Source organism: Candidatus Goldiibacteriota bacterium HGW-Goldbacteria-1 (assembly GCA_002839855.1).
GTDB lineage: Bacteria > Oederibacteriota > PGYV01 > PGYV01 > PGYV01 > PGYV01.
The window spans coordinates 57672-173014 of record PGYV01000001.1 but is presented as its reverse complement, the minus strand read 5'-3'; the positions used below and the strand labels follow the sequence as shown (position 1 = coordinate 173014).

73 protein-coding genes and 4 tRNA genes (2 of these 77 cut by a window edge) are annotated in these 115343 nt (G+C 43.6%); 69 read left to right on the top strand and 8 right to left on the bottom strand.

Annotated elements, in window-relative coordinates; translation table 11 throughout:
- Window positions 1-1575: the 5' portion of an aconitate hydratase gene (locus CVV21_00660; protein ID PKL92887.1), read on the bottom strand. Its footprint begins 357 nt before the window's first position; 1575 of the gene's 1932 nt are visible here — the first part of the coding sequence; its start codon is at window positions 1573-1575; its stop codon lies beyond the left edge, outside the window.
- Between the two features lie 176 nt (window positions 1576-1751).
- On the opposite strand from CVV21_00660, the gene CVV21_00655 reads away from it, so the two are divergent.
- The 4 genes from CVV21_00655 (at window position 1752) to CVV21_00640 (ending at window position 5693) form a co-directional block, all read left to right on the top strand.
- Window positions 1752-3254 (top strand): potassium/proton antiporter, encoded by a 1503-nt coding sequence (locus tag CVV21_00655; protein PKL92886.1) that lies wholly within the window; start codon window positions 1752-1754, stop codon window positions 3252-3254.
- Window positions 3251-3610, top strand: a complete 360-nt coding sequence (locus CVV21_00650) for a hypothetical protein (protein PKL92885.1) — start codon at window positions 3251-3253, stop codon at window positions 3608-3610. The genes CVV21_00655 and CVV21_00650 overlap by 4 nt, the downstream gene beginning before the upstream one ends.
- 253 nt (window positions 3611-3863) lie before the next feature.
- Window positions 3864-4292, top strand: coding sequence for a hypothetical protein (locus CVV21_00645; GenBank protein PKL92884.1), 429 nt, complete (start codon window positions 3864-3866; stop codon window positions 4290-4292).
- Window positions 4293-4889: 597 nt separating this feature from the next.
- Window positions 4890-5693, top strand: a complete 804-nt coding sequence (locus tag CVV21_00640; GenBank protein ID PKL92883.1) for a hypothetical protein — start codon at window positions 4890-4892, stop codon at window positions 5691-5693.
- Window positions 5694-5747: 54 nt separating this feature from the next.
- Here CVV21_00640 and CVV21_00635 read toward each other — a convergent pair whose 3' ends face one another.
- Window positions 5748-6587, bottom strand: a complete 840-nt coding sequence (locus CVV21_00635) for a hypothetical protein (GenBank protein PKL92882.1) — start codon at window positions 6585-6587, stop codon at window positions 5748-5750.
- A 66-nt stretch (window positions 6588-6653) separates the two neighbouring features.
- Here CVV21_00635 and CVV21_00630 point away from each other — a divergent pair, with 66 nt between their 5' ends.
- The 28 genes from CVV21_00630 (at window position 6654) to CVV21_00495 (ending at window position 54927) form a co-directional block, all read left to right on the top strand.
- Window positions 6654-8576: a 1,4-alpha-glucan branching enzyme gene (locus CVV21_00630; GenBank protein PKL92881.1), complete on the top strand. Its 1923-nt coding sequence runs from the start codon at window positions 6654-6656 to the stop codon at window positions 8574-8576.
- Window positions 8576-9082, top strand: coding sequence for a GNAT family N-acetyltransferase (locus tag CVV21_00625; protein PKL92880.1), 507 nt, complete (start codon window positions 8576-8578; stop codon window positions 9080-9082). Before CVV21_00630 ends, CVV21_00625 begins: the two co-directional genes overlap by 1 nt.
- Before the next feature lie 395 nt (window positions 9083-9477).
- The gene (locus CVV21_00620) at window positions 9478-10581 is read left to right on the top strand and encodes a DUF1016 domain-containing protein (GenBank protein ID PKL92879.1); all 1104 of its coding nucleotides are present in this window, start codon (window positions 9478-9480) and stop codon (window positions 10579-10581) included.
- Between the two features lie 389 nt (window positions 10582-10970).
- Entirely contained in the window at window positions 10971-11594 is a 624-nt protein-coding gene (locus CVV21_00615; GenBank protein PKL92878.1) for a hypothetical protein, read from the top strand.
- A 267-nt stretch (window positions 11595-11861) separates the two neighbouring features.
- Window positions 11862-13682, top strand: coding sequence for a 4-alpha-glucanotransferase (gene malQ, locus CVV21_00610; GenBank protein ID PKL92877.1), 1821 nt, complete (start codon window positions 11862-11864; stop codon window positions 13680-13682).
- Between the two features lie 13 nt (window positions 13683-13695).
- Window positions 13696-14130 carry a hypothetical protein gene (locus CVV21_00605; protein PKL92876.1) on the top strand — a complete coding sequence of 145 codons (435 nt, stop codon included), beginning with the start codon at window positions 13696-13698 and terminating at the stop codon, window positions 14128-14130.
- A gap of 1028 nt (window positions 14131-15158) precedes the next feature.
- Window positions 15159-18992, top strand: a complete 3834-nt coding sequence (locus tag CVV21_00600) for a hypothetical protein (protein ID PKL92875.1) — start codon at window positions 15159-15161, stop codon at window positions 18990-18992.
- A 215-nt stretch (window positions 18993-19207) separates the two neighbouring features.
- Window positions 19208-22033: a hypothetical protein gene (locus CVV21_00595; GenBank protein PKL92874.1), complete on the top strand. Its 2826-nt coding sequence runs from the start codon at window positions 19208-19210 to the stop codon at window positions 22031-22033.
- 66 nt (window positions 22034-22099) lie between these two features.
- Window positions 22100-23062, top strand: coding sequence for a hypothetical protein (locus CVV21_00590; GenBank protein PKL92873.1), 963 nt, complete (start codon window positions 22100-22102; stop codon window positions 23060-23062).
- A gap of 24 nt (window positions 23063-23086) precedes the next feature.
- The gene (locus tag CVV21_00585; GenBank protein ID PKL92872.1) at window positions 23087-25990 is read left to right on the top strand and encodes a hypothetical protein; all 2904 of its coding nucleotides are present in this window, start codon (window positions 23087-23089) and stop codon (window positions 25988-25990) included.
- A 246-nt stretch (window positions 25991-26236) separates the two neighbouring features.
- Window positions 26237-30523 (top strand): hypothetical protein, encoded by a 4287-nt coding sequence (locus tag CVV21_00580; GenBank protein PKL92871.1) that lies wholly within the window; start codon window positions 26237-26239, stop codon window positions 30521-30523.
- A 93-nt stretch (window positions 30524-30616) separates the two neighbouring features.
- Complete coding sequence (locus tag CVV21_00575; GenBank protein PKL92870.1) at window positions 30617-31825, top strand: AAA family ATPase; 1209 nt, start codon at window positions 30617-30619, stop codon at window positions 31823-31825.
- Between the two features lie 564 nt (window positions 31826-32389).
- Complete coding sequence (locus tag CVV21_00570) at window positions 32390-36853, top strand: hypothetical protein (GenBank protein ID PKL92869.1); 4464 nt, start codon at window positions 32390-32392, stop codon at window positions 36851-36853.
- Window positions 36854-37079: 226 nt separating this feature from the next.
- Window positions 37080-38756 (top strand): sodium-independent anion transporter, encoded by a 1677-nt coding sequence (locus tag CVV21_00565; protein PKL92868.1) that lies wholly within the window; start codon window positions 37080-37082, stop codon window positions 38754-38756.
- A gap of 19 nt (window positions 38757-38775) precedes the next feature.
- Window positions 38776-39444 carry a hypothetical protein gene (locus tag CVV21_00560; protein ID PKL92867.1) on the top strand — a complete coding sequence of 223 codons (669 nt, stop codon included), beginning with the start codon at window positions 38776-38778 and terminating at the stop codon, window positions 39442-39444.
- The gene (locus CVV21_00555; GenBank protein PKL92866.1) at window positions 39441-41405 is read left to right on the top strand and encodes a hypothetical protein; all 1965 of its coding nucleotides are present in this window, start codon (window positions 39441-39443) and stop codon (window positions 41403-41405) included. The genes CVV21_00560 and CVV21_00555 overlap by 4 nt, the downstream gene beginning before the upstream one ends.
- Complete coding sequence (locus tag CVV21_00550) at window positions 41396-42322, top strand: hydrogenase (GenBank protein PKL92865.1); 927 nt, start codon at window positions 41396-41398, stop codon at window positions 42320-42322. Before CVV21_00555 ends, CVV21_00550 begins: the two co-directional genes overlap by 10 nt.
- A gap of 9 nt (window positions 42323-42331) precedes the next feature.
- Complete coding sequence (locus tag CVV21_00545) at window positions 42332-42964, top strand: hypothetical protein (protein ID PKL92864.1); 633 nt, start codon at window positions 42332-42334, stop codon at window positions 42962-42964.
- A complete protein-coding gene (locus tag CVV21_00540; GenBank protein ID PKL92863.1) occupies window positions 42964-44418 on the top strand; it encodes a hypothetical protein in 1455 nt (484 codons plus the stop codon). Before CVV21_00545 ends, CVV21_00540 begins: the two co-directional genes overlap by 1 nt.
- The gene (locus CVV21_00535) at window positions 44415-45899 is read left to right on the top strand and encodes a hydrogenase (protein ID PKL92862.1); all 1485 of its coding nucleotides are present in this window, start codon (window positions 44415-44417) and stop codon (window positions 45897-45899) included. Before CVV21_00540 ends, CVV21_00535 begins: the two co-directional genes overlap by 4 nt.
- A 46-nt stretch (window positions 45900-45945) precedes the next feature.
- Window positions 45946-46668: an NADH:ubiquinone oxidoreductase gene (locus CVV21_00530; protein PKL93052.1), complete on the top strand. Its 723-nt coding sequence runs from the start codon at window positions 45946-45948 to the stop codon at window positions 46666-46668.
- Window positions 46669-46752: 84 nt separating this feature from the next.
- Window positions 46753-47757: a hypothetical protein gene (locus tag CVV21_00525; GenBank protein PKL92861.1), complete on the top strand. Its 1005-nt coding sequence runs from the start codon at window positions 46753-46755 to the stop codon at window positions 47755-47757.
- 249 nt (window positions 47758-48006) lie between these two features.
- A complete protein-coding gene (locus tag CVV21_00520; GenBank protein PKL92860.1) occupies window positions 48007-49419 on the top strand; it encodes a hypothetical protein in 1413 nt (470 codons plus the stop codon).
- A gap of 127 nt (window positions 49420-49546) precedes the next feature.
- On the top strand, window positions 49547-50599 hold the full coding sequence (locus CVV21_00515; protein ID PKL92859.1) for a DNA recombination protein RmuC: 1053 nt from the start codon (window positions 49547-49549) through the stop codon (window positions 50597-50599).
- 374 nt (window positions 50600-50973) lie between these two features.
- Window positions 50974-51795, top strand: coding sequence for a hypothetical protein (locus CVV21_00510; GenBank protein PKL92858.1), 822 nt, complete (start codon window positions 50974-50976; stop codon window positions 51793-51795).
- 66 nt (window positions 51796-51861) lie between these two features.
- A complete protein-coding gene (locus CVV21_00505; protein ID PKL92857.1) occupies window positions 51862-52782 on the top strand; it encodes a hypothetical protein in 921 nt (306 codons plus the stop codon).
- Window positions 52783-52888: 106 nt separating this feature from the next.
- On the top strand, window positions 52889-53707 hold the full coding sequence (locus CVV21_00500; protein ID PKL92856.1) for a short-chain dehydrogenase/reductase: 819 nt from the start codon (window positions 52889-52891) through the stop codon (window positions 53705-53707).
- Window positions 53708-53733: 26 nt separating this feature from the next.
- Window positions 53734-54927, top strand: coding sequence for an MFS transporter (locus CVV21_00495; GenBank protein PKL92855.1), 1194 nt, complete (start codon window positions 53734-53736; stop codon window positions 54925-54927).
- Window positions 54928-54979: 52 nt separating this feature from the next.
- Here the strand turns inward: CVV21_00495 and CVV21_00490 are convergent, their stop codons facing one another.
- Window positions 54980-56560 (bottom strand): peptide chain release factor 3, encoded by a 1581-nt coding sequence (locus CVV21_00490; protein PKL92854.1) that lies wholly within the window; start codon window positions 56558-56560, stop codon window positions 54980-54982.
- Between the two features lie 91 nt (window positions 56561-56651).
- Window positions 56652-58928, bottom strand: a complete 2277-nt coding sequence (locus CVV21_00485) for a hypothetical protein (protein PKL92853.1) — start codon at window positions 58926-58928, stop codon at window positions 56652-56654.
- A 122-nt stretch (window positions 58929-59050) separates the two neighbouring features.
- On the opposite strand from CVV21_00485, the gene CVV21_00480 reads away from it, so the two are divergent.
- The 7 genes from CVV21_00480 to CVV21_00450 all read left to right on the top strand — a co-directional run bounded on the left by CVV21_00480 (window position 59051) and on the right by CVV21_00450 (window position 68926).
- The gene (locus CVV21_00480; GenBank protein PKL92852.1) at window positions 59051-63094 is read left to right on the top strand and encodes a hypothetical protein; all 4044 of its coding nucleotides are present in this window, start codon (window positions 59051-59053) and stop codon (window positions 63092-63094) included.
- A gap of 181 nt (window positions 63095-63275) precedes the next feature.
- Window positions 63276-63992: a DNA alkylation repair protein gene (locus tag CVV21_00475; GenBank protein PKL92851.1), complete on the top strand. Its 717-nt coding sequence runs from the start codon at window positions 63276-63278 to the stop codon at window positions 63990-63992.
- Window positions 63992-64549 (top strand): hypothetical protein, encoded by a 558-nt coding sequence (locus CVV21_00470; GenBank protein ID PKL92850.1) that lies wholly within the window; start codon window positions 63992-63994, stop codon window positions 64547-64549. Before CVV21_00475 ends, CVV21_00470 begins: the two co-directional genes overlap by 1 nt.
- 48 nt (window positions 64550-64597) lie before the next feature.
- Window positions 64598-65230 (top strand): hypothetical protein, encoded by a 633-nt coding sequence (locus CVV21_00465; GenBank protein ID PKL92849.1) that lies wholly within the window; start codon window positions 64598-64600, stop codon window positions 65228-65230.
- Between the two features lie 60 nt (window positions 65231-65290).
- Window positions 65291-66115, top strand: coding sequence for a hypothetical protein (locus CVV21_00460; protein ID PKL92848.1), 825 nt, complete (start codon window positions 65291-65293; stop codon window positions 66113-66115).
- Between the two features lie 224 nt (window positions 66116-66339).
- Window positions 66340-67632 (top strand): phosphopyruvate hydratase, encoded by a 1293-nt coding sequence (locus tag CVV21_00455; protein ID PKL92847.1) that lies wholly within the window; start codon window positions 66340-66342, stop codon window positions 67630-67632.
- 217 nt (window positions 67633-67849) lie between these two features.
- On the top strand, window positions 67850-68926 hold the full coding sequence (locus tag CVV21_00450; GenBank protein PKL92846.1) for a hypothetical protein: 1077 nt from the start codon (window positions 67850-67852) through the stop codon (window positions 68924-68926).
- 334 nt (window positions 68927-69260) lie between these two features.
- On the opposite strand, the gene CVV21_00445 is transcribed toward CVV21_00450, so the two are convergent.
- Window positions 69261-71384, bottom strand: coding sequence for a glutamine synthetase type III (locus CVV21_00445; GenBank protein PKL92845.1), 2124 nt, complete (start codon window positions 71382-71384; stop codon window positions 69261-69263).
- 205 nt (window positions 71385-71589) lie between these two features.
- Here CVV21_00445 and CVV21_00440 point away from each other — a divergent pair, with 205 nt between their 5' ends.
- From CVV21_00440 to CVV21_00315, 26 genes are all read left to right on the top strand, one after another.
- Window positions 71590-73674 carry a transcriptional regulator gene (locus CVV21_00440; protein PKL92844.1) on the top strand — a complete coding sequence of 695 codons (2085 nt, stop codon included), beginning with the start codon at window positions 71590-71592 and terminating at the stop codon, window positions 73672-73674.
- 463 nt (window positions 73675-74137) lie between these two features.
- Window positions 74138-75358: an ammonia channel protein gene (locus CVV21_00435; protein ID PKL93051.1), complete on the top strand. Its 1221-nt coding sequence runs from the start codon at window positions 74138-74140 to the stop codon at window positions 75356-75358.
- Window positions 75359-75374: 16 nt separating this feature from the next.
- The gene (locus CVV21_00430) at window positions 75375-75716 is read left to right on the top strand and encodes a transcriptional regulator (GenBank protein ID PKL93050.1); all 342 of its coding nucleotides are present in this window, start codon (window positions 75375-75377) and stop codon (window positions 75714-75716) included.
- 537 nt (window positions 75717-76253) lie between these two features.
- On the top strand, window positions 76254-76934 hold the full coding sequence (locus CVV21_00425; protein PKL92843.1) for a hypothetical protein: 681 nt from the start codon (window positions 76254-76256) through the stop codon (window positions 76932-76934).
- Window positions 76935-76955: 21 nt separating this feature from the next.
- On the top strand, window positions 76956-78257 hold the full coding sequence (locus tag CVV21_00420) for an ammonia channel protein (protein ID PKL92842.1): 1302 nt from the start codon (window positions 76956-76958) through the stop codon (window positions 78255-78257).
- Window positions 78258-78272: 15 nt separating this feature from the next.
- Complete coding sequence (locus CVV21_00415) at window positions 78273-78614, top strand: transcriptional regulator (GenBank protein ID PKL92841.1); 342 nt, start codon at window positions 78273-78275, stop codon at window positions 78612-78614.
- Window positions 78615-79302: 688 nt separating this feature from the next.
- The gene (locus CVV21_00410; GenBank protein ID PKL92840.1) at window positions 79303-80448 is read left to right on the top strand and encodes a hypothetical protein; all 1146 of its coding nucleotides are present in this window, start codon (window positions 79303-79305) and stop codon (window positions 80446-80448) included.
- 179 nt (window positions 80449-80627) lie between these two features.
- Complete coding sequence (locus CVV21_00405; protein ID PKL92839.1) at window positions 80628-81734, top strand: sorbosone dehydrogenase; 1107 nt, start codon at window positions 80628-80630, stop codon at window positions 81732-81734.
- Between the two features lie 353 nt (window positions 81735-82087).
- The gene (locus tag CVV21_00400; GenBank protein ID PKL93049.1) at window positions 82088-86620 is read left to right on the top strand and encodes a glutamate synthase large subunit; all 4533 of its coding nucleotides are present in this window, start codon (window positions 82088-82090) and stop codon (window positions 86618-86620) included.
- A gap of 2 nt (window positions 86621-86622) precedes the next feature.
- Window positions 86623-88026 carry a glutamate synthase gene (locus CVV21_00395; protein ID PKL92838.1) on the top strand — a complete coding sequence of 468 codons (1404 nt, stop codon included), beginning with the start codon at window positions 86623-86625 and terminating at the stop codon, window positions 88024-88026.
- Window positions 88027-88212: 186 nt separating this feature from the next.
- Entirely contained in the window at window positions 88213-89115 is a 903-nt protein-coding gene (locus CVV21_00390; GenBank protein ID PKL92837.1) for a TIGR01777 family protein, read from the top strand.
- A gap of 100 nt (window positions 89116-89215) precedes the next feature.
- Window positions 89216-90214, top strand: a complete 999-nt coding sequence (locus tag CVV21_00385; protein PKL92836.1) for a hypothetical protein — start codon at window positions 89216-89218, stop codon at window positions 90212-90214.
- A 319-nt stretch (window positions 90215-90533) separates the two neighbouring features.
- Window positions 90534-92222, top strand: a complete 1689-nt coding sequence (locus CVV21_00380; GenBank protein ID PKL92835.1) for a diphosphate--fructose-6-phosphate 1-phosphotransferase — start codon at window positions 90534-90536, stop codon at window positions 92220-92222.
- A gap of 471 nt (window positions 92223-92693) precedes the next feature.
- Window positions 92694-97145, top strand: coding sequence for a hypothetical protein (locus tag CVV21_00375; GenBank protein ID PKL92834.1), 4452 nt, complete (start codon window positions 92694-92696; stop codon window positions 97143-97145).
- A gap of 19 nt (window positions 97146-97164) precedes the next feature.
- On the top strand, window positions 97165-97734 hold the full coding sequence (locus tag CVV21_00370) for a hypothetical protein (protein ID PKL92833.1): 570 nt from the start codon (window positions 97165-97167) through the stop codon (window positions 97732-97734).
- Window positions 97724-98911, top strand: coding sequence for a hypothetical protein (locus tag CVV21_00365; protein PKL92832.1), 1188 nt, complete (start codon window positions 97724-97726; stop codon window positions 98909-98911). The genes CVV21_00370 and CVV21_00365 overlap by 11 nt, the downstream gene beginning before the upstream one ends.
- Window positions 98904-99677: an orotidine-5'-phosphate decarboxylase gene (locus CVV21_00360; protein ID PKL92831.1), complete on the top strand. Its 774-nt coding sequence runs from the start codon at window positions 98904-98906 to the stop codon at window positions 99675-99677. The genes CVV21_00365 and CVV21_00360 overlap by 8 nt, the downstream gene beginning before the upstream one ends.
- Window positions 99652-100239, top strand: coding sequence for an orotate phosphoribosyltransferase (locus tag CVV21_00355; protein ID PKL92830.1), 588 nt, complete (start codon window positions 99652-99654; stop codon window positions 100237-100239). The genes CVV21_00360 and CVV21_00355 overlap by 26 nt, the downstream gene beginning before the upstream one ends.
- 11 nt (window positions 100240-100250) lie before the next feature.
- Complete coding sequence (locus tag CVV21_00350) at window positions 100251-102800, top strand: hypothetical protein (GenBank protein ID PKL92829.1); 2550 nt, start codon at window positions 100251-100253, stop codon at window positions 102798-102800.
- A gap of 79 nt (window positions 102801-102879) precedes the next feature.
- Window positions 102880-104172, top strand: coding sequence for a serine protease (locus CVV21_00345; protein ID PKL92828.1), 1293 nt, complete (start codon window positions 102880-102882; stop codon window positions 104170-104172).
- Window positions 104169-105026 (top strand): hypothetical protein, encoded by an 858-nt coding sequence (locus CVV21_00340; protein PKL92827.1) that lies wholly within the window; start codon window positions 104169-104171, stop codon window positions 105024-105026. Before CVV21_00345 ends, CVV21_00340 begins: the two co-directional genes overlap by 4 nt.
- Entirely contained in the window at window positions 104978-106279 is a 1302-nt protein-coding gene (locus CVV21_00335) for a competence/damage-inducible protein A (GenBank protein PKL92826.1), read from the top strand. The genes CVV21_00340 and CVV21_00335 overlap by 49 nt, the downstream gene beginning before the upstream one ends.
- On the top strand, window positions 106276-107823 hold the full coding sequence (locus tag CVV21_00330; protein PKL92825.1) for a hypothetical protein: 1548 nt from the start codon (window positions 106276-106278) through the stop codon (window positions 107821-107823). The genes CVV21_00335 and CVV21_00330 overlap by 4 nt, the downstream gene beginning before the upstream one ends.
- Window positions 107824-108069: 246 nt before the next feature.
- A tRNA-Arg gene (locus CVV21_00325) sits at window positions 108070-108146 on the top strand.
- A gap of 243 nt (window positions 108147-108389) precedes the next feature.
- A complete protein-coding gene (locus CVV21_00320) occupies window positions 108390-109556 on the top strand; it encodes a hypothetical protein (GenBank protein ID PKL92824.1) in 1167 nt (388 codons plus the stop codon).
- Window positions 109553-110017 carry a tRNA adenosine(34) deaminase TadA gene (locus tag CVV21_00315; protein PKL92823.1) on the top strand — a complete coding sequence of 155 codons (465 nt, stop codon included), beginning with the start codon at window positions 109553-109555 and terminating at the stop codon, window positions 110015-110017. The genes CVV21_00320 and CVV21_00315 overlap by 4 nt, the downstream gene beginning before the upstream one ends.
- Before the next feature lie 31 nt (window positions 110018-110048).
- Here the strand turns inward: CVV21_00315 and CVV21_00310 are convergent.
- The 3 genes from CVV21_00310 to CVV21_00300 form a co-directional block, all read right to left on the bottom strand.
- Window positions 110049-110138, bottom strand: a tRNA-Ser gene (locus CVV21_00310).
- Window positions 110139-110176: 38 nt separating this feature from the next.
- Window positions 110177-110264 (bottom strand) — tRNA-Ser (locus CVV21_00305).
- Between the two features lie 69 nt (window positions 110265-110333).
- Window positions 110334-110409: transfer RNA gene (locus CVV21_00300), tRNA-Ala, on the bottom strand.
- A gap of 141 nt (window positions 110410-110550) precedes the next feature.
- Between CVV21_00300 and cls the strand changes: the two genes are divergently transcribed.
- From cls to CVV21_00280, 4 genes are all read left to right on the top strand, one after another.
- A complete protein-coding gene (cls, locus tag CVV21_00295; GenBank protein ID PKL92822.1) occupies window positions 110551-112023 on the top strand; it encodes a cardiolipin synthase in 1473 nt (490 codons plus the stop codon).
- Window positions 112024-112315: 292 nt separating this feature from the next.
- Window positions 112316-112954, top strand: a complete 639-nt coding sequence (locus CVV21_00290; protein PKL92821.1) for a hypothetical protein — start codon at window positions 112316-112318, stop codon at window positions 112952-112954.
- Window positions 112955-112981: 27 nt separating this feature from the next.
- A complete protein-coding gene (locus tag CVV21_00285) occupies window positions 112982-114667 on the top strand; it encodes a hypothetical protein (protein PKL92820.1) in 1686 nt (561 codons plus the stop codon).
- A 2-nt stretch (window positions 114668-114669) separates the two neighbouring features.
- Window positions 114670-115343, top strand: the 5' portion of a protein-coding gene (locus CVV21_00280; GenBank protein ID PKL92819.1) for an MBL fold metallo-hydrolase. It continues 97 nt past the right edge of the window; 674 of the gene's 771 nt are visible here — the first part of the coding sequence; the start codon lies at window positions 114670-114672; its stop codon lies off the right edge, out of view.

Below are 115343 nucleotides of genomic sequence, written 5' to 3'. Positions count from 1 at the left end.
AATCACACCGGGTTTATTGGCAAGAGCTTTTTCATAAAACTTTGAATCAAGCTTAACAAAGACGTGTTTTGAAATTTCCGGAATATTGCTTCTTAACGGCAGTATCTTTGCTCCCGCCGGCATTATGTCGTCTGTGGTAATGTTATCGCCGAACGCGGCGATTACCTTTGCCTTTAATGACTGCGCAAGAGGGGATGATTCAGGAAGCGGTTTAATGTTTGGCCCCATGACAATTTTTACGGATTTTCTTTTTGCCGGGGACAGCGGTTTTAATAAAAGTGAATTATTTATTGGGAACTTAATAAGCGGTTTAACTGCCGGGTATTTGCCAAGTTTTGAGGGGTCTGTTATTTTACCCGTAAGGGCTGCTGCCACGGCTGTTTCCACGCTTGCAAGGTATATTTCCGCGTCATTGGTGCCGGAACGCCCTTTAAAGTTGCGGTTGAAAGTTCTGACAGAAACCGCGCCGCTTGAAGGCGCCTGTCCCATTCCAATGCACGGCCCGCAGGCAGATTCAATGATACGCGCGCCCGCTTCCAGAAATATTGCAAAAGCGCCGTTTTTAATCATGGCGTCCATGATAGTCTTGGAACCGGGGGCAATTACAAAAGATACATCCTTGTTTACTTTATTACCTTTTAATATCGCCGCGGCTGTCATTAAGTCTTTATAAGAACTGTTGGTGCAGCTGCCAAGAATTACCTGATTAACTTTTTTATCCTTAATTTCTTTTACTTTTTTCACGTTGTCAGGCATGTGCGGCTGTGCAATCATGGGTTCTACTTTTGCAAGGTCTATTTCTATAACTTTTGAATACTGCGCGTCTTTATCCGGCAATAACTGTTTAAAATCTTTTGCCCTGCCGAAAGCTGCCAGGAAAGCTTTGGTATTATTATCCGAAGGAAAGATGGATGTGGTGGCGCCAAGCTCCGCGCCCATATTGGTGATAACCGCGCGTTCAGGAACGGAAAGTGTTTTTACCCCTTCGCCGAAGTATTCAAATATTTTACCCACGCCGCCTTTTACGGACAGCATCTGCAGTAATAATAAAATTACGTCTTTTGCTGATGACCAGGGTTTTAACTTGCCGGTAAGTTTTACCCCTATTACTTCGGGGCATTTTAAATTAAAAGGGTAGCCCGCAAGCGATGCTGCCACGTCAAGGCCGCCCACGCCAATCGCCAGCATTCCAAGGCCGCCTGCGGTGGGTGTATGGGAATCTGACCCTACAAGTGTCCAGCCCGGGCGCCCGAACCTTTCAAGGTGTACCTGATGGCATATGCCGTTGCCTGGTTTGGAAAACCACAGGCCGTATTTTTCCGCCACTGACTGTAAAAAAGCGTGGTCGTCCGCGTTTTCAAACCCGCTCTGCAGGGTGTTGTGGTCCACATAGCTGACGGAGAGTTTTGTGCCGATTTTTGAAACATTAAAATTTAAAAATTCAAGGTAAGCCATTGTACCGGTGGCGTCCTGTGTCAGCGTCTGGTCTATTTTTATCCCTATTTCCTCGCCGGATATAAGCCTGCCGGATGTCAGATGAGCTTTTAATATTTTTTCTGTGATTGTACCTTTCATTATTATAACCTCCTGATATTATTAAAGTTTAATTAATATAAGTGATTTTAAGTCAAAAGTAAATGTAAAATAATATACGTTTTTATACTGCCCGCTTTAGGGCGTTTCGTTTAATTGACAAAAATGGCACGGCAGATTACAATGATAATATTATAAAAATATAACGGGAGACTTTAATGCAGTATTCGTATGAATCAGTAATTTTTGTAGCCGCGCTTTTGCTGCTTATAAGTGTGGTGCTAAGCAAAGCGTCTGATAAGATAGGCCTTCCCACGCTTCTTATATTTATAGTTATCGGAATGCTGGCCGGTTCAGAGGGTGTTTTTGGAATACACTTTGATGATAATGAAATCGCCAAGGGTATAGGTATTGCCGCTTTGTCCATGATACTTTTCTATGGCGGTATGGACACAAAGTGGGCAATGATAAAGCCTGTTTTAAAAGAAGGCGTGCTGCTTGCCACGATGGGAGTTTTAATGACCGCCGGTATTACAGGCGGTTTGCTGCACTTTTTGCTTAAAATGCCGCTTATTGATTCGATGCTGCTTGGCGCTATAGTCTCTTCAACTGACGCGGCGGCTGTGTTTTCAATATTACGTTCTAAAGGGATTAATTTAAAAGGCAATTTAAAACCGCTGTTAGAACTTGAATCCGGCAGTAACGACCCTATGGCTGTGTTTTTAACAATCGGCATAATTGGCGTAATGACAGGAAGCCATTCTTCGCCGCTTTCTTTAATTCCGTCATTTTTTGTTGAAATGGCAATAGGCCTTGCCGCGGGAGTGATATTCGGCAGGCTTATGGTTGAATTTATTAACCGTATTAACCTTGAATATGACGGCCTTTATCCGGTGCTGACAATGGCGCTTGTAATAATCCTTTACATGGTGACAACACACATAAAAGGCAACGGGTACTTAAGTGTTTATGTTGCGGGTATTGTCCTTGGAAACAGGACGTTTATTCATAAAAATAACCTTATTCGTTTTCATGACGGTGTGGCGTGGCTTATGCAGATTGTAATATTCCTTATGCTGGGGCTGCTTGTTTTTCCTTCTAAAGTCATACCGGTGGCGGGGGATGGAATTATAGCGGGTATAGTGCTTATTTTCCTGGCAAGGCCGGCGGCTGTTTTTGCGTGCCTTTCTTTTTCCAGACTTAATAATAAAGAAAAATTGATGATATCTTGGGTGGGATTAAGGGGCGCTGTCCCGGTTATATTGGCCATATTTCCACTTACTGCCGGTGTGCCGGGAGCGGAAAAAATATTTAATATAGTTTTCTTTACCGTATTATTATCCGCGCTTCTTCAGGGAAGTACAATTTCTCTTGTCTCGCGGTGGCTTGGGCTTGAAGAACCGCTTAAAAACAGAAAGAAAGCCCCGATTGAAATGGATGCGCTTGCCGGTGTTAACGCGGATTTAAACGAAGTCATGATACCCTTTGGATCGGTCGCGGTGGGAAAAAGGCTTTTTGAAATAGGCATACCAAAGGGCGCGCTTGTGACCCTTATATCAAGGGATGAACAGTTTATAATACCGGACGGCGGCACGGTTTTAGAATCCGGGGATGTTATGCTTGTCATGGCGGACAAGACAGCTTTAAAAACTATAGAACGGAATGTTTTTGTGCAGAAAAAAATGGAGCCTGAAAAAGATGAAGAAGGTGATACACAATGATGACAAAAGGGCAGGCAGAGGCAAAGATAGGCGAGATTTTTGTAAAATATGAAAAACGCGATACAGGGCTGGGAGCCGCGGAAGTAAAAGCGTACTTTATAAAAGACGCGGTTTATGTGCGCATGAAAGGCGTGCTTACACACCAGGAAAAGACCCTGTCAGAAACAAAAGACGGAAGGTTTGAAATAAAAATTCTAAGGGCAAAACAGCTTGATATTTCCCGCGGCGCGCTTGTAAAAGAGATTGAAGAAGCGCTAAAAGCAAAGGTGATGTCTGTGCATACGGATATAAGCGGAAATACCGGCGACAGGGTATTTGTGCTGGTAATGGATAAAATTATAGATACGGGTTTTTAGCTTATTTGACTTTGTATTAATACTGTTGTAAAATTAGTTTATAGGATGCGAAAGCTGAAACAGTTAACATAAGGAAGACTGGGCAAAGAGTAAGCGGTAAGCCGCGGACTAATTGAAAAGTAATCCGGGATTTATAAACCAAAGGTTTATAGATTCCGGATTTTGTATTTTAAGGGTAAAAGGAGGCATTTAATGAAAAACCCTGTATGTAAAAGCGGCGCATACTGCCGGGCTGCGGTGTGACGCCGGTTAAATGAAGTATAAGCCCAATAATAAAAATGGAGGTAATAACATGGAAAACAAAGAGATTTTTATGGTTGAAGATGACGTAAATCTGATAAAAAAGATGACTTCGGATAACGGAAGTGTTTATGGCAGCAACAGGAAATATTTTGAGCAGCTTATAAAAGAGGTAAGCAGGGCAACTGTGATAAAAAAAGAGCAGGCGCCTGCCGGCCTTGTAAGGATTAATTCTAAGGTGGAAATTATTGACGAACAAAGCGGGGAGAAAACTATTTTTAAACTGGTGCTTCCGCAGGAAGCTTCGCCGGATGATGATAAAGTATCTGTGTTAGCGCCAATTGGAACCGCGGTTATAGGTTACAGGGAAAATGATGTAATAGAGTGGAAAGTACCGCTGGGAATAATGCGCATAAGGCTGAACAAGGTTGAAAATCCATAAAATAGCATATTAAGCTATAGGCATATAAGAAGAAGCGGTTGAGTAAAAATAGCGCCTTAGAATTTTAAGCAGTTAAGCTATAGCGATAGTATAAAACATGGCACCTTAGCGTTTTAAGCATTAAGCTATAGCGATAACTTGCCAACCATTTTTTAGTTACGCTTCTGCTTAACTGCCTATAGCTTAAACCGCTTTGTTTTCGTTCCTCCGAGCTGCTGAGCTTTTGAACCGTCGGGCTGCAGCCTTACAGGGTTTGGGTATATTTTTTCAGCGCGCGCTCAGCATTAAAGCGCTCCTGCCGTATCAATGCTATCCTTGCGCGGCACGCACTGAAAAAACACACCCAACCCCTGTTTTGTCTCTGTCCTTAAAATTTTCGAATTTCGAATTTTCCATGTTTGTTTTTAATTCCGATCCCCCGTGCATTTGTCCCTTTGTACCCAGGTTTTACAGGGCTTGGGCATACGCAGTGGTAGGCGCGTCCCTTTAGGGCGCGGCAGTTTGTTTTTGTTTTGCATCCGTCCCTCGGTTTTTATTGCTGCTGCTTGATTTTGACGGTTAAAGGGGGTAAAATGTGCAAAATACACAGGAGGTTTTATGAAAAAAACAAGAACGATTATTGTCCTGACGGTAATGATTTTACTGTTTGTATCTGATGTTCAGGCAAAGGATACGGCTGTTAATCCTGTTTCGCAGGCGGATGCAATACTGGCAAAAATTAATTCCGTGACAGATGTAAAAGAAGCGGTGAAACTGCTTGATTCAGCGGATGCTTTGTACAAAAAAGCGGTTGAACCGGCGGGCAAAGATGGCGTGCCGGAAAATGTATATTATCAGCTGGCAAAGTGCGCCAACTATAAATATCATCATATGGATATAGGGACGGTGGATGAAAAGAAAAAGGCGTATGCTGATGTTATTGCGCTTATAGAAAAAAGCGGGCTTGATCCGGAAAAGTCAGAGGTTTATAATTACTGCCTTGGGCTTATGTGGGCAAGGAAAGGCGATATATCAGACCTTTTTGAATCCGCTTCAAACGGTATTGCGGACAAAATTAAAAAATACAGCGAAAAAACAATAGCGCTTGACGGGCCAAATAAACCGGCCGCGCTTATAGTTCTTGGAAGGCTTCATTGGAAAGCGCCGAATATACCTTTTGTGATTACCTGGCCGGATAAAAATAAAGCAAAGAAGCTGTTACAGGAAGCTTTAGCGCTGGAAGACACCAATATAGCAAAGTTATTTCTTGCGGATGCCATGAATGACACCGGCGAGAAAGAAAAAGCGGCGGTATTATTTAAAGAGGTGCTTGCCGCGCCGGTTTCCGCGGAATTGTACTGGCAGGACGTGAAGACAAAAAAGATGTGTGAAACAAGGATAAAAGAACTTGGGATAAAGTAAGAATTTAAATTAAAAAGCCGCGGCAGACGATTAGACTGCCGCGGCTTTTTTTCTTTATATTATGTCGTGTGTTATTCCTATATTGTCTATGTAAAAGTTGATGTCTTTTTGTGATAATCCATAAGCTTTGTACCTTATAACAAAGACTATTTTCTTCAGGTTTGACAGCACATCTTCCGCGGTATAACCTGTGGGATTCAAAAGGCTGCTAAAGTAGAAGTTGTAGCTGTTTGATGTTGTTGAAGGTGTCTGATTGCCTGTATAACAGTATTTACCGTCCTGTGAATAGAAGTAAATTCTGTATGTCATTCCGGATGTACTTGAAATTTTGTGTGTGAAATAAAGGTGGTCGTTATTGGTTATAGCATCCACCGGATTGTTAAGGTTTACGTTTATGGTCACGTAACCGATACTGTCGGCAATGGGCGCCATTACGGTGTAATCACCTTCGGTTGTGCTGAAAGGCAGTGATGTTTTAACCGTTGCCGTTAAAGCAAGGCTGTACGTACCTGAAAGTTGTCCGGAAACTATAGAACTTCCGGTTATTACGGAAGTGCCGCCGTCTGCTGAATCATTTCCCACTGTTATGGTGCCGGGTATGCCATTTACCGTAAAAGCGGAACTGTTATCTTCAAAATCTTCAAATCCGGTGTTGAAATCCAGTACTACAGGTGTTGGTGCGGGTGTGGATGATGATGACGGGCTGTCAGTGGAACAGCTTACCGCGAAAAAAACAGAAAAAAGAACAATAACAAACAGTAAAAACAGATTTCTTTTCATATGAACCTCCCCTTTTTTTATTAAAGAAAGTATATATAAAAGTGGTTTGTTTTTCAAGTTTAATCTGTTTTTTGTCCGATTTAAATACTGTATAGCAGTATTGATTTTTACCATTTAACTTAGTGTCCTGCTGGTGTATAATGAGATCTATATAAAATATATCACCTCAAGGAGTTTCATATGGCAGCCGGAAAAGTAGTGCACGGAATTTCAGTATTTACCGAACACGACGTGTACCTTTATAAAGAAGGCAATCATTTCCGCCTTTATGACAAGATGGGGTCTCATGTCAGGACTGTAAACGGGGAAACCGGGGTGAATTTCGCGGTATGGGCGCCAAACGCAAAACACGTTTCTGTAATAGGTAATTTTAACAATTGGGATTCCACCGCGCACGCCCTTACAATGCGCTGGGATGATTCCGGAATCTGGGAAGGTTTTATTCCGGGGATAGGCAAAGGCGAAATATACAAATATCACATCGTAAGCAATCATAATGATTACCGCGCTGATAAGGGCGACCCGTTTGGGCTATCCTGGGAAATCGCGCCAAAAACGGCGTCTGTGGTATGGGATACCGATTACAACTGGTCAGATGATGAATGGATGAAAGAACGGCACAAGAAAAACGCGCTTAACGCGCCCATGTCCATATATGAAGTGCACCTTGGAAGCTGGCGCAAAACAGGCGACGGCCTTGAATCGCTTGGCTACAAAGAAACCGCGCTCCAGCTGGCGGAATACTGCAAGTATATGGGCTTTACCCACGTGGAATTAATGCCGGTTATGGAACACCCGTTTTTTGCTTCGTGGGGTTATCAGGTTGTAGGTTTTTTTGCGCCCACTTCGCGCTACGGCACGCCGCAGGATTTTATGTATTTTGTGGAACACATGCATAAGAACGGCATTGGCGTAATACTTGACTGGGTGCCTTCGCATTTTCCGTCTGATGAATACGGCCTTATGTATTTTGACGGCACGCATTTATATGAACACGCTGACCCGCGTCAGGGATTTCACCCGGACTGGGGTTCCGCCATATTTAATTATGGAAGGCACGAAGTAATAAATTTCTTAATCTCTAACGCGCTTTTCTGGCTGGATAAATATCACATAGACGGCCTGCGTGTTGACGCGGTGGCTTCCATGCTTTATCTGGACTATTCGCGCAAAGAAGGCGAATGGATACCGAACAAATTCGGGGGCAGGGAAAACTTAGAGGCTATTGATTTTTTAAAGAAATTCAACGAGACGGTTTATAAAGAATATCCTGACACGCAGACAATAGCGGAAGAGTCCACGTCATGGCCCATGGTCACAAGGCCGCTTTACGCCGGCGGGCTTGGGTTTGGTTTTAAATGGAACATGGGCTGGATGAATGATACGCTTTCATATTTTTCCAAGGACACAGTTTACAGAAAATGGCACCAGAACAACCTTACTTTTTCAATGATGTACGCGTTTACCGAAAACTTTATGCTGCCATTGTCCCATGATGAAGTGGTGCATTTAAAAGGGTCTTTAATAAAAAAGATGCCGGGTGATGACTGGCAGAAATTTGCCAACCTTCGCGCGCTTTTATCTTACATGTGGTTTCATCCCGGAAAGAAAATGCTGTTTATGGGCGATGAATTCGGACAGTGGGAAGAGTGGAACGTGAATGTAAGTTTAAACTGGGAATCAGCCGGGTATTACAACCATGACGGCGTAAAGAAAATGGTTAAAAAACTTAATGAACTTTATGTTAGCGAACCCGGGCTTAATAAACACGAGCACGACTGGACCGGCTTTCAGTGGCTGGACTGCGGAAATTACGAAGACTCTGTGCTTTCTTTTGTCAGAAAAAACGAACTTTTCATAGACGATTCCATAGTGGTAATATGCAACTTAACCCCTGTTGTCAGGTCCAATTACCTGCTTGGCGTACCGGACGGCGGCTTCTGGGAAGAGATATTTAATTCTGATTCCCATGAATACTGGGGAAGCAATCAGGGCAATATGGGCGGAGTGCATTCACAGGACACCCCGTGGAACGGAATGGAAAAATCCATCTCTATTACACTGCCGCCTTTGGGCGTAGTGGCGTTTAAGCGCAGGCCGTAATGCCCGGCGGCAAAAAACCTTCACTGATAAAAGTGAAGGGAAAAGAACACACAGGCCGGCTTTTGACACTTATCAATGAAATATGGCCGGAGCATTATACCCCTATCATAGGTGAAGCACAGGTTAAGTATATGCTTGAAACCTATCAATCCGAAGAGCGGATAATAAAAGAAATTCACGACGGCGCGGAGTACTATATCCTTTCCCTCAACGGCACAGACGCCGGCTATATGGCGCTGGAAAATAAGGGCAGCGCGATGTACTTAAGCAAACTGTATGTGGTAAACAGGTTAAGAAATCAGGGGCTGGGAAAGTTTATGAGCGAATTCGCGGAGAAAAGGACAAAAGAAGAAGGGCTTACAAGGATATCTTTAAACGTCCATAAAAACAATAAAAATTCCATTAAGGCGTACGAAAAAATGGGATACATGAAAGTCCGTGAAATAATAAAAGATATAGGGCACGGGTTTATAATGGATGATTATATTATGGAGAAATTTGTTTAGAAAATAAAATTGATTTATTTTTGGGAAGCGTTATTATTGAATGAACGCAAATGGGGGCGGGTTTTTCTAAAATGTAACAGTGCGGATTTTATGGAACGCTATGCGCGTTTTGCAGCGTGCCTGCGTCTTTGTTAAAATATTCAGTAGTGTGTATTTGAATAAACATAGAGGGGGCAATACAAAGATAAAAGAAAGGGCTGTAGGGGGTAAATGTACAAAGTGAATTTTAAAGGCAACGAATCCGTTACCTTTAAAATCAAGGCGGGGTTGAACGGTTTTATCTGACGCCAAAAAAATGGATAGATGCAACGTGGGAGATCGGAATCTGACCGGAAATTTTGATTTGTTGACATAATAAAATTAAAATTATTTTTTATAATACAGGGGAGATAAATATGGGGAAAATTAAAATGAAGATGACAGGATATAAAAAGTTTTATGAAGAAATAAAGGCCAGGGTAGTATCTGCCAGAATAAGCGCTGCCAGGTCCATAGACAGGGAATCTATCTCTATGTATTGGGATATAGGGAAAGAAATTGTTGAAAAACAAGCCAAATATAAATGGGGGGATTCTGTTGTTAAAAGACTGTCTAATGACCTGACAAATGAGTTTGGCAACAGTCATGGATTTTCACCGCATAATTTATGGAGAATGAGACTATTTTACCTGGAATACAAAGATAGCGCAAAAGTAGCACGACTTGTGCTACTTTTGTCATGGGGTAAAAACATACTGATTATGCAGAAGGTTAAGGATATAAAAGAGAGGGAATACTATATAAATACATGTATTGAAAATGGATGGACACACAATGTTTTACTTAATCAGATTAAATCCGATGCTTACAGATATTCTTTAAAGGCAGGGAAACAGAATAATTACACAAAAGCTTTGCCTGCAAATTTGGCCGAGCAGGCTGACGAATCAATGAAGAGTGTTTATAATCTGGGTTTTTTAGGTATCACAAAACCGGTACTTGAAAGAAAGCTTGAAAAACGGCTGGTTGAGAGGGTGAAGTGTTTTATGCTGGAACTTGGTGCGGGGTTTTGTTTCATCGGCAACCAGTACAGGCTGACGCTTGACGGGACAGAGTATTTTATAGATTTGTTGTTTTTCAACCGTAAACTGAAAAGTCTTGTGGCGATAGAACTTAAAACAGGTAAGTTTCAGCCTGAATACGCGGGAAAGATGGACTTTTATCTGAACCTGCTGAATGACCGGGCAAAATACGATGGTGAAAATCCGGCAATAGGCATAATACTTTGTGCCGATAAGAGTAAGATTACGGTTGAGTATGCCTTAAAAAATACCAAAAATCCTGTTGGTGTGGCTGAATACAGGCTGACTAACAGGATGCCGGATGAACTAAAGCAGATAATGCCGCCGGAGAAAGAACTGAAAGAAGGTATAGAGAAGGAAAGAGATGATTTTATGCTTGAAGAGGCAAAGGCTAAATATGGCGAATCCGCCGCATTTAAAAAGACGATAATAACCTGAAAAAATAAATAGGGCATCAGCTAAAAAACCTAAATAAAAAATAATATTTATGTTACAGAGGCTTTATCATGAAACAGCGAATGCGTGGCGGGAAATTTTTATTGGTATGTCTGGCAGTACAGGGAAGTAAACAAAAATTAGAAAGACTTTTAGATTCTTTAAACCTGATTAAGCTTTGTCAGATAAGGCTTATGTAAGCGGAATAACCGCATAAAACCCCTTGTTTTATACCCCATAATTCAAAAAAACTATGTCCTGTTTTTGATATTAGTTGCAGATTTAGGACGGTTATAATCATACACTGTGCCAAAAAGCCCCTGTTTAAAGCGTATAACCACGGCACGGTTATTGCTCTGTATTGATATGTAGTGACAATACGGAGGGTTAAAATGAGCAAAACAATGAAAATTTTAAGAATTTCCATGATACTTCTGGCAGCGGCGGTGATTTTTTCCGTGGTTTCCAATTTAATAACAAATGCAGCACAAAATCATATAACCGCTATGGTATCGCAGGATAAAAAAATATATTCAGAGGCTGTAATGCTAAGAAAGAATATATCCGCATTGGTGTCCGCCCAGACATCCTTATCTGTGTTGCCTGACGGTGTAAACGGCAGTTTTGAAAGCGTAAAAAGCGCACTTGAATTTTTTGCGGTTGTACGGCCTGAAAACTCCGCTGAAATTAACGCGATTATGAAAGGAGCGGTGCTGTTAAAAGACAACGCGCTGGCAGGGAAAATAACCCAAGGGTCGTGGAGGCTATTTGGACAGGTGGATGAATTTGTCGGTAGTGCAATCAAGTCGGCGGCGGGCAAAAATTATAAACTTTCGGGATGGGTATTTTTTATAAGTTTTTTTGGAAGGTTAATATGGGCGGCGTTTTTTGCCGTCTTTGCCGGTTTTGTTTTTTATGGAGTGTCAGGGTTATATAAGGAGGGCTTTCTTAGAAATACCATCAAAGAAAACCGCATAGTTTCCGGGTTAACAGGGTTTATAAATCTGGTAATGTAATACAGACAAACTGTGAGCGGGCAAGATAGCGATGAGTGATAAAAGAGCTGCGGCATAAGGTTCGTATGAGCCCGCGGTTTCTTTTATTTTACAGCTTTAAATAATGTAAATATATTATAGTGTAGGGGCAAAACTTATTACGCCTATACTCTTAAAAACAACAGGTTTTATTTACGTTAGAATGCAAAGTCAGCTGAATTATTAATATACAAATCCACGCCTGCTCTGTATAATATCACGGTATGACATATCATTGCTGGAGGTTATATGCCTTTATACCCGGAAGACACGTATGGATTATTCTTAAAATCAAAAACAGCCGATAAATGGCAGCGGTTCGGCGCCAAAAGAAGGGCGGGCGTCCTTGCCCCTTTATTCTCTTTATACTCCAAAAACAGTATGGGCATTGGTGAAATTCCGGATATAAAACTGCTGGCTGACTGGTGTGTGCAGGCGGGTTTAAGCGTAATACAGTTATTACCCATGAATGATTCTGGGTTTAATTTCACCCCTTATGACTGCCAGAGCACATTTGCGCTTGACCCTATGTATCTTAGAATAGATGAAATAAAGGGGGGCGGCAAACACGAAGCGGAAATTGCAAAACTTAAGAAAAAGTTCCCGGCGGGCAATAAGAGGGTAAACTATAAGGTTAAGGGCGAAAAGCTTAGGCTGCTCTTTAATATTTTTTCGGATTTTGACACTGAAAATAAAAGTTATAAAAAATTTAAAAGTGCCAATAAATTTTGGCTGGATGATTACGCGGCATACAAAGCGCTTAAGGATAAATACGAACAGAAAAGCTGGACCGACTGGGAAGAAGTTTACAGGTTAAGGGAAGAGGACGCGGTAAAACTTTTCTGTGAACAGGAAAGCGCGGCTTTTGAATTTTACAGGTGGCTGCAGTATGAACTTTACCTGCAGTTTGCCGATGCCAAAAAATACTGCAATGATAAGGGCGTGTTCTTACAGGGCGATATCCCTTTTCTGGTGTCGCGCGACAGCGCGGATGTGTGGGCAAACCAGAATTATTTTAAACTTAATTTAAGCTCCGGCGCGCCGCCTGATATGTACTTTGCAAAGGGGCAAAAATGGGGAATGCCGCCGTATAACTGGGAGCGCATTGAAAAACACGGCTTTGACTACCTTATTGAAAAAGTAAAATATTCCGAAAATTTTTATGACATGTTCCGCATTGACCATTTTGTGGGGCTTTTCAGGCTGTGGACCATAAGCACGGACGAGCCGGATAACACGTACGGTTTAAACGGGGCTTTTGACCCGCCGGAAGAGGACAAATGGAAAGAAGCCGGGCAGAAGATACTTGACGCGATGATAAACAGCTGTGATATGCTGCCGTGCGCGGAAGACCTGGGAGTGGTGCCGGTGTGTTCCTATGAAACGCTTCTGGAATACGGCATACCGGGAATGGATGTGCAGCGCTGGACACGCGACTGGGGAAATTCCTATGATTATAAAAATCCCGTTCAGTACAGGGTAAATGCATCCGCCATAATTTCCAGCCATGACACAAGCCCGTTTCTTTTATGGTGGAAGGATGAGTGCGGCACGGTGGACGCGCTGCTTGTGGAAAAACTGTGCGAAGAGAATAATTTTGAAACCGCCTATGTCAGAAAAACGCTTTTTCAGCCGGCCGCAAAGAACGCCGCCAGGATAAGGTTTAAAACAGAACTTAAAAGCGCGGAAGACGTGCTTGCGGCGCTGAATGCTTCGCGCGATAAAGCGTGGATGTTCTATGATATGTTCAATGAAGCCGCGTTTGAAAAAAAGAAATTTATGTACTTTACGGGATGTAATGATAATTCTACTGAAAAAGAACTTGTAAAAGCCGCGCTTATCAAAGCCAATGAAACCGTGTCCGTATTTTCCATACAGCTTATAGTGGACTGGCTGTCGCTGGGTAATGCTTTTGATAAATGGGACATCCGCGACACAAGGATAAACGTACCGGGCAGCGTTGATAACAGCAACTGGTCAATTGTAATGCCGCTTTCGCTGGAAGAAATGCTGTCTTTGGAAATAAACGGGCAGATTAAAGAGATAGTTAAAAAAGCAGACAGAATATAATAAGGAGGGTACAATGGCGGGGATTTTTCTTGAAGAACAGAGGCTGTGGATCGCGAAAGGCACGTATGTTGACGATAAGGGCAGAAAGATAAAGGCAACAGGAGAAACAGAAGTGCTGTTTAAAAGGGGAAAGATAACTATTGAAAGCACGATGAGGCTTCCGGTTAAATTAAATAAAGTGCTGGAATTAAAAAACAGTTATACGGTAAAGCCGGTAAAAAAAGGGAAACACGAAACCGAATGGGAATCAAAAAACCCCACCAGCGGAAATTTTAAGGGGAAGTTTTTAATAGCCGGCACATATATAGTTTCCACATACATCTCCACGGATAATAAATACACCGGATTTGAAACATTTGAATTCAGGCAGGATGGAAGTTATATGAACAAAGGGTATCTGTTTTTTGGTGACAACAAAGTCAGCGAATGGGAAATGGTGTTAAGCTGATAAAGTTTTTTATCGTAGAGCCGCAATATATTGCGGCTTGTTCTATGTATTTGAATTTGTACTGGTAGACGCGGGTCTTCAGCCCGCGGCAGTAGATTTTTGATTTGTTCTTACTTCCTAGCTGCCCAGCCGCTTAGCTGCCCAGCTGCAGTCTTCCAGGTGTTGTGTGTATTTTTTCAGCACGCACCGCAAATTGGTATGCTTGTATCCAAACAACCTTGAAATCTATACTATGTTAATTCATTGGCAATCGGGAACCCGCGGCACAACCGGATTTGCCGGCGTGGCATTACATCCGGATTGCTGCATATATACTTGGTTATCGCGGCACGCACTGAAAAAACACACCCAACCCCTGTGTTTTTCTTCAAATTTTCGAATTTCGAATTTTCGATATTTGTCTTTACGGATTTGGTATGTGCATTGGTAGGCGCACCTTTTAAGGTGCGGCAGTTGATTTAGATTTGTTTTTACTTCCCGGCTGCCCAGCCGCTTAGCTGCCCAGCTGCAGCCCTAACCGGGGTTGTGTGTATTTTTTCAGCACGCGCCGCAAATTGCTGTGCTTGTAATCAAACAAACTTGAAATCTCCGGTTGGTTAACGTCGTTGGCAACCGGGAACTTGCGGTACATCCGAATCTGCCGGCGTGGCATTACATCCGGATTGCCGCATACATACTTGGTTATCGCGGCACGCACTGAAAAAACACACCCAACCCCTGTGGTTTTCTTCTAATTATCCAATTTCGAATTTTCAATATTTGTTTTATGTTTGTTTTTTATTTCCGTCCCTCGTGTTTACCGGGCTTGGTTATATGCAGTGGTAGGCGCATCCCTTTAGGGTGCGGCAGTTTGTTTTTATTTTACTTCCGTCCCTCCGTGCATCCGTCCCTCTGTCCCTCGCATTTTCTGACCTTTTCCGCTCCTACGAGCTGCCGTTTTTTACAGGAACTTCTATAAAAACTGCTTGTCTAATCTTTTAAGTATAGGTATAATTAACAGGTTAACCGATTAAATAAACGAGGTTATTATGATTAAAAACTTGCTAAAAATGCGAATTATTATTGGAACGCTATTCCTCATTATAATACACACCTCCATATTTGCTGATACCTGCAATTTACCATTCCCACAGGGACAGGATTACCCTTACGGGCTCCGTCCAAATAATTACACTCAGGCTCAGATGAACCAGCATGTTCAGGCGTGGTTTGATAAGTGGCGCGCAAAGTATCTTACTCAAAATAATTGTGCTGTGGGCGAATGGCGTGTACAGCGCACAGAAACAGGAAATACAATTCATAAAGGTTGCCCTGAAAATGATACCGTGTCTGAAGGCATAGCATACGGGATGGTTGTATGCGTTTATATGTCATCCGCGACAAACAACACCAAACAGTATTTTGACGGGATGTGGAATTATTATCAAAACCATCTTGACGGAAACGGGCTTATGAACTGGCAGATACCTTACTGTGACAGCGGCGGCGCCGCCATTGACGCTGATCAGGATGTGGTGCAGGCGCTTATAATGGCGGACAAACAGTGGGGAAGCGGCGGTGCGATTAATTACCGCAACGAAGCAATTGCGCTTGCTGCAAAAGTGCTTCAGTATGAAATTACCGCGGCCAATGACATAAGGCCGGGAGATGGATGGGACGGCGGCAACCCGTCTTACTTTGCGCCGTATACTTACAGAATGATAGGCGATTATACCGGAGTGACAAGGTGGTACAGCGTTGCAAGCAGGACGTATAACACAATTGTTAAATATTATTACAATTCATCAATGACATATGACAGCGCACTTGGAATATATACAGGATTACAGCCAAACTGGTGTAATTATGACGGCACTTCCTGGAGTCCCGGCGATTGGGCGATGGAATCAGGTACGTGGTGGTGGGATGCTATACGCCACGCATGGAGGCAGGGTTATGACTATGTATTATATGGAACGTTAAATCATCAGCTTGCACAGGATAACTCTTTCAGGGTCTCGCAGTATTTTAAAACCAAGTATAGCGGAGCCCCTTCACTTATTAAATCGCATTATCAGCTTAACGGAACAGAACATTCTTACTGCCGCGATGACAGGACTCCTGATTTATGCGATGAAGATGTAATGAACCTTCCGGGCCCTGTGGGTGCTGTCGCGGTTGCCGCAATGGCAGGGCAGGATCAGAACTGGTTAAATGCGCTTTACAACAGGCTTGTGACAATGGACGCGGGCAACGGCCCCGGTGAACTTACAGAAACCGGTGTAATGTGGGGCACGGATTATTTCTGTGACCTTTTAAAGATGCAGTATATGCTTGTGTTAACCGGCAATATGCCAAATCCTAACGGCAATTACCCGACACCCACGCACACATACACATGGGATCCGGCAATACCCACTTTTACGCCTACGCCCACTGTTGCCGCGGGAATGTTTGATGACTTTGAAACAGGCGTGCTTTCCAATCCCGATACTTCGGAATCAGGCGGCGGTTCCACTGCAACTCTTACAAATTCAACGGCCGATAAATACGAAGGCGCGCGTTCAATGAGAGTGGATACAACAGGCACAGGCTGGGCTTTAATTTCTATAAATTCGCCTTATGACGGCGGATATGGATACAGAGATTTTACCGGAGCTGCAGCGCTTACGTTTTATATAAAGGCGCCTGCCGGAAAAGCTTTTTTCATACAGCTTACTGAATCAATGGCAAACGGCGGCGACGGAGAAAGGTTCAGCAACAGGGGAAATGCTTTGACCACTACCGGGGCTTGGCAGCCGGTCACAATTAACCTTTCAAGCCTTACAAGAGACCAATACACGCCGGCTTATGGAGATAATGCACTTGATATTCAGGCAATACAATCATTTGTTATGCAGCTTGAAAATCCCGGAACAACTACGGCTTACGTTGACCGCATTATGTTTACAGGTACGTTCCCGACAGCCACGCATACAGCAACCAGTACTCCCACAAGGACGCTTGTTAACACGTACACTTTCACATATACCGCGACAAGCACCAATACAGTTAATCCAATGTGGACGCATACTTTTACTAACACATACACAAACACGGCAACCAATACAAACACTTACACCGTGACGAATACAGCCACGCAGACACCCACGCTGCCGCCGATACCTTTTGGAGTTTTTGATAACTTTGAATCCACAATGCTTGAAAGCCCAAATTCAGAAACCGACGGCTCTACAATTGTCACGCTTGCCAACACGACTGAAGATAAGCACAGCGGCACGCGCGCCCTTAAAATAACTTTCAGCACTCCTCCTTCTAACTGGGGGGCTGTGGGAATTATCGGTTCGCCTTATAATCAGGCGGCAGACCCGGAATATTATATAAATTTTACCGGCGCTGACACTATGACGTTTTGGATAAAAGCAAAGCTTGGCGATACGTTCTTTATTAAACTGCAGGAATCTGATGCGGCAGGCGCGGACGGCGAGTACTGGTCAAACAGGGGCGGTGACTGGACAGGCACAGGCGCGTGGCAGTTAATAACAGTTAACCTTGCTGATCTTGGCGTTGACCCTTATTCCGGAAATCAGGGGGGCAACAAAACCCTTGACCTTCAGGCGATAAATGATTTTGCAATTCAGTTTAATGCCGGAACCCCGGGGCCTATATACATTGATGATATTGAATTCTCCGGCATGAGCACGCCGACGCAGACGCCTACAGTGCAGTCAACTTCAACTTACACCTATACGTTTACAAATACTTACACGAATACAAACACCGCGACAGCCACGTATACTTATACTGAAACAAGCACCAACACGCCGGAAATACCCACTTATACTGCCACCTACACTTATACCGGCACTGATACGGCAACTTACACACACACTTATACTTCAACTGCAACGGCGACAAATACAAACACTTTCACCAGCACGCACACGGCCACAGTAACAGACACTCCTCCGCCGGGCAGCACAGACACGCACACGTTTACCGTGACAAATACTTTTACCAATACAGCAACTTATACCAATACACCCACAGATACCAATACTTATACCGCAACTTATACAAATACCCCCACGTATACTTATACAAACACCAATACCGGCACAAACACGCACACAGCCACAATTACAGACACTCCGCCGCCGGGCAGCACCAATACGCATACATTTACTGTTACAAATACTTCTACAAACACCGCAACGTACACTTATACTGATACGGCCACGAACACATCAACACACACGGCAACTGTTCCCACAGCCACTTACACATATACAGCCACCAATACCAATACAGCCACAAGCACCAATACGTTTACAAATACAAATACAGCCACGATAACCAATACTGTTCCGCCGGGTAGTACCAATACATACACGCACACTGTCACTAATACGTTTACCAACACCCATACGTTTACAAATACGAATACGGCGGTTCCTGCAACTTTCACATACACTTATACTCAGGTAATTACCCAAACAGCCACTTACACCGCCACTTCGGTTATCGTTCCCACAAGCACTTATACACCCACATCACAGCCTACGGAAACTGATAAACTTGAAATAAAAGACAGGCTTGTTTATCCCTGCCCGTGGAACACGGACAGCGGTCAGAGTTTAAAGATACGGTTTACCGCCACAAAACGTTTCACATCCGCCAGAATATTTATTTACACGGTGAATTTCAGGCAGATTAGAATGCTTGAAACACCCGGCGGGCACGCGGGGCAGAATATAATTGAGATTCATCCGAATTATCTTAAAAACCTTTCCAATGGTTCGTATTATTATCTGATAACGGCAAGAGACACCGCCGGTAAAGAAGTACGGGCAAAAGTGGATAAAATTTTAATTCTGAAATAAACCATAAATAAAAAATCAGTTTTTGCGCAAAAATAAAAGGAACCTTTAATAATTGCTTACGAAAGTGTTTTCGTGAAATTATGGTTGACAACGGTATTTCAAGGCAGTATATTCTATATATATAAAGGAAAGAACTAAAACAGTGATAGATTGTCTAAATAAACAGTTTTTGGGATAAAATAATATGATAAACCGGTTAAGCAGAGGCTGATTGAATGAAAAAAAGGTTAATGGTAACTGCCGCAATATTTTTATTAATACCTGCAGCTTTGTTATTTTCAGCAATACCGGGGCAGGTAACCGTAAACGGCACTCAGTTTGAAGTGTGCGGCAACAGGATATGGTTAAGCGGCTGCAATACGCCGTGGGATAACTGGAATGATTTTGGCGGAAGCTATGACAGCGCTTTCTGGGGGCAGCACTTTGCGGACCTTCACGCGGCAGGGGTTAACGCCAGCAGAATATGGATAACATGCAGCGGCGAAGTGGGAATAAATATCAGCACAACAGGTGTGGTCACCGGCGGCACCGCCGCGCACTGGGCAAATCTTGATGACATGTTCGCGAAAGCGCAGGCCAACGGAATTTATATCATGGCCACGCTGATTTCTTTTGACCATTTTAAACAACCCAATACAACATATCAGCGCTGGAGAAACTGGATAGCCAGCGATTCCAATATTGACACTTACATCAACACATACCTTGACACTTTTTTAACAAGGTACGCGTCCAATCCGGCGCTTTGGGCAATTGATTTGTGTAATGAACCTGAATGGGCAAGCTCCACTGAAAACACGGGGGAGCCTGCCGTGTACGGCGCCATTGACTGGGCGCGACTTCAGACATATTTTGCAAAGGCCGCGGTTAAGATTCATAAATACAACCAGGCAAACGGCACGGGTGTGCTTGTGACAACGGGAATGGGGTACATAAAATATAATTCCGATACAAGGTCGCTTGGCGGAAGTAATATAGTAAGCGATTCCGCGCTTGGCGCTTTAATAACCACCACGGCTGACAAGCCGCTTGCGAAAATGGATTTCTGGTCTCCGCACTATTATCCATGGCAGGATACCTGGGGATGGAAGCCGTTTGAATATACGCCATTGGCGTTTGGCCTTCCTAATGACAGGCCTGCGGTTATCGGAGAGTGCCCGAACAAATACGGTTCATCACGCGACAGTTCCACTATGGTTCCGAATAATATATCCGGATACCTTAAAATAGATTATACAAACGCATATAATAACGGCTGGCAGGGAATTTTTCCATGGACTTCTAATAATGCCGGTTCCGGAGATTTTGGCGACCTTGATAATGAACTGCGCCCTGCGGCGCAGCAGATGCAGACTATGATACCCGCGCTTGTGGCCCTTCCGGTTTGCGGCACGCCCACATACACGTGGACGCCGGGCGGCCCCACTGCCACATTTACTTCCACGGCAACCAACACGCACACCTCAACTGTAACGCCCACGCCGATGCCGTACACGATTATATATGACGGTGATACCACAGGCGCAAGGATTTCAAACGGCACAATTTACAATGATACAACAAGCACAATTACAGAGCAGACAGGCGGCGTTTCCGGAAACGCGATGAGCATAGTATATACGGCTGACGCGGATTACTGGCAGGAAGCGCGCTGGGACATGTCTGTGAATCCTTTAATAGGGGCAAATATTTATCTTACTTTTGAAATAAAGTCTGTTTCGGGAAATCCGGGTGATATTTTACTTAGGGTAAACTGGGGCAGCATTTATCCGAATATCGCGGGGTATTTAACCACAGGTACGGCCATTGACACAACGTGGAGGACCGCAAGGGTGCCGCTTGCTGATATTATTGAAGCCGGACAGATAGCGCTTGATTTTATAATTTTTATTAATAACAGCAATAATGCCGCGTCTGTACTTGTGGACAATATAAGGCTTGAATCAACAGGCGGTACAACAGCCACGCCTACTTACACAAATACAAACACCCCGATAGTCCCTACAAACACAAGTACATATACCAATACAAATACAAACACGCACACGGCAACCAACACGGCAACTTTGCCCGCAAGCACCAGCACCTATACGGCAACACACACGGCGACAAATACGGCGACGAATACTTATACGCACACAAATACTTATACCGCAACTGATACGGCAACTGTTCCCACAAGCACAAACACACACACCGCGACAGTTACAGATACGGTTATTCCCGGCAGCACGGATACAAATACCTATACGGCAACTTATACGCACACAAATACAAACACTTTTACCGCAACACACACGGCGACAAATACAGCCACACACACTTACACAAATACAAATACGCATACAGCAACTGATACGGCGACAGTTCCCACAGGCACAAACACGCATACCGCGACAGTTACAGATACGGCAATTCCGGGAAGCACGGATACCAACACCTATACGGCAACTTATACGCACACAAATACAAACACTTATACCGCAACGCCTTCATCTACAAACACGTCCACGCACACCGCAACACATTCCGCGACAAACACAAGCACTAATACGGTATCATTACCGACAAACACGTATACAAGGACATATACAAACACAGCCACAAGGACGCATACTTACACGCGGACAAATACACCTGCCCCGCCCACGTTAACTTTTACAAATACATACACACATACACCAACACAGACACACTCTTACACTGCGACGCCTACCGCGACATCATTACCTGCTGACGCGGATGAACAGAAGATAGAAGATATTTTTGTCTTCCCGCATCCTTATAATTCTGATGAAGGAAATATGCGTGTAAGGTATAAAATTACAAAAAGGGCTTCGGAAATTAACCTTAAAATCTATTCTGCATCTTTCAGGTTAATAAAAGAGATTCAGATAGGCGCGGATTTATACGCGGGCGAACACACGGCGGAAGTAAGCAGAAGAAAGATGAATCTGTTTGCCAACGGGTCGTATTACTTTGTGATAAAGGACGATACAGCCGCTTCTTCCAAACTGCAAAAACTTATAATCCTGAAATAAAATAATTGCGCTTTTTTTGAATTTATTGTATAGTTTTAGGTAAACGTTTACCTAAAAGGGGCATAATTGAAAAAGACAACAATTAAAGATGTGGCAAAAAAAGCGGGCGTGTCTTATGTGACTGTTTCCAAGGTGTTTAATAACAGGGGGGCAATTTCTGAAAAGACAGCCGAAAAAATAAAAAAGATAGGCGCTGAATTAAACTACACGCCGGACAGGGCGGCAAGGGCGCTTGTGTCAGGAAAGTCAGAAACCATTGCTGTTGTATCGCCGGAATTTGCAAGCGCGTTCACGCAGCTGCTGTTTGAAGGGCTGCAGGAAAGTTCCTTGAAAAGCGGAAAAGAGATGAATTTTTTCGCGACCGGCGCCACAGGCGAAGGGCTTGAGCACATAATTGAATCAATTTACGCGGAAAAAAAAGCCGGCGCTGTCATTGTGATATCGCAGTGCCCCGAAGAAGCGCAGATTAAAAAATTAAAAGAAGCAGGCATAAGGGTTGTCCTTATAGAGGGGAAAAGCGAAAATGCCGTGTGTATAAGTTCGGATAACATAAAAGGAGGATACGAAGCCGGAATGCGGCTGCTGTCGGGGAAATGCAGGCGCCCGGGGATTATTGTTGGCGATGTAAAGTATATAAGTTCACAGTCCGAAAGGCTTGCCGGTTTTTTAAAAGCGTTAAAAGAAAAAGGGGTTCTTAAAAACGGATATGAGACCTTTGAAATCCGTAAACATAATTTTCAGGACGGCAAGAACGCTTTTAACAGTTTTGTTGAAAAAGGCGTTGACTGCGTTTTCAGCGCTGCCGGCGATGTGCCGGCTTACGGCTTTCTTTTTGAGGCAAGAAAACAGCGGGTATCCGGCATAAGGATAATAGGGTTTGACGACGCGGTAATGTCCGAAGGCATGGGGCTTACCACGGTGAAACAATACGTAAAAGAGATGGGAATGGCGGCCTTTGACGCCGCGGCGGGAAAAGAGAATACAAACCTTTCATTTGTGACAAAACTTATAACAAGGGAAACGGCTTAAAGCCGTTGTATAAGGAGGATTAATATGAAAAAACTTTTAGCGGTTTTAATGTTTATAATTACCGTGCCCTTTTTCGCTTTTGCGGGCGACTGCACGGTTGATGCCTCTGTGCAAAGGCAGTATATAAGGGGCTTTGGTGCGTCCACCGCGTGGAGCGACTGGGGCGGAAATTCCGCTGACAACGCGTGGCTTGTGGCGCACACGAATGATTTTTATACGGACACAACAGGAATTGGGCTGACCATGATAAGGGCAAGGATAAACCCGGTAAGCAGCCAGTGGGGCGGGACAGCCGCGCCTTTAAAAGCGGCTCAGGACCTTGGGGTCACCGACATATTTGCCACGGCGTGGACTCCGCCCGCGGAATGGAAAAGTAATAATGCCACTGATAATGCCAACGGCGATTACCTGCTTCCGGAATATTACGATGAATACGCGGAATTTCTGCGCGATTACGTTATATATATGAGAGATTCTCAGCAGGTAAATATTACTTCTATTTCTCCCGCCAACGAGCCGGATTATAAAGTAAGTTATGACGGTTGTACCTGGTCAGGCGAACAGCTGCGTGATTTTTTAAAAAACAATTTAGGGCCCACCTTTGCAGCCGCGGGGCTTACAACCAAGCTGGTAATAGGCGAATCATTTAATAATAATAACAGTTATATTATTCCGTCGGTAAGTGATGCGGCGGCGCGCGCGTACCTTGATGTTGGCGCCACGCACTTTTATGGCGGCGGGCCTACCGCCTGCCCGGAACTTGCGGCCAACGGCAAGGAATACTGGCAGACGGAAAAGTCAAGTTTTGAAACTTACGACGGGACAATGACGCACGGGCTTGTAACCGCAAGATGGCTTCATACAGGGCTTGTAACCGCAAGTTACAACGCATTTTTTTACTGGTGGCTTGGTTCGGACCAGACCAACGAAGGGCTGATGAGTGAAACTTTGGGCATCCCAAAAAGGTATTATACTTTTGCTAATTTCAGCAAATTCATAAGGCCGGGTTATTACAGGATAGACGCGACACAGGCGCCGACTTCAAATATAAACGTGTCCGCTTATAAAAACCCCACTAACACACAGCACGTGATTGTGGCGATAAACAACGGCACATCGCAGGTAAGCCAAAGGTTTAACCTTTCAGGCATAACTGCCGGTGTTTTTACCCCGTATATTACGTCTTCGTCGCAGAACCTTGTCAAACTTGCTGATGTTGTGGTTTCCGGAGGTTCCTTTACATATAATCTTCCGGCGCAGAGTGTTATATCTTTTGTATCGCCTTCAGGGCCCACTCCCACTCCCACAAACACGTGGGACCCTTTAATCCCCACATATACATCCACATATACAGCCACCGCGACAGCAACGCCTGCCAGCGTGCTTCTGGATGATTTTGAAGATAATAATACGGTTAATAATTTATCCGGCGACTGGTATAAATACAGCGGTACAAATTCAAATAATTTCGCGCTAAGGCTTGAAAGCCCGGGTTATAATTCTTCTTCTTACGCGATACACGTTACAGGCAATGTATCTGATTACGGCGGGTTTGGAACAAATTTAAGCGCTGTGCAGGACCAGGCAATTGATTTAACGTCTTATCAGGGAATAGAGTTTTATATAAAAGGAAGCGGCAGTTGTTTTGTTCAGTTCCCGCAGCCGTCAATTACGGGCGGGGATAATTATGGAAAGCAGGTTTCGGCGTCTTCAACGTGGACAAAGGTCACTGTTTTATTTGACGGCCTTGCCACAAGGTGGGGCGAAACCGCGGCGTTTACGCAGAATGCCATAAGCGCCATTCAGTGGTCAAACGCGGCCAACGGGGCTTATGACATAATGGTTGATGATGTAAGGTTTATATACGCGGCGGGAGTTGTAACGTCCACCCACACGCATACCAACACGGCAACGCACACAGCTACTCATACAAATACAAGCACTTACACTGCAACTGTGCCCGCAAGCACAAGTACATACACTGCCACTATTCCTGTAAACACAAGTACGCACACTGCTACATATACGCATACTTACACTTATACAAATACAAACACGGCGACGCATACAGTTACAAATTCGCCGGCAAGTACAAATACGGCAACACACACGGAAACAGAGCCTGTGAATACGGCAACCTACACTTATACGCACACAAATACTTATACCGCAACTGATACGGCAACTGTGCCCACAAGCACAAACACGCATACCGCGACAGTTACAGATACTGTTATTCCGGGCAGCACGGATACCAACACCTATACGGCAACATATACGCACACAAGTACAAATACTTACACCGCAACTCCTTCGGCGACAAACACCGGCACTAATACGGCAATAGCCCCGACAAATACATACACGAGCACTGCGACATATTCGGCTACAAACACAAGCACGAATACAGTATCATTACCCACAAACACGTACACGCATACCGCTACTGTGCCGACAAACACTCATACAAGGACGTACACAAACACAGCCACAAGGACGCATACTTACACGAGGACAAATACACCTGTCCCGCCCACGTTAACCTTTACAAACACGTACACTAATACACCAACGCAGACTTATTCTCAAACGCCCACTCCCACTGCCACATCACAGCCGGCAGACGCGGATGAGCAGAAGATAGAGGATATTTTTGTTTTCCCGCATCCGTATAATTCTGACGGCGGCGATATGCGCTTAAGGTATAAGATTACAAAAAGGGCATCGGAGATTAACCTTAAAATTTACTCTTCATCTTTCAGGTTAATAAAAGATATCATAATAGGCGCGGATTTATACGCGGGCGAACACACAGCGCAGGTAAGCAGAAGAAAGTTGAATTTGTTTGCCAACGGGTCGTATTATTTTGTAATAAAGGATGATTCCGGAGCGGTATCAAAGGTTGAAAAACTGATTATTTTAAAATAGCAAATTAAGCTATAGTGAAAACATAAGTATAAGCGTTTTAAGCAATTAAGCTATAGTGTAAAAGATAGCACCTTAGCATTTTAAGCAATTAAGCTATAGCGAAAGCTTAAAGAACTTTTTTCCGCTTATGCTTAACTGCCTATAGCTTAAACCTCTATTCTTCCGCACAGAAACATTGCCGTTTCTATATTGTCTAAATATAGTATAATAATTTTATAACCGCTTGTGTTTTAATTAAATCGGGAGATGTTGATGAAGAAACTGATTATTGTGGCTGTTTTTATGCTTTTTGCGGCGTCTGTTTTCTGCGTTAATGTCACAATTGACGTAACCGCGGAACGCGCACCCATATCCAAACACATCTACGGGGCAAATATTGCCGGTGACCCGGAAGACCCAACCCAATACCAGCTTGCGGATTCTGTTAACTGGGCGTCGCGCAGGCAGGGCGGCAACAGGTTTACGGCATATAACTGGGAAATAAACGCCAGCAACGCGGGGGCGGATTACGGTCCAAACAGCAGCGACCCTTACCTTTGTCAGGCGTATGGCGTGACAAACTGCGATATTCCGGGCGAAGTGCTTACCAGATTTCACAATCAGTGCTTAACCCGCGGGCAAAGCAGCCTTGTAACAGTTCAGATGGCGGGCTTTGCGGCAGCGGATAAAATATGGAATAACGGCGACCCCGGGACCGCAATTGCCAACCTGACAACTGACCGGTGGAAAACCGTAATATCCAAAAAACCAAGCGGGGCTTTTCTTACCGCGCCTGATATCAACGATGAATATGTTTATATGGATGAATACGTAAACTGGATGGTAAATAAATTCGGCGGCGCGTTATCGCCAAACGGCGTAAAGATGATATCGCTGGATAACGAGCCCACGTTATGGGCGACAACACACCCGCGCGTGCACCCCACGCCGGTTACTTTTGCGGAACTTAAAGATGAGAGCATAGCGCTGGCAAAAGCGATAAAAGACGTGGACCCCAACGTGGAAATATTCGGCGCCGCGGATTTTGGCTGGTCCGCTTTTGTGAATTTAAACAGCGCGGTTGACGCGAATACAGAGGGCGCACCATATACGGGGGCTTTAAAATTCACTGAATATTACCTGGATAAATTTGAAGCCGCGTCTGCGGCTTACGGCAGAAGGTTATTGGATGTAATTGATGTGCACTGGTACCCTGAAGACAACGGAAATTTATGCAGGATAGTTTATACTGACTATGACAATGACTGCCCAAATAAAACAGATTATTCCATAAACGCTGACGCGCGCATGCAGGCGCCAAGGTGTTTGTGGGACTCCACGTACAACGAAGATTCATGGATACCAAGCCCAATTAACCTTATAGGCAAATTACAAACGGCAGTCAACACGTATTATCCGGGTACAAAAATATCAATTTCAGAATATGACTTTGGCGGCGGCACGCATTATTCCGCGGGAATTGCGCAGGCTGACGCGCTTGGCGTTTTTGGAAAGTATGGTGTTTACGCCGCGTATTATTGGGACATAACACCCGGGCCTTATACGCTGGCAGGTGTAAAACTTTACAGAAATTATGACGGCGCAAAATCAACTTACGGTGATACAAAGGTAAAAGCAAATACCGATGACGTGGCGTCGATGCCTGTGTACGCGTCGCAGTTTAACAGCGATCCCGGCAAGCTTCATATTATAGTCATAAACAGAAGCGGCAGCTCCAAGCCCGCCAATATTTCAATTAACGGGCCGTATATGTTTGATTCGGGCAGCGTCTGGGGCTTTGATTCCACAAGCTATACTTTAACGGCAAGGGCGGCTGTGGGCACAATTACAGGCAATGCTTTTACATACAATGTGCCGGCATACACCGCACTGCATATGGTGCTTAATTCTTCAATGATAACACCGACGTTCACTGCAACCATAAATCCGCTTTTTACCCATACGTTTACATACACTCCCACAGTAACGCCGGAGCCCGGCGTGATACTTGATGATTTTGAGGACGGCAACACAAATAATAATCTTGGCGGGCCGTGGTATAAATACAGCGCCGCCACTTCCGATAATTTTAATTTCCGCCTTGAAACGCCGGGTAATTTATCTGCTGCATACTGTGCGCATATAACCGGAACCGTGAATACGGGAGATTATGGCGGGTTCGGGACAAATCTTGACGCCGGCGCTGATGTCCCTGTTGATTTATCTGCGTATCAGGGAATAGAATTTTATATAAAAGGAAACAGCACATCAACGTGGATGCAGTTTACCCAGCCGTCTATTACCAATTATGATTATTTCGGGAAGGCAATAAACATAACAACAACGTGGACAAAGGTGACAGTTTTATTCTCTGAAATGCTTCCAAGAAGCGGCACTGTAAGCGTTCCGCTTACAGTGAATGAAATTGTAGCGATACAGTGGGCAAATAACGGCGAAGGCGCGTTTGATATTATGATAGATGATATAAAATTACTGCCTGCCGCGGTTTCAACGCCCACGCATACGGCCACAAATTCCGCCACGCACACTTTCACGGCAACATATACAAATACATCCACAAATACCAACACGTATACTTCAACAAATACTCCGATAATCCCGACAAACACAAATACTGACACGGCTACTTTTACTTCAACTGATACCCCGACTGAAACTTTCACAATACCCGCGAATACAAACACTTATACGGAAACATACACGCAGACAGCAACATACACAAATACTTCTACGCAGACCGATACGGTTACGCGGACTTATACAAATACTTTTACCGATACAGCGACCGCAACATACACGTTTACAACCACAGAGACTCCTTCTTCACCGTGCCCGCTGATATTCTCCGATGAATTTGAAAGCGCTTCAATTGATGGAACAAAGTGGGTATTTGAAACTGGCTCCGGCGGGTGGGGCAACAACGAACTTCAGTATTATACAGACAGGGCTGATAACGCGCGGATAGAAGGCGGAAATCTTGTGATAGAAGCGCGGCAGGAAAGTTACGGCGGCAGCGCTTACACATCGGCAAGGATGAAAACACAGGGGCGTTTTTCCGCAATGTACGGCAGGGTGGAAGCAAAGATAAAACTGCCTTATGGGCAGGGAATATGGCCGGCGTTTTGGATGCTGGGGGACGATATAGGAACGGTAGGATGGCCCGCGTGCGGCGAGATTGATATAATGGAAATGATAGGCGGCGGGGAAGACAGGGACGATACCGTATACGGCACGGCGCACTGGGAATATAACGGGCATGCCTCTTATGGCGGGCACACGGAACTTCCTGACCCGCAGTATTTTTACGAGCAGTATCACGTCTTTGCGATTGAATGGGACAGTAATTATATAAGGTGGTACCTTGACGGCGTTCAGTACCACGTCATAGACATAACGCCTGCTGACCTTTCTGAATTAAATCAGGATTATTTTATAATTTTGAATATTGCTGTCGGCGGCAACTGGCCGGGAAGCCCTGACGGAACAACTGTATTTCCGCAGAGGATGTACGTGGACTGGGTAAGGTGGTATAACTGCGATGCGCCGACTTATACTCCGACAGCAACGGTGCCCACTTCAACCTATACCAATACGGCAACTTACACTTACACAGCCACAGCAACAAATACAACCACGAATACGCAGACTTATACACGCACTGCTACAGAAACTCCGACGGATACGGAAACTGTCCCTGTAAATACAAACACACACACGCAGACTTATACGAACACATATACTTATACAGACACACACACCGCAACAGAGACGCATACAGTGCCGGCAGGTTCTACTGACACGCCCACTTTTACGGAAACTGTCCCCGTAAATACAAATACACACACGCAGACCTATACGCATACATATACCAATACAGATACGCATACCGCGACAGAGACGAATACGGTGCCGGCAGGTTCAACTGACACGCCCACTTTTACGGAAACACAAACCGTTGTAAATACTAATACATATACGCAGACTTATACTTACACAAATACAAACACACAGACCTTTACCGTAACCTACACGCATACTTTTACAAATACCAATACATACACGCCGACAAATTCCAATACTGTACCTGCAAACACAAGTACATATACACATACTTACTCCGAGACGCCGACAGAAACTGCAACATCTTCAAATACTGCCACGCAAACATTTACATATACACCAACTTTAATACCTGTGTTTACAGTAACACCTACGGCAACAGAGGGTGAAAAGATGGAGATAAAAGATTTAATCGCATATCCTAACCCTTTAAATCCTGTAAAAAACGGGTTGTGGATTAAATTTACCGCCGCAAAGTCCGGTAAAAATACTGTTTTAAGGGTTTATTCATCAGGGTTCAGGTGTGTTAAAGAGGAAAAACTGGGCGTAATAACAGCGGGAGAAAACAGGTATTACGTGGCGGGAAAAACTTTTCAAAACCTTGCAAACGGCACGTATTATTATGTTGCCGAGACAGAGGTTATAAATGAAAAGTACAGGTCAAAAGTAAACAAATTAATTATTTTAAAATAGTATTATTCTCTGAAATTAACCAATTCGCAAATTTAACATGCCATGTTAAATTTGCGAATTGACATTTTACCCGGGTTTGTGTATATTTAAGCCATGGAAAAATATATTAAAAGGGAAATTGAACAGGAACTAAAAGCCTCTCTTATGGAATTTCCGGCTGTAGCGTTAACAGGGCCAAGGCAGGCGGGAAAATCAACCATGTTGATGAAGGCGCTGGGCAGCCGCTATGGATATGTTTCCCTTGACTCTGAAAACGAGCGCAGGCAGGCGAAGGAAGACCCCGCATTTTTTCTTAACAGGATGCCTGAAAGGGTTATAATAGACGAAATACAATATGCGCCTGAACTGCTTCCGGAAATTAAGCTTGCAATTGATAAGGATCCAAAAAAGGCCGGAAGGTTTGTCCTTACCGGTTCACAATATTTTCTTATGATGAGGGACTTTTCTGAAACTCTTGCGGGAAGGCTTTTTGCACTGCGGATGCCGCAGCTTTCACTTGGTGAAATATCAGATTTTACAGGGATAAATAACGGGAGAAGATTGTTTGAACATGCCTGCCTAAGGACAACGTACCCGGCTCTTACCGCTGATATGAAAAGGGACAGGCATAGATGGTATACAGGATACCTTAATACATATATTGAAAGGGATGTCAGGTCGCTTTATAACGTGGGGGATACCAGAGAATTTGACATAATGATACGCATGCTTTCAGGTGTGCCCGGGCAGATTTTGAATATGAGCAAACTGGCAGCAGGTTCGGGTGTAAGTGTTACAACGATTAAAAGATGGCTGTCAATACTTGAAGCAAGCGGTTTGATATATATTCTTAAACCGTGGCACGCGTCGGTAAAAAAAAGATTTGTAAAAAGCCCCAAAATTTACTTTACTGATACAGGGCTGATTTGCCACTTAAACGGAATCAGGAACGCGGAAGATATTTACAGCCACAGGCTGTTTGGCGAGCTTTTTGAAAATTATTGTGTCAGTGAAGCGTTGAAATGTTTTATGAATATGGGAGTCCCGCCTGATGTATATTATTACAGGGAGGACAAAGGGCCGGAGGCTGACCTTTTGATAAATACCGGCGGGAAAATGCATGTTTTTGAATTTAAGGCCGGGATGAAAGCGGAAAGAAAAATGGCAGATACAGCCGAAGCGTTAATTGCAGGAAGAGGGGGAGTGGAAGCGGTATCAGGTGCTGTCGTTACCTTAAATGATACGCCAATGCAGTTGTCCGGTTTTGTAAAAAGTATCGGTACCGCGCAGATGGTAAAAGAAATAAAAAAAATTGTTAAGTAGTATTAATTACCGGCATAGCCGGGAAAGACTCTTGCCCGCTGCGGCAAAACATTACTGCCATGCTGCCAAACGTCAAAGCATCAAAGCGTCTAAGCCTCTGATACTATTTATGGGATATGGGATAAATGTCCATGGGTTAGGCAATATTCTAATCCTCTGTTTTACAGGTGTTGGGTATATTTTTTCAGCACGCGCCGCAAATTGATATGTTTGTATCCAATTAAGTTTGAAATCAGTATTGTGTTAATTCATTGGCAATCGTGAATTCGCGGCACATACGGATATGCCGGCGCTGCATTAAACAGCCCCTGCCGTATACATGGTATGTTTGCGCGGCACGCACTGAAAAAACACACCCAACCCCTGTTTGTTTTTGCCTTTCCAATTTTCGAATTTCGAATTTTCGATATTTGTTTTCCTTCCGTCCCTCTGTCCCTCTGTGCATCCGTCCCTCTGTTCTTCCGTCCCTCACAGATTATCCCGTTGAATCAAACGTTTAAATAGGGTATATTATATATAACCGAAAACATCTATTCAGACGCATACCGAAAAAATGGGGTAAATATGAAAAGAACAGTTTTAACCCTTATTTTGATAACTGTCTTTTTACAGCCGGTATTTTCCGCCAGGTATATGGAAAGATTAAACCGCGGAGTGGTGGCTGTAAGGACAGGCACAAACACGGTTTACGTGGGATGGCGAATGTTTGCCACAGATCCCGCGGATATCTCCTTTAATGTTTACAGGGGCGGCGTGAAAGTCAATTCATCCCCGTTAACAGGTTCAACAAACTTAACCGATAATACAACCGCAAATTCAACTTACACTGTCCGTGCTGTAATCGGCGGAACAGAGCAGGGCGATTCAGAGTCCGCGCCCGTTTGGGCACAGCAGTATAAAACAATTAACCTTACTAAGCCCGCATCGCAGACAATGCCTGATTTTACAACGTGCAATTATACGGCAAATGACTGTTCTACAGGCGACCTTGACGGCGACGGCGAATACGAAATAATTCTTAAATGGGACCCTGATAATTCCAAAGATAACTCACAGTCCGGTTATACCGGAAGCGTCTTTCTTGACGCGTACAAACTTAACGGGACTTTAATGTGGCGTATTGATTTGGGAAAAAATATCCGCGCCGGCGCTCATTACACGCAGTTTATGGTGTACGACCTTGACAGTGACGGAAAGGCGGAAATTGCGTGCAAGACTGCGCCGGGGACAAAAGACAGCAGCGGCGGTTTTTTAAGTACGGGCCCTGCGGCTTCTGATCAAGACGGTGATGATTACAGAAACAGTTCGGGATATGTGTTATTAGGGCCGGAGTATTTAACTGTTTTTAACGGGCAGACAGGGCGTGAAATTACCACAATAAATTACAATCCTCCAAGGGGAACAGTATCGTCGTGGGGAGACGATTACGGCAACCGTGTGGACAGGTTTCTGGCAGGTGTGGCGTATCTTGACGGCGTTAACCCAAGCCTTGTAATGTGCCGCGGCTATTATACCCGCGCGGTGCTTGTGGCGTATGATTTTAACGGTACAGCTCTTACGCAGCGGTGGGTCTTTGATTCCAATTCAGCCGGAAATTCCGCATATTACGGGCAGGGCAATCATAATTTAAGCGTAGGCGATGTTGACGGCGACGGGCGGGATGAAATTGTGTACGGCGCGTGCTCTATAGATGACAATGGAACAGGGCTTTATTCAACAGGGCTTGGCCACGGCGACGCGTGCCATCTTGGCGATATGGATCCTGACAGGGCAGGGCTTGAATATTTTCAGCCGCACGAAGATGTAAGTGCTTTTGGACAATACGGCGCGGAATACAGAGACCCTAAAACAGGAGACCAGCTGTGGGGATACCCATCGGCTGTTGATGTTGGAAGAGGCTTGGCCGCAGATATTGACGGCAATTACCGGGGCTGGGAAATGTGGGCTTCCAATACAGACGGCGTCTATAATGTAAACGGCACGCGCATTTCAACTTCAAAACCTTCCATTAACCACAGAATATACTGGGACGGCGACCTGCAGGATGAACTGCTGGACGGCACCAAACTTGATAAGTGGACAGGAAACGGCACAACAAGGCTTTACACTTTTTATGCCGTGAATGACGCAAAAGAAAATAACGGCACAAAAGCAAACCCGGGCCTTACCGCGGACATCTTAGGCGACTGGCGCGAAGAGGCAATATACAGAAATTCTTCTGACACACAGCTGATGATATATACGACAGTTATAGAAACAAGTTATAGGTTTTATACTTTGATGCACGATTTTCAATATAGGGTTTCTGTGGCGTGGCAGAATGTGGCTTATAACCAGCCGCCGCACGTTTCGTTTTATCTTGGCGACGGCCCGTCAGCGCAGCCGTCAGTTCAAATTTTTTATCCCGGTAATACGCCGCAGCCGACATTTACTTTTTCGCATACTTACACTTCCACCCTTACGCCCACTTTGACGCCGACTCCGCAGAATTATTTTGTATTTCAGGCGGAAGACGGCTGTTCTTACGACGGCATAATAGAAAGCACAAACGCGGGTTATACCGGAACAGGGTATATAAACCTTAATAACGCCGCGGGAACGGCTTATACCTTTGCGCTTAATATGTCATCCGCGGCAAATGTTAACCTTACTTTCAGGTATGCCAACGGCAGCGCCAATAACAGGAATATGGAAATAAAAATTAACGGCGCTGTTGTATCATCATCTTTTGACTTTAACACCACATCCGCGTGGACTGTGTGGCAGGAAAATACTTTTAACGCCGCCCTTGCCGCGGGGAATAATCTGATAACGCTTACTTCGCTTACAGCTGAAGGCGCCCCGAATATTGACAGGATATCCGCTGTATCAGCAAATATCTCCGCGGGCAGCTGTTCTGCCCCGTCGGCAACACCTACTTACACTTACACCGTAAATTCAACTTCCACTGCGACGTATACGCCCGTGCAGACACAGTCAGTATTAACAGACGGTATGGTGGGCTTTGCAACGCAGAATGGCGGAACAACCGGAGGGGAAGGCGGAGTTATTTATGACGTCACAAATCTGGCTGACCTTATCACTTACGCCGCGGGCGACACGCCGGCTGTTATAAGGGTTACCGGTGAAATTAACAGCGGCGATGACAAAGGTAAATCGGTCAGGGTGGGTTCCAACAAAACCATTATAGGGTGCGGCAGCGGCGCGTTTTTTAACGGTATAGGACTAATGATAAGCAATGAGAGCAACATTATAATAAGAAATATTAAGTTTACGCTGGTGTCCATAACCAATACCACTGACCCCGCTGTATATGACCCGGACGGCGATGAAGGCAGGCCGCAGATAATAGTAAACGGCGGAGACTGTGTAAGCATTCAGAACACCTGTACCAATATATGGGTTGACCACTGCGAATTTTATCAGCAGGACCCGAACGTGCAGACTAACCAGGATTTGTATGACGGGCTTCTGGATGTTAAAAATAATTCAAATTATATAACTTTATCGTGGAACTATTTTCACGACCACCACAAATGCCACCTTGTGGGAAGTTCGGACAGCGATAATTACGATAGAAAGATTACTTTCCATCATAACCGTTACAACAATATTAAGGAAAGGATGCCAAGCTACCGCTTTGGCACGGGCCATGTTTATAATAACTATTTTTATGACGTGCTTTCGTCAGGGGTAAATTCAAGGATGGAAGCGTGTTTAAGGGTGGAAAATAATTACTTTGAAAATTCCGATGACCCGATATTGACCGCAAACAGTACGCTTGACGGGTATTGGGATTTAAGAAGCGGTTTTAACGGCGCGGACAATTCAAACATTTATCAAAACTGCACCAACAACAGGCCCACGTCATCCACCTGTACTTTTAATCCAACTTACGATTACTCCGCCGCGCTTGAACCGGCTTCATCTGTTAAGGCGTCCGTTATTGCCGGCGCCGGAATCGGAAAAATTGACACTGGGTGCGGCTCAACCCCGACAAACACTGCTGTTGTAACTGCCACGTACACGCGTACTAATACAAACACTATTCAGCCTACAAATACCTTTACTTCAACCCATACAAATACAAACACCGCCACGCATACTTCAACACACACATCAACTTACACCGCGACTGATACCGCGACAAACACAAGCACGCACACGGCAACACACACGTCGACGGTGCCTGCAAACACAAGTACGCATACTGCGACACCTTCGGCGACAAACACAAGTACATACACTGCAATAGTGCCGACAAACACAAGCACGTACACCGCAATAGTGCCGACAAACACAAGCACGTACACCGCAATAGTGCCGACAAACACAAACACGTACACCGCGATAGTGCCGACAAACACAAACACGTACACCGCGATAGTGCCGACAAACACAAGCACGTACACCGTAACAGTGCCGACAAACACAAGTACGTACACCGCAACAGTGCCGGCAAACACAGCCACACAGACCGCGACTAATATTCCGAACAGCACAAATACAAACACATATACAGCAACACATACTGCGACAAACACAAGCACCCAAACAGCCACAAATACTTACACAAAAACATATACAAATACCGCTACAAGAACGCATACGCTTACAAATACACCTGTTCCACCGACTTCCACGTATACAAATACTTATACATATACAGCAACGCAGACATATACGCATACACCCACCCCGACATCCACTTTGTTGCCGCCGGATGCTGACAAGCAGCAGATTAAAGATGTGCTGGTTTACCCGCACCCGTACAATCCAAATGACAGTATGTTAAGGATAAGATATACGCTTACCAAAAAAGCAAAAGAAGTTAATCTTAAGGTCTATTCCGTTTCATTCAGGCTTGTAAAAGAGATTAAACTTTCCGGTGAAGTTTACGCCGGAGTTAAAACCGCGGAAATACCCGCATCCCGCCTTAAAACTTTCGCCTGCGGCACGTATTATTTTGTCATACGGGATGATTCCGGTGCCGCTTCAAAAACGGATAAACTGATAATAATTAAGTAAATTATCATTCGGAATTCGGAAAATATTACCCTGAACCCTGCCGGTATTTCACAGGTATTGACATAAAAACATTCTAAGGTGTATAATCTCATTTATATTTAAAGGGCAATACATTAAAAAAGCTATTTCAAATATAGCATTTCGTGAAATGCCGCCAGGCCACCATTAACAGACCGGACGACAAATCAAAAAGGTAAAATTTTTTTGCCCTTTTGGAGCTAAGTCAATGAAGCACAGGTATTCGCTTTTACCAAAAATTGTCAGCGTGTTTAAGGAAGGCTATACTGTAAGTACTTTTCTAAAGGATTTAAATGCCGGAATTATTGTGGGGGTGGTTGCAATCCCACTTGCAATAGCGTTTGCTATTGCCTCCGGTGTGAAACCGGAACAGGGGCTTTATACCGCGATAGTCGCGGGGCTTATAATCTCTGTACTTGGGGGCAGCCGTTATCAGATAGGCGGGCCGACCGGCGCGTTTATCGTAATTGTTTATGGGATAGTGGGCAAGTATGGATATGACGGCCTTGCCACCGCCACCTTAATCGCGGGTTTTATTCTGCTTACCATGGCATTTTTAAGAGTTGGGGCATATATCAAGTTTATCCCGTATCCGGTTACAATCGGATTTACATCAGGTATAGCGCTTATTATTTTTACCGGGCAGATAAAAGATTTCTTTGGGCTTGAAATGGATTCTCTTCCGGCCGGTTTTGTGGGAAAAATTCAGGCGTATGCGCAGCATATAGGGGATATGAACCCATGGGCGGCGGGTATCGCGCTGTTTTCACTGGCGCTTCTTATAATATGGCCTAAATTCATAAGAAAAATACCGGCTTCGCTTGTGGCTATAATACTATGTACTGCTGCAGTAAAAATATTTAATATTCCTGTTGAAACAATAGAATCAAGATTCGGGCAGGTTCCAAACACGCTGCCCGCGCCGCATTTTCCAAATATAACTTTTGAACTTGCCAGAAAGATGTTTTCCCCGGCTGTCACCATTGCGGTTCTTGCCGCTGTAGAATCGCTTTTATCGGCGGTTGTTGCTGACGGTATGACTGGGCGCAGGCACAGAAGCAACGCGGAAATTATGGCGCAGGGTTTTGCAAATATTGGTTCTGTCATGTTTGGCGGGATTCCGGCCACAGGCGCTATAGCAAGGACCGCCACGAATATAAAAAACGGCGGGCAGACTCCCGTGGCGGGAATAATACACGCTGTCACAATTTTGCTTATAATGCTGTTTTTTGGAAAATGGGCGGGTATGATTCCAATTGCTGTCCTTGCGGCAATCCTTGTTTTTGTCGCCTATCAGATGAGCGAGTGGAGAACTTTTGCAGGCGTATTCAAGTACCCCAAAAGTGATGTTGCTGTTATGCTTATCACGTTCTTTCTTACGGTTATCGTGGACCTTACCGCCGCGATAGAGGTGGGAATTCTTCTTGCGATGTTTCTGCTTGTAAACAGGGTGACCGAAGTGACGCACGCGGGTTTTGTGGACAGGTCACTGGATGAAGAAGAAAATAAGGAAGACAAAGAGTATATTAATTCAATTAAGAAGATACCTGACGGGGTTGAAGTGTTTGAAATAGACGGTGTATTCTTCTTCGGGGTCATTGATAAATTTAAGGATTCAGTCACGCAGGAACTGAAAAATTCCAAAGTATTCATTCTGTACATGGAAAAAGTTATTTCTATAGACGGAGCCGGCATCAAAGCGCTTGATGAAGTTTTTAACAGGCTGAAATCCAATGGCACGCAGCTTCTATTATGCGGCGTACATCAGCAGCCTTCACATGCCCTTGAAAAAGCGGGTTTATCGGAAAAAATAGGAAAAGGCAATATACTGGGAAATATTGAAATGGCATATAACAGGGCAAGAAAAATTATGGAAACAAAATGAAAAAAAGGCAGGGGGGTTTATGGAGCTGTCTGTAAAGGATCTTGCTGTATTTCTTTTAAAGCCCGAAAAAGAAATTATTGCGCTTGTTAAGAATAAAAACATACCTTTTGACGTCATTAGGGATAAAGTGTGTTTCAATAAACAGCAGATAATAGCATGGGCCATAGAAAATTCGGTCCCTGTAAACCTGACCGGCAGCATGAAGATGACTGAATATTCCATAGGTTCAATGGTGCCGCTTCTTTCGGAGAAATCATTTTACCGTGATGTGAACTTAAGCGAAAAGAGTTATCTGGATGAAATGGTTAACATTGCCGAATTTCCGGCCGGCACCGATAAAAAAGTTGTTGTTCAGCTGTTGAAGGCAAGGGAAGGGCTTATGAGCACGGCAATCGGGCACGGCATCAGTCTGCCGCATCCCAGGGTTCCCCTGATTATTGCAAAAGACAGGCCGCTAATTATGTTCTTCTTCCCCGAGAAATATCTTAAACTTAAAGCGGTTGATAATCAGCCCGTTCATACCATAATACTTATGATGTCGCAGACCATAAAGCAGCATCTTGGAATGCTGGCACACATAAACCTTCTGTTATCACATGAAAGTTTCAGGGTGGCGCTTAAACAAAGGGCTGTTTTTATGGATATAGTTAACGTTATTAATGAAATCGAAGGAAGGCGCGCGAAGTGACCGGGGAAAATACTCTTTTTTTATCATTTGCCATACAGCTTTTATCCGTATTCGCGCTTTTTATAGGCGATAAAAAAGCGTCATCCGTCGCCGCCCATTTACTGCTGCTTATGGGACTGTTAACCGGTTTTGTGGTTTCTGTAATGATGCTTTCAGGCGTTATTTCTTTTTCTGCGGCAGGAACCCTTTTTAATAATGAATACTTAACATACAGGCTTGATTCTGCGGCGCTTTTTTTCCTGTGTGTGGTTCAGGGCGCGGCTATTGCCATTACCATATACAGCTATTCATATTTGGGGTATTACATAAGCGCCGGCAAGAACGTTAAAAACCTGATGCTGTTTTACATATTGCTGGTTGTATTTACCCAGGCGCTTGTAACGGCAGATCACGCGGTAATGTTTTTAATATGCTGGGAGATTATGAGCATGTCCGCGTATCTTGGCATGCTTTTTAAGAAGGAACAAAAAGAAGTACAGGATGGCAGTTTCTATTATCTTGCGATGAGCCACTTTATAATGTACCTGCTGTTTTTTCTATTTTTTATTCTGCATAATATAAGCGGAACCTGGCTTATCAGCGGGTTTAATGTACCTTCCGGTTCATCCTGGTATCCAATTATATTTATTACAGCTCTGTTGGCTTTTGGAATGAAAGCCGGTTTCATGCCTGTACATTTCTGGCTTCCAAGGGCTCACCCTATTGCACCCACCACAATAAGCGCGTTTCTTTCCGGCGTTATAATAAAAACCGGTATTTATGGAATTTTCAGGACTTTTCAGATTCTGCAGCCGGTACCGGAATGGATGGGCTGGGTTCTGATGGCAGTTGCCGTTATAAGCGCGGTATTCGGGGTATGGTATGCCCTGGCGCAGCACGATATAAAAACTCTGCTGGCTTATCATTCGGTGGAAAATATAGGGATAATAGGTATCGGCCTGGCGATAGGTTTTCTGGGTTCCGCAAAAAATGCTCCGGCGCTTGTCCTGCTTGGTTTTGGCGGAGCTCTTCTGCATACGCTTAACCACGCGCTTTTTAAAAGCCTGCTGTTTCTTGGAAGCGGGGTGCTGGACAGAAATCTTGGGACAAAAAATATAGAATTAATGGGCGGCCTGGTGCATAAGGCGCCGTTTTTTGCCGCGCTTTTTCTGGCAGGTTCCGTGGCCATAAGCGGGATACCGCCGTTTAACGGTTTTGTATCGGAATTTATCATATTTATATCTTTTTTTAAAGCTTCAGCTGAATTTGGCGGGTATTATCCCATTTATATGCTTATCTGTTCTGTAGCGCTTGCCTTTGTGGGGGGGCTTGCCATCGCGTGTTTTACAAAAATCAATTCCATAATATTTCTGGGTGAAGAAAGAAAGCCCGTTGAAAAATTCAGCGTAAGCCTGCCGGAATATGGTTCGCTTGGAATTCTGGCTTTGGCATGCCTGATAATAGGCGTTTTTCCTTCGGCTTTCATAAAAACAGTTTACAAAACGGCTTACAGTTTTAATGTTAATTTTGCGCCTTCCTTTGGCCTGCCCGGCATAGAAGCGGGATATATAAGCCTTGCGGCGTTTATAATATTTGCGGCGGTAATATTATTTTCTGCGCTTAAAGTTTTTCTGGAAAGACGATATGGCAGAAGAAAATCCGGCGCATGGGCGTGCGGTTATAAAGGTTTAAGCCCAAGAATGCAGTATACCGCTTCATCTTTTGCAGACGGGGTAAATTCAATTTCCTCGGTTCCTTTACAGTACTTTAAAAAAGTAAAATACTCCGGAAAAAAAGCGGTGTATTTTGAAAGTCATTCATCTGATTTAGTGGATAAAAAAATCATACTTTCGTTTTTTGCCTCTGTTGAGAAGTTCTTTTCGGAAATAAAAATTTTTGACAGCAGGGATATCAGGGTATATGTGCTTATGATAGTTATAATGGCATCCATATACGGGGCGGGGGCGTTGTTTTGGAAATGACTGATTTTCTAAAGTCCTGTCTGGCTTTTGCTTCGGTGCTGGTTTTAGCCCCGCTTCTTAGCGGAATTGTCAATAAGTTAAAAGCTTATTTTACCGGAAGGCAGGGCGCGCCTGTGCTTCAGCCTTATTATGAACTCTTCAGGGTTATTAAAAAAGAGACAATTAACTCGTCGCATTCATCCTTTATCAGCCGTATTTCGCCGCCGGTTAATCTGGCATGTACGGTAATAGCATCCGCGATGGTACCGCTGGCTTCCGCAAAGCCGCTTATAAGTTTTGAAGGTGATATAATATTTTTTGCTTATGTACTGGGGTTGTCGCGGTTTTTTCAGATAATCGCGGCTATGGATATAGGAAGTTCTTTTGAAGGGATGGGAGCTTCCAGGGAATCGTTTTTTTCAATATTTGCGGAACCTATATTTTTCTTTACGGCAGGCGCGCTTGCTTTTATAAGCGGCAATACGTCCTTATATAAAATTTTCAGTTCTGTCAACGCGTCCGGCGCGGTTTATTTTGTTTTTGTCATTGTATCTTCAATATCATTTTTTGTGCTTGCTGTTGCTGAATGTTCCCGTATGCCGGTGGATGACCCTAACACGCATCTGGAACTGACAATGATACACGAAGTTATGATACTTGATAATTCCGGCGCGGACCTTTTCATGTACCAGTATTCCGCCCAGATAAAACTTTTTATTTATATGGCTTTTGAAGCCGCCTTTCTTCTGCCGCTTTTAAAAATATCAGGCATGGGGGCGGTTTTAATTGTCGTTTTGACCGCTGTCATATTTGCCTTTGTGCTTGCGGTTGTGGAAACAATAACCGGAAGAATAAAGATACGGGAAGTGCCGCAATACCTGCTTTTTGCAACTGCAATCGGGATATTAAATCTTCTTATATTTGTACTTAACAAATGAGGTAATGACATGGAGAGCGTTTTAAGTATTGTTTTTTGCCTTACACTGTTATATCTGGCCGTTACAAGGCGGCTGGAATCATACGTGCAGATGCTGGCGCTGCAGGGAATGCTGCTTACCGCCATTAATATACTGCCGTTATTCGGCGAATTTAAGCCGTCTTATCTGCTGCTGCCGGCCATTCTGCTTGTGGTGAAGGCGTTTTTTATACCGATGTATTTAAATAAGTTAATTGTGGAGTCTGACTTGAAGCGGACCATTGAAACAACAGTACAAAATTTTACCTTTCTTCTGATAATGCTGGCAGCCATGGCGGTGGTTTTTGTAACTTCCAGGATACTTTCAGAGTCTATGCCTGTTGACACTATTGTTTTTGCCTCCGGTTTTTCTTCTGTTATCTGCGGGCTTCTTATAATAATGTTCAGAAAAAAACTTATTGTACATGCCATTGGTTTTTTAATTCTGGAAAACGGTATTTTCCTTTTTGGGGCTGCAGTGCATTTTGAACTGCCGTTTCTGGTGGAAATAGCTTCGCTTCTGGATATTTTCATTGTGGTGTTTATTATGGGCGTGGCATTAAATAAAATAAGCTCGGCGGCACCGGAAACAGAAACTGCCGAACTTACACGGCTGGGTGACTGATGGCAGCTGTGTTTGTTTTATACATTCTGCCTTTTCTTGCAATGGCGGCATGCTATTTAATAAGGCGGGAAAAACCGCGTTTTGTGCTGTCGTTAGGTGTGGCCGCCGTTCATCTTGCTTTTTCTGTTGCTGTCTTTTTTGAATCTGATGTTCTGGGGATTAAGGCCGGTGAATATGACGCTTTAAGCAGGTATTTTCTTCTTATAATCTCAAATGTGTATTTCTGGACTATGCTTGTTTCGGGTTCGTTTCTGAAAAACACCCATTTAAAAAGCAGCGCAAGCGGAATAAAGTATTTTTACTTTTTTCTGAACCTTTTCCTGCTTGCAAACGGGGCTGCGGTAATGAGTAAAAGTTTTATAATATACTGGGTGGCGGCAGAAGCCACAACGTTAAGCGTTGCGCCGCTTATTTTCTTTTACCGGGACAGGGATTCGCTTGAAGCCATGTGGAAATACCTGTTTTTAGTCTCTGTGGGAATTGCCTTTACTTTTATTGGAATTCTTTTTCTTGCAATTTCCGCGCATAACACAATACTTGAAGGCCGGCAGCTTTATTTTGATGAATTTGTAAAAAACGCCGCGCTTTTAAACCCGGTATGGCTAAAGGCGGCATTTGTATTTATATTTGTGGGTTTAAGCACAAAGATAGGCATTGCGCCCATGCATCAGGCGGATGTTGACGCCACAAGCAATTCTCCCAGCCCAATTGCCGCCCTTATGTCAGGTTCGCTCAGGATAACAGCGTTATTGGGCCTTCTGCGGTTTGTTCAGATTACAAACAGTTCCTCAATTGCCGGATTTGTAAAAACCAGCCTTATTGCAGGCGGTTTAATATCGCTTGTTGTTGTTATGATAATGATGTTTAAGGTAAAAAATTATAAAAGGCTTCTTGCTTATTCCAGCGTTGAACATCTTGGTATTATTGTGATAGGAATAGGCACGGGCGGACTTGCTTTTACCGGCGCCATGTACCATGCTTTATATAATTCCATCATAAAAGTTATTCTGTTTCTTAACGCCGGGCTGATACATCAAAAGTTTAAATCAAGGGAGATTAAGAACGTGCATTCGGTTATAAATTTAATGCCGCTGACGGGCTGGATATTTTTTGCCGCGTTTCTGGCAATTTCAGCGATTCCGCCTTTTGGCATATTTTTCAGCGAGCTTATGATATTTGAAGGGATATTTAAAACGGGAAAACCATGGCTTTTGGCATCCGTACTGGCTTTTATGTTTGTTATATTCATAAAGATGTCCCTGCATATACTTCATATGCTGCACCATGAGCCTGATGAAAAAAACATCCTGCCGCCGCAGAAAGAAGAATTCAATATAATTCATCTGGTATCTTTGCTGCTTCTGGCGCTGTCTGTCGGCGCGGCGCTGCTGCTGCCGCAGAGTTTCAGGGAAATAATAACGCGCATAGCGTTTGATTTTGGGGTGTCGCCATGAGCCTGCTTAGGGTGTATAACGGCGTGCCTTTTAGAACAGCTGAAATTGAATTCATACCGCAGCAGTTATTTAAGGAAACTGTCATGGAAAAACTGCGCGGCGGGCTTGTAATTTCCGGGATGTTTCCGCTTAACCGGACAGAGAGAAATAAACTTATTATTCTTCTTTCTGACCGCGACAATTCGTCATTTGTCATAGCGGGCGGAATAATAAACGGCAGCGAGCCTGAACTTGAAAGCATGTCGGAAGAGTTCCCGCACGCGGAATATTTTGAATGCGAACTTGCCGAAAAATACGGGTATAAAATAAAGTCACATCCGGGCCTGCGCCCGGTAAGGGACATGAATTCCAAAATAGACGGCAAAGCGTATCGGTTCTACAGGCTTGAAGGCGAGTCGGCGCATGAAGTGGCGGTTGGGCCCATACACGCCGGTATTATTGAACCCGGGCATTTCAGGTTCCAGTGCCACGGGGAGACTGTTTATAATCTTGAAATCAGCCTTGGGTATCAGAAGCGCGGTGTTGATAAAATGCTTATTGATTCAAATCCCGTGCAGAGGATAATTCTGGCGGAATCAATTGCGGGTGATACGGTAATGGGCCACGCGCACGCGCACTGCCTTGCGATAGAAGCGCTTGCCGGAATTAATCCATGCTTAAGACGGCAGGCTGTCAGGGTAATAGCATCGGAGCTTGAGCGGATTGCGATGAACATAAGCGGGCTGCTTGGTATTTCAAATGACATAGGTTTTGCAATAGTATCTTCTTCCTACGGCAGGCTAAGGACTCTTGTAATTAACAGCCTTGCCGAACTGTCCGGGTCCAGGTTTGGGCGCGGGCTGTTTGCATACGGCGGGCTGCGTCATGACATGAATGATGACGTCATAAAGGTAATAAAAAATAATTTAGAAACCGTAAAGAATGACATAAAAGAGATAAACCGGTGTTTGTTGACATCGTCAGCGGCGATATTAAGGTTTGAAAAAACAGGCATAGTGCTAAAAAAGGATGCGGAAGAAATGGCTTTAACGGGAAACGCGGCACGCGCATCCGGGCTTGCGTGTGACGCAAGGGTGAATTATCCATACTGCGGCTATAGATATATGCCGGTATCAATGATATCAATTGAAGGCGGAGATGTCTTTTCAAGGACAAGATTAAGGGTTCTTGATATAGAAGAGTCCATGAAGTTCGTTGATAATTATATTGACAGCCTGCCTGAAGCCGGAACCGCGACAGAAACCTATTATCCGGCGCTGCAGCCGGGGTATGGAGTTGTATCAGTTACAGAAGGGTTTCGCGGTGAAATTTTTCACGGTGCCTTTACAGGGGAAGATTCAAAATTAACGCAGTATTACATTAAGGACCCTTCGTTTAATAACTGGCAGGCGTTAAGTTTTGTCATGCAGAATACTGATATATATGATTTTCCAATATGCAATAAAAGTTTTGACCTGTCATATTCGGGCCATGATTTATAGAAAGTAAGGAGGAATAAAATTGTTATTTGACGCTGTTAAACTTAGGATTCTGCAGGCAGACCCTATTGTGCATGATTATAGAGATGCCAAATTCCCTGACAGATACAGGGGAGTTCCGTACATTAGCGGCGCTGAATGCAGTCATAACTGCGTTTTATGTGCTGACATCTGCCCGGCGGGCGCTGTTACAAAAAAACCGTTCAGCATTGATATTGGGAAATGCGTATTCTGCGGCCTTTGCGCGCAGGTATGCCCTGAAAATAAGATAACTTTTACCGGCAATTATCATCTGGCTTCGGACAAAAAAGAAAACCTGATAATAAATGAAGAAGCAAAGTCTGTAAATATGCAGATGGCATCTGAAAAAATAAGGAAGTATTTTGGAAAATCGCTGAAGCTAAGGCAGGTATCTGCCGGGGGCTGTAATGGGTGTGAACTGGAACTTAACGCGCTGAATAATGTTAACTTTGACATGGGCAGGTTTGGCGTGGAATTTACAGCATCCCCAAGGCATGCTGACGGAATTGTGATAACAGGCCCTGTTACAAAAAACATGGCAGAGCCGCTTGAGATATGTTATGAAGCATTGCCGCACCCTAAAATTGTCATATTATGCGGAAGCTGTGCCATATCAGGCGGAATTTTTCAAGGTTCCCCGGAAATAAACAGAGGATTTTTGGAGAAAAATAAGATTGACCTTTATATACCGGGCTGCCCTCCGCATCCGCTGACTTTTATTAATGGAATATTAAGATACATAGGGCGTTAAATAATAGTATTCATGATAGCTGTATTTTTGTTAAAATAATGTATGACAGCAGAAAGTTTAAATTCTAAAAGTGGGGTGGGCAAAATGAAATTATTTAAGATGTCAGCGGTTTTATTTATGTTTATTATGGCTTTGTCATCGGTATCTTTCGCGGAAACGCCGGAAAGGTATTATGATATCGGAATGAAACTTTACAACGCGCGTAATTACTCCAAAGCGCTTTCTTATTTCACCAAAGCCGCCAAGGCTGATAAAACTAATCCTGAATACTTTCACATGATAGGGAATTGCTATGAAAAAATGGGGCAGCCGGCAAAAGCAAAGCCGTTTATAAACTTTGCGGCTAAGCTGGCGGTAACCCGCAGCGCCCTGGAGTGGAAAAAAATAAGGGTGTCGCCTTTTGCCGGGTTTACAACGGTGGGGATGGAAACGGTTAATGATTTTCTTTTTGAAAATCTGGCGTCTGATACGGCTAAAACCTCAAAATTCGGCGCCGGCTTTACCGCGGGCGTGGAAGCGGGATATTCTTTTTTGCAGGGGCTATACACGGGGGTAAAACTTGGTATTATTCTTCCTGCTAATGCGAAACTTACGGATGAATACTCTATACCGGGTATGTCAAGTAAAATGGAAAATCAGTATTCGGTTCTAATGATACCCGTTATGCTTGGCGGGTCATACGAATTTAAAATACCAAATACACCGGTATCTGCCGGCGCGGGCATTTACGCCGGATGGGGTTTTGCCTCCGGTTCTTTTATCAGTAACACAGAACAGACAATAACTATAATGGGAATTACCACAAAAACAGATTACAAAAGCGACGCGGCGTTTTCCGGCGGGTGTTTTACAGCGGATTTAAGCGCGTTTGGGGAGTATAAGATAAGCGATATGATTTCAGCAGGGCTTAATATAGGCTACAGGATAGCCACTGTATCAGAAATGAAGTACACAAAAGTCCCCGACGGCAGCCCATATGAAAATGGGGATGTTGTTGAATATCCGGTATCCGGGTGGACAGACACCAAACCGCTGCCTTTCAATTTTGGCGGGTTTATAATAACTGCAAGGGCTTCGTTTTATTTTTAAAGAGTGTTGTAAGCAGATAAATAAAAGCTCTTAATCCGGCAAGCACGCGGGAAACACCATCTATAAAAAAATAAAGGATAAAATCTTCAAGCGGTTGATAATAAAAAACTTTGTCGATATTGAAATTTATAAGGAAAATGGTATAATTTTTTCAATGTGGAAAAGGGGAAAGTATAATCATTTAATTTTTTATGAAAGGAGGTATATCTTTTTTTAGGCAATAAAAACAAAAAAACAGGGGAGAAAAAAATGAAAAAAATGTTGTTGGGGTTTATGGTTATTGCACTTTTTTGCGGCACGGCATTTGCAACAGAATCAAGGGTTGGAGGGCTTGGAATACCTTCGTGGGCTGTAACATCTGACGATTCGCTTTCAAAAGATTTTATTGCCAGGGAAGCTTTTAATGGGAACCTGTTTTTAATCACTCATTCAAACGCGCTGGATTTAAATGTAACGGACATTATGCTTGATGTTATGCTTGGAAAAAGTATAAATCTTCCTTACACAACTACTGCGCAGATAAATGTAAACCTTGGACCGGGGACATTAAGCCTTATTGCGGATAATTATAAAGGTGTTCTTGGAATGGCGGTTACAGGCCCTGAATTAGGTTCTCAGATAGACGTGGGTTCAGGCAGCCCTTTTACGGGAAATACAATAACAACAGGCGACATAGGCCTTCCAAAGTATAATTTTGGAGCCGGCTATTCGGTAAATCTTGACGGGCTTGCAATAGGCGGCGGAATAAACCTTGCCATGGCGTCAGCTAATGAAAAAAGCACGGAAAAAGGCGATGATGCCGGTACTACTGACGACAGGATGGATATTAAGGGGTCTTCGCTTGATTTGGGTTTTGAAGCCGGCGCAAGTGTGGAAAAAAAGGATGATGCAATAGGTTTTGATGTGGGTATAAAAATAAACCTTCCTTCAATTGCAAATGAAGGAAAAGAAATAGAAGATGACACGGACGCTGTGCGTTATGACGAAACTTTTAAAAGTACGGCAGGGCTGGGCCTTGAAGCTGCCGGCCGTGTACTTGTTGGGCCTGTAATTGTAGGCGCTAAATTTGCTTCTAAAAGTATTACAACAGAATTCAGGATAAAAGAAGATTACACACAGGACGGCACATGGGACGAAGATGATACGATGACCAGCACAGTTGCTTTAACTGACATAACAGGCGGTATTGCGTTTGATATTAAACCGAATGAAAAAGCGTGCATAATACCGGGAATAGCTTTTGTTATGAGTACTACGAATTTTGAATTTAAAGGGGTTAATAATATTTCAAGCACTGAAGGCGAAATGAATGCTTTAATGAGTTCAATGAGTATTCCGGTGTTTGTGTCGGCTGAAAGCAAACTTACCGATACATTTGCCGCAAGGGTTGGAATGAGCAAAGTTGTTTTTGACAGTGAAAAAATTGCATTTGATAATGAAGGCGACGGGATGGAAATTGAACGCGCAAACCTGCTTGATGATATTGCTGTTTCCGGAGGAATTACGTTTAATCTTGGCGATCTGACCATAGACGGCGTTATTACCGGAGGATTAACTGCAAGCGGTTTAAGCGTAATTACAACAGCTCTTCCGTTTGACAGCATGGAATTAAGGATGCCGGGCGGAGTTTTCACAAGCCTGTCGGCAAAATATAAGTTTTAAAAAACTGATTTTTTAAAAAGCCCGCGCCTTTTGGCGCGGGCTTTTTAATTTAAAAGGCAAAGAAATCTGGTGACAAAGGCGCCAAATGCTGATATTTTAAGTGTAATAATTATCAGGAGGTAATGAAATGGCTTTAAATGTAATTCTTATAATATTATGCGTGCTTGTGGCGGCTGTTTTGGTTATACAGCTGTTAAACCTGAAAAATAAAAAAGAAATAAACGCGGAACAGGTAATTAACGGGATTAAGTCTGAACTTTCCATGGTATCTATGGACGCGCTTACACGGCAGAATGAATTAGGCGGAAAAGAACTGGAAGAAAAAAAGAAGCTTATAGACCAGCGCCTTGACCAGATGAAACAGGAACTGGATAAAGTGGAAGCGGCGGTAAAAACTTTTGGCGCTGAAAGCGGAACCAAGATGACAGGCGTGGATACAAGGTTAAACGAGGCCGGCAGGGTAATTAAAGAGTTACGCGACATTACAAGCAAGTTAAACGAAACTTTAAGCAGCACATCAAAAAGGGGCGAATGGGGACAGCGCTCCGCCAAGCAGATACTTGATTTATGCGGAATGAAAGAAGGCGTTAATTACACCCAGCAGGAATCAACCAAAGAGGGCAGGCCGGACTTTACATTTTTATTACCCAACGGCATAAAACTGAATTTAGACTGCAAGTTCCCGCTTGATAATTACGCGGCTTATGTTAAATCTGAAAATGGCGCGGAAAAAGAGGGTTTGAAGAAACAATTTCTAAAGGATGTCCGTACCGCCTTAAAGGGGCTTTCCGGAAGGGATTATATTGATCCCAACGGCGGCACGGTGGATTACTCCGTAATGTTTATCGCCAATGAGCAGGTCTTTAATTTTGTGAATGAATTTGACGGCACATTTATTGATGATGCTATGAAGGCAAAAGTTGTGGTGTGTTCGCCTTTCACGCTGTATGCCGTGGTTTCCATAATTTACAAGGCGGCGGAAAATTTTAAAATGGAAAAGGCCGCAAAAGATATGGTGGTGCAGATATTAAAGTTTAAAGCGCAGTGGGAAGAGTTTAAGGGACATTTTGACTCGGTGGGCGCGTCAATTGATAAAGTGAAGGATGAATTTGAAAAACTTAAAACAACAAGGGTTAATAAATTGGATGTGCCGTTAAGGGACCTTGAAAGGCTGGAATAGTTTATAAAATAGCAAATTAAGCTATAGGCAGATAAGCATAAGCGGTAACAAAACGAAAAGACCTAAGTTTTTGCTATAGCTTAATTGCTTAAATCGCTAAAGTGCTATTTTTTGTAATGGTAGACGCGGGTCTTTAGCCCGCGGCAGTTGTAGTTAGTTTATGTTTGTTTTTGCCTTGGTTGTCCCTGCTTCTTACGCTCATAAATTCGCTTCATCGCAGGGATTTCCGCTCGCATGCTCGCTCCAACCGCACCTTAAAAGGTGCGCCTACCAAACCTCCAAGCATCTAAGCATCTAAGCATCTAACTTTCCAAACATCCAAGTTGCTTTATATGAAATAGTAGGTAATAATTAGTAATAACAGGAGGCGCGCTATGGCGATAAAATACTTCCGCTCCGTGCAGTTTAAAAAAATAGACACTGTCATGCTTTGGCTGGCGGAATTCGCGGTTGGGTTTCTTCTTTTTGCACCTATAATCGTGGTTATGTGGGGGATTCAGAACAATTATGATAAAAGCCTTTTTGACGCTGTATCAAAGACATTCATTAATTTTATCAAACACCCTGACATTCATGTAATTCTTATCGGTGCCGGGCTTGCGTTAATTTATTCCATAATCTCCATGCAGTTCAACATAAATATACTGCTTTTTGTGACAATTGTGTCTTATATACTTGTTATTATGTACGCGTTTGGACTGATAGGGGTTATTATAACAGGCGGGCTGACGGCTTTTATTATTTTTCTGTACAGGCATGCCGTAACAAAAGAAAAGGTGAGAGATTTTCTTTATGAAATCATAGACTTTCTGTTCAGGCTTGAAGGCAAAAGGGACGTTTTCAACCTTGAAGAAGAACTTAAAAAACCCCCGCCTGTTTATCAGGATTATCAGCCGGCTTTTAAATTCAAGGAAGTTGAAAAAAAGAAGAAAACCCCGGAAGAGGAAGAACTGGAAAGAAATATTGTGTTTTTAACTAATCTTATAGAGAACGCCATTAGAACTCTTATTTTGATACTGCTGGGAGTGTTAACGCTTTATAAGGCCTTTACTTCCACATTGGCAGAAACGATACTGTTGTTTTTATGTTTTGTGATGACTTCGTTATATTTTAAAACGGAAGAAGATGCTTATAGAGCGGCAGGATGGGCGTTCTTTTTTATATTTTTTTTACTGGTAATGTTTAAGATGAAGTAAGCAGCCGTAAAATATACCCTATAATCCCTCATTGACGCTTTGTTGCCGCGGTTGTATAATCTTTGCATGAAAAAAATAACATGTATTGATTTTGAGACCGCCAACCCTTTCTGGGGCAGTATCTGCTCTATAGGGGTTGCCGTGATAGAGGGTAATAAAGTTACCAAAACCATAAGCAGGCTTGTAAAACCGCATCCTGATTACTGTGAATTTAACAGGGATAATATAAGGGTGCACGGGATAAAGCCGGAAATGGTGGCGGACGCCCCTGAATTTGATGAAATATATAAAGAGATAAAACCCTTTATAGAAGGCGGGGTGGTGGCGGCGCATAATACCACTTTTGACGTTAACTGCCTGCGTGATGTGCTTACGCTGTATAAAATACCAATTCCGTCATTTGATTATATCTGCACATGTGAAATATCCAGGGCTTCCTGGGAAGGGCTTATAAATTACAGGTTAAAGACCGTAAACGCGCACCTTGGGCATAAATTTAAACAGCACGATGCCGGTGAAGACGCGGTGGCAAGCGCAAATATTATAATGAAATCCATGCAGGAAAATAAGGCAAAAGATATATACGGTCTGGCTGAAATGCTTAAAGTTAAGATGGGAAAGGTAAAAGCCGGTGAAGAATATATTTTAAGTTCTATAAAATCACAGATGAAAAAAGCGGATAAATTTGATGTGCGCGAAGTGGTGCCGGAAAATAATCAGTTTAAGAAAGGGCACCCGCTGCTGGATAAAGAACTTGTTTTTACCGGGCAGTTTGAAAGCGGGATAAGCCGAAGGCAGGCAATGCAGCTGGCGGTCAACTGCGGGGCGCAGCTTTCAAATTACGTAAGGGCAAGGACGGATTTTCTTGTTAAGGGTAATCTTGGCGAAGACGGCGCCAAAGTAAGAAAGGCAAAAAAACTGGCCGAAACCATATCGGATATAAAAATTATCAGTGAAGATGAATTTATAAGCATCATCAATAAGTAATTTATTGCCAGGGGGATAAAATGGGGAAGCCGGTATTTGTGGATACGTTATCATATAGCTGTACTATGCCGAAAAAATCACAAACAGATAAAACAGGGGGATAATTATGAAAAAATTTATTTTAATTACAGGGGCGTCTTCCGGAATAGGCAAAGAGGCGGCTTTGTATTTTGCCTATAAGGGCTGGGATGTTGCCGCCACAATGAGAAATCCGGAAAAAAGAAAGACGGGCCTTGAAAATATTGAAGGGATTGAAATCACGCATCTGGATGTAAATGATCCGGAATCAATAAAGGCATCAGTGGCAGCGGCTGCCGCTAAATATGAAAGTATAGATGCCGTGTTAAATAATGCCGGTTACGCGGTAAACGGGCCTTTTGAAGCTGTATCAAGGGAAGACGCGCTAAAGCAGTTTGATACAAATGTGACAGGCCTTATGGATGTGTGCAGGGAAATAATACCGGTATTTAAAAGGCAGGGTTTTGGGGCCATTATTAATGTTTCTTCCATGGCGGGAAAAATAGGATTTCCTTTATACACCCTTTATAATGCCACCAAATTTGCCGTGGAAGGTTTTACGGAAGCGTTATACCATGAATTAAAGCGGTTTGGAATAAAAGTCAGGCTTATTGAACCGGGCATAATACACACTGATTTTTACGGCAGGTCCATGATAAAAGCTTCAGTGCAGGGCCTAAATGATTATGACGAAATGACGGCAAAAATTGAAAAGGCAATGGGACTGAATATGAAACTTGGCATGCAGCCCGAAGCTGTCGCAAAGGTTATTTATAAAGCAGCGGCGGCTAAAGGCGGCAGGTTAAGATATACTGCGGGTATTGACGCGGCGGCGGTAACGGCTTTAAGGGCTGTATTGCCTGATGCAATACTGCTGCCTATTATCGGTAAGATGAACGGGCTGTAAAGGCAAAATTTACGAGAAGGTTTAAAATGCAAAGCCACGTATTGCGGAGGGTGTTTTTAATCGCGGTTGTATATATTTCTTTTATTTCATTGGGGCTGCCGGACGGCCTGCACGGAGTGGCGTGGCCTTCAATGATGGCGGATTTTATGGTGCCTCTGGATTATTTGGGGCTTCTGCTTATTGCGGGCACCGCGGGTTATCTTATTTCAAGTTTTTTCAGCGGGCCTGTTATTGCCCGGCTTGGCATAGGCGGCCTGCTTTCGCTTAGCTGCGCGGTTACAGGCGCGGGGCTTGCCGGATATGCTTTTGCGCCGTACTGGTGGATGATTATAGTGCTGGCTTTTACTGTGGGGCTTGCCGGAGGCGCGATTGATGCCGGATTAAATGCCTATGCCGCGCGTAATTTCAGCAAAAGGATTATGCAGTGGCTTCACGCAAGCTACGGAATAGGTGTGATGCTTGGGCCTCTTATCATGGTATATTTTATAAATTACAGGGATTCGTGGAAAGACGGTTATGCAGCGGTAGGCATACTGCAGCTTGTAATAGGCGCCGCGTTTCTTTTGACAATGCCGCTGTGGAAGGATAAAAGAAAAAATAAAAATGTGGAAATTATAAATGAAAAAATCAGGGACACCATAACCAGGCCGTCGTCCTGGGTGAATATGCTGCTGTTTTTTGTATACGCGGGGGCGGAAGCCGGGCTTGGTATCTGGGCATACACGTTTCTGACAGAGGCGCGTGGTTTTGAACAGGCTGTATCCGGTTTTATAGCAGGCGCTTTCTGGGGGGCATACACGCTTGGCAGGATATCAGCGGGATTCTATTCAAAATTTATGAAGACGTATAAACTTATATATCTAAATCTTGCGGTATCTTTTATTGGCGTGCTGCTTGTGTGGCTTAATATTAATGAAGCGCTGGATTACACGGGGATAGTATTAAACGGATTTGCCATAGGCCCTGTTTTTCCGGCCCTTGTGTCAGGGACGGAAAAAAGGGTGGGAGGTCAGCACGCTTTTAATGTTGTGGGAATGCAGATGGCCGCGTCCGGCCTTGGATACGCGGTACTGCCGGGCCTTGCCGGAATAATTGCCAAGTATCAGGGCCTTGAAATACTGCCGGCATTTGTGGCTGCTCTGATTGCAATAACAGCGGTGCTTTACAGGCTGGCCTATTACTATATGCCGGGGCACAGTTTTAACAGGCAGAAAAGATAAGGTTTATTGGATGCGATAAAAATGTGAAAATGATGCGCAAATCTCCGGATAATTATTTCTTAAATTCAGATGTGAAGTGGAAGTTAATATCAGGATATTTTTTAATGTGGTAATTAAGCATCCATTCTGATTCGGAAAAAAATACCGGGTCGCCGTTTTTGTCAGCTGCTATCCTGTCGGCCATATCCCTGCAGAACTCTTCCAATTTTTTAGGGTCATCGGATGTCACCCAGCACGCCTTATGTATGTTTAACTGTTCAAACCTGCAGTCCGCGCCGTATTCGTTGGCAAGGCGGTATAAAATTACGTCAAACTGAAGCAGCCCCACGGTGCCCACTATTTTGCGCCTGCCCTGATCCATTAAGAACAGCTGTGCGACGCCTTCGTCTGTAAGCTGTGAAATGCCTTTTTCAAGCTGTTTGGCTTTGGAAGATGTATTGATAAGCTCCCTGAAAACTTCCGGCGAAAAACTGGGAATGCCCTGGAAATTAAATTTTTCCCCGTCAGTTAAAGTGTCGCCTATCTTGAAGTTACCCCTGTCGTAAAGGCCAATCACGTCTCCGGGAAAGGCTTCGTCTATCACTTCTTTTTTCTGCCCCATAAAACTTGCCGGGTTGTTAAACCGAAGGTCGGTGTCAAGGCGTACGTGTTTATAAAATTTATTACGTTCAAACCTTCCGGAACATACTCTGAAGAAAGCAATACGGTCGCGGTGGCGCAGGTCAAGGTTGGCGTGAATCTTAAAGACAAAACCGGAAAATTTTTCCTCCTGCGGAAGTATTTCGCGCGTATCAGCGGTTCTGGATTTTGGCGGCGGCGCTATTTCGGTGAAGGTGTCAAGCAGTTCACGGACGCCGAAATTATTAAGAGCGCTTCCGAAAAAAACCGGAGCCTGTATGCCTTCAAGGTATTCTTCTTTGTTAAAATTGCCGTAAACGCCTTCTATAAGCCGGGCATCTTCGCGCAGTTTCGCGGCGTTGTGTTCTCCCACGTAAGTATCCAGAAGCGGGTCTGACAAAGAGGGGATTTCAATGCCCGCGTCTTCGTCGGCCTTATTAGGCTGAAATAAAAGAAGTTTTTTTCTGTGCAGGCTGTAAACTCCCTTGAAATCAGAGCCGCGTGAAATAGGCCAGCTTAACGGACAGACACGTATGTCCAGCTTATCTTCAAGTTCGTCCAGAAGGTCAATGGGGTATCCGCCTTCGCGGTCAAGTTTGTTTATAAAGACAATAACGGGAGTGTTGCGCATACGGCACACATTCATTAATTTTTCTGTCTGTTCTTCAACGCCTTTAACGCCGTCCACCACAAGTATGACGCTGTCAACCGCGGTTAATGTCCTGTAAGTGTCTTCGGCAAAGTCTTTATGGCCGGGCGTGTCAAGAAGGTTTATTTTAAGGTTGTTATATTCAAAACTCATGACCGCGGAAGCAACGGAAATTCCGCGCTGGCGTTCTATTTCCATAAAGTCAGAAACGGTTGTTTTTTTTATTTTGTTGGATTTTACCGCGCCTGCAGACTGAATGGCGCCCGCAAAAAGCAGAAACTTTTCCGTAAGCGTGGTCTTTCCCGCGTCAGGGTGGCTTATTATGGCAAATGTCCTTCTTTTCTGTATTTCCTGTGTCAGGTCCATGTTATCTCCGTGTGTTTGTTAAACAGCGGAAATTATAACAGGTTTTGAAAAAAATACCAAATATAAAAAGGCTGCCTGATTAGTCGCGTATTCATTCGCACCCTTCGTCAAATGCTCCATCGCAGTTATCGTCAATGTCATTTCCGCAAATTTCCGGAGCGCCGGGATATACGAATTCGTTTTCATCATCACAGTCTAAAATCATGGGGCTTGGCAAGGGGATAAAACCTTCCGGCTGAATGCATGCTGTTGAACGTATGCCTGCGTTGCCATATCCATCCCCGTCAAAGTCCTGGATCCAGTTTGGATAGGATACATCGGGATTGTTGTCATTGCAGTCAAGGTTATTTCTTACGTATCCTTCAAATGGCTGCGTACAGTAATTTTCGCACACAGAAGGGTTGCCCCAGCCGTCACCGTCAGTATCCGCGCACCATAAAGTTTCAGGGTTTATATATCTGTCACTGTCATTGCAGTCTGTGCTGTTACGGACATAACCGGAAGGTGGAATGCACGCTGTAATGTATGAATCCGGTGTGCCGTAGCCGTCCCCGTCATTGTCTCTGTACCATATTGTATCAGGGCTTATTTCAACGTTTGTGTCATCACAGTCGTTGTTATTTGATACATAACCGGGGGGAGCAGTGCAGCTTACAATTGAAATGTCAGGATTTCCGGCGCCGTCGCTGTCAGAATCCTGATACCAAATGGCATCAGGATGGAAGGCGGGGTCATTGTCATCGCAGTCGGTGTTATCGCTTACGTATCCGCCGGGCTGTGTGCATGAAGCGTATTCGTTATATTGGTCGCCGTAACCGTCAGCGTCTGCGTCAGGATACCACAGGGTATTAGGGTTTATTGAAGGGTTAGTGTCATCGCAGTCGGTATTGTCTTTAATATATCCGGGCGGAGGCATGCAGTTTTCTATAGAAGTTTCATTATCACCGTAGCCGTCTGCATCAAGGTCGCGGTACCATATTGCCCCGGGGTAAAAATCTGGGTTATTGTCATCGCAGTCGCCGCCTGAAGCGACATACCCTAAAGACGGTTCACAGGTATAACTTGATATTTCATCATTCCCGAAACCGTCGCCGTCCTGGTCGTAGTACCATACTGTATCAGGGTTAAGGTAGGAATCAGTATCGTCGCAGTCGTTATAATCTGTAACATATCCTGGAACCGGGACACACGATTGAGTTGAGATATCATAATTTCCATAGCCATCACCGTCGCTGTCGGCATAATAGGTTATTGCCGCGCGTACAGAAGGGTCATAATCGTCACAGTCGTCGCCTTCGGGAATTCCGTCTCCGTCATTATCAGTTGGGCAGCCTTCGTCAACTTCTCCGTCGCAGTTGTTGTCAATGCCGTCGCACACTTCCTGAACTCCGGGATTCGTATTCTGGTCATTATCATTGCAGTCTTCATCCGCATTATAACCGTCGCCGTCCTGGTCGCATCCTTCGTCAACTAAATCATCGCAGTCATTATCTTCGCCGTCGCATACTTCCTGTGCGCCGGGATAAACATCGGGATTATTATCATTGCAGTCCTGATTGTATGGGACACCGTCGCCGTCATTATCCGCGTTAATATCTATGGTGGGTGTGGGTGTTATTAAGTTCGTGCCAAGGGTTATAGAATGTGAACCTCCAAATAAAGCGTAAAAGGATACCATGCTTGTTGTAAAGTAATCACCGTAAGTTGACTGGCTGAAAATATCTTCGGACAGGCCTGACAGGTCGTTGTCCACAAGCACGTAACAGTAGTAAGTGCCTTCTTCAGCCAATTCCAGCGAGACTGAAAAATCAGATTCGTTTGGGCATGTTGTATTGTATAAGATTGCGTAATCGGGATCGGCTAAATGAGCGGCGGGTGCCATTGTTATATATATCGGTTTTCCGGGAGCTGCCTGTGGAAGCTGAATATTAAGGGTAAAATTAGGCTCCACAGCCGGAGTGGAAGTCTGGCTGAGGTTAATGTTTACGGTATTATCCGGTGTAACGCCGTTTGTCGCTGTGCGTGTGGGTGTTGATGTTGGCGTGGCAGAACCGGACGCCAGCTGCGTCATTATAGCTTCTGTGGTATGCCTTGCCGCAACCGCGGTTTCCGTGGCATGCGCTTCTCCTATCGCGGTGACAATAGCAAGGGCGGTATTTACGGCTGCCGCGGCTGTCTGTGTCGCGTAGATATTGTTTATCTGCGTAACAAATGCTTCTGCGGTATTTTGCGCGTTGGGAGTGTTTGTAGCCATTGGCGCCGCGGGATTTATGGCGTTTTTACAGGAAAAAGCCGAAAACAGCAGGGCAATAAAAATAATAAATGTGGATAAAAGTTTTTTCATTTTGGTTCCCCTTTTTTTAAACATATGTTTTATGCAAACAGGTAAATATAACAAGAAATATATTTAAAATCAATGAAAACAAATTGAAAGACGGCATATAAATCATACCTGTTGATAATAATGTTTTACGGCGGTATAATAATTTTATGCGGATGCCAAATGTATTAGGAAGGTTCAGTTTTAATGAGGTAATTAGCGCGGTTATCTTCCTTATTATATTGCCTTTGAATTCATACTGCTGGGAATCGCAGTTATTCCCGTACAGCGGTGCACTGGGAAAATATACCGAAGTTACAGCAACGTATAACTCCCGTGACTGGAAACTGCTTGATTATTCCTACACCGGCTATAATCTCTCTGAAACACCCCTGCAACACAATATCCCGTGCAATGTCCTTACTGTGGCGGGGACAGGCGATATTACCCAGGAACTTCAGGACAAGATAAATACCGCAGGTTCAGCAGGCGGCGGAATAGTAAAAATACCGGCGGGCAATTATACAATAACGCAGACTTCATCGGGAAAACCGATTGCCATTAATTATCCCAATGTATCTATTGAAGGCGCCGGCAGCGGCTATACTTTTATAAACGTCCCTGCAACGCATATTTATAATGACGATTCAAATGCTTTTGAAGGCGTTTTTACTTTTGAAAAGGGAAATTTCGCGTGGAATAAAGCGTGGGTGGAAGGAGGCACGGTTTTATCCAACGTTACAAATACAATCAACGAAGGCGATACATATATAACAGGGCTTACAAACCTTGCGTCTATAAATGCGGGTTCGTGGATTGTGGTGCAGCAGTATTTCTGGGCGGCGTTTACCGCTGCAAATTCCGGCGGTGTGTGGCCGTCGGGCGACCCGGGCAACAGGGAATATTCATTCACGTATCTAAGAAAGGTCTTATCAAAAGACGCGTCAGGGATAACCTTAGACGCGCCCATACCATACACGCTTAACCCCGCAAACAATACAATATACATAAAAACAAGCGGCACTGACAGGGGTATGCTTGAAAATGCCGGCATATCCGGAATGACAATTCAGTTTGAAGATAATAACAACGGCACTGCCGATAACACAAGGGAAGGCATGCCTTCGGGTTGTGCTGTTTATTTTGAAGGCGTGGTGAACGGATGGGTTAAAGACGTTTCTGTAATAAATTTTCCGCGCTACGGTATTCTGGTGGAATATTCCGCGCGCATCACAATAGAAGACTGCTACGTTAAAAAAACTCAGGATTACGGCGGCGGCGGCGCGGGGTATGGTTTTTATGTAAACTGTTCGCAGAACATTCTTATCAAACGGTGCCACGGCGAGCAGGCAAGGCATAATTTTATTTTAAGCAGGGCGCTTTCCCATTACGTGGTAATGACACAGTGCGTGTCGCTTGATGCCGCGCAGTCAGAAGACACTCACTTTGGATTTTCGCATGCGCTGTTAAGGGACAAGTTTTATCAGGGCAACGGCAACGCGTATAACGGTTATAACAGGTGGACGACAAGCGGCAACGCTTATGAGTCTTATGGAACGGGTGCAAACTGGAATCTTGAAACAGACGGTTACGGTGGGCAGTGGCACGGCGGCGAATTGAATATAAGCCCTTCAAACAGCGGCTACGCGATACAGGTGGGCGTGTCACAGAATTATCTGGTGCATGACGGCGCGGGGTACCCGGCAGGTACATATGTTGTTGGGACTGTAATTAACAATAACGCGGGGATGCAGGTTGGGCCCGCGTCATGGAGGCAGAACGTTTTATATGAAGGTGTGGGATACGCCGCAGGGCTTACACCTGATTCGCTTTTTGAAGAACAGTTAAAAAACAGGGTGGGTATTATTGCTGATTGGGAAAATGTGTGTTCTGAACCCGCTTTATTAATACCTGTGCCGACAAACACACCCATACTTACACCGGGAATACTTGTTTTTGACAGTGAAATACCGGCTTTTGGAATGGGGCTTGGCAGCGCCGCTTCCACCCCTGCGTGCACGCTTACCCCGGGAAATAATCCAAATGACGCCGGGCAGAACAGGACAATTAACGGCGCGGAGTCTTTCAGGCTGACAACATCTTCAGGCGACTGGGGAATTGTGGCAAATTTTGGCGGCCCTGATATGAATACCGCCGATTTAAATACTTTTGACGGCTGGGTTTATCTTACAGATACCAATTATAATTTCCGGCTGCAGCTGCAGATTGATACTGTGAACACGGGAAGTTCGGTGGTTGTAACAGCCGCTTATGCCGACGGCGGTACGTGGACGGCAAATCAGTGGAACCATTTCAGTGTGTCGATGGCAGATTTTTCATATACGGGGGTATTTAACGGTATAGGAATAAGGACAGGCACGCTTACCGCGGGCAAAACAGCGTGGTTTGATGATTTTTATTTCCTGGGAAACACGGTATCAACGCCCACTTTTACGCATACGGAGACAGGCACAGAGACAGCAACAGAAACGGCAACAACAACAGCAACTTATACTTCAACAGATTCTGCCACTAATACCGCGACCCATACGCAAACCTACACGTACACTTATACAAATACGGCCACACATACCGCAACGCCCACTTCAACGCAGAACATATCATTAACAGGTGAAATATTATTTTCCACAGACAGGGACGGCAACTGGGAAATATATTCGCGCGACCTTGAAACAGGGATTGAAACAAACCTTACAAACAGCCCGGCAAATGAATTAAACCCCTCTGTTTCCGCGGACGGTTTAAAAGCGGTATTTTACGGCGACGCTGACGGCGATAATGACATTTATGAAATTAACCTTACAACGCTGCAGGTGATAAAACTTACGGATAATACCGCGAGTGATTATGACCCTTCATATTCTTTGGACGGCTCTAAAATTGTTTTTAAATCAAACCGGGATGACGGTTACGGCGATATTTTTGTAATGTCATCTGACGGCACGGGGCAGTTAAACCTTACCCCTTTAATGAACACAACCGAAGAATGGGACCCCTGCTTTACCCGTGACGGCACTAAGATTGTATTTGTTTCAAGGCTTGGCGCCGCGTCTGATACCGATGAAATCTACATGATGGCATCGGACGGGCAGGGTATAACACGCCTTACAAATAACACGGTACCGGACTGGTATCCTTCGTGCAGCCCGCTTGCGGATGAAATACTTTTTATTTCAAAAGAGCCGTCTGATACGGATGACGGCATTTACACCATGGATTATTCAGGCGCATCAAGGCTGGCTCTTGTGCAGTCAGCAGGGGATGACAATGACCCTGCATACTTTGACAACGGGCAGAAAATTATTTATATAAATAATTCCGGCGGTGATTACGATATTTTTATTGCGGATTCAGACGGGTCAAATGCGGCATTAGTGGGCGGATCTTCTTTTAATGAACTCTGCCCTGTGTGGGTTAATACCGCTGTTGTAACTTTCACCCCGACTGCAACTGAAACTGATACGCATACTTACACTTATACACAGACCTTCACATCAACCGATACCCCCACGTACACGCACACAAATACAATTGAGAATACATTTACATCCACGCATACGTACACGAATACAAACACCGTCCAGAATACGTTCACGTCAACGTACACGCACACAAATACAAACACCGTCCAGAATACATTTACACCGACCTACACGCACACAAATACAAACACAGTTCAGAATACATTCACGTCAACTTATACCCACACAAATACAAACACCGTTCAGAATACTTTCACATCCACGCACACAAATACAAACACAGTTCAGAATACGTTTACACCGACGCATTCGCAGACAGGTACTTATACAATGACATTTACCGCCACTTATACAAACACCGCTTCTTTTACCCAAACGCCTACCGCTGTAATAGCGGCGGTCTCTGTGCCTGATAATGATGTATATATCTATCCCAACCCTTTTATTGCCGGGAAACACACCCAAATAAATGCGGTATACAGCGCCCGCAGCAGCCATAATAAAACGCGTATTCTTTTATATACGGTCTCTTTCAGGCTTATAAAGGAATTTGAATACACCGCGGACAGGCAGGCGGGGATAAATACAGTAAGTGTTCCGGCAAAAAAATTTAACGGGCTTGGCAACGGGGCGTATTACTATGTATTAACAGCGGAAAGCGAAGGGGAAATTCAAAGATTTAAGGCGGGCAGAATTATACTGCTTAAATAAGCAAAGATGCCCGTGCCTGTTTGGAGCGGTGAAATGCCGGCAATTTTTTTTAATATGTATTTTATAAAATTAGAATAAAGCGCATCATGGAAAAATTTCCCGGAACAAAAGATAAAAATAGGTGTTGAAAGGGCGGGTGTTTTGGATAATAATAAAGATATGATTAAAACATGGAGACCTGATGAACGCTGAAAATCTTATAAAATTGGTCAAAAGCCGCCTTAACAAATGCGCGGATAATAAATACAGGGAAGTTCACGAAAAATCAATTATGGTTAATGCCAAAAAAATCATCGGCGCAAGGCTGCCTGTAATAAACACGCTTGCCGCCGAAGTTTACCGTGAAATACAAAATCTTAAAATAGATGAAATTTTTAAACTGTCAGACGCTTTGATTTCTTCCGGGATTTACGATGTAAGAAAAACAGGCATTGAAGTGATATTGAAGGCAAAGAAAAGATTCGAAAAAAGGCATTTCGTATATGTTGACAGGTGGGTTAAAGAAGAACTGGAAGACTGGGGTGACTGTGATTCCCTTGGTAATCACCTGTCAGCGGAATTTTTATTCAGGTTTCCGGAACTTCTGCCAAAAATTTTAAAATGGGCAGACAGCAAAAAATTTATAGTAAGGCGCGCCGCGTGCGTTACTTTTATAGTGCCCGGTAAAAAGGGGATGTACTTAAAGGAAATACTTGGGCTTTCAAAAAAACTTATGAATGACCCGCATCCGCTTGTGCTTAAAGGCTACGGCTGGGCGTTAAAGGAAGCATCCAAGAAACATCAGAAGGAAGTTTTTGATTTTGTGTTTGTTAACCGACGCATAATGCCAAGGACGGCATTAAGATATGCCATAGAAAAGATGCCGGAAAAATTAAGAAAAATGGCTATGGGAAAGTAATGAAAAAAACACTTGCTGGTATATGCTTTATGATTTTAACGCTGCCTGTTTTTTGTCTTGAAGAAAAACTGTGGTTTGCGGGCGGCGGAGGCATAAAAATGCTGCCTGAATGCGTTACTAATATATTTCAGATTGAAGCTGACTGGATGTTTGAAAATCAGGTTGTTTTACAGGCGGAAATTGGGTATGAAACTCATTTTGGTACGCAGGCGGCAATGATAGGAATATATAATCCGACTTCAAACTATTTTACAGGTTTGGGATTAAAATATCAGTTTGGGGCACCCGGTGAAAAGTACAGTTTTGTTTGGAATTATGGCATGAAACTGGGTATCGGTATTAGTGAACAAGGGGAGTATATTGGTGTATATTCCGATATAAATGTTGAGGCGGATTTTTGGTTTAACAGATTTTTTGGTTTTGGGATTCAACCGGGTTATACGCTGAAATATTTAATTCAAAATGAAAATCTTTCCGGTCCATATATAAAAGTTTATTTTCTTTTTGATTGGTGGCAGAATATGACAAAAACAGTGCGCGGCGCCTGGGAGTTTTGAAGGCCGGAAAAGGAGCTGTCAGAATGACAGCAAAAAAGGCGGTAATTTATGCTTAAAAAAATAATACCTGCGGTGTGTCTGGCGGTTCTGGTATTTGGCGGAGTAATAAAAGCCGGCTATTGGTACCCGATAAGCGTAAACAGCAGCTGGGATTACGAGGGGTATTTTAAAGCGGATCCAAAAAAGACGCTTAAAGTAAAAGCGGTAATAGCGGAAGAACGCGAAATTGACGGGAAGAATTATTTTTTTTATAATGTACCGGGTTTTGATGTCAGGTTTTTTGTACGCACCGAAGATGACGGCGGATATATGAAACTTATAAGGTATCCATATCCGCTATTTAAATTTTTAAGCTATGACGTGGTGTTAAAAAAAGAGGTGCTGTTTGTAAAATATCCGTTTGTGGCCGGTGAAAAATGGCATCAGGAAACACAGGCCGCGGCAATGCTGTGGCCTATTGTGATAAACAGAAAAGTAAAGATGGATTTTGAAACGGTTGAGGTTAAAAAAGTCCTGTTTAAAAGCGAAGAAAAAGACGCGTGGCATGTGCGTATTGTAATGGATCAGGGCGACGGCAAACCAAAAGAAGAAAACCACTGGTATATTGACGGCGAAGGTTACGTGGGCGGTGAGACCGCGGAACATAAGGTAATGCAGTCGGGCTTAAAGTTTAAAGACTGAAAAAAATATATATTAATGCCGTAAGAAAATAAATACCGGCAGTATTTAACAGGAGGTTATATGGCTGCAACAAAAAACATAGCGATAGTGGTTCCAAGCCTTCGCAATATGTACACGGTACAGATGCTTTGGGCAATACAGGCAAGGGCTTATGATTCCGATTATGACCTGCTTATTTATACCGTGAAGGCGGCGGACAAAAAAGGCGGAATAGATTATATTTATAAGAAGATAGCAGATGAAAAAAAGGTATCTGCAGCGATAATAATGGCCTTTAACCTTAACGATGAACATAAAGCCCTTATGGAAAAAGCCGGAATTGTTCCTGTGATGGTGGAAGGAAAGAGCAATAACACATATAAGGTATTATCTGACAGCGAAAAAGGCGGTTATGACGTAGGGAAATATATGGCACAGTGCGGTTATACCAATATAGGTTTTATCTCGGGAAATAAAGAAACTGCCGATTCACAGAGGGAAAGGCTTGAAGGTTTTAAAAGGGGTTTAAAGGAGAAAGGTATTGAACTTTTGGACCACATGCAGTTTCAGGTGGAAGAATATAACTATAAATCAGGCAAAGAAGCATTCAGGTATATGTTCATGAATGAAGCACGCGCGGTATTTGTGGCTGCCGGCGATTACGTGGCGCAGGGTTTTATAAACGAAGCCAGAAAAAACGGAATCACAGTACCGGAACGCATAGCGGTAATAGGATATGACGACGTGGAAGCGTCGGGAGAACAGGAACTGACCACTGTACGCCAGCCCATTGAAGAGATGGGAAAACAGGCGTTTGAAATGGCAGTCAGGGGAATCAACGAACCCTGGACCCAGCCGTATGAAAAGGTTATGAGAACAGAGCTGGTGGTAAGGAAAACGGCATAAGAACAGCAGCTCAGCGGCTTGGAAGTTTAGCGGCTCGGTAGAAGCGAGCTGCCGAGCTGCCGAGCTGCCAAGCTGCCAAGCTGCCAAGCTGCCAAGCTGCCAAGCTGCCAAGCTGCGTCCTTCCGAACTGCTTGACCTGTCCTATTTTTTGGTGTATCATAATTCCCGTTGTTAAAAACCGCAGTAAAATAAACCAATTTTATTAATCTACAGGAGGTAGTGAAATGAGCTGCATTGAAAGGATACATGCAAGACAGGTAATAGATTCACGCGGTAATCCCACAGTTGAAGCGGATGTAATTCTCTGCGATGGTACAATGGGAAGGGCGGCAGTACCTTCAGGCGCGTCCACAGGAACAAAAGAAGCGGTTGAACTTCGTGACGGCGACAAGAAAAAATGGGGCGGCAAAAGCGTATTAAAAGCCGTTGATAATGTTAACGAGAAAATAGCAAAAGAATTAAAAGGAATGGATGTTGCAGATCAGGCAGGGCTTGATAAAAAGATGATAGAAATTGACGGCACGCCTACAAAGGCAAAACTTGGCGCTAACGCGATTCTTGCGGTTTCAATGGCTGCCGCAAAAGCGGCGGCACAGCTTCACGGCCTTCCGTTATACCGCTACCTTGGCGGATTCAACGCTAAACAGCTGCCGGTTCCAATGGCAAACGTAATAAACGGCGGAGCACACGCTGACAGCAACGTGGACATTCAGGAATTTATGATAATGCCCGTCGGCGCGCCTTCTTTCAGCGAAGCCATGAGATGGGGAGCAGAGACTTTTCACGCTTTAAAATCAGTTATAAAAGCAAGGGGATACAATACGGCAGTCGGCGACGAAGGCGGATTTGCGCCAAGCTGCAAATCGAACGAAGAACCTCTGCAGCTGCTTGTTGAAGCTATTGAAAAAGCGGGATACAAACCGGGCGTTGATATTTCAATAGCTATGGATCCGGCTGCTTCTGAATTTTATGATGAAGCAAAGAAAAGGTACATCTTCAAAAAATCCACAAAAGAAGAGTTAACATCAGAACAGATGGTGGATTTCTGGATGAACCTTATCAATAAATACCCTATTATCTCCATTGAAGACGGCATGTCAGAACACGACTGGGCCGGGCATAAGCTTTTAACCGATAAAGCAGGAAAGAAAATACAGCTTGTGGGAGATGATTTATTTGTAACAAACCCCGCTATTCTGAAAAAGGGAATAGAGGCAGATACCTGTAATTCAATCCTTATCAAGGTAAATCAGATTGGAACACTGACAGAAACATTTGACGCGATTGAAATGGCAAAACGCGCAGGCTACACGGCGGTTGTATCACACCGTTCCGGCGAAACAGAAGACGCGACAATTGCGGATATCGCTGTTGCAACAAACGCAGGCCAGATAAAGACCGGTTCGTTCTCCAGAACTGACCGTATCGCAAAATACAACCAGCTGTTAAGGATAGAAGAAGAGCTGGGAGATTTAGCACAGTACAACGGCAGGGCAAATTTTTATAATTTAAAGTAATTAATGTGATATTAAAGCCCGGCTGCAAAGCCGGGCTTTTTTTTTAATTTTTGTATTTATGTTTTGATTTTATTATCTGTTTGGTATTTTTTGTTCTGGTAGCCGCGGGTCTTTAGCCCGCGGAGTTTTAACTGTCCCTGCTTCTTATGCTCGTAAACTAGCTTCAACCGCATCCTCGCGCTTCCGGCGCAGTGGTGCGCCTGCGAAGACGTGTTTAATGTTTCGCTTATGCTTAACGGCTGAATTGCTTAAAACGCTATTTTTTAAGGGAGGGTTAATCATGGGAAAAGAATTCAGGATACTGGCATTAGACGGCGGAGGGTTGCTTGGAATATATACTGCTGCCGTGCTTGCAAGGCTGGAACAGCACTACGGAAAAAAAGCCGCGGACCATTTTGATCTTATTGCATCCACTTCTGCAGGGGCAATAACAGGAGCCGCGCTGACTTCGGGAATAAGCGGGATAGAACTGGTGCAGTTTTTCAGGGAAAAAGGGGTGAAGATTTTTCATCATAATGTTGAAGGCACCCCGCTTGATTTTTTTAGAAAAATAAAACAGGTGCTGTTTACAAGCAAGCATTCCAATGCAGAGCTTCTGGAGGCGTACAAAGAAATATACGGCGAAAGGACGCTTGCTGATGCCGGCAATTTCATGTGTATTTCCGCATTTAACGTTACAAAAGGGGTGACAAGGGTATTCAAGACGCCACACCACAGAAATCTTGAGGAAAACCGCGGAATTAAACTGTGGCAGGCAGTAGCGTGCTCTTCTGCCGCGCCGACTTTTTTGCCGGAATATTTTCCGGATTTTGCAGGGGAAGAAAATTGCGGCTATGTGGACGGCGGTACTTGGGCAAATAACCCGGCTATGATGGGGTTTACAGAAGCATATAAATACTTTGTGGGGAAAAAGAAAAAATTTAAAAACGTAAAAATAGTATCCATAGCAAGTTTTGCCGAAGAACTAAAAAGAAAGAAAAAGTTAATGTCAGTGCGCGACTGGAGTTTTGGAATGGATTTCATGGGGCTTTTTATGACCGCGCAGTCCGCGTCTGTTGATTATATGATGGAAAATATGCTTAAAGACGTTAAACGGGGGTATTTAAGAATAGAGCCTGTGGTAACCGAAGAAATGGCAAAAATATTCACGGCGGATAATACTTCGCGTGAAGTCCTTGATAAAATGGTGGAAGCCGGTAATAATTCAGCCGCAGAAGCGCTTTCAGGCGGGGAATCAAAAAAGATGTTAGACGGGATATTCAAAACAAAAAAAGCAACAAATCCAAGGTTTTAAGAAAGATATAGAGTTTTCGGTGATATCTATATGTTTGTTATTTAAAATGTCAGTACTTCGTTTTGGTAGCCGCGTCCTTTAGGGCGCGTTGTTTTGATTTTAACTGTTCCTGCTTCTTATGCTCGTAAATTTGCTTTGTTGCAGAGATTTCCGATTGCAGGCTGATTTCAACTGCCGCACCCTGAAGGGTGCGCCTACCAGAACGTATTTAATAATTCAATTCTGCATAATTTAAAATAAAAAAGCCCGGCTTTTTCTGCCGGGCTTTTTTATTATGTATTTATGTTTTACCGAACCTCTGACCCTCCGACCATCCGTCCCTCGGCCGTTGTTCTTAAAGGTTAAACAGCATTTCCGAATAAACCGGAACAGGCCATGCGGCTTCCGGCATTATTGTTTCCAGCGCGTCTATGTCTTCCCTTAAGGAAGTAAACGCCGTGAAAACCTTGTCTCTGTAAGTCTCTGCTTTTGCTACAGTTTCCTGTATTTTGGCGGCTTTTCCCAGTTCTGCTTCAAGTACTGCTGTCTTTTTTGAAGCGGATTCAAGAAGGAAAGTTATCTCTTCTAAAAGCTGGGACTGTGTCTTTGTTGAAACTCCAGCCTGCTTTGCCTTAATTACAGCGTCAGACAGTGATTCTGCGTATCTGATAACAGCGGGGATAAAAAGTGTTTTAGACATTTTTAAAGCTGTCTGGCCTTCTATGTTAATTATCTTGGCGTACTGTTCAATGTAAATTTCATATCTGCTGTGAAGTTCTTCGTTTGAAAGCACACCGTATTTGGCAAAAACATCTTTTGCTTTTTTAGTGGTAAAAGCCTTGTGTGCGTCAACGGAGTTTTTAACATTCGGCAGTCCGCGTTTTTCCGCTTCTTTTTCCCATTCCGCGGAATAACCGTTGCCGTTGAAAATAACTTTTTTGTGGTTTTTAACAACTTCAGCCACAATTGCCGCCGCTTCTTTTTTTACGTTCTTTGATTTTTCAAGGCGGGTCGCGAATTCGTCAAACGATTCCGCGGCTATGGTGTTTAACACTATATTCGGGCTTGCGCATGACATGGCAGAACCCACCATTCTGAATTCAAACTTGTTGCCGGTAAAGGCAAAAGGCGATGTCCTGTTTCTGTCTGAATTATCAAGCGGGAAGCGCGGAAGAAGGTCAACGCCCATGTGAAGGAAAGAAGCGTCTTTAGCCACGAATTTTTCGCCTTTTTCAATCTTTTCAAGTACGGCTGACAGCAGCTCTCCCAGATATATTGAAATAATGGCGGGAGGAGCTTCGTTGGCGCCAAGCCTGTGGTCGTTGCCGGCAGACGCGCATGTGCCGCGAAGCATATCCGCGTGTTTGTCAACTGACTTGATTAAAGCCGCAAGGAAAATTAAAAACTGCATATTGTCATGCGGTGTTGCGCCGGGTTCTAAAAGGTTCTGTCCGTCGTCTGTGCTTAAAGACCAGTTGTTGTGTTTGCCGGAACCGTTTACGCCCTTAAAAGGTTTTTCGTGAAGCAGGCAGACAAGGCCGTGCCTTAATGCTATGCGCTGCATTGTGTCCATTACTATCTGGTTGTGGTCAATTGCAAGGTTAAGTGTGTTAAAGACCGGCGCGTTTTCAAACTGACCGGGCGCCACTTCGTTATGCCTTGTTTTTGAAAGTACTCCAAGTTTCCAGAGTTCCTGATCAAGGTCTGTCATGTATGCAGAGACCCTGTCTTTTATGGAACCAAAGTACTGGTCTTCAAGTTCCTGTCCCTTGGGAGGCGGCGCGCCAAAAAGCGTGCGGCCTGTCATTATTAAGTCCATCCTGGACATAAAGTACTCTTTTTCAATAAGAAAATATTCCTGTTCAGGCCCAAGCGTGGGTGTAACTTTTTTTGTTGTGGTATTGCCAAGGGCTTTTAAAAGCCTTAAAGCGTGCTTGGAAACCGCTTCCATTGAACGCAGCACGGGAATTTTCTTGTCAAGCGCGACGCCTGTGTAGGAATAAAAAGCTGTGGGGATGTAAAGCGTAAGGTCGCCTTCCGCGTCTTCTTTTAAGAAACATGGTGAAGTGGGGTCCCACGCTGTATATCCGCGCGCTTCAAAAGTGGCCCTTAAGCCGCCTGACGGAAATGATGATGCGTCAGGTTCGCCCTGAATTAACTGTTTGCCGGAAAATTCCATTTTAATGGTGCCGTCAGCGACAGGGTTGATAAAACTGTCATGCTTTTCGGCGGTGATTCCGGTTAATGGCTGAAACCAGTGGGTGTAATGCGTGGCGCCCCTGCCAATTGCCCAGTCTTTCATCGCTGTTGCCACTGCGTCAGCGGTTGATTTTGACATGGGAAAACCGAAGTCCAGGGTCTTCTTTAGTTCCTTAAAAACCGCCGGAGATAGAAGGGCTTTCATCTTCTTTTCGTTAAAAACATTTTCCCCAAAACAATCAGCCGGGTTAGGACTTTTTAATGCTTTTTTCTTTGCCATAATTACACCTCTTTATTTAAGTTTAATTAATTTATTCCTTCAATATCATATAAGCAAATTATGTGCCATAGCGTAATTGTAGCAGATAAAGGGGAAAGATGGAAATATATTTGTTAAGGTGGTTAAAAAATAACCATTAATATGTTGAAAGTGGTCAAATATTGTTATATATTATTTAGAGTATCGTATAAACAGGAGAAGCAAAATGACAAAAAAGGCAGACCTATCCCTGCAGGCAGGGCTGGAAGCAAGGATTAATAAGCTTAAACTTGTTCACTATATTGCCGTTGAAATGAACAAAGCGCATACCACAAATGAACTGCTTGAATTTATTCTGGAACGCTGCCTTGTGTTAACAGGCGCGAAAACCGGAAGCGTTATGCTTACAAACAGGGATGAAGGCGTACTGGATATAATAGCGTTTAAGGGTATAGATGAAAAGGTGGCGCGGCGCACAAAGTTAAAAATAGGCGAGGGGATTACAGGGTGGGCGGCGCAGAGCGGGCTTCCAAAACTTGTAAATAATACCAGGCAGGACCCTTTATATGTGGCTGTGACAGAAGGGCTTTTGTCTGAAATTGCAGTGCCCATAAGGTCGGAAAATGAGATTATAGGCGTTATCAGCATTGACAGCAATAAAGAAGATGCTTTTTCCGAAGAGGACCTGGAACTGATAACAATGGTATCGGAGCTTGCGGCGCAGATAATAATACGGCAGGAAATGGGGGACAGGCTTCATTCAAAAATGATGCTTCAGGAAACGCTTATAGAAACTTTTAACATAATAGAAGAGGGCGATGATATAAAGGTTATTTTTGACAGCATCATGGAAGTGCTAAGGGAAAAAATGGATATCTTAAGGGGTATGTTTGTGCTGTTTGATAAGGACGATCCATTATCACTTAAAGTGGAAGCGGGCTATAAAATAAGCGGCGAAGCTATGAAAAAAGGCATCTATAAAATAGGCGAAGGCGTCATAGGCAATGCTGTTTTAAAAGGGCAGACAATAGGCATTCAGGATATAGAAAAAGAAGAGATGTTTTTAAACAGGCTTAAGATTCAGCGCGCGGGAATGGGGCAGATATCATTTATTGCCGCGCCTATTAAGGCCGGGGCAAATGTACTTGGGGTAATCGCAGTTGAAAGAAAGTTTTCAGACGCGGAGAATTTTGATGATATTACGGACACGCTTACCCTTCTGGCTTCCCTTCTGGCATACAGGGTAAGAAGCCACCAGCGCCAGGAAGAAGCAACAAAAAAACTTATTGATGAAAACACTGAATTAAGAAAAGAACTTAAAACAGAATCAAGCGTTAAAAATATTGTCGGCAAGAATGAAACAATTAGAAAAGTGATGGAACAGGTAAAAACTGTTGCCGGAACAATGGCGCCTGTTTTAATTACCGGGGAAACCGGAACAGGCAAAGAACTTATAGCCAAAGTGGTGCATTTTTTAAGCGATAGGTCGGACAAAAAGATAATAAGCGTCAACTGCGCCGCAATACCGGAGAATCTGCTGGAATCAGAGCTTTTTGGCTATGAAAAAGGGGCGTTTACGGGAGCGGCTGCAAGAAAAAAAGGAAGGTTTGAAATAGCGGACGGCGGCACGCTTTTTCTGGATGAAGTGGGCGAAATTCCGCTTCACCTGCAGAGCAAGCTGCTGCGCGCGATACAGGAAAAAGAGATAGAGCCGTTGGGAAGCGAAAAACCGGTAAAGGTGGATATAAGGATAATATCAGCCACAAACAGGGACCTTGAAAAGCTCTCCGCGGAAGGAAAGTTCAGAAGTGATTTATATTTCAGGCTTAACGTGATAAATGTTAAATTACCTTCCCTGAAGGAAAGAAAAGATGACATACCGCTGCTGTCGGACTTTTTTATAAAAAAGTTTAATAAAATGTATGGTAAAAACGTAATGGGTCTTGATAAAAAGACTGAAGATATGTTTGTGGCGTATGAATGGCCGGGCAATATCAGGGAACTTGAAAACGCGCTGGAACGCGCGGTAATAATGTCAAAGGGCAATTTAATTGATATATCGCTTGTTCCGGATTCCATAAATGCCGGCAAAAAAACAGATAAAGAAGATTCAGGCATAAAAGGTTACTTAGACAGTGAAATATACAAAGCCAGTGAAGGCGAAATATACGCTAAAGTCATAGGCGGCATGGAAAAAAGGCTTATGGAAGAAATGCTTATTAAGACGGATTATAATAAGTCTAAAACGGCTGAAATGCTTGGAATAAACCGCAATACTCTTAAAGCAAAGATGAAAGAGTTCGGGCTATAAGAAAATAAGAGGTTAGCCCAAAGAGTATAAGCCATAAATAGGATAATAAGCAAAAGGGTATAAGCCATAAATAGGACAATAAGCAAAAGGGTATAAGCCATAAATAGGACAATAAGCAAAAGGGTATAAGCCATAAATAAATTAACTGAAAAAATTCTGCGTGCACGCTCTGTGCGTTTATAATTGGAATCTATTCATCCATAACTCACTTTCCAAAACTATCTTAATGTCTGATTAAAAACTAATCAGATTTTCATGTCTGAAAATATCAAAAATGTTTATAACCCAATATATACGCGTGTGGCACGGGTTTTGCTGACATGTTAAATAGTTTTATGTTAAAAAGTATTTTTTATGGAGGTTATGTATATTGAAAAGGCTTATGTTTGTTATTATGGCTGTTTTTATGGGTGCGGGTGTTTCTTTATTTGCTGAAGAAACTTCATCTGCAGCAGTACCCGGAATTAACGGCGCTGATACCGCCTGGGTATTAATGAGCGCCGCACTGGTAATGCTTATGACGCCGGCACTGGGCTTCTTTTACGGCGGGATGGTAAGAAAGAAAAATGTTTTAAGCGTTCTTATGAAAGCGTTTATAACGCTTGCTGTTATCAGTATGCAGTGGATGGTAATAGGATACAGTTTAAGTTTTGGCGAAGGCAACGGTTTTATTGGCGGTTTTCAGCACTTTATGTTAAACGGGGTGGGTCAGGAAGGCAGTAATTACGCGCCGAATATTCCCGGGCTGGCTTTCATGATATTTCAGGCAATGTTTGCTGTAATTACTCCCGCTTTAATTTTTGGCGCTTTTGTGGAAAGGGTTAAATTTTCATCTTTTCTTTTATTTACGGTTTTATGGGCGACTTTTATTTATAACCCTATCTGTCACTGGGTGTGGGGAAAAGGCGGCTGGCTTGCGGAAATGGGCGCGCTTGATTTTGCGGGCGGCATAGTTGTCCATGTAAGCGCCGGGATTGCGGCATTGGTTACTGCGTTTGTTATCGGTAAAAGAAAAGGGACAGAATCGCTTGGCCCCATACCGCATAATCTTCCATTTACGGTGCTTGGCGCGGGGCTTTTATGGTTTGGCTGGTTTGGGTTTAACGCGGGTTCGGCGCTTGGCGCAAACGGAATCGCGGCCAATGCTTTTGTAACCACCAATATGGCCGCGTCATCAGCGGCGGTAACATGGGCTGTTATTGAATGGATACGCAACGGGAAACCGACGATGCTTGGAACCGTGTCAGGCGCGATAGCAGGCCTTGCCACAATAACCCCGTCTGCCGGATTTGTGGACGCAGGCGCGGCTTTGATAATAGGGGTTATTGCGTCTATGTTTTGTTTTGTAGCGGTAAGTATTATAAAAATGAAATTTAAATATGATGATTCGCTTGACGCGTTTGGCGTGCACGGTGTGGGCGGAATGATAGGCCCGTTATTAACCGGTGTATTTGCGAACCCCGCGGTAAATGCGCTTGGAACCGGACTTTTGTTTGGCAACCCTAAACAGCTGGGTATTCAGGCTGTTGCAGTCGGCGCAACCATTGCATATAGTTTTATCGGAACTTTTATAATTTTCAAGGCGATTGACCTTTTAATGGGCGTAAGATTAAAAGAGAGGGACGAGAATATCGGAGTGGATTTGTCACAGCATAATGAAAGGGCATACACACTGATTGAATAAAAAAAAGGAAGGCGACATGAAACTGATAATAGCGATAATACAACCGTACAGGCTGGAAGAGGTAAAACAGGCGCTTTATAAAAAAGATATAAACCTGATGACCGTCAGTGAAGTGCTGGGACACGGCAGACAGATGGGCGTCAATGAAGTCTACCGCGGAGTCAGGGAAACCGGAAACCTTCTGCGCAAACTGCGCCTGGAAATAGCGGTAAATGACAAATTTGTAGAGCCTGCTGTTGAGGCGATAGTTGCCGGGGCAAAGACAGGCGAGACAGGCGACGGAAAGATATTTATTCTTCCGCTGGAAGAGTGCGTAAGGATAAGGACAGAAGAAAGAGGAAGTAAGGCAATAGGTTAAAAATAAACACAGTAAAGAGAAAGCTTCTCCTGCTTCACTGCCTCTCTTTACTGTCGTTTTTGTTCTTTTTGCCGCGGGCGCTGATGCCCGCGGCTTTTTTATTTTATTTATTGTTTTTGTAATGTAGAGGCGTATCATGATGCGCCTCGTTCTTGTCTTACAATCCATGAGGCGCAATATATTGCGCCTCTACATTAAAATCCCAGATCGTATTTAATGTATTATTTTTGTAATGTAGAGGCGTATCATGATAAGCCTCGTTCTTGTTTTTAAATCTGTCAGGTGTAATGTATTACGCCTCTACTATTAAATACCATTCTATGTGTTTCATTATTTTGAAACTCACAAAAATGATTAAAAATTAATCAAAACATAAAGCCGTGGTTAGTTTTTAATCATACGGTTTTTTACATGATTAAAAAACCCAATTAAATATGCATATTTTTATGGTTAAATTTGTGGCACGACTTATGCTAATTATCATTCAAGACACGGACGTCATGAACCCGGGTCAAATAAACTTCAAGGAGGACTAAGATGAAAAAGTTTCTGGTAGTAATGGTTCTTATTGCTTCAGTTTTACCTTTTTACGCGGTTGCAGCGGATTTCAGCGGCAGTGTTTACACGGCAGGTGTTTCAAAGTATTTATGGAGAGGGCAGCAGTTAAGTGAAGAATTTGCAATTCAGCCGGGATTTAACCTTAACCTTGGCAATCTGTCATTCGGTTACTGGGGAAGTTATGATGTGGACGCAGCAAAGTACTCTGAAAGCGACTATACTTTCAGCTACAGTGAAACACTTCCCGGGCTTGATATCATAAGCCTTGGAGCGGGTTTTACAATTTACACTTTTCCATACGCTGATCCCGCGTCAAATAATGATACTGAAGTATTTGGAACAATTTCAGCGGATGTTGTTACAGCGCCTTATGTAAAGTTCTTCTATGATCCTACATTTGGAGCGGGCGGATATCTTGAAGCCGGAATTTCACACAGCATAGAACTGGAAGCGTTTGAACCTTTTGCGTCAATCACAGGCGGGTATAATTTTGGACAGTGGGGTTATGAAAAGTCGCTGTCGGTCGCGCTTGGAACGCTTGGAGTAACTTATACAATTGATAAATTCAGCGCGACGCTGTCAGGTTCATATCAGCTTGCGCTTGACGGCCAGTACGAGAATGACGGTTTTGGTTCGCTTGCAGTTTCTTACGGATTCTAATAATTTAAAGGAGAAAATAAAATGAAAAAGTTAACCGGATTGATTGCCGCGATGTTTGGGCTGTTCAGCATCCCGGCGTTCGCGGAAGAAGCCGTGCCTGCCATAAGCGCGGGCGATACCGCGTGGGTGCTTATGAGCGCGGCGCTTGTAATGCTTATGACGCCGGCTCTTGGATTTTTTTACGGCGGTATGGTAAGAAAGAAAAACGTTTTAAGTGTTCTTATGAAGGCGTTTATCACACTGGCGGTTATAAGCCTTCAGTGGGTAATAATCGGTTACAGTTTAAGTTTTGGCGAAGGCGGAAAGTTTATCGGCGGATTCCAGCACTTTATGTTAAACGGTGTTGGTCAGGAAGGCAGCAATTACGCTTCCAACATTCCGGGGCTGGCGTTTATGATTTTTCAGGCGATGTTCGCCATAATTACTCCGGCTCTGATCTTCGGAGCTTTTGTTGAAAGGATAAAATTCTCTTCTTTTCTCGTATTTACGGTTCTGTGGTCCACGTTTATCTATGACCCTGTATGCCACTGGGTATGGGGAAAGGGCGGCTGGTTAGGCGCGATGGGCGCGCTTGATTTTGCGGGCGGCACGGTTGTTCACATTAACGCGGGTATCGCGGCTTTGGTTACAGCTCTTGTAATAGGAAAAAGAAAAAATACCGGCACACTTGGGCCAATACCTCACAACATGCCTTTTACGGTGCTTGGCGCGGGGCTTTTATGGTTTGGCTGGTTCGGATTTAACGCGGGTTCCGCGCTTGGTGCTAACGGCCTTGCGGCAAACGCTTTTGTGGTTACAAACACAGCGGCGGCTGCAGCGGCTTTAACATGGGCGGTAATAGAATGGTTCTACAGCGGCAAACCGACAGTGCTTGGCACGGTATCGGGCGCTGTGGCAGGGCTTGTGGCAATAACCCCTGCTTCGGGTTTTGTGGATGTTACCGGCGCGATTCTTATAGGTGTTGCAGTAGCCGGAGTTTGTTTTGTAGCCGTCAGCATAGTAAAAGGGATATTCAAGTATGACGATTCGCTTGACGCGTTTGGAGTTCACGGCGTGGGCGGAATGGTAGGCGCGCTTTTAACAGGTGTACTTGCAAATCCGGCTGTTAACGCGCTTGGTACAGGCACAATGTTCGGCAATCCGAAACAGTTTATGATTCAGCTTATTTCGGTTGTCGCGACAATGGCATACAGTTTTGTGGGAACGTTTATAATCTTCAAGTTAATAGATTTAACCATGGGTGTAAGGATAAAAGAGAAAGACGAAAATATCGGGGTTGACCTGTCCGAGCACAATGAAAGGGCATACACACTGATTGAATAATAAAAGGAGGATGATATGAAACTGATAATAGCGATAATTCAGCCGTACAGGCTGGAAGAAGTTAAGCAGGCGCTTTACAAAAAAGACATAAATCTTATGACTGTAAGCGAAGTGCTTGGGCACGGCAGGCAGATGGGCGTAAACGAAGTTTACCGCGGAATAAGGGAAACAGGAAACCTTCTGCGCAAGCTGCGCCTGGAAATTGCGGTAAATGATAAATTTGTGGAACCGGCTGTTGAAGCGATAGTTGCGGGCGCCAAGACAGGCGAGACAGGCGACGGAAAGATATTTATTCTTCCGCTGGAAGAGTGCGTGAGGATAAGGACGGAAGAAAGAGGAAGTAAGGCAATAGGTTAGTTATTAGAAAAATTAAGCGGCAAAGGGAAAGCTTCTCCTGCTTCACTGCCTCCCTTTGCCGCTGTTTTATTTGTGGGGAAATATAATATATCATATCTTTGCGTCTTCGGTTTATCTTTTATTGCGCATCTTCAATGCCTGATTGGTGCATGTCCTTATTACTCCGCTTCTGCTTAACTGCTTTTTGCTTAATTGGTTGTTGTGTTGTTTGTCTTGGTAGCCGCGCCCTTTAGGGCGGGTAGCTTAAAGGTTTGTTTGGGTTTAGTGTTTATAATGTAGAGGCGTATCATGATACGCCTCGTTTTTATTTATAGCCGTGAGGCGAAGCACAATACCAAATCGTATTTAATGTTATTGTTACTTTGTAGTGGCAGCCATCGGTCTTCATCCCGCGGTGGTTACAATAACAGGAGAATTAATATGTCAAAAGCACTTTGGTGCAAATTTGCGATGGCAAACTAAATTTGCACTCGGCTAATAAAATCCGGAAGAATAAACTGTATTTAATGTTTTTATTATTTCGCCGTGGCAGCTGCGGGTCTTCAGCCCGCATTGTTTGTAAGTTCTTTTTTATCTGTTTTGCCGACCCTCCGAGTTGACGAGTTGCCATTTTTCTACTTTTCCTGTCATTCTGTTAAATGGTATAATCGTTTCTGCAAATCAAACAAAGTAAAAAGGCGGTTATAATATGAAAAAAACATGGTTATTAATTTCAGCTATTTTAATAACGGTGGTTTTTACAGGATGTACGCAGATAAAAGAAGTTTTAAAGGGAGATGTAAATAACCTTAAAGGTTTTATTGTGTACGCGGGGGTTGAAGGGGACGGCAACGGGACTTTTATTTATGCTGTATCGCCGGATGGCAGTGTTAAAAAACGCCTTACAACAGGCGTGCGCAGCGACAATTATCCCGCGGTGTCGCCTGACGGAAAAACTGTGGTGTTTTCGTCAGCGGGAGAGGATTATAAAAACCGTTTATATATAATGAACAGCGACGGAAGTAAAATCCGGCAGATTGCGGCAACAGAAAACGACGCGGAGCTTGCTTCGTGGTCGCCTGACGGACAGCGCATTGCGTTTCTGGACAGGTCTTCCGATCATGTAACTTCTATTTATGTAATTAACAAAAATGGCAAGGGTTTAAAAAAGATAGTTTCCGGATGCGCGCATCACGATGATTATCAATATGTTCCTGAATGGAGCGCCGACGGGAAATACATACTTTATAATAAAATTAACACAGATGATAAAGATAATAATCCGGAGTGTATGTACCTGGTTAATACCGACGGCAGCGGGGAAAAGATATTTGGCGGATGCGAGCAGACCCGCATTGACGGAAATTTCTCGCCTGACGGCACCAAAGTGGTTTATTACATGGAAAAAAAGGAAATGGATTATAACCGATTTGACAATACCGGAATATTTATGATGAACTCTGACGGCACTGGTGAAACATATCTGGCGCCCGGATACAGGCCTGTATGGTCTCCTGACGGCGCGTATATAGCGTATACCGCGGCGGACATTAATTATTCAAACGCAATATTTATAATGTATCCTGACGGTACAGGGCCGGGCATGACAGAAACCGAGCAGAATATGAATGATGATGAGATGGCAGAAGGCGATGCAGTGCCGTTGCAGATTACCTTTGACGCTTCTTACGGCGTGAAAGACCCTGTGTGGTCTCCGGACAGCAAAAAAATTGCCTTTGTGACAGAGACATCGGAAGTTGCCGAAGGCGCGTTATGGGTGGCGGATGTTTCCGGAAATTCGCCGGCAGTCATTTCAAAAAATGTGCTTGGCAGATCCCGCCCAAGCTGGAGATAAAAAACAATAAATAATCTACTATTTGTGTATTGAAAATAATCCAATAGATTATTAACTATACACAAATAGTAGATATGTGATGATTTTACTGCCTTTTTAAAATGTGCTCAATTTGACTATTTTTGTTTATTTAACTATACTTACACATAGAAATCATTACGTTTTTAAAGGGGGAAAATATGAATTTTAAAGTATTGCCGGTTTTTATATCGCTGCTTATATTATTCTCATCCTGTGCTGCGGGCAGGGTTGTAACCGATAAAATAAAAGTTCCCGAAGGATTTACAGTTGAACTATATGCCGATGGCGTTGAAAATGTCCGCGCTATGGCTGCGGGGGATTCCGGGGTTATTTTTGCAGGGTCAATGGGCGCGGGAAAAGTGTATGCGGTGGTTGATAAAGACGGCGATAAAAAAGCGGATGAAACCGTTGTAATTGCGGAAGGGCTGACTATGCCTGTCGGGGTGGCTTTGTATAATGGAGACCTGTATGTTTCCGCGGTAAACAGAATAATCAGATTTAAAAATATTGAAAATACTTTTAGGAACCGGCCGGCGTATGAAGTTATTTATGATAAATTTCCGGATGATCACTGGCATGGATGGAAGTTTATCCGTTTTGGGCCGGATAAGAAGTTATATGTGCCGGTTGGCGCGCCGTGCAACGTGTGCCTTCGCGGGGAGAAAGTTTATTCCTCTATTACACGCATGGATTCTGACGGGAATAATTTTGAGATATTCGCGGAAGGAATCCGGAATACCGTGGGGTTTGACTGGCAGCCGGGAAGCGGCGTGCTGTGGTTTACTGAAAACGGCAGGGATTTGATGGGTGATGATATACCGCCGGATGAACTTAATAAAGCGCCAAAGAAGGGGATGCATTTTGGGTTTCCTTATTATCACGGCAGGGGCATACCTGATCCGGTATATTCTAAAAAGTATTCCGGTAATCTAGTACTTACGGAACCGGAGGCTGAATTCGGCGCGCATACTGCGTCTCTGGGAATGCGGTTTTATACAGGCAAAATGTTTCCCGAAAAATATAAAGATGGGATTTTTGTTGCCCAGCATGGTTCCTGGAACAGAAGCAGCAAGACGGGTTACAGGGTTGTATTTGTGGGTATCAAAGACGGTACAACGCAGAAGCCCGAAGTTTTTGCGGATGGATGGATGAAGGATGAAAAAGTTTATGGCCGCCCTGTTGATATAGAGTTTCTGAAAGACGGGTCAATGCTTGTTTCTGATGATAAAGCCGGCGCAATATACAGAATATCCTACAGCGATTGATTAATTGCTTAAATAAGAAAACCTATTTTTTATTCTTTTCTGCTGTTTTTGTTTATGTTTAATAAATAATTGAACACAGCGGATTTGATTAATTAACCTAAATCAAAAAATGAAGTTTTTGTGTTCTGTATCATAAAACCTTCATTCCTCAAAATAACTTGACATTTATCCCTTAATTGAGTATAAATTTAACAAGCAGTGTTCTACTAATCAGCGCAAAGCAGGGATGCATACTGATTATCGGATTATCAAAACGACAAGGAAGTCGTGTCTTAAACTCAATGCCGAAAACATTTAATGATTTTTAAGCGTTATTTTTCTATCTAAATTTATGGATTTTTATGACAAAAAAGATGAAAAGAGGAACACATATGAGCGGATATCCGGAAAAGCAAGGGCTTTACGACCCGGCGCAGGAAAAAGACGCGTGCGGAGTCGGGTTTATAGTAAATGTGAACGGAGTTAAAACAGCCTCTATTGTTGAAAATGGGCTGCTTATTTTAAAGCGCATGACGCACAGGGGCGCGGTTGGCGCGGACCCAAAAACCGGCGACGGCGCCGGCATTCTTATACAGACCCCGCATGATTTTTTTGTAAAAGCGGCGGCTGCCATTAAAATTAAATTACCCGCGCAGGGCGAATACGGCACAGGGCTTATATTTCTGCCGTTAGATAAAAACTCCGCTGCCGCTGTTAAAAAAGAAGTGGAAAAAGCGGCAAAGGAATGCGGGCAGGAAGTGCTTGGATGGCGCAGTGTGCCTGTCAATGAAGCAATACTTGGGCCTACTGCAAAAGCGTCGCGCCCTGATTTTGTACAGGTCTTTATAAAAAGGTCGGCTGATATAAATAACTCTGAAGATTTTGAAAGAAAACTTTTCCTTATAAGAAAGAAAGCCGAAAATTCCGTCAGGGCTTCTGATATAAAGGACAAGAAAACTTTTTATGTGACAAATTTATCTTGCAGGGTCTTTATATATAAAGGGCTTATGCTGCCGGAAAATGTGGCGGATTTTTTCACCGATTTAAACGACCCGCTTGTTAAAAGTGCCATAGCCCTTGTGCATTCAAGGTATTCCACCAATACTTTCCCAACGTGGGACCTTGCGCAGCCTTTCAGGTACCTGGCGCATAACGGTGAAATTAACACCATCCGCGGCAACGTAAACTGGATGAAGTCGCGCGAAGGTCTTTTTAAAAGTTCTGTGTTCGGCGATGATGTTGAAAGCGTAAAGCCGGTAATCCGCGACGAACAGCAGAGCGATTCCGCATCCATAGACAACGCGTTTGAAACGCTTGTTCAGGGCGGAAGGGTAATGCCGCATTCCATGATGATGCTGGTGCCTGAAGCATGGGAGCATAACAACCTTTTATCCAATTCCGTAAGAAGTTTTTACAAATATCACGCGTGTTTTATGGAACCGTGGGACGGCCCCGCAGCGCTTGCCTTTACCGACGGCGTAAGGATTGGGGCGGTATTGGACAGAAACGGCCTGCGCCCTTCGCGTTACATAGAGACAAATGACGGCACGGTAATATTGTCTTCGGAAACCGGAGTGATAGATGTTGCGCCGTCGCAGATAAAACATTCCGGCAGGCTGGAACCCGGGAAAATATTTTTTATAGATACGCAAAGGCAGAGGATTATAGAAGACTATGAAATAAAAAAAGAAATAGCCATGCGCGCGCCTTACAGGCAGTGGAGAAAAGAACAGCTTGTATATCTTGAAGACCTGCCAAAGGCTGATGTTAAACAGGAAGACCCTGAATTTTTTATAAACAGGCTGAAAGCATTCGGCTATACAAGGGAAGACGTAAAAGAAATATTAAAGCCGATGGCAAATGACGGCAAAGAACCCATTGGCTCCATGGGCAATGACACGCCGCCTTCCGTGCTGTCGGAAAAACCCAAAATGCTTTACACGTATTTCAAGCAGCTTTTCGCGCAGGTTACAAATCCGCCCATTGATTCTGAAAGGGAAGATATTGTAATGAGCCTGCGCAGTTTTTTAGGGCCGCGCCAGAACCTGTTTGAAGAGACAGAACTTCACACCCATAAACTTCAGGTAAGGGAACCCATTCTTACCAATGAAGAACTTGCCGCGATAAAAAACATTACGGCCAGCGGTTTTAAAACCAAAACAATAACGCTGCTTTACATGCCGGGTGACACTAAACGTTTTATAGAAGCGCTTGACAGGGTTTGTAATGAAGCGGTAAAAGCGGCGCAGAACGGTTATTCCATACTGATATTAAGCGACCGCGGCGTGACTGATGAATACGCAGCAATTCCGGCGCTTTTAGCGCTTGGGGCCGTGCATCAGGAACTGGTAAAGCGCTCTTTAAGGACGCATACAAGTATAATTATGGAAACCGCCGAACCAAGGGAAGTGCACCATTTCTGTGTGCTGTTTGGTTTTGGCGCGGGGCTTGTAAACCCTTATATGGCTTATGACGCCATTAAGTATATGCATGATAAGGGCGAATTAAGCTGCGGTTATGATGATGCTGTTTCCCATTACCGCAAAGCGTGCAATAAAGGTATTTTAAAAGTAATGTCTAAAATGGGAATTTCCACCATTCAAAGCTACAGGGGCGCGCAGATATTTGAAGCGCTTGGAATTGCAAAAGAGGTAATGGACAGGTGTTTTAAAGGCGCGGCATCAAGGGTGGAAGGCGTCGGGTTTGCCGAGATTGCAAAAGAACGAGAGATGATGCACAAAGAGGCGTTTGCCGACATTCTGGATAAGGACGTGCTTTTGGAATCCGGCGGAATATACCAGTGGAAAAAAGACGGCGAGTATCATATGTGGAACCCGGATACAATTTCCGCGCTTCAGGATGCTGTAAGAACAAACAGTTATGAAAAGTATAAAGCGTTTGCATCGCTTGTAAACAATCAGGCAGGGCATGCCGCCACTTTTAGGGGGCTTTTAAAATTTAAAAAGACAGAAGCTATTCCTGTTGAGCAGGTGGAAACAGAAGACGAAATAATAAAAAGGTTTGTAACCGGCGCGATGAGCTTTGGTTCCATCTCCGGGCCCGCGCACCACACCATGGCAATTGCCATGAACAAACTTGGTGCGAAATCTAACACGGGTGAAGGCGGCGAAGATTCCGCAAGGTTTACGCCTTACCCCAACGGGGATTCCGCAAGAAGCGCGATAAAACAGGTGGCATCGGGAAGGTTTGGGGTAAATATAAATTACCTTACAAACGCCGATGAGATTCAGATAAAAATAGCGCAGGGCGCGAAACCCGGCGAAGGCGGGCAGCTTCCCGGCCATAAAGTAAGCGAAATTATCGCGCGCACGCGTTACACCACGCCGGGGGTCACTTTAATTTCGCCCCCGCCGCATCACGATATATATTCAATAGAAGATTTAAAGCAGCTGATATTTGACTTAAAGAACGCAAACCCGCGCGCGCGCATAAGCGTAAAGCTTGTCTCTGAAATAGGAATAGGGACGGTTGCGGCAGGCGTGGCAAAAGGTTTTGCCGACATGATACTTATTTCCGGCGGCGACGGCGGCACAGGCGCGTCCCCGAAGACTTCCATAATGAATGCCGGGCTGCCGTGGGAACTTGGGCTGTCAGAAACGCACCAGACGCTGGTGCTGAATAATTTAAGGACAAGGGTAAGGCTGCAGGCGGACGGGCAGATGAGGACAGGCAAAGACTTAGCCGTAGCTGCTTGCCTTGGCGCGGAAGAGTACGGGTTTGGAACAGCCGCGCTTATAACAATGGGTTGCGTAATGCTGCGCCACTGCCACCTGAATAACTGCGCGCTGGGCGTGGCAACACAGGAAGATATTCTAAGCAAAAGGTTTGCGGGGCGCCCGGAATATATAGTAAATTTCATGCGGTTTGTGGCAAAAGATTTAAGGGAAATAATGGCATCACTTGGCGTTAAAAATTTAAATGAACTTGTGGGCAGGTCTGACCTTTTAGAAACTGACACGGCCATACTTCCGTGGAAAGCAAAGAATATTGATTTTTCAAAGATTCTTTACAAACCTGATTCCAAAGGTGAACCGCTGTACTGCACAAAAACACAGAAACACGAAATTGAAGATGTGCTGGACCTGCAGCTTATAAAAGAAGCCGCGCCTGCGTTTGAAAAAAAGGAACGCGTAAGGATAGAAAAAATAATCAGCAATAAGGACCGCGCTGCCGGCACAATGCTATCCGGCGAAGTGTGCAGAAAGTTCGGCGAAGAATACCTGCCGGAAGATACAATCTGGTGTAAGTTTAAAGGGGCCGCGGGGCAGAGCTTTGGCGCTTTTCTTGCCGGCGGCATTACTTTTGAACTTGAAGGTATGGCAAACGATTACACGGGTAAAGGGCTTTCCGGCGGAAGAATAATAGTTTATCCGGGTAAAAAGTCGCTGTTTAACGCCGAAGAAAACGTGATTATGGGAAACACTTCATTTTACGGCGCCACATCCGGCGAGGCTTATATAAACGGCACAGCCGGGGAACGGTTCTGCATAAGAAACTCCGGCATCTACGCGGTTGTTGAAGGCACGGGAGACCACGGCTGCGAATACATGACAGGCGGCAGGGTTGTTATTATCGGCAATACCGGCAGGAATTTTGCCGCGGGTATGTCGGGCGGAATCGCGTATGTGTATAATAATGATGTTAATTTTGAACAAAAATGCAATATGAGCATGGTGGAATTTGACGCTATGGATAAAGAGGATATTGATACGGTTTATGACATGCTGTCGTCGCATGTGAAATTTACCGGCAGTACAGCGGCAAAAGAAATACTCTCTGATTTTCAGCAGAATATAAAAAGATTTATAAAGGTAATACCGTCAGAGTACAAAAAAGTCATGGCCGTCAGGGCGCAAAGCCTTGCGTCTAAAGAAGCGGAGGTATAACCATGGGAAATCCTTCTGGTTTTCTTAAGTTAAAAAGGGAAGCGTTAAAATACAGGCCGGTATGCGAAAGGGTAAAAGATTACGCCGAAGTGGCGGTGCCCAAATCGGATGAACAAGTAAGCGAGCAGGCGTCCCGCTGTATGGATTGCGGCACGCCGTTTTGCCATTGGGCATGCCCGCTTAGCAATCTGGTACCGGAATGGAATGACCATGCGTACAGAAACCGTTGGAAAGGCGCGTTTATTCTTCTGGATGAAACAAACGTGCTTCCGGAAGTGACGGGAAGGGTATGCCCGGCTTTATGCGAAGCTGCCTGCGTGCTTGGGGTAAATGACAGCGCGGTAACTATAAGGGACAACGAACTTGCAATAATTGAAAAAGCATTTAAGGATGGTTACATAAAGGCCAGAAAAAATATAAAACGCACCGGAAAAAAAGCGGCGGTTATAGGCTCCGGGCCGGCGGGAATATCCGCGGCTTATCACTTAAACAGGGCGGGGCACAGCGTGACCGTTTATGAAAAAGAAGACAGGCCGGGCGGTTTCATGCGCTACGGCATTCCGGATTTTAAGCTTGAAAAAACCATAATAGACCGCAGGCTTAACCTTCTTAAGGAAGAAGGGATTGTTTTTAAAAACGGAATTAACGCGGGTGTTGATATTAAGGCGGAAGAACTTTTAAAAAACTATGACGCAATCTGCGTGTCAACAGGGTGCAGAAAAGAACGCGACCTTGCAATTCCCGGAAGGGAACTTGCCGGCATACATCAGGCGGTTGCGTATTTAAAACAGTCCAATATGAGGGTGGCAAAAGATGCCATAACAGAAGATATAATTTTTGCGGAAGGTAAAAAAGTGGTGGTAATAGGCGGCGGGGACACGGGCGCAGACTGTGTGGGTACGGCAAACAGGCAGGGAGCGTCGTGCGTAATACAGATAGAGATAATGCCAAAACCTCCGGAAACAAGGCCTGAAAATCAGCCATGGCCCAAGTACCCGATGATATTTAAAACTTCCACCAGCCACGAAGAAGGTTCCGATAGAAAGTGGTCTGTGCTGACAAAAAGTTTTACCGGAGAAAACGGCAGGGTAAAATCAATAAAGTGTGTTCAGGTTTTATTCAGTGATGGAAAGTTTAATGAAATCGCGGGTTCTGAATTTGAAATACAGGCGGACCTGGTGCTGCTGGCAATGGGTTTCACAGGCCCGGTAAAAGAAGGGCTGCTTGAAGGGCTTGGCGTGGAACTTGACGCCAGGGGTAATGTGAAAAAGGGTGAAAATTCAATGACATCTGTTAATAAAGTGTTTTCCGCGGGCGACGTATCGCGCGGCCCGTCGCTTATTGTATGGGCGATAGCCGAAGGCAAAAAAACCGCGGAGGATATGGACAGGTATCTGAAAAAATAAGCATAAGCGTTTTAAGCAATTAAGCTATAGCGGAAAAATAAGCATAAGCTTCCTATAGCTTAATCCTCTATGTTTAAATCTTTCGCTTATGCTTAACTGCCTATCTGCTTATTGCTTAATTTGTTATTTTTGTTATAATCACCTTATTGTACAAATGGGGGCATTTAGTACAAGGAGAGTTACAAAATGAAGAAGGTAGTAATTACAGGGGGAACAGGTTTTATAGGAAATAGTTTAGCCCACCGCCTTATTAAAAAAGGGTATGAAGTAATTGGTGTCAGCAGGGATCCCTTTAATAAAACAAGCGCGGATCGGCATATACGCTATGTGCCCTGGGAAGAGATGCGTTTTGAAATAGAGGGAGCTGAAGCCGTTATAAATCTGGCAGGCGCGCCTATAATTAAATTTCCGCTTAACAGCGCGAATAAAAAATCAATCATTGAAAGCAGGCTGGATGCCGGCGAAGCTGTTACGTTTGCCGTGAAAAAAGCGGAAAAAAAACCAAAAGTGGTGATACAGGCTTCTGCAGTTGGTTTTTATGGTTCCGCGGGCAATGAAACCCTTGATGAAAACTCACCAAAAGGCACAGGTTTTCTGTCGGACTTATGCCGGCGCTGGGAAGAATCAACAGCTTTGGTTGAAAGGATGGGCGTAAGGCGTTGTATAATAAGGACAGGAATAGTGCTTGGGCACGGCGGCTTTTTAAATGCCATGTCCCTGCCTTTTAAATTTTTTGCCGGGGGCGCAATCGGCAGCGGCAGGCAGTACCATTCATGGATTCACGTAAAAGACGAAATACACGCCATAATACATTTAATAGAAAATCAGAACACATCCGGTATTTATAATCTAACCGCGCCGGAACCTGTTACCAACCTTGAATTTTCAAAATTACTGGGCAAGGTTTTAGGAAGGCCGTCTTTTTTCCGCAAACCGGAGTTTCTGGTAAAGATGATTGCAGGTGAACTTGCCAAAGAAGTGCTGCTGGCAGGGCAAAAAGCATATCCAAAAAGGCTGCTTGAAGCAGGTTTTAAGTTTGGTTTCCCCGGCCTTGAATTTGCCCTTAAGGAAATTTATAAAAAGAAATAATAAAAATAGTATATTCTGGGGCTTCAATAGTCTGTTATAATTTTAATATGTCAGAAAAGGGAACGTTATAAAAACGAATATAAGGGGAAACCGCTGGATTATGAAAAAATCAGCTTTTAAAATCGCGGCTGTTTACTTTCTGTTTGGAATTCTGTGGATATTTTTTTCTGATAAAACATTATCGCTGTTTATGCATACAACTGACGCGTACGCGTTTGCGCAGACTGTTAAAGGATGGGTGTACGTCTTTATTACCGCGGCGCTTGTATATTCAATGGTAAGCGTACATTTGGGGTCGATTGAAAAGGCGGAGAAAGAATTAAGGGAAAATTACAGGAAACTTCAGGAATATGACAAAATGAAGACAAATTTTATCGCTATAATATCTCATGAAATGCGCACCCCCATAGCTATTATTAAAGGTTATTCCTCGTTTTTAAAAAAGAAGAATTCTGAAAACCTGACGCAGGAACAGAAAGAATTTGTGGATGCCATAAATGAAAATACGGAAAGGCTTCGGCTTATTGTTCATGACCTGTCGGATATGGAAAAAATTAGAGCGGGTGTAATTCAGATAGATAAAGTACGTTTAAATGTCGCGGATTTCATAAACAGCAGGATTGAAGAGTTTAAGTATAATGCCGGTCAAAACGGCGTAAGTTTTGAACCGTCTGCCGAGGGTGAAGATTTATCCGCGAATGCGGATCCGGACAGGCTGTCCCAGGCGCTGCTGAATATTATGAGTAATGCCGTTAAATTTTCAGAGCCCGGAAGCGTGGTGCGGACGCATGTGGCCAAGTTTAAAGGCAATGATAACATTATTCCTGCTGAAATAAGAGATTCACTTGACGCTGCAAAAGAATATATTCTGGTATCTGTGACAGACCGCGGGGAAGGGATACCTGAAAAAGAGCGTAAAAAGGTATTTGAGGAATTTTACCAGTCTGAAAGCCACCTTACAAGAAAGCATCAGGGGGCGGGTGTGGGGCTGTTTATAGCGGCAAAGATTATGGAATTTCACGGCGGAAAAATATGGGCCGAATCCGGCGACGGCGGTACCGGGGCTAAAATAAGCTTTGTAATTCCTGCAGGGGATTAATACTGCCAAAACAGGACATTTCTATTTTGCAAAGCCGTGTAAATTAAAACCCTGCTTTGAAGCCGGGTTTAATAAAAAAGCGTTGTTGTTTAAGAAATACAAAAAAAACGGAAATTTGCCGCAGATTAGTAAAGGCCGGCGAAGCATAAGTGAAGAGAAGACAGAAAATTAATTATAAGCAATGCGGAGCATCCAAGCCGTCCTTCCGTCCCTCCGGATTTTTTGCTGCCTTTAAAAACCTTGTTTTTTACCCTCTTTTTTTCTATAATACACCTATTGTTTAAAATCATGTATTTTATATATTCAGGAGGCTATTGGTATGGCAAAAAGCGCGAAATCAAAAGTACACAGGTCGGAACTTCAGCTTGAAAGGATGAAATACAAACCGGAGCTTCCCGCGATATTAAAGGGAAAGCCGGCTATGATAAAGGCGGTTTTAGGAAAGGCAACTGAATCAATTTCCGACAAAGAAACCGTAAAAAATCTTTTTGACCATGTTTATGGCGGGCCCATTGTGACATTCGGCAAAGGTGCAAATAAAACTGTCCGCAAAAGTGCTGTTAAAATCGGCGTTGTGTTATCCGGCGGGCAGGCGCCCGGCGGCCATAACGTTATCGCGGGGCTGTTTGACGGGCTTAAAAAAGCAAATAAAAGCAACCGGCTTATCGGTTTTCTTGGCGGGCCTTCAGGATTAATTGAAAATAAGTTTATGGAAATCACGTCATCCCTTATGGATAATTACAGGAACACCGGCGGATTTGACATGATACAGTCGGGCAGGACAAAAATAGAAACACCGGAACAGTTTGAAGCCACAAAGAACGGCCTTTTAAAGAATAAAATTGACGCGCTTGTTGTAGTGGGCGGCGATGACAGCAATACAAACGCGGCGCTGCTTGCGGAATATTTTAAAAAAGAAAACGCGCCCATAAACGTTATAGGCGTGCCCAAGACTATTGACGGGGATTTAAAAAACAAGCAGATAGAAACATCATTTGGTTTTGATACGGCAACAAAAATATACTCGGAACTTGTGGGTAATATCTGCCGCGACGTAAATTCCGCAAGAAAGTACTGGCATTTTGTACGCCTTATGGGAAGAAGCGCATCGCACATCACCCTTGAAGTCGCGTTGAAAACCCAGCCTAATATAACCCTTATCGGCGAAGAGGTGCTTGCTAAAAATATGACCCTTGCCAAAGTGGTTGAAGACATAGCAAAAATAGTTTCCGCAAGGGCGGCCAAAGGAAAAAGCTTCGGCGTTGTGCTTGTACCCGAAGGGCTTATAGAATTTATTCCGGAAGTTAAAAAACTTATTTCCGCGTTAAATGACGTACTTGCCGACAATGAAGAAGCGCTTTCCAAAATGGCTTCAATTGTGGAGAAAAAACAGTTCGTTTACACAAAACTGCCGGAACAGCTTGCGGCGCTGATGAAGTCGCTGCCGGATGGTATTGAATCGCAGCTTATGCTTGACCGCGATCCGCACGGAAACGTGGCGGTATCCCAGATAGAAACAGAAAAACTTTTAATAGATATGGTCGCAAGAAAGTTAAAAGAATTAAAAGAAAAAGGCGAATATAAAGGCAAGTTTTCCGCAATAACGCACTTTTTTGGATACGAAGGCCGCTGCGGAGCGCCTTCCAACTTTGACACCAACTATTGCTACGCGCTTGGTTACAACGCCGTGTTTCTTGCGTTAAACGGAATGACAGGCTACCTTTCGTCCGTCAGGAACCTTACAAAGAAATCCTCGCAATGGATATGCGGCGGTATTCCGCTTACCATGATGATGAACATAGAAAGAAGAAAAGGTAAAGAAAAACCCGTTATTCAGAAAGCGCTGGTTGAATTAAACGCGGCGCCCTTTAAATACCTTGTAAAAAACAGGGACAATTGGGCAATGACGGAAAGCTATCTTTTCCCCGGCCCCATACAGTATTTTGGCCCTTCAGCTGTAATGGATATGACAACAAAGACACTGGCTTTAGAGCAGGGGAAGAAGTAAGGAAGTCAGATGCTTGGATGGTTGGATGCTTGGAAGGTTAGATGCTTGGATGGTTGGTTTAGATCTGGTAGGCGCACCCTTTAGGGTGCGGCAGTTGGATTTAAAATAAGCAATTAAGCATAAGGCAGTTAAGCAGAAGCGTAACCGCAAAAGCGGTTTAATAGTTGTATTTTGTTTTTTAAAGTAGAGACGCAATATATTGCGTCTTGATTTAATGTTGGAAGACGCGGATTTTTAACCCGCGGCAGTTATCTAAGCTTTGGTAGGCGCGCCCTTTAGGGTGCGGCAGTTGGATTTAAAATAAGCAATTAAGCATAAAGCAGTTAGGCAGAAGCGTAACCGCAAAAGTGGTTTAATATTTGTATTTTGTTTTTTAAAGTAGAGACGCAACATGTTGCGTCCAGTTTTTAATGTTGGCAGACGCGGGTCTTTAACCCGCAATATTTTAACTGAATTTCAAAGGGGAGACAAATGGCTGCGAAAAAAGCAAAGAAAGCCGTCAAAAAAGTTTTTAAGGCAAAACCTGAAAAGAAAAAGTCAAATTTAGGAACGTACATTCTTTTTGCGGTTGTTGTCCTTATTGCTTTGTTTCTTAGGACAAAGTCCGCGGACTGGACCAATGACAGGCAGTTTCACCCTGACGAGCGCTGGATAGTTTCCAATGCGGTGCCTTCTTTGTCATACCCGGGCAAACCTATCGGCTTGCAGTACGGCTCCCTTCCTTTATATATACTGGCGGCAAGAAAGGATATGATTAATTTTTTCCACAGCAAAGGGCTTATAAAAGACATGAATAAAGCCTTAATCGGCGGTGCAAGAAAACTTTCCGGCCTTGTGGATACCGGCACGCTTATTTTCATTTTCTTCACGGCTCTTATTCTATTTGGCCCAAAGATAGCGCTGCTGTCATCGGTGCTGCTGGCGTTTACCGTACTGCATATTCACGCGGGGCATTTCTTTACCGTTGATACTTTTGTCACTTTTTTTGTGGCGGGTACAATATACTTTTCGGCGCGTATTTATAAAAAGGGAACCCTTGTAAATTACATTCTGGCCGCGGTGTTTTACGGCGCGGCGCTTGCATCCAAAACAGCCGCAATGCCGGTAGGCCTGGTTATTTTTACCGCGCATCTGCTGTACTTCTTCTCGCTTAAAGCAAAAACCAGGGCTGAATCCGAAAGAAAAAAAGAAGCGTGGATAAATATGACGTGGGCGGTGCTTATTACCGCGGTTGCTTTCTTTGTTTTTATGCCATACGCGATACTGGACTTTAATAAATTTACCGGCGATCAGAATTACCAGAAAAATATTCTTGTGACAGGGGAAGGGGATGTCCCGTATAACAGGCAATACAGAAACACCACCCCGTACCTTTACCAGATAAATAACCTTGTAAAATATACTATGGGAATACCATACGGAACCGCGGCTTTAATAGCGTTATTATTTTATGTCTTTATGTTCTTTAAGAACCTGATCAAACACGGGCAGATAAAAGATAAGGACACGCTGCTGATACTTGCGTGGGTGGTGCCGTTCTTCCTTATTATAGGGATGTCATTTGCCAAGTTTAACAGGTATTTAATACCAATGACTCCGTTTCTTGCCATACTTACGGCCAAGTTTTTGTATGACCTGTATGAGAAAACAAAATTTAAAAAGTCCGCGCTTGTTATAAGGTATGTTGTTGTCGCGGGCGCTGTTTTTTACGGCCTTGCTTTTATGAATATTTACAATCAGAAGCATACATGGGTGCAGGCGTCAGAATGGTTTTACCGGGATGTACCCGCTGTGGACAACACCGTAAATCCGCCTAAACAGACAACAGTATTAAATGAAATGTGGGGCGATGACCTTCCCACATACGCGGCAAACGGACACCCCGGAATGTACCGCGGGCTGCACTGGGCGCTTCAGGAACCTGACACTACATGGAAATATGAAGAACTGTCGTCAAAACTTTCGCAGTCAGATTATGTTGTAATGGCTGACAGAAGGGCAAAAGGCACTTATTTAAGGCTGCCGCAGAAATACCCCATTAACTATTTTTACTACACCACAATGCTTTCAAATCCTGAAAAACTTGGGTTTAAACTTGCTTATGAAAAAGCCGTTTACCCGTCGCTTTTTGGAATAGATATAATAGATGACAAATCGGACGAATCTTTTCAGCTTTATGACCATCCGCATGTTCATGTTTTTAAAAATGAAGCGTACCTTTCAAAAGAGCAGTTAAGGGAACTGATAATAAAAGGCGAAAGCGAAGTTAAGGCGAAATTTGGGGCGCAGCAGAGTTTTAAAAAAGAAAAAGGAGCGTTTAATGCCAATATTGGAAAAGTGAGGGATATTATCACGCCTGTAATGCCGTATCTTTCGGTGTTTTTATGGTATGTGCTGATACAGGTGCTTGCGCTGATTATATGGCCTATGCATTCAAAAGTTTTTGGCAGTTTAAAAGATAAGGGCTATGGGCTTGCTAAAATATCAGGGCTTTTTGTTTTTACATGGATTAATTGGATTATGGTATCTGCAAAGGTATGGAATTTTTACCAGATAAATCTCTGGATTCTGCTTTTTGCGGCAGCGGCGCTTTCTATATGGTACACATTAAAAAACAGAAAAGAAACGGCTGAATTCTATTCCGCAAACAGGCAGCATATAATTCTTACTGAAACCCTTTTCCTTGCCGCTTATATGCTTTTTGTGATTGTTAAATTATGGACTCCTGATATTCATAATGTACCGGGGCATGGCTACAACGGCGGCGGCGAACCGATGGGAATGGCTTATCTGTCCGCCATTTTTAACGGCGTGACTTTCCCGCCTATGGACCCGTGGCTTTCCGGATACACGCTTAATTATTATTACTGGGGGCAGCTGATGCTGGCCACCGCTTCCAAACTGCTTGGTATCTTCCCAAGGGTGACATATAACCTGTCGCTTTCAATACTGTTCGCGCTTTCTTTTATTGCGGCTTTTTCGCTTGCTTACAGCATGACGGGCAAACGCCGTTTTGGGATTTTTGGCGGGCTGCTTTTAGCCTGCGCGGGAAATTTTCACACGCTTGAATTCATTTTTAATGCGGTGGTTTCCGCGGGAAATTTGCTTAGGATACCTTCTTTAATTTCAAGGTTTCAGTTTATCTGGGACCCCACAAGAATTTACCCGTCACCCGCAATAACAGAAGTGCCGTTTTTCAGCTACCTTTACGGCGACCTGCACGCTCATAACATAGTAATACCTGTCACTGTCCTTGCAATTGCGCTTTTATTCGCGCTGTTTAAAAACGCGGAAAAGGGCGGCGGCATAATGTCCGCGCTGGGCGATAATTACCCTCAGCGCGTTATTATGGCATTTATGCTGGCTTTGACCCTTGGCGGAATGCTGACGATTAATACATGGAATTTTCCGCCTGTGTTTCTTCTTTACGGGCTGGTTTTCGCGGCGGTTTCTGTGTATTACCTTATAAGTGTTTATAACGTAAAAAGAAACAGGCCCGGCATTAAACCGGCTGTTTATGAATTGTTAAAAGTAACGGTTGTGCTTATAATTATAGCCGGTTTTTCTTATCTGTTATACCTGCCGTTCCATTCGGCTTTTCAGTCGCCGTATAACAGCGGGCCTAAGTTTATAAGCAAACCGGAACGTGCCACTTTTTACCAGATGTTTAAATACTTCTCCGTATTTTTTGTTGTAATATGCGCGTATTCGCTTTACGTGATATACGCCGGCGGGGCTAAAATAGCAGAAATTTCCGGCGCGTTAAAGATTAAAAAATGGAGTTTTAAAAAAGCCGGCGGCAACGTGTCAAAGATTTTGGAAAAAATCTTTGACAGTGAAGAGGTATCAGTGCCTTTTACACTGGCGCTTGTAATAGCGGCTGCTGCCGCGGCCTTGTCGTTTTTTTTACAACCCACATTCGGCCCGCTTTTGATAATGATGGCTGTAATGGCGTGGAGGTTATTTGAAACTAAAGACACGGCGGAACGGTTTTCCTTAATGGCTGTTTTCCTGGCCCTTGGAATCGTGCTGGGTACGGAAATCCTTTATGTGGCAGACGGCAGAATGAACACGGTATTCAAATTTTATATGGTGGCGTGGACAATGCTTGCAGTGGCAGTGCCTCAGCTGTTTAACGTGGTTTACAGCCGGAACGTTAAACATTTTAAATTCAGCCCAAAATCCGTGCTTTTAAGTTCTTCTTCCGCATTCGTTTTTCTTGCTGTGTCATTTGCCCTTTATTTTATTGACTTTAAAAACGGCGGAAATCTTTTTGAAACATTCTTTATCCTGACGGTAATATTCTCCGGGGCCGCGCTTGCGGTTTTAAGGAATAAAGCCGGCAAGTTTATCCTTATGGGCGGTTTTATTTTTATAATGCTGCCGGCGGTCCTGTACCCGATAATGGGGTCCGCGATAAAGATGAGCATTTGCAATATAGAGGTGAAAGAAGCTTATAAACATCCGCGTATAGACGGCCTTGCTTTTATGGAAAAACTTGAAAGAAGGCCGGGCGCTGATATGGATTATGATAAATTTGATTATAAAGCCATAGACTGGATCAATAAAAATCTGAATAAGATAGAGCCCGTTTTAGAAGCTCCGGGAGAACGTATGTACAGCGGAGCGTCCAGGCTGTCAATTTACACAGGCATACCCACGCTTGTGGGCTGGGGATACCAGGTATCCCAGCAGAGCGGAAGGGGAACCCAGGTAAATGAAAGGAACAATGACGCGGCATTTATATACAGGACAAATGACATTAACGCCGCGCTTGAAAAGATTAAAAAATACGGCATACGCTATGTTTATGTGGGAAATATAGAACGCGGCCTTTACCCTGATTACCTTGGGAAGTTCAATATGATGGGAGAAGCCGTTTACCGTAATGAAATGTCCGCGCTGTATAAAATAAATTACTGATACAAATACGTAAGAGGCAATGATGTTCAATGAAATAAAAAGCGCGGTAATTTCCGCCGATATATGGCTTTTCAGAATAATTAATTCAGGGCTGTATAATAAATATCTTGCCGAAGCAATGAAATACGCGGCTAATGACGTATTTCTTGTTATTGTTGCGGCGGCAGGCTTTTTTATTCTGTTTAAAAAATGGGACAGGCGCGCAAAAGTAAATGCGGCTTTTTCCATGTGGGCGTTAATTATAACCAACGTCATAAGTTCCAGGCTGTTAAAGCCGCTGTTTGGAAGAAAGAGGCCTGTTGCGGAACTTTCTGATGTAAATTTTCTTGTGGAAATGAGGCGGCTTGGGCTGGCGTTTCCTTCAACGCACACCGCTATGGCGGCAGCCCTTGCGGCGGCATTGTGGGAATACAAAACCGCAAGGCCGTATCTGGCGCTGTTTGTGTTTTTCACGGCTTTTTTCTGCGTTTACACCGGCGGGCACTATCCGCTTGATACAGCTGCCGGGTTTTTGCTGGGTATCATTACAGGCAGAGCAGCTGTTTATATAAAAAGACTATACTTAAAACGGAGACAAGATGAAGAATAAACTGACACTTAAAGTAATCGTGTTTTTCTTTGCTGCGGCAGTATCCCTGCAGGCGTCGGGTAATATTGACACCGGTGTAAAAACTGAAGATGCGCTGGTAAATGTGCTGTGCTATCACAGGTTTGAAGAGCGCAAAATTACCGACCCAAAAAAGAAAGTATTCGGGGATATTTATTATATTTCTCCTGATATGTTTGAAGAACACCTTAAATACCTTAAAGAAAATAAATATAACGTGATTTCCATGTCTGAATACGTGAAATATGTTGAAAAAGGAAAAAACCCGCCCGCAAAGACCGTTGTAATTACTATTGATGACGGATACAGAAGCATTTATGAAAAAGCTTACCCGCTTTTAAAAAAATATGGTTATACCGCAACCACGTATCTGTATAACCATTTTCTGCCCGGCGGAAAAAACGCGCTTAATGTGGCGCAGATAAAAGAGATGGCCGCGGATGGTTTTGAATTCGGCAGCCACAGCGCCACGCATCCGATTCTTTCCTTAAAACAGAAAACAAGGAAAGGCAAAAAGTATTTAATGGATGACAAAGAGTACCTTGGATTCCTTGAAAATGAAATTTTAGGTTCAAAGAAATACCTTGAAGATAAGACCGGGCTTGTAATGGATACAATTGCATACCCTTACGGCGCCTACTCGGAAGAGGTAATTGCTTTTGTCAAAAAGGCAGGCTACAAGGCGGGTTTTTCCGTTGTACCTTCATACAACACGGCTGAAACCGATAAATACGCTTTAAAACGCACAATGCTCTACAACAATTCGGACATTGAAAAATTTAAAAAGATATTTGAAAAAAAACAGATAAAGGTAAAATCTGTTTATCCTCCTGATTCCGCCATTATAGAAGAACGTATACCTGTAATAAAAGCGGAACTGGCGGAGGACGCGGGCATTAACACAGCCACAATAAAATTTATGATGGGAAGGGTTGTATTAAAGGATTCGGTTTACAACCCCGATACCAAAATGTTAACATATGAATACTCCACAAAAATGACGCGCGGCACGCATGAAGTAAGGGTTATAGCCAAAGATGATAAGGGCGGGGATTACGAGTACGCCTGGATGTTTATAATAGGAAAGCACGTTGATCCGGAACTTTTAAAGAAAAAGACTGAAAAAAAACAGGTTAAGGAAGTGGAAAACAATGGATAAGAACAGGCACTTAGACGCGGATTTAAGGGAAAAACTTATATTTGGGCTTGATGTTGATGATATGGCAGAAGCGTATAATCTTATTGATAAAATGGCGCCATATATCAAATATTATAAAGTCGGCCTGCAGCTTATAACCAAAGACGGCCCGCGCCTTGTAAGCACTTTAAAACGCAAAGGGTTAAAGGTTTTTTATGATGCCAAGTTTTTTGACATACCGCAGACTGTATATAACGCGTGTTATGAAGCGGCTCGTTATGGGGTAAATATGGTAAATGTGCACGCGCTTGGCGGAGAAAAAATGATAAGCTACGCCAAGGAAGCCATTATGAAATCATCGGATAAAATGAAACTTGACCCTCCGCTTCTTCTGGCGGTAACGGTGCTTACCAGTTTTGACAACAGAAGCCTTAAAGCTTCCGTTAAAACAGCGCTTGATGTAAAAAAGATGGTGCTTGCGCTCGCCAAATCCGCCAAAAAAGCGGGTGCGGACGGCGTGGTGTGTTCGCCGCATGAGATAAAAATGTTAAGAAAAGAACTTGGGCCGGATTTTGTTATAGTGACGCCTGGCATCAGAACAGGAAAGATAAGCAAGGATGACCAGAAAAGGATTATGACGCCAAAGGACGCGATTGCCGCGGGTTCGGATTATATTGTTGTTGCAAGGCCTATATTAAAAGCGGATGACAGGGTGCTGGCTGTGGAAAATATCCTAAAAGAGATAAAGGAAGGTAGCGACAATGCAAAAAGAAGAAAAAATTCTTGAGGTTTTCAGAAAAGCAAACGCTCTTTTGGTGGGGCATTTTATGCTTACGTCAGGAAAACACAGCAATATTTACCTGGAAAAATTTACGGTGCTGCAGCAGCCAAAGCCGACGGAATATCTGTGCAAACAGATAGCCGCGCATTTTAAGAAACATAAAATTGATGTTGTCGTGGGAGCCGCCATAGGGGGGATAATACTTTCCTATGAAACAGCAAGGCAGCTTGGCGTGCGCGGAATTTTTATGGAAAGGGAAGAAGGCAAACTTAAGCTGCGCCGCGGGTTTGATATTGCGGAAGGCGAAAGGGTGCTTATTGTGGAAGATATTGTTACAACCGGCGGTTCTGTTCAGGAAATAATAGCGGAGCTTAAGGAAAATTATAAGTGTGAAATAGCAGGCACAGGGCTTTTAATTGACAGAAGCGGTAAAAACATAAACTTTGGCGAAGGAGAAACATTTGCCCTTGCGCACATGGATATAACCACTTATGAGGAAAAAGAGTGCCCTATGTGTAAAAAAGGCATGCCTATCACCAAACGCGGAAGCAGAAATACAAAGAAGTAACCGGAGGCTATATGTACTGTTATAAGTGCAACGGGAAGATAAATTCTGACCACATATTTTGTCCGCATTGCGGAGTAAAAGTAAAATCTGAACCCATTGTTATAACAGAAGTATATAAAGTGAAAGAAAAGGCTGAAAAAAAGCCTGAAGAGTCAAAACTTAAAATTGAAAAAACTGAATTACCGGCTGTCAAAGTAGTACCTGCCAGACGCTTATTACCTGCTGTGTTTTCTGCAGCCACAAAACAACGTGAATTAAAACAGCCGGCAATAACGCAGGCGGATGTAAATCCTTTTATGATAATTTCCGACAATATCGGCGCGGCTTTTGTGCCGGCGGCCGGTGATTTTAAAAAAATGCTTGGGGCAATAGGGCCTTTTTATATAATGGCGCTGGCGCTTTTTATTGTTTTTGCGGGACAGGCGATGATCTTTGGACATAATTCTGTTAAGCCTCCGGTTTATCTGTGGTATGTTGCTGCGTCTGTAATTTTCCTGGCAGCTGAAGTTTCCTACCGGTACAGGCGCGTGGTGTCCGGTATGCCTGAAATGCCGGAAAAGTCATCGTTAACGGCGGAAATAATATATGTCTCTGTAATTGCGGCTGTTGCCGCTTTTTTCAGGCTTTATATAATTAATGAAACGCCGGCCGGTTTTGCGTATGATGAAGCCACAATATCTTCCAATGCCGTGGAAATGATAACTAAAGGTTCAATGTATGGGGTGAAGTATCCGGTATATGTGGGCGGCGACATAATGCACGCGGCTTTTCCTATATATATAGTATCTTTTGTTTTTAAAATATTCGGTGCCGGGATAGTACAGGCCAGGGCCACGATGGCTGTGATCGGGATAGTGTCCGTTGTTGCGGTATATTTTTTAACCAGGAGAATGTTCGGTGTTAAAACGGCTTTTGCCGTGGGGATTATTTTCGCGGTAATGCGCTGGCATGTAAATTTCAGCAGGATAAGTTTTTATTGTATTTATGGCGTATTAATAGGAATACTTGCGGTTTATTTTATCTATATGGCGCTGTCGCGTAAAAAGACATTTGATTTTGTGATGATGGGAGCTTTACTGGGCCTTAATGCTTACGGCTATGTGCCCGGAAGGATGCTTTATCCGGCGGTAATAGTAACAGCTTTATTTTTAGCGGTTAAAAATTTTGCTTTTTACAGGGAAAACCTGAAAAAAATATTTATATCAATTGGTGTTTTTTTTATAGTCTTTGCGCCCCTGGGGCTGTATTTTGCGGGCAATCCATCGCAGTTTATGGCAAGGACAAATCAGACATCCCTGCTTAATGAACAGCTTGTTAAGCAGTGGTTTCACGGACATTTTACAAGGGAACAGGCTATAAAAGACACATTTAAAAAGACGTTCCAGATGTTTACAAGATACGGCGACCAGAACCCAAGGCATAATATTATGGGAAGGCCGGTGCTTGATTATGTCACAGGCGGGCTTGCCGTACTTGGCCTGGGATTTATGCTGCTTAACTCATTTAATGTTTTTTATTTTTTTATTATTTCTTTGTTTGTTTTTTTTCTGGTGCCCGGGCTGCTGACAATAGAAGCTCCGCAGTCTTTAAGGGTAATATATTCAATGATACCCATAATTATTTTTGTAGGGCTTGTAATAAACAGGTTTTTTGTTTATGCGGCGGAACAGTTTGCCGGGATGGGAAGAAAAGCGGCTGTTTTAATCGCGCTTATTGGGTGCGGTATAATTGCCGGTATAAACTATAAAGATTATTTTGAAGTTCAGGCCAAAGATAATGTCTGCTGGTCAAATTTTGACACGATTGGCAGGACGGCTGCTGAATTTGTAATGTCAAAAGGGGATGACTGGTACGGGATTGTGGATTCTACGTTTGCAAATAAACCCTTTTATTTTCTCGCGCGCGAAAAATCAAGAAAAAGTTATGGCTATTATTCGCCTTCGTTAGTTCCTTTTGCAAATCCGGAAGGAAAAAATATATATTATCTGCTTGGTTCAGCGCATAAAAATACGGCTGTATATGATCTGCCAAGGATTTATCCTAAAGGCAGGCTGATAACAGTATATGAAAAGTATAACAGCGCGTATGTCCATATGTATGCTTTTGAAGTGGATGCACAGGAAGCTATGGCAAACAGGGACAAGGAACTTTCCGAAGGATTTTATGCCAGATATTTCCGGAATGAACGCTGGGAAGGATATCCCTCCCTTCACAGGGTGGATTCAGTGCTTTCCTTTGACTGGAATGTATCCCCGGTTGACGGGCCTTTCTCGGCGGAATGGACGGCTTATCTTCAGACTGCCGGCGGCGTTTATGAGTTTGCCATTGATACAAATAATTATGCTGACCTTAAAATTGACGGGAAAACCGTATTGACTGTTGATATGAAGAATTCAATATCAGGCGGAAATCCCAGGATAAACCTTTCTGCAGGCACGCATAAAATAAAGGTAAGGTATATGGATAATATTGGTTATTCGCGGATACATTTAAGATGGAAAAGACCGGGAGCATCATCATTTGAAATTATTGACCCTATGTTTTTAAAACCGCTTAAATAATTTTTCAGGCAGTTGTGTTTTGCCGTTATTTGTTATATCATTTAACCTGTAAGTTAAATCGTTGGCGGGAGGTATTCATATGCGCAGGGTCTCTTGTGCTGTTTTGTTTGTTTTAATTTTTTCTTTTTCTCTTTTTGCCGCAGGTGAATATTACACCGTAAAAGTTAACGGGATAATAGATGCCGCGAACGCGGATTATGTTATTAATGCAATTAAACAGGCAAAAGAAAATAACGCGTCCGCGGTTATACTGGAAATGGACACTCCGGGCGGCATGATGAAATCCATGAGAACTATTATTGACGCCATACTTTCAAGCGAAGTGCCGGTTATTTCATACGTTACGCCCAAAGGCGCGCACTCCGCTTCCGCGGGTACTTTTATACTTCTGGCATCGCACGTGGCGGCAATGGCGGACGGCACTAATATAGGCACGGCCAGCCCTATTGATCTGCAGGGCAACAAAGCCGCGGAAAAAATAACAAATGATTCAATTACATATATTAAGAATCTCGCCCGCATAAACGGGCGCAATGAAAAATGGGCGGAAGAAGCCATAACAAAAAATTCATCCATTTCAGAAAAAGAAGCGCTTGCGCTTAAAGTTATTGAATATACTGCATCTGATTTAAAGTCGCTTTTAAAGCAGATTGACGGCAAAAAAATAAAAGCAGGCGCGAAAGAAATTACACTTAACACAAAGGATTATGTCTTAAAAGAGGTAAAAATGCCTTTTAGAAACAGGTTTTTGCACCGCCTGGCTGATCCCAATATTGCTTACATTCTTTTTCTTGTCGGTATTTACGGCATAATTTACGAACTTGCGCATTTTGGCGCGCTTATTCCGGGAATAATGGGGGCTATCGCTATAGTGCTGGGTTTTATAGGTTTTGAAAGTGTCCCTATAAATACAGCGGGTATAATATTAATAGTACTTGCCGTGGTATTGTTTATCGCGGAAGCAATGACGCCGGCTTTTGGCGCGTTATTCGGAGGTGGAGTGGTGTCAATGATAATAGGGTCTTTAATTCTTTTTCCCGGAAGGGAAGCGGGTGATTTCTGGGCGCCGTCGTATTTTGTAATCGGGACAATGGTGGTTTTAACCGCTGCTTTTTTTGCTTTAATTGTCTATCTTGTGGTAAAAGCACAGAAGAGAAAATCAATTATCGGAAATAAAAGCACAATAGGGCATAATGGCGTGGCTCAGACAGAAATAACACAGGCGGGCGGTATAGTTAATGTGGGCGGCGAGGACTGGCAGGCGTATTCCGACGAGCCGGTTGCCGCGCGTGAAGTTATTGAGGTAATTGAAGAAGAGGGGCTTAAACTGAAGGTGAAAAAAATACAAAGGAAGAAGGAGGATTTAAAATGACAATTTCGATTATTGTAACAGTTATTGTTGTACTTGTTGTGCTTTTGCCGTCGTTCATTAAGATTGCGCAGGAATACGAAAGGCTTGTAATTTTCAGGCTTGGAAAATGTATCGGAGAAAAAGGCCCCGGGCTGGTTATTCTTATACCTTTTATAGACCGTCCTGTAAGGGTGGACTTAAGGGAACTGTATCTTGAAATTCCGTCCCAGACCTGTATTACAAAAGACAACGCCGGCATATCAATAGATTTTCTTATTTACTGGAAGGTAATTGACGCGGTAAAGACAGTGGTTCAGGTTGGAAACTTTGCCGGTGCGTCACAGGGAATCGCGACTACAACTTTAAGGGCAATAGTGGGCGATATAAGCCTTGATGATGTGCTTGCCAAAAGGGAAGATATTAATATGAGGTTAAGGACAAAGCTTGACGAAGTAACAGAAAGGTGGGGTGTAAAAATCACCTCTGTTGAAATCCGCGAGCTTACCCCTCCCAAAGAAATACAGGATTCCATGACCAAGCAGATGTCGGCGGAACGTACGCGCCGCGCCCTTGTAACGGAAGCGGAAGGACAGAAAACAGCGTCTATTACAGTGGCAGAAGGGCAGAAACAGTCGGCAATTTTAAAGGCGGAAGGCGAACAGCAGTCGCAGATACTGCGTGCTGACGGATACGCAAAAGCGCTTAGCGAAATTTTCAGCGCGGCAAAAGGCGTGGACTCTAATACCATGCTTTTACAGTATTTTGAAGCGTTAAAAGAACTTGGCGCGACAAATGCCACAAAGTTTGTTATTCCAATGGAACTTACATCACTTGTATCCTCGCTTGCGGGAAAGGCGAAGGAAACGATAAAGTGAACGCGGAAATAATCACCTGCGGAACAGAACTTCTGCTGGGGCAGATAGAGGACACAAATTCCTCTTACATCAGCAGAAAATTTGCCGAAGCGGGGATAAACGTATACTTCAGGACAACGGCCGGCGACAACGCCGGCCGTCTTGTTTTGGCCATTAAAGCCGCTTTGCAGCGCGCCGATGCAGTCATTATAACCGGCGGGCTTGGCCCCACTGTGGACGACATTACCCGTGACGCTGTGTCGCAGTGCACGGGAAGAAAAATAGTTATTCATGAAGACATACTTTTAAACCTGAATGAATTCTTTAAAAAACGCGGTATCAAGATGGCAGATTCCAACAAGTTACAGGCGGGCATTCCTGAAAACTCGGAAATTATTAAAAATGACAGGGGCACCGCACCGGGCTTCATACTGGAACATGAAGGTAAAACAATTGCCTGCATGCCCGGCGTGCCGTATGAAATGAAACCGATGGTGACAGATGCAATAATACCTTATCTGATAAAAAAAAGCGGGGAACAGGCGTCTGTTATAAAATATGTTTCGCTTAAAATAGCAGGAATGGCGGAATCCGCCGTAAATGACCTTATAAAAGATATGTTTGAGTCGTATGTAAATCCTTCCATAGGAATACTTGCTCACCATACAGAAATAGAATTAAGGATAACCGCTAAAGCGGCAAATATATCCGAAGCTGATAAAATGCTGGATAAGGTAAAACTGGAAATTAAAAAAAGGCTGGGCGAAAATCTGTACGGTGAAAATGAAGAAACACTTTGTGGCGTGCTGGTAAATGCGCTTAAAAATAAAAAAATTACCATATCAACCGCGGAATCCTGCACTTCGGGAATTATAGCGTCAAAACTTACCCAAACAGCAGGGGCTTCTTCATATTATATAGGCGGGATAAATTCTTATTCAAATGAAGTTAAAACAGATATACTTGGAGTAGACCCTTATATAATACAGGATTATGGCGCTGTGTCGCAGGAATGCGCGTGCGAAATGGCTTTAAAGTGCGCGGAGCTTTTCAAAACAGACTGCGCCATATCGGTTACAGGGATAGCAGGACCGGGCGGCGGCACGCCGGAAAAACCTGTGGGGCTTGTGTATATCGGGATTAATTATAAGGGCGCGATTATTGTAAACAGGTTTGTTTTTTCAGGAAGCCGTGAAATCGTAAGGCAAAGGGCTGCTGTAATGGCATTGTTTGAAATGTTAAAAACAATAAACCGGGGCGGGGCACCAATTTGAAAAATGAATGGCGGTACACAGAAGAACCTTTAAAAGAAAGAATGAAAAAAAATACAGTCACAAGTATTGTATTTTTTATCTTAACGTTCCCTTTAATGTTTATAATAACGCCTATGATTTTAAAATATGCGGGCAAGGAAATGTACGGGGTTTGGGCTCTTGTTACCGCAATGGTGGTATTTATGGAGCTTGCGGGCGGGCTGCAGACGCCTTCGGGAATGTCAATAATGGTTCCAAAATATGACCCGAAAACAGGACAAAAGGATATAAACGAAACAGCAAATACAATGTTCTTTTTTTATATGTTTAGCGCTATTTTAATGTCGGCGGCATTTTTTCTTCTTAAAAATCCCATTATGAACAGTTTCTTTAAAGTGGCGTCTGAAAATTCCGGGGATGCTTCTTTTGTTGTGGCGTTTACCGTTTACGCGTTCATGCTGAATTTTGTCCTGCTTGCCTTTGTTTACCTGATTAACGCTTTTAACGTGGTTTATATTACCAATATAGTGCATATTATAATCGCTTACATAAGGACAGCGGCTATGGCGGCGGCGCTTATTATGGGTTATGGTATTAAGGGCGTGGCGGTGGCGCAGATGTCTTCGCTGCTCTTAGAAACTATAGTACTGCTTTTTTATGTTAAAAAAATATATCCGCCGCTTGCATTCGGAGTAGATTACATAAGTATAAAAAAGTTCAGGGAGTTGATGTCCATAAGCTTAAAACTTGTAATATCTAAGGTTTCGGTATTAACCGGACAGAATGCTGATAAACTTATTTTGGGCTATTTTTTAAATCCTATTTACGCGGCATATTATCAGGTAGGGGCATCTGTTTCTAAATTTATCTGGCAGCTGCCTGAAATTATGGGGCTGTATTCCATTTTGCCTGCGTCAGCGGAACTGAAAACAAAAGACATGAGCGATAAGATACATATGATGTTTATCCGCGTAACGCGGTATTTATTTTTTGCCGGTATACTTTTATGCGCCGGCATAATTGCTTTTGGGAATGAATTTATAGTCCTTTGGATTGGCACCGGGTATGAAGAAGCGTTTTTAGTGATGGCTGTGCTTGCGTTTGCGTATACCGCAAGCCTGATAGGCTACCCTGCAATGAATATTTTAAACGGGATGGAACGGGTAAAAGAAGTAATGTGGGTTTCCGGATTATCGGCTTTATTAAACATAGTGTTAAGTATAGTTTTAACAAAATATTTTGGTTTAAAGGGGACTCTTATTTCTGCGGCTATATCGCTTTCAATAGGGGGGCTGGCGTTGTATATCCTTTACAGGGTAATATCCGGAAAAGCGGGCGGCATAGTGCTGTCTATTTTAAAACCCGGCGCGGCTGCCGTTATATCTTTGGGCGTAATATCAATCATGGAATACTTAATGGGCAACAGGACCGGTTGGCTGCTGTTTTTTGCGAAGGCGGGATTGTTTAGTGTTATTTATTCTGCCGTATGTATAAAACTGTTTAAGGTATTTGATGATAATGATATGGAACTGATAAAGGGAGTGTTTAAATTAAAAAAAGCCTGATGTTTAGGTTATTCTGTTTTCTGTAAAAAACAATTGAAAAATAAGCAATTAAAATGTAATATTGTATCTGTGATTTAGACTTGCATCCGGCGATACGTAGTTAGTGCGCCTGTTTCGTGCAGCGCACGAAGAAACGTAAGGAAGGTAAGGCCCTGATTTTCGTATGCTCGCTGAAAGCTCGCATAATGTTTCAGCTCAGTGTATAGTATAATATAGTCAGTTTACTTCCAGCGATATATAGTTAGTGCGCCTGTAGCTCAGTGGATTAGAGTGCCTGGCTACGAACCAGTTGGTCGGGGGTTCGACTCCCTCCAGGCGCACCAAAATATAAAAGCCCCCTTATTATAGGGGGCTTTTATATTTAAGCCTTTGTATGGACAGCGCTCCTGCGCTGTCCGCGTAGTTGAATTGAAGAATAAGAACCGGACAGCGCAGGAGCACTGTCCATACGAGAGAAAGTGCAAAAACAAGAATGTGTTTTAGAAGTGTTGTAAGATTTTGTAGGGGCAACGCTCCCGCGCTGTCCGATCTTGAAAAAATGAAATGTATGCGCACAAAGGAAATTTATGAAAAAACTTGAATCCAATATCCCGAAAATGTATGTCCTAAGATTTTTCTTAAGCTTCTGGCTTATAGTGCCGGTCATGGTGCCGTTTTATAAAGAGTGCGGCCTGTCTGCGGCGCAGGTGCTTATAGTGCAGGCGATATTCAGCATAGCAATGCTTTTATTTGAAATTCCAACCGGTTATTTTGCGGATGCCTTCGGCAGAAGAAAAGCCATTATCACAGCGTCTTTTTTATTACCGGCGGGGCTTTTGGTTTATTCGCTTACTTCAAGTTTTCTTATGTTCTGCCTTGCGGAAATTTTAATAGCCGCGGCTTTTGCCCTGCGCTCCGGAACGGATTCTGCTGTTGTATATGATACGCTTTTAAACCTTGGCAGGGAAAAAGAATATATGAAGATAGACGGCAGGGCGGGATTATCAGAAAGGGTGGGGGATGCCCTTGCATCCGTACTTGGCGGTTTGTTATCTGCTGTGTCGCTGCGTTTCCCTTTTATCGTAAACATATTTACTTCAGCAGCTATGATACCGGTGGCATTTTCAATAAAGGAGCCAAATGATATCACATCAGGAAAGACAGACCATGCAAAAGAGGTTAAAAAGGCGGTTTTATACAGCATTACACATCCCGAAATACGGGCACTGTCGGTTTTGTTCGCGGTTGTATTAGGGCTTGGTGTTGTGGGCATATGGACATATTTTTTCTTTTATAAACAGCATGGGATAACAACAGTCTGGTTTGGCATACTGCATGCTGTTTTTGGTCTGGCAAGCGGGCTTGGTTCTTTTGTGGCGCACAAACTTGAAAAAAGCGCCGGTAAAAAAGTGTCCTTATATTTCCTGATATTTCCGGGTATATCGTTTCTTGTTATGGCTTACGCAGACTTAGTAGTATCATTACCCTTTATAATGGCAAATGGATTCTTTTTGGGATATGGAATCACAATAATTATTACGTATATCAATGACCTGACAGAAAGTTCAATCCGCGCCACTGTATTATCGGTTGCGGGTATGGCAAAAGGGCTGCTATTCTCGCTGGCAGCTGTCTTAACAGGGTACATTATGGATTTATATACACTTGGATGTGCCCACCTTTTTCTTGGAATTTCGTATATAATAATATTTATATTTGTCATACTTGAACTTCACAAAAGGAAGGTTATATGAAACAGCATGAGTATTATATGAAAGAGGCGCTGAAAGAAGCGGCAAAAGCCGCAAAAAAAGATGAAGTCCCGGTGGGAGCCGTCATAGTATCCAGCGGTAAAATAATCGCCCGCGGACATAACCTTATCCGTTCAAAAAAGGATCCGTCCGCTCACGCTGAAATGATTGCGATAAAAAAAGCCGCAAAAAAAATGGACAACGAAAGGTTGAACGGGTGTACCTTGTATGTCACTTTAGAACCATGCAGCATGTGTGCCGGGGCTATTGTCCTTTCAAGGATAAATCTTGTTATTTATGGAACAAAAGACCCCAAGACAGGCGCTTGTGGAAGCATGACAAGCCTGCTGCAGCATGAAAAGCATAATCATAAAGTAAACGTGGAATGCGGAGTGCTTGAAGAAGCGTGTGGTGATATTTTAAAGAGTTTTTTTAAAGGGAAAAGATTAAGTAAGAATAAATAAATTTTAGTTATATCTGAAGGCGCTAATTAAATGGCGGAGAGGGAGGGATTTGAACCCCCGATCCCCTTGCGAGGACACCTGATTTCGAATCAGGCGCGTTCAACCGCTCTGCCACCTCTCCGTACTGGCTTTCCGATTTTCGCTTTTGTTTAAATTAAATGGCGGAGAGAGTGGGGTTCGAACCCACGAGACCTTTCAGCCTACACGCTTTCCAGGCGTGCTCCTTCAACCGCTCGGACATCTCTCCGTACAATGGACTATCAAAACCTATAACCGGTATTTAATAAAAAAAGCCCTTTTGGGCTGTTGTTTCTATTGGTGGAGCAGAGCGGGATCGAACCGCCGGCCTCGGCGTTGCGAACGCCGCGCTCTCCCAGCTGAGCTACTGCCCCATTGCCGGAACTGAATGAAACATAAAGCAGAGATAATTTTACAAGATGGGTATGATTAAAGCAAGAAAAATTTAAGAACATGTCTTTATGATATTCGTTTTTTCTGTTATTATATACGTATAAATAAAAAGGCGGGGAGTTATGGCGGAACTGCTGGATAAACTTCATATTTCTGTATTGCTGTTAGCGGAACTTGGGCTGATTTTCCTTGTCATTATTTCCGCCTGGGCGATTATACACGTTATAATGTATAAACGTGATTCGCGGTCAGCCGCGTCCTGGCTTGCCGTTATCATCCTTTCGCCGCTTTTTGGCGCGATATTGTATTATCTTTTTGGGGTCAATAGAATTCAAAGAAAGGCCAGCCAGTTAAAAAGAGACCGTTTCTTTTTAAGCTGGCTTAAACCGGAACTTGGCGATACGGAATATATCCGCAAAAGAATCTCATACGCGCTTCCCAGAAAGATGCCGCATAATATCCTTGATTTGATAAGAAGCGGGGATGCCGTGCTGGCGACGCCGCTGGTGCCGGGCAACTGCGTGACTGTCCTTGAAAACGAAGCTGCTTTTGCCGCTATGCTTAGGGGTATAAGGCGCGCTAAAAAAACAATAACATTGCAGACATATATTTTTGACAATGACAGAATAGGGAAACTTTTTGTGGCCGCGCTGGCAGAAGCCGTTAAAAGGGGCGTGCTGGTTAGGGTTCTGATAGACAATGTCGGCGCGCATTATTCAAAGCCCACCATAGGCATGCTGCTTAAGGAAAAAAAGATACCGCACGCTTTTTTTATGAAAGCCAATATGCCCATAAGCCTTCTGTTTTATAATTTAAGGTCGCACAGAAAAATAATGGCAGTGGACGGGCAGGAAGCGTATATCGGCGGGGCGAATATAAGGGAACAGACAGGGGCAGACGGCAAAGTAAAGCTTAAAGATATTCATTTTATGTTCAGGGGGCCTATAGCATCAGAGTTTCAAAAAGTATTCGCGGAAGACTGGGAATTCACAACGCATGAACAGCTTAATGGAAAAGGGTGGGTGTTACCCGTTAAGAGAAAAGGTACTGTTCATGTAAGGCCTGTTCCGGGCGGGCCTGACCGGAATCTGGAAAAAAATATGTGGGTGATGATGAACGCCATAGCAAACGCAAGAAAAAGCATTCATATTCAGACGCCTTATTTTATTCCGGACCCGCAGGTAATAAGCGCGCTTTCGCTTGCCGCTCTTCAGGGGATAGAAGTGAAAATACTTGTTCCCCACAGCGGCAATTTAAAGTATGTGCAGTGGGCTATGGATGGCACGCTGTGGCGTGTCATAGAAAAAGGGTGCCGCGTATACAGGTATGACGGTGTTTTTGACCATTCTAAAATTATGACGGTTGACGGGCTTTGGTCATATGTGGGGTCGTCCAACTGGGACGCAAGAAGCATGAGGCTTAATTTTGAATTTGACGCGGAATGTTATGATAAAGAGCTGGCGCATGAACTTGATAAAATTTTTCTGCGAAAAGTAGCGGATGCACATGAATTGACCCTTGTTAAATCAAGATCCGGCCCGTTTATTAAAAGGTTCAGAAATAATATTGCCAGGCTGTTCAGCCCGTACCTTTAAGACTGGATGCTTGGAAGGTTAGATGCTTGGAAGGTTGGCTAAAGCGACGACCTTCGGTTTTACAGTGATTGGGTGTGTTTTTTCAGTACACGCCGCAAATTGGTAATCTTGTATCCGAACAAGTTTGCACGGGGATTTCCGCTTCGCAGTTTTGCTTTAACCAAGCATCCAAACATCTAACCATCCAAGCATCCTGTCCAAGCATCCTGTCTTCCATTGACACCCCCGTCTTTTTTATAGTAAAATACTTTAAATACAAGACTAAAATGATTTAAGAATTCAGGAGGTTGTTATGTCAAATGAAGATGATATATTAGGGCGTTATGGAAGGCAGTTTGCAGCGGGAGAATATATATTTAAAGAAGGCGCGGTAGGCGAAGAAATGTTTATTATCCATACAGGCTCGGTTAAAATAACAAAAAAAACGGATGACGGCGAAAAAACGCTTGTTACTCTTGGCGCGGGGGATTTCTTCGGCGAAATGGCTGTAATAGACAAGGATGTCCGTTCGGCATCCGCCATTGCCGCTGCGGATACGGTATGTATAGCTTTAAACGAAGAACTTTTTGAACAGCAGATGCAGCGAAACGCGAAGATAGTAAAAAAGATTTTAAAGAACATGAGCTCCAGAATCCGCCTGATGAACGAACAGCTTAAAAATCTTACCACCAAGGACTTTAATATGCGCGTGGTAAATACTCTTTTAATGCATGTTTCTAAAAGCGGCGACAACTCTGTCACTTCGCTTAGTTCGCTTGTAACAGAGACCGGCATGGATGAAAATAAACCCAAACTGCTGGAAATACTTGGGGCTATGGAAAAAGCAAAAGTTATAGTGATTAACGGAGATTCCATAACTGTAAGCAGCGCTGATAATATCGGAAAATACAAACAGTATCTTGAAATGAAAAAAGCCTTTGGAGAAATATAATTTCTGACGGCATACGGGGACATCAGATTGTCTAAAAAAATCATTTATGCGGCTGCTGCCGTTATTGCGGTTGTGCTATATGTCCTTTCGGCGGATTATCTTTTATCGCTTTCGCTTAAGGCTGTAAGCGGTGCTTCCGGAACCGCGGTTAATGAAAAAGTAATTTTTATCAACGGGAATTTCAACGCGGAATCCTCCGCGGCTTTTATTAAAAAAACAGGGGAACTTAAAAATTCCGTCACTTTGTTTATGCCGGATATCTTTTCAAAAACGCCGGGTGATTTCATGGCGGGCGAGGATTTTAACGGGCTTGAAAACGCGCAGAAAAAATATCAGGATTTTTCTTTTCTTGTGGCGGAAGCGGAAGGGTTTGTGCCCGTTGTTTTTAACAGATACGGTAAAACAGGCGCGGCAGGAGAGGATATTTCCCAATACGTTTATTTTAGCGGGGCAAAGTATAAAGGCAGCCCGCGCGGGTTTTCGGCCGGGAAAATAGAAAATAAAAGGCTGTGGCTTTCTTCCAGGAATACCGGTTTTTTCAGCGGGTTTAAATACACGCCTTTTAAAATACCCGCTTTATATTCGGTAAAAGGCGGTATCATAATATCCGCGCCCGCGGAAGCTTTAAGAAAATATTATAAGCTTCCCAGAAGCAGGATAGGCATTGAAGACGGGAAATTGAAAATAGGCGACATTACAGGGGCTGCCCTTAATTCTTCGGGTGAAATGGCTGTGCCTGTTTATGCCGGGAAACCTGAAGTTATGGCACTGAATAAATTTATATCAATGGACCCGCAGGAAGCGGATAACAGGATAATAATAGTTTCTGACAGCAATTCCGATGCGTATTCAATGCAGGCGGTTGGGGCTGCCGTTTCAATGATGCTTGACCGGGGCAAGATAACTTTTGACAGGGTAATTAATTATATTGCCGCCGCGCTTATTATGCTGCTGGCAGCAGGGGCGTATTTCAAATTTGGAATAGGGGCGGGATTTCCGCTTTTTATTTTTATACAGTTTGCTTCTGCAGCCGCTTTTTATTGGCTCTATGTTTCGGGGATTTATGGCGATTATCCTGCGGTTTCATTCGGCAACATAATGGCTTTTGTACTGATTTACGGGTATAAGGCCGGAAGCAAAAAAAGGGAAATGGAAAAAAGAAAAAGTTTTCTGCGGCAGGCAATGCCTGAAGGCGCCGCGGAGCGCTTTGTAAAAAGGAACAGCGATATAAAATTAAGAAACACATGGCTGAAAGCGGATGTTGTTTACTTTAGTTTTGGCTTGTCGCATGATGATCCCGCCGATTTAAAGAAGGATTTTCAGTTTATTCAGAAAACGCTGCATGCGGCCTTTAAGGACGTGCTTACAAGCGCTTCCGGAAGCGGGGAACTGACGGCGATTATTTTTGGGGAAGCGGACAGAAAAAAGGTTGTTGAAATTCTGGGAACGGTAAGGGATGAAATAAAATCAGGCGATTTTAATATTCTGATTAACACCACCGAAGTTTATGTGTTTGACAGGGGCGGAGAACTGGCCTTTCTGGAAAAGGATGGCGATATCAGAAAAAAAGCTTATATTCTGCCTTTGAAAAAATATATGCTTGTGGCGGAAAAAGAGATACAACAGTACGTTAATATAACAAAGTTTCAGCAGATACCGGGTTATGAAAACTCAAAGTTTTTTAATCTGGCGGGGCTGCGCGGGGAGGCGTGAAAATGAAGATAAAAGTTCTGGGGTGTTATGGCGGGCAGTTACCGGAAAAACACAATTCGGGTTTTATTTTAAACGGGGAGCTTTTAATAGACGCGGGGACTATAGCGCTTAATTCAACCATTGAAGAACAGCGCGGTATACGCAATGTGCTTATTTCGCACTCGCACATGGACCATATCGGGGGGCTTCCGTTTTTTGCGGTAAATATTGTAAGCAATAAAGCGGACACGGTTAAAATTGCAGCGTCGGAATTCACAATTGACGCTATTAAAAAACACCTGTTAAACGGCGTGGTATGGCCGGATTTTACAAAAATAAAAAACTTTGGAAGTCAGGATATTTTTTCATATATGCCGGTAAAAGAAAATGAATGGTTTGAACTGGGAGGATATAAAATAAAAGCGGTTTCTGTTAATCATACGGTTCCCACTTTTGGATTCCTGATAGGAAAAGATGACCATTATATAATGTATACGGGGGACACAAAAACCACCGATAATATCTGGGCGGAAGCCGTAAAACTTGGCGATAAGCTTAAAACTGTTTTCGCGGAAATATCTTTTCCAAATGACCTTAAAGCGCTTGCGGAAACCAGCGGGCATTATGTGCCAAAAACGCTGCACGAGGACTTAAAAAAACTTGGCGGTTTAAAACCTAAAATTTACGTGTACCACAT

Excerpts from the sequence above, each read along its gene's own strand:
- CVV21_00415 (PKL92841.1), top strand. The coding sequence starts at position 78,273 with ATGAAACTGATAATAGCGATAATTCAGCCGTACAGGCTGGAAGAAGTT.
- CVV21_00395 (PKL92838.1), top strand. The coding sequence starts at position 86,623 with ATGGGAAATCCTTCTGGTTTTCTTAAGTTAAAAAGGGAAGCGTTAAAA.
- CVV21_00480 (PKL92852.1), top strand. The coding sequence starts at position 59,051 with ATGCGGATGCCAAATGTATTAGGAAGGTTCAGTTTTAATGAGGTAATT.
- CVV21_00320 (PKL92824.1), top strand. The coding sequence starts at position 108,390 with ATGAAAAAACTTGAATCCAATATCCCGAAAATGTATGTCCTAAGATTT.
- CVV21_00510 (PKL92858.1), top strand. The coding sequence starts at position 50,974 with ATGGCGATAAAATACTTCCGCTCCGTGCAGTTTAAAAAAATAGACACT.
- CVV21_00605 (PKL92876.1), top strand. The coding sequence starts at position 13,696 with ATGGCGGGGATTTTTCTTGAAGAACAGAGGCTGTGGATCGCGAAAGGC.
- CVV21_00575 (PKL92870.1), top strand. The coding sequence starts at position 30,617 with ATGGAAAAATATATTAAAAGGGAAATTGAACAGGAACTAAAAGCCTCT.
- CVV21_00540 (PKL92863.1), top strand. The coding sequence starts at position 42,964 with ATGGCAGCTGTGTTTGTTTTATACATTCTGCCTTTTCTTGCAATGGCG.
- CVV21_00370 (PKL92833.1), top strand. The coding sequence starts at position 97,165 with ATGATGTTCAATGAAATAAAAAGCGCGGTAATTTCCGCCGATATATGG.
- CVV21_00520 (PKL92860.1), top strand. The coding sequence starts at position 48,007 with ATGAAAAAAATGTTGTTGGGGTTTATGGTTATTGCACTTTTTTGCGGC.
- CVV21_00440 (PKL92844.1), top strand. The coding sequence starts at position 71,590 with ATGACAAAAAAGGCAGACCTATCCCTGCAGGCAGGGCTGGAAGCAAGG.
- CVV21_00380 (PKL92835.1), top strand. The coding sequence starts at position 90,534 with ATGGCAAAAAGCGCGAAATCAAAAGTACACAGGTCGGAACTTCAGCTT.
- CVV21_00650 (PKL92885.1), top strand. The coding sequence starts at position 3,251 with ATGATGACAAAAGGGCAGGCAGAGGCAAAGATAGGCGAGATTTTTGTA.
- CVV21_00475 (PKL92851.1), top strand. The coding sequence starts at position 63,276 with ATGAACGCTGAAAATCTTATAAAATTGGTCAAAAGCCGCCTTAACAAA.
- CVV21_00500 (PKL92856.1), top strand. The coding sequence starts at position 52,889 with ATGAAAAAATTTATTTTAATTACAGGGGCGTCTTCCGGAATAGGCAAA.
- CVV21_00455 (PKL92847.1), top strand. The coding sequence starts at position 66,340 with ATGAGCTGCATTGAAAGGATACATGCAAGACAGGTAATAGATTCACGC.
- CVV21_00620 (PKL92879.1), top strand. The coding sequence starts at position 9,478 with ATGGGGAAAATTAAAATGAAGATGACAGGATATAAAAAGTTTTATGAA.
- CVV21_00355 (PKL92830.1), top strand. The coding sequence starts at position 99,652 with ATGCAAAAAGAAGAAAAAATTCTTGAGGTTTTCAGAAAAGCAAACGCT.
- CVV21_00560 (PKL92867.1), top strand. The coding sequence starts at position 38,776 with ATGGAGCTGTCTGTAAAGGATCTTGCTGTATTTCTTTTAAAGCCCGAA.
- CVV21_00420 (PKL92842.1), top strand. The coding sequence starts at position 76,956 with ATGAAAAAGTTAACCGGATTGATTGCCGCGATGTTTGGGCTGTTCAGC.
- CVV21_00595 (PKL92874.1), top strand. The coding sequence starts at position 19,208 with ATGAAAAAAAGGTTAATGGTAACTGCCGCAATATTTTTATTAATACCT.
- CVV21_00615 (PKL92878.1), top strand. The coding sequence starts at position 10,971 with ATGAGCAAAACAATGAAAATTTTAAGAATTTCCATGATACTTCTGGCA.
- CVV21_00635 (PKL92882.1), bottom strand. The coding sequence starts at position 6,587 with ATGGTAAAAATCAATACTGCTATACAGTATTTAAATCGGACAAAAAAC.
- CVV21_00630 (PKL92881.1), top strand. The coding sequence starts at position 6,654 with ATGGCAGCCGGAAAAGTAGTGCACGGAATTTCAGTATTTACCGAACAC.
- CVV21_00465 (PKL92849.1), top strand. The coding sequence starts at position 64,598 with ATGCTTAAAAAAATAATACCTGCGGTGTGTCTGGCGGTTCTGGTATTT.
- CVV21_00505 (PKL92857.1), top strand. The coding sequence starts at position 51,862 with ATGAAAAAAATAACATGTATTGATTTTGAGACCGCCAACCCTTTCTGG.
- CVV21_00640 (PKL92883.1), top strand. The coding sequence starts at position 4,890 with ATGAAAAAAACAAGAACGATTATTGTCCTGACGGTAATGATTTTACTG.
- CVV21_00460 (PKL92848.1), top strand. The coding sequence starts at position 65,291 with ATGGCTGCAACAAAAAACATAGCGATAGTGGTTCCAAGCCTTCGCAAT.
- CVV21_00345 (PKL92828.1), top strand. The coding sequence starts at position 102,880 with ATGCGCAGGGTCTCTTGTGCTGTTTTGTTTGTTTTAATTTTTTCTTTT.
- CVV21_00390 (PKL92837.1), top strand. The coding sequence starts at position 88,213 with ATGAAGAAGGTAGTAATTACAGGGGGAACAGGTTTTATAGGAAATAGT.
- CVV21_00565 (PKL92868.1), top strand. The coding sequence starts at position 37,080 with ATGAAGCACAGGTATTCGCTTTTACCAAAAATTGTCAGCGTGTTTAAG.
- CVV21_00450 (PKL92846.1), top strand. The coding sequence starts at position 67,850 with ATGTTTCGCTTATGCTTAACGGCTGAATTGCTTAAAACGCTATTTTTT.
- CVV21_00445 (PKL92845.1), bottom strand. The coding sequence starts at position 71,384 with ATGGCAAAGAAAAAAGCATTAAAAAGTCCTAACCCGGCTGATTGTTTT.
- CVV21_00525 (PKL92861.1), top strand. The coding sequence starts at position 46,753 with ATGAAATTATTTAAGATGTCAGCGGTTTTATTTATGTTTATTATGGCT.
- CVV21_00490 (PKL92854.1), bottom strand. The coding sequence starts at position 56,560 with ATGGACCTGACACAGGAAATACAGAAAAGAAGGACATTTGCCATAATA.
- CVV21_00580 (PKL92871.1), top strand. The coding sequence starts at position 26,237 with ATGTTGATGAAGAAACTGATTATTGTGGCTGTTTTTATGCTTTTTGCG.
- CVV21_00290 (PKL92821.1), top strand. The coding sequence starts at position 112,316 with ATGTCAAATGAAGATGATATATTAGGGCGTTATGGAAGGCAGTTTGCA.
- CVV21_00600 (PKL92875.1), top strand. The coding sequence starts at position 15,159 with ATGATTAAAAACTTGCTAAAAATGCGAATTATTATTGGAACGCTATTC.
- CVV21_00625 (PKL92880.1), top strand. The coding sequence starts at position 8,576 with ATGCCCGGCGGCAAAAAACCTTCACTGATAAAAGTGAAGGGAAAAGAA.
- CVV21_00365 (PKL92832.1), top strand. The coding sequence starts at position 97,724 with ATGAAGAATAAACTGACACTTAAAGTAATCGTGTTTTTCTTTGCTGCG.
- malQ (PKL92877.1), top strand. The coding sequence starts at position 11,862 with ATGCCTTTATACCCGGAAGACACGTATGGATTATTCTTAAAATCAAAA.
- CVV21_00375 (PKL92834.1), top strand. The coding sequence starts at position 92,694 with ATGGCTGCGAAAAAAGCAAAGAAAGCCGTCAAAAAAGTTTTTAAGGCA.
- CVV21_00495 (PKL92855.1), top strand. The coding sequence starts at position 53,734 with ATGCAAAGCCACGTATTGCGGAGGGTGTTTTTAATCGCGGTTGTATAT.
- CVV21_00570 (PKL92869.1), top strand. The coding sequence starts at position 32,390 with ATGAAAAGAACAGTTTTAACCCTTATTTTGATAACTGTCTTTTTACAG.
- CVV21_00585 (PKL92872.1), top strand. The coding sequence starts at position 23,087 with ATGAAAAAACTTTTAGCGGTTTTAATGTTTATAATTACCGTGCCCTTT.
- CVV21_00350 (PKL92829.1), top strand. The coding sequence starts at position 100,251 with ATGTACTGTTATAAGTGCAACGGGAAGATAAATTCTGACCACATATTT.
- CVV21_00360 (PKL92831.1), top strand. The coding sequence starts at position 98,904 with ATGGATAAGAACAGGCACTTAGACGCGGATTTAAGGGAAAAACTTATA.
- CVV21_00655 (PKL92886.1), top strand. The coding sequence starts at position 1,752 with ATGCAGTATTCGTATGAATCAGTAATTTTTGTAGCCGCGCTTTTGCTG.
- CVV21_00515 (PKL92859.1), top strand. The coding sequence starts at position 49,547 with ATGGCTTTAAATGTAATTCTTATAATATTATGCGTGCTTGTGGCGGCT.
- CVV21_00425 (PKL92843.1), top strand. The coding sequence starts at position 76,254 with ATGAAAAAGTTTCTGGTAGTAATGGTTCTTATTGCTTCAGTTTTACCT.
- CVV21_00645 (PKL92884.1), top strand. The coding sequence starts at position 3,864 with ATGAAGTATAAGCCCAATAATAAAAATGGAGGTAATAACATGGAAAAC.
- CVV21_00400 (PKL93049.1), top strand. The coding sequence starts at position 82,088 with ATGAAAAGAGGAACACATATGAGCGGATATCCGGAAAAGCAAGGGCTT.
- CVV21_00340 (PKL92827.1), top strand. The coding sequence starts at position 104,169 with ATGACAATTTCGATTATTGTAACAGTTATTGTTGTACTTGTTGTGCTT.
- cls (PKL92822.1), top strand. The coding sequence starts at position 110,551 with ATGGCGGAACTGCTGGATAAACTTCATATTTCTGTATTGCTGTTAGCG.
- CVV21_00405 (PKL92839.1), top strand. The coding sequence starts at position 80,628 with ATGAATTTTAAAGTATTGCCGGTTTTTATATCGCTGCTTATATTATTC.
- CVV21_00315 (PKL92823.1), top strand. The coding sequence starts at position 109,553 with ATGAAACAGCATGAGTATTATATGAAAGAGGCGCTGAAAGAAGCGGCA.
- CVV21_00485 (PKL92853.1), bottom strand. The coding sequence starts at position 58,928 with ATGTTTAAAAAAAGGGGAACCAAAATGAAAAAACTTTTATCCACATTT.
- CVV21_00545 (PKL92864.1), top strand. The coding sequence starts at position 42,332 with ATGGAGAGCGTTTTAAGTATTGTTTTTTGCCTTACACTGTTATATCTG.
- CVV21_00535 (PKL92862.1), top strand. The coding sequence starts at position 44,415 with ATGAGCCTGCTTAGGGTGTATAACGGCGTGCCTTTTAGAACAGCTGAA.
- CVV21_00470 (PKL92850.1), top strand. The coding sequence starts at position 63,992 with ATGAAAAAAACACTTGCTGGTATATGCTTTATGATTTTAACGCTGCCT.
- CVV21_00385 (PKL92836.1), top strand. The coding sequence starts at position 89,216 with ATGAAAAAATCAGCTTTTAAAATCGCGGCTGTTTACTTTCTGTTTGGA.
- CVV21_00410 (PKL92840.1), top strand. The coding sequence starts at position 79,303 with ATGAAAAAAACATGGTTATTAATTTCAGCTATTTTAATAACGGTGGTT.
- CVV21_00430 (PKL93050.1), top strand. The coding sequence starts at position 75,375 with ATGAAACTGATAATAGCGATAATACAACCGTACAGGCTGGAAGAGGTA.